A 109,984-nucleotide genomic window follows, 5' to 3' on the forward strand; every position below is an offset into this window, starting at 1 on the left:
GGGGCGGCGAAGCCCCGGACGCGGACACGGAACACACGGGAGGGCGCGCGATGGCGGTCGGCACCATGCGGTACTGGGCCGCGGCGAAGGAAGCCGCGGGCACGGCCGAGGAGCCGTACGACGCGGCCACCCTCGCCGAGGCGCTGCGGCGCGCCCGTGAACGGCACGACGACTCGACCCGCTTCGGCGCGGTCGTCGCGAACTGCTCGTTCGTCGTGGACGGCGACCCCGTCGGGCGGCGCGACCACACGGCGATCACCCTGACCGAGGGCGGCACCGTCGAGGTCCTGCCTCCCTTCGCAGGCGGATGAGCGGCCGACGCGGGCGCCCGGCGGGCGACCGATACGAGGAACCGGGCGGCTACGACCCCGCCGCGATCCCCGGCGAACCCCCGTTCGACCCGGGCCCGACCGGACCGGGTCACGGCGAGCAGGCGTTCGCGGCACCCGGCGAGTACTACGGCGAGCCGTACGGCACACCCGCCGCCGATGCGTACGGCGGACAACTCGGCGGCCATGCCGAATCCGGGCAGTACGCGCAGCCTGCCGACCACGGCTCGTACGGCTATCCGCCGGCGGCGTACCCGGTGGAGACCCGGCCGCAGGAGCCCTATCCCCGGGACGACGACCACGGCCGGGAGCCCTACCCGCACGAGACCTACCCGCAGGACTCCTATCCGCAGGACTCCTATCCGCAGATCTCGCAGGCCCCGCAGGCATACGCCGAACCGCTGCCGAACGCGCCGGCCGGCGGGTACGGCTACCCGGACGCCACCGAGATGTCGCCCGCGCTCGCCGAACCCGGGTGGGACGGTTACGGCTCGGGCCACGCGGACCGCGACGGTGCGACGAGCGTGCTGCCGGCGATCGTCGAGCCGATTCCCGACGCCGGGCCGGACTCGTACGGCGGGTATCGACCCCAGGACGAGCACCTGCGGGGCGACTCGGCGGAGCACACCGCGTTCGACGACGAGCGGAACCACGCCGACGTGGATCACGACTTCGGCCACGACCGCGACCACCCGCACGACGCGCCCGGCGAGTACGGCGCCCCGGCCGGCTCCGGGCGCAGGCTCGCCCGGGTGCCCGCCCAGCGCACCGGCGAGGCGCCCGCACGTACGCCCCGGACGCCGATCTGGGATCCGCCGGGCATGTTGCCGGCGTTGTGCACGGTCGGCCTGGCCGCCGTCCTGGCGGTGACCGCGATCGCCGGGAAGCCGGCCCTGGTGCTGGGCGTCGCGTTCCTCCAGGTGCTCACCGCCGCCGGATGGTTCCGGCTCAACGGCATGTGGCCGGCGCGCCAGGGCATCGCGCTGGTCGTGGTGGCCGCGTTCGGCACGGATGTCGCGGTCTACGCCAAGGGTGAGCAGGGCCTGGCGAGCGTGCCCGCCGTGCTCGCCGGCACGTTGTTGGTGATGCTCGCCCTCCAGGCCCGGAGCGGCGCCCGACCGGGCGAGTTGTTGCCCGCGCTCACGGTGACCACGTCGGCCGCGCTGATCACCGCGTTCGACGTCGCCTATCTGGTCGCGGGCGAACTCCACGGCGGCCCGATCGACGCGGGCGCGGCCGTGGTGTGCGCGGTGTTCGCGGCCGGGGTCGCCACGCTGGTGCGGGCGGTGCCGCTGCCGCCTGCCGTCGCGCCGATTCCGTCCTGGCTGCTCGGCACCGCGGCGGGCGCCGCCGCGGGCATCGCGCTGGGCGGCGAAGCGCCGCACGCCGCGCTGCTCGGCGCCGCCGCCTCGGCGCTCGGGCTGCTCGGCCGGCGGGTCGCCGGCTACGACCATCCGTCCAGGTTCGTTCACTTCACCGCCGGTGTGTCCCTGCCGCTCGCACTCGCGGCTCCGGCCGCGTATCTGCTGGGCAGGGTCATGATCGGCTGATTATCCGTACGGCGGCGGCCCCGCCACGGGAGGATGCGGCCATGCCGTGGATACACCGCCGGTCCCGTCCCGGGAGCCGGGATGAACCGCCGGACCCGCCCACCCGTGCAGAGGGTGTGGCACAACGTTCGGAACTGCTCGGCGTCGAGGCCCAGGCGGATCCGGCGGCGGCCCGGGCCTTTCTGGCCCGGCCGCCTGCCGGGGACGAGCGGCCCGCCGCCGACCCGCTGCACTCCGCCTCGCGAATATCCACCGCCGACGAAGCGGTCATCCGCGCGCTCTACCTCGAACACGGCGGCCCGCTCCTCGGCTTCGCATTGCGCCTGACCGGCGGCGACCGGGCCTGGGCCGAGGACGTGGTCCAGGAGACGCTGCTGCGTGCGTGGCGTCATCCCGAGGCGCTGGACCCGACCCGGGGTTCGGTGCGGGGCTGGTTGTGCACGGTGGCCCGCAATGTGGTGATCGACGTCGGCCGGGCCCGTCGGGCCCGCCCGCCCGAGACCGGTGACGCGGTGCTGGCGACGGTGGCGGACGAAGGCGCCGAGGCCGAATTCGACCGGGCCGTGCTCGCCTGGGACGTCGCCGATGCGCTGGCCGCGCTGAGCCCCGAACATCGCGCCGTGCTGCTGGAGACCTACTACCGGGGCAGTTCGGTGGCCGACGCGGCCAAGACGCTGGGCGTACCCGAGGGCACCGTCAAATCACGGACGTACTACGCGCTGCGAGCGTTGCGCGTGGCCTTGGAGGAGAGGGGGTTGGTCCCGTGACGCACACCGGTGACGAGAACGCGGCGGCGGACGGCGCCGCTCCCGACGCGCATCCGCCGAAGCCGGCGGGCCCACCCGCACGGCTGGGCTGCGCGGTGGCCCGCCTGGATCTCGGCGCGTTCGTGGTCGGCGCCCTCGACGAGGACGAGGCCGTCCGAGTCCGGCAACACGTGGCCACGTGCCCGCGCTGCCGGGCCGAATACGAGGAACTCGCGGGCCTGCCCGCCCTGCTCGCCCGGCTGACCGAGGCCGAGGCGCAGGCCAGCGGTGTGGCCGCGAACGGCGCCGTGCCCGCACGCGTGTTGTCCGCCGCGGCCCGGCAGGCGGATCGGAGCCGCCGGTTGCGCCATGCGGTGGCCGCCGCGGCGGCCGTGCTGATGATCCTCGCGGGCCTCACCGGTTGGGCCCTCGGCGACTCCTCGGACACCGGCGACTCGGCCGCCGCGCCGCCGACGACCGCGGCTCCGGGGCGCCCGTCCGGGACGGCCGGCCCGGCCGGCACCGCGACGCCGCCCGGGCAGCCGGGCGGACGGATCGCCCGCGGCGGCGACCCGCGCTCCGGCATGGGTGCCGAATTGCGCTACGCCGCCACCGCGTGGGGCAGCAGCCTGGATCTGTCGCTGTCCGGCATCCGGCCGGGCACGCGCTGCCAGTTGGACGTCTACGGCACCCGGGGCCGGGTGGAGACGGCGTCCTCGTGGGTGGTCCCGAACGGCGGGTACGGATCCGGCGATCCGATTCGGGGCGCGACCAGCATCCCGGTCGGCGAGATCACCCGGTTCGCCGTCAAAACCGTCGGCGACGGTGAGCAACTGCTGGAGATCCCGCCCGCACAACCATGACAAATCGGCAGTAATTGTCCGCCCATCTCAATGGGCGGACAATTTTGTCTCACATCCTGGGCCATGCATGACACGGAAGGCCTACCCTCCCTACGATCGATGGTGTGAAGCGACAGGCGGACGACCTCACCAAGCGGCGCGCAGTGGACCTGTGCCGCACGCAGACCTGCCTGTGTTGCGCTGACTGACTTGCCGACAGTCGTCGATCGGCGATGCGCCCGAGGCGAATCGCGACCGGCCGTCGGACCCGGGACCCGAACCGTGTGACGACGCGGTGGAACGGGCGCCCGGCCCCCGCGTAGCAACCACGGACACACCCACACCCCGCCTGCCGCGGCGCCGCGGCCTGCCCGGGTGTACCCCGAGACCGCGTACCGCCACATCCGCGGCAATCCCGCACTTCTGCACCGGAGGTATCCCCATGAGCCGCTCCGACGTTCTGGTAGACGCCGACTGGGTCCAGGCCCACCTGGACGACCCGAAGGTCGTGCTCGTCGAGGTCGACGAGGACACCAGCGCCTACGTCAAGAACCACATCCGCGGTGCGGTGCGCATCGACTGGCGCGACGACCTGCAGGACCCGGTCAAGCGCGACTTCGTCGACGAGGCCGGCTTCTCCGCGCTGCTGTCGGCCAAGGGCATCTCCAACGACGACACCGTCGTGCTCTACGGCGGCAACAACAACTGGTTCGCGTCCTACGCCTACTGGTACTTCAAGCTCTACGGCCACGGCGACGTCAAGCTGCTCGACGGCGGTCGCAAGAAGTGGGAGCTCGACTCGCGCGAGCTGGTCGTCGAGGTGCCCGAGCGCGCCGCGACGAACTACGTGGCCAAGGAGCAGGACAAGTCGATCCGCGCCTGGCGCGACGACGTGCTCGCCGCGATCGGCACGCTGAACCTGGTCGACGTGCGTTCGCCCGACGAGTTCTCCGGCAAGCTGCTCGCCCCGGCGCACCTGCCCCAGGAGCAGTCGCAGAAGGCCGGCCACGTGCCGACCGCGAAGAACATCCCGTGGTCGAAGGCCGCCAACGACGACGGCACCTTCAAGACCAACGAGGAACTCACCGCGCTGTACGAGGGCGAGGGCGTGGACCTGGCGAAGGACACCATCGCCTACTGCCGGATCGGCGAGCGCTCCGCGCACACGTGGTTCGTCCTGCACGAGCTGCTGGAGCAGGGCAACGTCCGCAACTACGACGGCTCGTGGACCGAGTACGGCGCGCTGGTGGGCGTGCCGATCGAGCTCGGCGACGGCAAGTGACCGACGGCTACACCACCTACCCGACTTCAGGGAGCAAGAACGATGTGCGGTGCGAAGGCCGGCGGCCCGGATCTGGCAGGAGTTGACGTGGCGAAGGAAACCATCATCCAGGGGGCGGTGACCAAGGGCGGGCAGCCGATCAACGGCTACGTGCGCCTGCTCGACGCGGGCGGCGACTTCACCGCCGAGGTGCCCACGTCCGCGACCGGCCAGTTCCGGTTCTTCGCGGCGCCGGGCAACTGGACCGTGCGGGCGCTCGTTCCCGGCGCAACCGTGGACCGCAGCGTCGTGGTGTCCGAGAAGGGCACCGTCGCCGAGGTCGAGATCGCGGTCTGACCCCGACGGGGCGGGTCTCCTTCGGACGTACACCCTCGGACCCCGCAACCCGATCGGCGGAAAAACGGCTCCACCCCTCCCCACGTGCTCGGGGGAGGGGTGGAGTCGTTTGGTGTGTGCCCCGGGTCGCACGGGCAGAAAGGTTTCCGTATCTTCGGTGGATCTGCCGGGGGGCAGATCCTTTCGGGGTGCGGGGGCACCGAAGGCAACGCGCGACGCCGGGAGGCAACACGTGGCATGGGTGATCGTGATCATCGCGGGGATCCTGGAGACCGGTTTCGCCATCATGCTCAAGCAGAGCCACGGATTCACCCGGTTGTGGCCCACGATCGGCTTCGCCACGTGCGCACTGGGCAGCTTCGGGCTGCTCACCTATGCGCTCAAGACCCTGGAGGTCGGCCCCGCGTACGCGGTGTGGACCGGAATCGGCGCGGCGGGCACCGCGCTCGTGGGCATCTGGCTCCTGAACGAGGGCGCGTCGCCGCTCAAGCTGATCTCGATCGGCCTGGTCCTGCTCGGCGTGATCGGCCTGAACATCTCCGGGATCAGCCACTGATCCCGGACCCGTGCGGGCGGCCGGTCAGTACACCAGCGCCTGGGCGTCGTCCGCGAGCGCTTCCTGGACGAACACCTGGGCGCCGGCGATCCGGATGCCGGGCAGCACGTCGTCGCCGGTGATCTCCCGGCGCGCCGCACACTGCGTGCACAGGGTCACCCGGCCGCCCGCGATCAGCGCGTCGAGCAGGTCCGGCAGCGGTGCGGCATGCGGCAGTTCGAACTCGGCGGCCCGCCCGGGCAGCGCGAACCAGGAGGACTCGCCGGTGAGCCACAGCGACACGTCCACCCCGGAGGCGAGCGCCACCGACGCCACCGTGAACGCCTGGGAGCAGCGCTCCGGCGCGTCCTGACCTGCGGTGACCTTGACCACGAGAGATCGCTTCACGGCCCGCAGCCTATACACTGAGGCCGTTTGGCACCCGGCCAGGTCGACCTGGCCCACCCGTTCGAAGCACGAGGAGCACCCGGGCGATGCACATCTTCTTCATTGCGCTGCTGGCCGTGGTCGGCGTCCTCGTCGCGTGGTTCGCCGCGCTGACCGTGTCCAAGCTGTACAAGGGCCAGAACTGAGCGCAGGCCCGGTAGGCTGACCCGCCGTACCCGACCCGGAAGCGGCCGCCCCACCATGATCGAAATCCCGGACGACCTGCACTTCGACGCCGTCCCGCTCGCGTTCCTGCTCGGCACCTGGGAAGGCGCCGGTGTCGGCGACTACCCGACCATCGAGGCGTTCCGCTTCGGCCAGCAGGTCACCTTCGGCTACATCGCGAACAAGCCGTTCCTCACCTACACCTCGCGCACCTGGCTGCTCGACGACGCGGGCGAGCGGGTGCGTCCGCTCGCGACCGAGACCGGCTTCTGGCGTTCGAAGCCGGACGGCTCGATCGACGTGACCCTCGCCCACCCCACCGGGATCGTGGAGATCTGGCTGGGCAAGGTGGACGGTCCGCGGCTGGAGATGCGCACCGACGTGGTCGCGCGCACCGAGGACGCGAAGGAGTACACCGCGGGACACCGGCTGTACGGCCTGGTCAAGGGCGAGTTGATGTACGCGTACGACATGGCCGCGATGGGCCGGCCGCTGCAGGCCCACGTCTCCGCCCAACTCAAGCGCGTCGACGCGGACCTCGCGGCCGAATAGCGCCGCACGGCACCGCACCGGACCCGGGCGCGACGCGTGGCCCGGGGACCGGTTCGCGCTCGTAGACTTCCGTGCGTGAGCACTGACTGGAAGCACGAACTTCGGGAGAAGGGCTACCGGCTCACGCCGCAGCGCCAACTCGTCCTCGAAGCGGTGAACACCCTGGGCCACGCGACACCGGACGAGATCCTGGTGGAGGTGCACAAGACCGCCGGCGGGATCAACATCTCGACCGTCTACCGCACCCTCGAACTGCTCGAACAACTCGACCTGGTCACGCACACCCACCTGGGCCACGGTGCGCCGACCTACCACCCGGCCGACGTCGGCGGCCATCTGCACCTGGTCTGCCGGGACTGTCGGCGGGTGATCGAGGTGGGCACCGAGGTGGCCGCCGCGATGGGCGAGCGGCTGCGGGCCGAGCACGGGTTCGACATCGACCTCGCGCACTTCGCGATCTTCGGTCGTTGTGCCGACTGCACCGCCGCCCGGGTTCGCTGAGACCGCCGCAACGGTGTCGGCCGGGCCGGTCTCGTACTGTGGGGACATGCCCACGAGCCCTTTGTTGTCCCTGCCCGGCGCGGTCGCCGCGGAAGCCCCCGACGCCGGCGTCGCCGCGCACTACGGCGATCCCCTGCGCGAACAACGTCGGCTGGAAGCGGGCGAGGGTTTCGTCGACCTCTCGCACCACGACGTGATCAAGGTGAGCGGCCCGGACCGGCTGAGCTGGCTGCACTCGCTCACCACACAGCACCTGACCGACCTGAAGCCGCACGTGGCGACGATGACGCTCGTGCTGAGTCCGCACGGGCACATCGAGCACGCGCTGTACGGCGTGGACGACGGCGAGGCGTTCTGGGCCCATCTGGAGCCCGGCGAGGCGCCGGCCCTGGTCGAGTTCCTGGACCGGATGCGCTTCATGCTGCGGGTCGAGGTCGCGGACGTGTCCGCCGACTTCGCGATCGTGCACGAGGCGGGTGACGGCGGCGACACACCCGAGGACGTGCTGGTGCGGGAGACCGCGTACGGGCGCGAGTTGTTCCTGCCGCGCGAGCGGCTGGAGCGGTACGGGCGCGAGCACGCGCACCCGGCCGGCATGTGGGCCTACGAGGCGCTGCGGATCGCCGCGTACCGGCCTCGGCTGGGCCTGGAGACCGACCACCGCACGATCGTGCACGAGCTGGGCCTGATCGACACCGCGGTGCACCTGGACAAGGGCTGCTACCGGGGGCAGGAGACGGTCGCGCGCGTGCACAACCTGGGTCGGCCGCCGCGCCGGCTGGTCTTCCTGCACCTGGACGGCACCCCGGAGGCACTGCCCGAGCACGGCGCGCCGGTCGAACTCGCGGGCCGCCAGGTCGGCTTCGTCACCAGCGCGGTGCGCCACCACGAACTCGGCCCGATCGCGCTGGCGCTGATCAAGCGCAACACCGCGGTGGACGCCGAACTCCTGGCCGGCGGCGTGCCGGCGACCCAGGAGGTCGTGGTCCCGGCGTGACCCCGGGGCCGGCGGGCCCCGGGCCGGACACGGCCTAGCGGATCTCGCGGCGGCGGATGCGGTGCAGGCGCCGCCGCTGCGAGCGGTCCAGGGCGAAGTAGGCGACGACCGGAAGGCCGATCGCGACCGCCACGATGGTCCAGGCGATCCACGAGGGCAGCACGATCAGCGCGACGATGGCGACGACGATCCCGGCCGCGATGTACGGCCCGCGGTGCGACATGGTCCAACCCCTTCGGTCGGTGTACCCGACGCCCATTCTCCTTCCCCGTTCCGCCGCGGAACATGGGGAGAACCCCCGGAACCGGTGGATCCCGGACCCGGCCCCGCACCCACGGCCGAGGTCACATGTCCACGACGAGGGTCATCGGGCCGTCGTTGACGAGTGCGACCTTCATGTCGGCGCCGAACACCCCGGTGGCCACGTCGGCCCCGAGTGCGCGCAGCGCCGCGACCACCTCGGCCACCAGCGGTTCGGCGACCGGGCCCGGGGCGGCCTCGTTCCAGGTCGGCCGCCGACCCTTGCGGGCGTCGCCGTAGAGGGTGAACTGGCTGATCACCAGCAGCGGGGCGGACAGGTCCGAACAGGACTTCTCACCGTCCAGGACGCGCAGGCTCCACAGCTTGGCGGCCAGCCGGCGGGCGATCTCGGGAGTGTCGGTGTGCGTCACGCCGACCAGGACGCACAGCCCGGGGCCCACGATCGAGCCGACCACCTCCCCCTCGACGGTCACGGATGCTTCGGTCACGACCTGCAGGACGGCACGCATGGGCCCATTCTGCACACCCGTCCGGACCGATTCCGTGGCATCTGGCACGCGATGGTCTGCCCGACATGACACGATGCGTCTCATGGTGGATCTTCCCGACGGAGTGGCCCCGGAGGCCATCCGCGCACTCACGCTGAGTCGGGTTCGCGAACTCATGCGTGACGCTCAGCGCGAGGAGAACGATCTGTCCTATCTGCGGAGGCTGCTCCAGGGGCGGATCGACATCCTGCGTGCCGAACTGGCCCGGCGATCCGGCCGGGACGGCGCCGAGCCGACCTCGCCGGTGGTGGGCCGGCTGCCCGAGATCCTGTCCGAGTCCAGACCGCCCACCCGCGGCGCGCGGCACGTCAACGTCCAGCCGCCGCGCACCGATCGTTACCGCAGCTGGATCGAGCAACTGCTCGCCGACGTGGGCCTGTCCGACCTCGCCGCGCACACCGACGCGGAACTGGGCGAGGCGCTGGACAAGCTCGGCACCCACGAACAGGAGGTGTCCTCGCGCCGGCACCGCCTCCAGCGCACCGCCGACGACTGCGCCGCCGAGATCACCCGTCGCTATCGCGAGGGCGAGGCGAAGGTGGAGGACCTGCTGTCGGGTCGCTGACCGTCCCGGCCACCCGCCCCGAGCGCCCCGCCGCGAGCGTCCACCCCGCGCCCTTGCTCGATCGCCGGGCCCCGACCCCGTCCCGTTCGGGCGCTCCCGCCCCTGCCCCGCCGCTCCGATCACCCGTTTGCATGCGACTGCAAGCAGGGTGCTTGCAATAGCAAGCACGGTGTGTGCATGCTGGAGCCATGGCTGGTCTGAACGTCGGCTCGCTGGGTGAGTACATCCGGGAGCAGCGCCGCAACGCGCAGTATTCGCTTCGGCAACTCGCCGAGGCGGCGGGGGTCTCGAACCCCTATCTGAGCCAGATCGAGCGCGGTCTGCGGCGGCCGAGCGCGGAGATCCTGCAGCAGATCGCCAAGGCACTCCGCATCTCGGCCGAGACGCTCTACGTGCAGGCGGGCATCCTCGACGAACGCGAGGAGGGTGACCGTGAGGTGCGCACCGCGATCATGGCCGATCCGGCGATCAACGACCGCCAGAAGCGGGTCCTCATCGAGATCTACGAGGCATTCCGCAAGGAGAACGCGCAGGACGGCGCCGTGCGGGACGAGCGGGGCGCCGCCGACGGAACCGAGAACGGCAAGGCCGGCCGGGCCGTAACCGACCACCTGGATCCCGAGGAGTGAGGAACACCATGGCAATCGCCACGGAACTGAAGAAGACCCTGACCGACAGCACTCCGCTGTACGCCGTCGCCGGCGCCGGCGACCTGGTGGTGGAGAAGCTGCGGGAGCTGCCCGAGCGCTTCCGGACCGAGGTCACCACCGACCCGAAGGTGCTGCGCGAGCGTCTCCAGACGCTCCCCGACCGCACCCAGACCTTCGCCAAGTCCCAGGTGGACCGGGCCAAGGAGCTCTACGAGGACCTCGCGGCACGCGGCGAGAAGCTGGTCAAGCGGGTCGACCGGCAGGAGAGCACCAAGCAGGCCAAGACGGCCGTGCGCACGACCGAGAGCAAGGCCAAGGCGACCACGACCGCGGCCAAGCGCGGCGTCACCAATGCCAGGACCCAGGCCAAGTCCGCGGCCACCGCCGCCGGCAAGGCCGCGGACGCGGCGGCGGAGGCGGTCGAGCAGGCCGCCCGCAAGGTCGGCGATTCGAACTCCAAGCCCACCGGCTCGAACGCCTGACCCTCGGCACGCCATCCACCCGATGCCGCCTCGGCAACCCCCGAGGCGGCATCGGGCATGCCAGACTGGAATCCCGCACGACGTGGCGGCACGGGGCGGCCGCGCAGAGGAGGATCGATGGAACTGGCCATGGCCGATGGTCTGCTGACGGCCAAGTTCGACCAGGTGCTGACTTGGCTCTTCCTCGGCATTCTGCTGCTCAAGGTGTTCTGCCTGTTCGACGCCGCCTTCCGGCGCGAGGACGCGTACCGCGCCGCGGACAAGAAGAAGAAGTCCTTCTGGCTGATCCTGTTGGGCGTCGCGGTCGTGGTCGACGTGCTGCCCACCGGCCTGGGCCTGATGCTCATGCTCGCCGGCCTGGTCGCGGCGATCGTCTACCTCGTCGACGTGCGGCCCGCCCTCAAGGAGGTCGCCGGCGGTCGCGGCGGCGGTCGCAACAACATGGGGCCGTACGGCCCCTGGTGAACCGCCCCCGCCGCACTCAGCGCGTGGGCAGCTTGACCACCGAGACGAAGAACTCGTCGATGTGCCGCACCACGTTGATGAACTGCTCGAAGTCCACCGGCTTGGTGACGTAGGCGTTCGCGTGCAGGTGGTAGCTGCGCAGCACGTCCTCCTCGGCCTCGGACGTGGTCAGCACGACCACCGGGATCCGGCGCAGATCCTCGTCCGCCTTGATCTCCTCCAATACCTCCCGGCCGTCCTTGCGCGGCAGATTGAGGTCCAACAGGATCAGGTCGGGGCGCGGCGCGTCGGCGAACTCGCCCTCGCGCCGCAGGAATGCCACCGCCTCGACTCCGTCGCTGACCACGTGCAGCGAATTGCGCACCTTGTTGTCAGCGAACGCCTCGCGCGTCATCAGCACATCGCCCGGGTCGTCCTCGACCAACAGGACCTCGATGGCTCCTGCGACGGGTTGGGTCATGCGTTGCTCCCTCGTACCGCTTCTTCTTCCGCCGGTCCATGGGACTGCGGCTCGGACGTCTTCGGTTCCGGATCCGGCGCGGACTCCGACCCGACCGCCGGTGTGGCGGTCGGTGCGGATTCGCGCGGTTCCGGCAGTTCGGTGGGCGGCGGGCCGGGCAGGGTCCAGCGAATCGTGGTGCCGCGGGTGCCCTCGGCGTCCAGCCAGATCCGGCCGCCGTGGTACTCCACGATCTTCTTGCACATCGCCAGGCCGATGCCGGTGCCGCCGTAGGCGTCCTTGGGGTGCAACCGCTGGAAGATCACGAAGATCCGGTCGGCGTACTGCGGTTCGATCCCGATGCCGTTGTCGACGCAGGAGAACTCCCACTGCTCGCCGTCCCAGCGGGCCCCCAGATGTACGCGCGGTACCTCCTGGGCGTGGAACTTGATCGCGTTGCCGACCAGGTTCTGCACCAACTGGCCCAGCAGCACCCCGTCGCCCGGCACCGTGGGCAGCGGGTCGGCGGTGATCTGCGCGCCGCTCTCCTCGCGTGCGACGGCCAGCGCGTGCAGCGCGTGGTCCAGGCACCCGTGCAGGTCGACATCGCCCTTCTCGGTGTCCAACCGGCCCACCCGGGAGAACGCGAGCAGGTCGTTGATCAGCGTCTGCATGCGTTTGGCGCCGTCCACCGCGAACGCGATGTACTGGTCGGCGCGCTCGTCCAGTTGGCCCTTGTACCGCTTCTCCAAAAGCTGGCAGAAGCTGGCCACCTTGCGCAGCGGCTCCTGCAGGTCGTGCGAGGCCACATAGGCGAACTGCTCCAACTCGGCGTTGGACCGGCGCAGATCCTCGGCCTGCTCGTCGATCAGCACCCGGGCGGCCTCGGTGCTGTGCAACTCCTCGACGATCCGGTCGCGCATCGAGTTCACGTCGTGGGCGAGCGCGGTGATCTCGGCCGGTCCCCGACCGGTCAACACCTGGCTGTATCGGCCCTCGGTGACCTGGCGGACCTGCTCGCCCAGATGTTCCAGCGGGCGGGTGACCATCCGTCGAAACAGCAGCGCTATCAGCAGGACCAGCGCGGCGAACAGCGCGGCGACCGCGGTCAGCGTCGCGGTCAACATGGTCGCGTCGCTTGCGAGTTGGTCCCGGGCGCGGGCCCGCTCGTCGTCCAGGTCGGCCTGCTGGGTCGCGGTCGCCGCACGCACCGCGTCGAACATCTGCTTGCCCTGATCGGGCACCGTGCTCGCGGCCGACCGTTCGGCGAGCGCGGGTTCCGCATAGGCCGCGCGCCAGATCCGGGCCCGGCTGCCGACCTCGGCCAGGTCGGCCCGCAGCCGGTCGCCCTCCGCCGAATCCGGCAACAACCGCTCCAGGCTCGTGTACGCCCGCTCCTCCTCGACCCGGCCCTGCGCGTACGGCTCGCGGAAGCTCGGGTCGCCGCTGATGATCCAGCCCCGGACGCCGGTCTCCTGGTCGATCAGCGCGTTCTCCAGCCGCAGCGCCGCGTTGGCGGCCGGTTCCAGCCGGTCGAGCACGGTGCGCCGCGAGTCGTTCAGCCTGGATATCGCCAGCGCGCCGACCACCGCGGAGATCACGATCACCAGCGCGAGCAGTCCCAGCCCCAAGCCGACGACCTGGCGCATGCGGGGTCCACCCCGCCGCTCCCGCGTCCGGTCGTTCCTCACGCCGTACCGTCCTCACCCGTCGTCTGGCCCGGCAACACCGGATGTCCGCCCTGCACGCCGTGCAACGGGCGATCCGGGTCGTGCCGCAGCAGCAATACCGCCACGTCGTCGTTGAGACTGCCCCCGTGCAGGTCTTCCACCGCGGCGACCGCCGAATCGATCAGGTCGTAGCCGGAAAGCCCGGCCGCCAGCAGCCGGCCGATCAGCGGCAACAGGCCGTCGGTGCCCAGCCGCTCCGGGCCCGGGCCGATCCGGCCCTCGATCAACCCGTCGGTGTACAGGAGCAGCGACCAGTCCGTGCCCAGCTCCATCGACTCGTGGCTCCACCGGCCGTCCGGGAACAGGCCCAGTGCCGGGCCGGTGGCGCCCTCGGACAGCGGCGCGATGCCCTTGGGCGTGAGCAGGAGCGGGGCCGGATGACCCGCGAGGTAGACCCGGCCGCGCCGCCGGTCGGGCTCGATGATGGTCATGCACAATGTGGCGAACATCTCGTCCGAGCGCCGCTCGTGCTCGAAGATCCGCTCCAACGTGGTGAGCAACTCGCCGCCGGTGAGACCGGCGAAGATCAGCGAGCGCCAGGCGATCCGCAGGTTGACCCCGAGCGCGGCCTCGTCCGGGCCGTGGCCGCAGACGTCGCCGATCATCACGTGCACGCGCCCGTCGGCGGTCTGCACCGCGTCGTACAGGTCCCCGCCGAGCAGCGCGCGCTGTCGACCGGGCCGGTAGCGCGCGCGGAAGTCCAGCGACGGGTCGCGCAGGATCGGGGCGGGCAGCAGCCCGCGCTCCAGACGCGCGTTCTCCTGCGCGCGCAGCTCCGACTCCACCAGCCGGCGCTGCGACTCGTCGGCCCGTTTGCGCTCCAGGGCGTAGCGGATCGCCCGGGACAACAGCGAGCCGTCGATCTCCTGCTTGACCAGGTAGTCCTGGGCGCCGGCGGCCACCGCGGCCGAGCCGCGGTGCGCGTCGGACAGACCGGTGAGCACGATCACCGCGGTCCGCGGCGCGAACAGCAGCAGCCGATGCAGCCCGTTGAGCCCCTCGGCGTCCGGCAGGCCCAGGTCCAGCAGGACACAGCCGATGTCCTCGCCGAGCTTGACCATGGCCTCGGCCATCGACCGGGCCCAGACGATGTCCATCGGATCCGGCGAGTCGGCGAGCAGTTCCTCGACCAGGAAGGCGTCCCCCGCGTCGTCCTCGATGAGCAGGACGCGCAGCGGATGCGCGGCGACCGGGTCCGACGCCGAGGAGGCGGGCATCGGTACCGCGCGGTAGTCGGTCCGTTCGACCGCTCCGCCGTCGCCGCCGTACGCGGGGCGCACGCCACCACCTCCGGGATTGATGTCGCCGCACGAATCGTTGTCGTTCGGCAATCGAAAAAGGACGATAGCGCGGCCGGGTGCAAGCGGGTAACCGTAGGCCGTACGGGGCGCTCCCGACTCAATCCCGGCCGCCGGCCCGTTCCGCCGCGTCGCGCAATACCGCGAGGGATTGCACGAGCGAGTCCAGCTCGTCCGCCTCCAGGTGTATCAAGACTTGGGCCAGGGCCTGTCGTCGAGCCGATCGCAGCTCCTCCACGAAGCCCATCCCGTCGGGCGCCAGCCGCAATACCACCTCCCGGCGGTCGGTCGCGCTCAGCTCGCGCACCAGCAGGCCGGCATCCTCCAAACGGTCGCACAACCGGCTCGCCGAGGACGGGATGGCCCGTAGCCGGGCGGCCAACATGTTCAGGTTGATGCCGTCGTGGTCGGCGATCACGAGCAGGGCCCGCAACTGGGACGGCGACACCCGACCGCGCAGGTCGCCGTGTGCGTGGGTGCGTACCGCGGCCATCCACTCGCACAGTGCGTCCACACGATCGAGCAGCTCCGCGGGTAGGTCCCCTTCTCCTCGGGCCACGGACATCCGGCCACTGTGCCGGCTATCGGAGGGGGAGCGCCACGTCCGGGCCGGCAGGCTGGTGCCCATGACACCGATAACGCTGGTTCGCGGAGACATCACCGAGCAACACGTGGACGTGATCGTGAACGCCGCGAATTCGTCCCTGATGGGCGGCGGCGGTGTCGACGGCGCGATCCACCGCAGGGGCGGTCCGGAGATCCTGGCCGAGTGCCGGGCGCTGCGGGCGGCGAAGCTGGGGCGCGGCCTGAAGACGGGCGGGGCGGCGGCCACCACCGCGGGCCTGCTCCCGGCGCGGTGGGTCGTGCACACGGTGGGCCCGGTGTACAGCCATGCCGAGGACCGGTCCGCGCTGCTGGCGTCCTGCTACCGCGAGGCGCTGCGGGTGGCGGACGAGCTCGGCGCGACCTCGGCGGCGTTCCCGGCGATCTCCGCGGGCGCGTACGGCTGGCCGCTGGAGGATGCGGCCCGGATCGCGGTCGAGACCGTGCACGCGACGCCGTCCGGGGTGGCCGAGGCGCGCTTCGTGCTGTTCGAGGCGCGCGCGTACGTCGCGTTCGAGCAGGCGGTCGCGGCACTGTAGGCCGTGTCGGGCGGCGCGGCCCCACCAAGACGTGCCGGACCGGCCCAGGCCCGGACATGCGGGTGGGCCGGACCCGAAGGCCCGGCCCACCCGCATGTCCGGATCCCGTCAGGTGCCGGTCGCGGTCGCCTTGGCACTGCCCGACGGGGAGCCCGACTTCGAGGTGCTCGGCGCACCGGTCGACGGCGGCGTCGACGTGGGCGGCTTCGAACTCGGCGGCGTCGTCGTGGGCGGCTCGGTGCTCGGCGGCGGGGTGACCGGCGGAGTGGTCACCGGCGGCGTGACCGGCGGTGTCGTCACCGGCGGGGTGACCGGCGGCTTGGTCGGCGGCTTGCTCGGCGGCGGAGCCGGGACGTTGGGGATCGCCGGGGCGTTCACCGTGCCCGCGCCCGCATCGGGACGCACCACGCCGAGGATCGGCATCGAGCCGGCATTGGCCACGGTGATCGTGCGGCCCGGTCGCGGCGCGTGCACCATCTTTCCGTTGCCCAGGTACATGCCGATGTGGCTGGCGTCGGAGTAGTAGACGATCAGGTCGCCCGGGCGCATGTCGGCGACCGGCACGCGCGGCAACGACGCCCACTGCTCCTGCGAGGTGCGCCGGATCGGCACCCCCGCGAACGCCCACGCCTTCGACGTCAGACCCGAACAGTCGTAGCCCACGGGTCCCACGCCGCCCCAGATGTAGGGCTTGCCGATCTTGTCGATCGCGAACGCGATGGCCAACGCGGCCTTGGGGGTGGTCTGTTGGTCCGGCTTGCCGATCAGGGTGTTCAGCTGGGCCTGGCCGGCCTCCGCGGACAGCGCCTCCATCCGGGCCAGTTCGGTGAGCTGCTCGGGGGTCAGACCCGCGAGTATCTTCTCGGCCTCGGCGATCCGGGCCTGGATGTCGGCCCGCGAGGCGGCGGCCTCCTGCTCCAGCCGACGGCTCTCGGCGAGCTGGGTGTCCGCGCTCTTCTGCATCGCGGTGAGCTGGAGTTCGGCCTGCTTGGCCCGGGTGATGGTGTCCAACTGCGTCTGCGAGATGTGCTCGTACGCCGGCGCGTCGCGCAGGAAGCCCTGCGGGTTCGACGACAACATCAGGGTGAGCAGCGGGTCCATCCCGCGGGTGGTGTACTGCAACCGGGCCAGCCGGCCGAGGTCTTCCTTGGCCTTCTCGACGTTCTGCCGGGCCCACACCACGCCCGCGTTCACGTCGTTGACCTTGACCTGCGTGCGGCCGAGCTGTTCGGTGGTGGCGTTGAAGCGCTCGGTGGCCTGCTCGGCCTGGCGGTACAACTCCTGCACTCGGGCCTGGGCGGCCAGCAGGTCCTGCACCGACGTGATCGCGGTGTTCGCCGGCGGCGGCACGGGCGGGACACCCGGGTCCGCCCACGCGTTGCCGCCGAACAGGGCCGCGCACAACAGCGCCACGCCGCAGCTGGTCACAGCCCGGGTTCGCAGGCCGATACGGCCCCCGAGTTTCACCATGCTTTCGCCCTTTCGGAACTCGATGCTCGCCTGCGACGTACGGGCCGATTCCATCCGACGACGTCGATTCGAACCGGAACCGGTGCTCTCGGAAAGGCAGTTACCGAGCACCGACTCAGCGTCGGATCCTTGCATGTTCCGGCGACGATGGGCAGAGGAGAATTCGTGATCGTCCGGTTATCGGAACGGACGAATCCCGCCATTCACGGACGACACGCCGAGCCGAACCGCGGTCAAGTGAACGCGGTGTGCTCAAGATTTCATGTGCCGTTCCGGATCGGACACGAGTCACCGGAATGTATCAATGGCGCCGGCTGATATGTCGGTGCCCCGCGGCGCCACCGCCGACCACGCCACGGTCACCTCGCCCTGCCGCCGACGCGCCGGCCCGTCGCACACCGGCCAGTCCCGGGCCAGCGTCTCGGTCGCCGCGAGCCAGCGCTGCCGGGCGCCGAACGCGGCCAGCGGCGCGTGCAGATCCCAGGCCCGGTCGAACGCGGCCAGGAACGCGTGCACCGGCTCGCCCGGCACGTTGCGGTGGATCAACGCCTTGGGCAGCCGCTCGGCCAACTCGGACGGACGCCCGAAGCCGGCCAACCGGGTGGCGAAGGTGACCGTGCGCGGGCGCGCGTCCGCCCCGATGCCCAGCCAGACCGCGCGCCGGCCCAATTCGTCGCACGTGCCCTCGACGAGCACCCCCTCCGGGGCCAACCGGGCACACATCCGGCTCCAGGCCGCCGGCACCGCGTCCTCGTCGTACTGCCGGAGCACGTTGAACGCCCGGATCGCGGTCGCCGAACGGCCGGCCGGCAGCGGCACCTCGAAGCCGCCGCGGGCGAAGCTCAGCCCGTCCCGGGCGTGGGGGAGCGCTGCGGCCACCCGCTCCGGATCGATCTCGAACCCGATCACCTCGACGTCGGCGCGCACCGTACGCAGCCGGCGGAGCAACTCGAGCGTGGTCACCGGCGAGGCGCCGTAGCCGACGTCGACCACCAGCGGATCCACCGCGCCGCGCAGCAGCGACCCGTGCACCCCGGTCAACCAGCGGTCCACCCGGCGCAGCCGGTTCGCATTGGTGGTGCCCCGGGTGATCACCCCGCTGGGCCGCGTCCGGGCTGCGGTCCGCGGTCCCGCTCCCGGGGTGCCGATTCCCGACATGCCGCGCGTACCCATGCTCGCAGGGTAGGGGAACACCTCCGTGCGCCCCCGCGAGCGGTCCGGATCACACTCCGCCGGGGAATCCCCTCCCCTCACGATGGGTTGGTTCTTGAATTGGGCCGCGAACCATGGACGGGCGGTCCACGATCGGTAGTAGCTCTGTACAACTAGTAGCTCTGTGTACACGTGGTAGCTCTGTACACCGGACAACATGACACGGGGCCGGCCTGGGAGGTCAACGAGTGAGCCACCACGTCCAGCGCGCGATCACATTGGGAGCGCGCCGGGGGGCACCTCGTCGAATCGCGACGCTGAGCGTTCACACCTCCCCGCTGCACCAACCCGGCACCGGCGATGCCGGGGGCATGAACGTCTACATCGTCGAACTGAGCAAGCGGCTGGCCGCGCTCGGCATCGAGGTGGAGATATTCACCCGCGCCACCGGCAGCGACCTGCCGCCGGTGGTCGAGATGGCACCGGGCGTCCTGGTCCGGCACGTCACCGCCGGGCCGTACGAGGGCCTGTCCAAGGAGGACCTGCCGGCCCAGCTGTGCGCGTTCACCTCCGGGGTGCTGCGCACCGAGGCGATGCGCGATCCCGGGCACTACGACCTCGTGCACTCGCACTACTGGCTCTCCGGCCAGGTCGGCTGGCTGGCCAAGGAACGCTGGGGCGTGCCGCTCGTGCACACCATGCACACGATGGCCAAGGTCAAGAACGCCTCGCTGGCCGGCGGCGACGCCCCCGAGCCCCGGGCCAGGGTGATCGGCGAGTCCCAGGTGGTCGAGGCGGCCGACCGGCTGGTGGCCAACACGATCGAGGAGGCCGATCAACTGATCGACCTCTACGACGCGGCGCCCGAGCAGGTCGCGGTGGTCAACCCCGGCGTGGACCTGGAGACGTTCTGTCCCGGCGACATGGCCGACGCGCGCCGCCGGCTGGGGGTGCCGGTGGACGCCACGGTGATCCTGTTCGCCGGTCGCATCCAGCCGCTCAAGGCCCCCGATGTGCTCCTTTACGCGATCGCCCACCTGCTGCAGGCGGATCCCGCGCTGCGCGACTCGCTGGTGGTCGCGGTGGTCGGCGGGCCCAGCGGCAACGGCATGGCGGCGCCCGAGCACCTGCACAAGCTGGCCGCGACGCTGGGCATCCACGACGTGGTCCGGTTCCAGCGACCGGTTCGTCAGGACGTGTTGGCCGACTGGTACCGCGCGGCCACCGTCGCGGTGGTGCCCTCCTACAACGAGTCCTTCGGCCTGGTCGCCATCGAGGCCCAGGCCTGCGGGACCCCCGTGGTCGCGGCCGCGGTCGGCGGCCTGCCCACCGCCGTGCGCGACGGCGTCTCCGGCACCCTGGTGCGCGGCCACAATCCGGTGGACTACGGCCTGGCCCTGCGCGACCTGATCCGCGCCCCCCGACTGCGCCAGGACTACTCCGGCGGCGCGGTCCGACACGCGGCGGCCTTCGGGTGGTCCTCGGCGGCGGCCTCGATGGCCGAGGTCTACGCCGACACGCTGGCCCGCAGCGCCGCCCCGCGTGGGCGGGTCGTGGGCGGGCAGTAGCGTCGAGGCGTCGAGACGAATGGGGTGGGTCGTGGGAGCCGAACAGGACCGGGCCGCGGAGATCGTCCGCGCGGCCCTGAAGGACGCCGGCATCGAATGGGAGCAGTCCGCGCCGAGCACGTTCGTCGCGGTGTTGCCGGGCACCCGCAAGCTCAAGACGGCGGTCTCGCTCACGGTGGGCGCGCACACCCTGGCCGTGAGCGCGTTCGTGATCCGGCACGCGGACGAGAACCACGCGGCCTTTTACCGCTGGCTCCTGGAGCGCAACGTGCGGATGTACGGCGTGGCCTTCGCCGTCGACAAGCTCGGCGACGTCTACCTCAACGGCCGGCTGCCGCTGGCCGCGGTGAGCGTCGACGAGGTGGACCGGATCCTGGGCGTCGTGCTCCAGGCCGCCGACGACAGCTTCAACACCCTCCTGGAGATCGGCTTCGCGACCTCGATCCGGCGCGAATGGGACTGGCGGGTCGAACGCGGCGAATCCCTGAAGAACCTGGAAGCCTTCGCCCGGTTCGCCGCACCGGAGAACCGCGAATAGACGCCGTGCCGGCGGCTCGATCGCCTGGATTAGGCTCCTGGGCATGGCTGATGCTCTCTACAAACTGATCCTTCTGCGGCATGGCGAAAGCAAGTGGAACGAAGCCGGACTTTTCACCGGCTGGGTCGATGTCGACCTGACCGAAAAGGGTGAGAAGGAGGCCGCGCGCGGCGGGCAGCTGCTGCTCGACGCGGGCGTGCTGCCGGACGTCCTGCACACCTCGCTCCAGCGCCGCGCGATCCGCACCGCCCAGCTCGCACTGGACGTGGCCGACCTGAACTGGCTGCCCGTGCGTCGCTCGTGGCGGCTCAACGAGCGGCACTACGGCGCGCTCCAGGGCAAGGACAAGAAGCAGACCCTGGAGGAGTTCGGCGAGGAGCAGTTCATGCTCTGGCGCCGCTCCTACGACACGCCGCCGCCGCCGCTCGCGGACGACGACGAGTACTCGCAGTTCGCCGACCGCCGGTACGCGTCGCTGCCGGAGGAGATCCGACCGCGCACCGAGTGCCTCAAGGACGTCGTCGAGCGCATGCTCCCGTACTGGTACGACGCGATCGTGCCGGACCTGCTCGGCGGCGACACCGTGCTGGTCGCCGCGCACGGCAACTCGCTGCGCGCGCTGGTCAAGCACCTGGACAAGATCTCGGACGCCGACATCGCGGGCCTGAACATCCCCACCGGCATCCCGCTGCTGTACGAGCTGGACGCGAACCTGCGTCCGCTCACCCCGGGCGGGCGCTACCTCGACCCCGAGGCCGCCGCGGCCGCGATCGAGGCGGTCAAGAACCAGGGTCGCAAGTAGATCCGAACATCGGGTGAACATTCGATCGGCTTCGCGCGGGGCGCCCACCTGTCACGGAAGGGGTCGGGCGCCCCGCACGCGCCGGGCTGTGGGCCCGAGCGCCGGTTCAGCGACCGCAACTGCCCCCACAATTGCATGCGGAACCGGACTTACATCCACAGCCGCAGCTTGCCGGGCAGTTGCAGCCCGGCGTGGGGGCCTGCGGCTGGGGCGGGGTCTGCGGGTCGGACATGACGACCTCCGAACGATCACCGGTGACAGGCGTGGCGCACGGATGAACGACACATGAAGATCTGCACGAGGGACCCTCTGGACGGTTTCACCCGTTCGGAGCAGCTCTACCCTGGAACATGTGGACGTGAACGTTGCTGCTGCCGCTTTGGCCGCTGTATCCGGATTGGCCGTGGGTGTGGCCGGCACCCTGGCCTTCCGCTGGAGTGAGCGCGCCCAGGGCAGAGGCACGGCCGTGGCGCCCGCCACGGGCCCGTCGCTGCCGCCCGGAGTGGCCACGGTGTTGTCCGTGCTGCGCTCCTCGGCGGTGGTCCTGGACGAGTTCGACACCGTCGTGAAGGCGAGTTCGGCCGCCTACAAATTCGGCCTGGTCCGCGGTGACCAACTGGTGCCCGACGATCTGCTCGCGATGGCGAAGGAGACCAGACGCGACGGCGAGATAAGGCAGCGGGACCTGCTGTTGGCCCGCGCCGACGGCGAGGCGCACGAGTTCGAGGTGTCCGCCCGGGTCGCGCCGCTGGGCTCGCGGCTGGTGCTGCTGCTGGTCGAGGACCGTACCGAGGCCCGCCGGGTGGACGCGGTGCGTCGCGACTTCGTGGCCAACGTGAGCCACGAGCTCAAGACCCCGGTCGGTGCGCTGTCGTTGCTGGCCGAGGCGGTCATGGACGCCAGCGACGACCCCGAGGCGATCATCCGCTTCGCGGGGCGCATGCAGATCGAGTCGGCCCGGCTGACCAATCTGGTGCAGGAGCTGATCGACCTGTCCCGGGTGCAGAACGACCATCCGCTGCATCACGTGGGCCCGGTGCCGCTGGACGAGTTGGTGGCCGAGGCCGCCGACCGCTGCCGCCAGGCCGCCGAATCCAAGCAGATCACGCTGGCGATCGGCGGGGATCGCGAGCTGATCGTGCCGGGGGACCACAATCAACTGGTGATGGCACTGGGCAACCTCGTCGAGAACGCGGTCAATTACAGTCCCGCACGGACGAGGGTCGACATCGAGGTCAGAGCCGAGGCACGCATGGCCGTCATCACCGTTTCCGACCAGGGGCTGGGCATTCCCCAGCGCGACCTGGATCGCATTTTCGAGCGGTTCTACCGCGTCGATCCGGCCCGTTCGCGGGCCACCGGCGGTACCGGCTTGGGTCTGTCCATCGTCAAGCACATCGCGGCGGGCCACGGGGGAGAGGTAACCGTGCGCAGCCTGGAGGGTGTGGGATCCACCTTCACCCTGGTGCTGCCTTTCAAGTCCAGTACCTCTCAATCGATGTCGATGACATCGTCGACCCCATCCATGGAGGCTTCACGATGACCCGTGTGCTCGTCGTCGAAGATGAAGAGTCCTTCAGCGACGCGCTGTCGTACATGCTTCGCAAGGAAGGCTTCGAGGTGGCCGTCGCCGCCACCGGTCCCGAGGCCTTGGAGCTGTTCGACCAGGGCGGCGCCGACCTGGTGCTGCTCGACCTGATGCTGCCCGGGCTGCCCGGCACGGAGGTGTTCCGCGGGCTCAGGGCCAAGTCCAACGTGCCGGTCATCATGGTGACGGCCAAGGACAGCGAGGTGGACAAGGTCGTCGGTCTGGAGATCGGCGCCGACGACTACGTCACCAAGCCCTATTCCACGCGTGAGCTGATCGCCCGGATCCGCGCCGTGCTGCGGCGCCAGGGCGGCGAACCCACCGACGAGCCCCGGGCGATCGAGGCCGGGCCGGTGCGGCTCGACGTGGAGGCACACCGGGTCACCGTGGAGGGTCGGCGGATCGACCTCCCGCTCAAGGAGTTCGACCTGCTCGAAGTGCTGCTGCGCAATGCCGGCCGGGTGCTGACCCGGATGCAGCTGATCGACCGGGTGTGGGGCGTCGGCTACGTCGGCGACACCAAGACGCTCGACGTGCACGTGAAGCGGCTGCGCGCCAAGATCGAGCCGGACCCGGGCGCCCCGCGCTACCTGGTCACGGTGCGCGGTCTCGGGTACAAGTTCGAGCCCTGACCGGGCCGGGGGCACCCCTTCCCTACGACGGCGCCCGCGCCGCCCACCGTTCACCGGGGGCGGCGCGGGCGCCGTCGTATGTACCCGTCGTGCGGGTGCCGGGTGCGATCAGCCGCCGGCCGGGGCCGACGAGCTGTTGCGCGGGGTGCCGGTCGCACCGGTGTTGCCCGTCGCGGGCGCCGTGGCGCTGCCCGTGCTGTTGACGGGAGCCCCCGTGGCGGGCGCCGTCTGGGTCGGCGGGGCGGGCGGGGCCGGCGGCGGCGGGGTGAACGCCGGGGTCGGCTTGAGCTGCGCGTAGTAGCTCGTGGGCGAGTGCACCGACACGTCCAGCGAGGTCTCGCCGGCGGTGCCGAACACGAACGTCACCCGACGGAACGAGCCGGCCTCCACCTTGGCGGCGTCCGGGAAGACCAGCGGGCCGAGGTAGGCCTTGCCCAGCGGGCTGTTCGCGGCCACCTCCTTGGGCGGGTCGACCATGTACACGGCGCCGCCGGCCGGGATGGTCAGCGGACCGCCCAGGGCCTGACCCGCGCCGTCGACCGTCACCTTGGTGATCGTCTCGGGCTTGGTGCCCTCGTTGAACAGCGCACCACCGAGCGCGACCAGGTTCTTGCCCGGGTCGCTCGTCACCAACTGCACGTTCTGGATCTTGAGCGAGCCGAACGCCGTATTGGCGGTGTCGGGCTTGATCTCGTTGGTCTCGGCGTCCTTGCCACTGGCGCAGCCCGCGGCCAGGGGAAGGACGACGGCGACGGTGGCGGCGAGGGCGCCGCGTCGAAGGCTGCGGCTCACGGCGGCGGCATCTCCTTGAAGATCTTGGATCGAGGACCGGTCAGGACGACCGGGGACAGCGTACTCAGCCCGGGCGGACGACTTGTACGCGGCTCACCGCCCCGACGCCCCGGCTGCGACCGGGTCGATCCCGTTCGATGATCTCGAACACGGGGCCGACACCGGTGGGGCCCGTGTGACATATGGGTCGCGCGAGAGCGACCGACTCACGACCGGGAGGGGCTGTTTGTCGGTTTTGTTCGAGTCCTGCGGGTGTGGGGTTCCCTGTCCCAGCACGGCCACAGGCCCGTTGTCAAGCCCCGACTAAGGCTCTGACCTGCGCAAACGTCATTCAGTAGGGACGTGTCCCGTGTTACCCTAGAAAGCCACGGAAGGGGTACCTGTCACATGACGTTCAAGGTTGGCGACACCGTGGTCTACCCCCATCACGGGGCCGCGCTGATCGAGGCGATCGAGCAGCGCACGATCAAGGGTGTGGACAAGACCTATCTGGTGTTGAAGGTCGCCCAGGGTGATTTGACCGTCCGCGTGCCTGCGGACAACGCGGAGTTCGTCGGTGTTCGGGACGTGGTGGGCCAGGAAGGGCTCGACCGCGTCTTCGAGGTGCTGCGCGCTCCGCACACCGAGGAACCGACGAACTGGTCACGACGTTACAAGGCGAACTTGGAAAAGCTCGCTTCCGGTGACGTTATCAAGGTCGCGGAGGTCGTGCGCGATCTATGGCGCCGCGAGCGTGACCGCGGCCTGTCGGCAGGCGAAAAGCGCATGCTGGCAAAGGCTCGGCAGATCTTGGTGAGCGAGTTGGCGCTTGCCGAGAACACGAACGAGGACAAGGCCGAGGCCATCCTCGACGAGGTTCTGGCTTCCTGAGCCGTAGGATCCGCCCGTCGATGACGGACGGATCCGCCGGTGCGGTGTCGACGCCACATGGCGTCGGCGCCCGGGTGGTTTGAGGGGACTTAGTTGAACGCTGCGGTCCTTGTGCCCGCTGCAGGGCGTGGTGAACGGCTCGGTCCCGGTGCGCCCAAGGCGTTGCGTGAGCTTGGGGACATCCCGATGCTGGTGCACGCCGTCCGGTCGCTGTTGGCCGCCCGCGGGGTAACCGCGGTCGTGGTCGCCGCTCCGCCGGACGGTGTCGCCGGTGTCCGGGAACTTTTGCGTGCGCATTTGCCTGCGGAATCACCCGTAAGGGTGGTCGCAGGCGGTGCGACACGCCAGGAATCGGTGCGATTGGCGCTGGCTGCCGTGTCGCCCGAGCACGACGTCGTGCTCGTGCACGACGCTGCGCGGCCGTTCGTGCCGGCCCGGGTGGTGGAGGCGGTGATCGCCGCCGTCGCCGACGGGGCCGACGCGGTGGTGCCCGCCATGCCCGTGGTGGACACGGTCAAAGAGGTTTCCTCGGTCGACGGTGCGGAGACGGTGGTGCGCACGGTCGACCGGTTGCTGCTGCGTGCCGTACAGACCCCGCAGGGCTTTCGGCGGGCCGTGTTGGCGCGCGCGCACGCCGAGGCAGGCGGATTCGGCGGGGAAGGTGCCACCGACGACGCGGGCATGGTCGAACGCCTCGGCGGCACGGTCGTGGTGGTGCCCGGTTCGGAAGAGGCGTTCAAGGTGACCCGCCCGTTCGACCTGCTGCTCGCCGGCGCGCTGTTGGCGCGCCGCGCGGAGGCGGCGGACGGGCCGGCGATCGGCGCGGAGGGTACGGAGATCGACGTTGTCCGGTGAACACACCACCCCGGTCGGGCTGCCCCGCACCGGCATCGGGGTGGACGTGCACGCCTTCGAAGAGGGCCGAGAGTTGTGGGTGGCCGGTCTGCACTGGCCCGGGGAGACCGGGCTGGCCGGACACTCGGACGCCGACGTGGTCGCGCACGCCGCGTGCGACGCGTTGTTCTCGGCGGCCGGGATCGGCGACTTGGGCGCACACTTCGGCACCTCGCGGCCACAGTGGTCGGGAGCGTCCGGGGTGACGCTGTTGACCGAGGCGGCGCGACTGGTGCGGGCCGCCGGATTCGAGATCGGCAACGTCGCGGTCCAGGTGATCGGGGTGCGGCCGAAGGTGGGCCGGCGCCGGGCCGAGGCCGAGGCCGCGCTGTCGGCCGCGGTCGGTGCGCCGGTGTCGGTGTCGGGCACCACCACCGACGGGCTCGGGCTGACCGGGCGGGCCGAGGGAGTGGCCGCGATCGCCACCGCGCTGGTGGTGGCGACCGGAGTCCACCGGTGACGATCGTTGTTCGAACCGAGGGATAACGGGGAACGCCGCGCCGCCCCGACACTCTAAGCTTGCGCGTGTGAGCATGCGCCTGTACGACACCAGCACCCGCACGGTCCGGGACTTCGTGCCGCTTGTCGAGGGACAGGTCTCGATCTACTTGTGTGGTGCCACCGTGCAGGCACCGCCGCACATCGGGCACATCCGATCGGGGCTGAACTTCGACGTGCTGCGCCGGTGGTTCGCCCACCGCGGCAACAACGTCGTGTTCTGCCGCAACGTCACCGACATCGACGACAAGATCATCGCGAAGTCGTGCATGCAGGAGATTCCGCACTGGCAGCTCGCCCAGACCAACGAGCGTGCCTTCGCGGACGCCTACACCGCGCTCGGCTGCCTGCCCTCGACGGTGGAGCCGCGGGCGACCGGGCACATCCCCGAGATGATCGCGATGATGGAGCGGCTGATCGCCACGGGGCACGCCTACCCGTCCGGCGGCGACGTGTACTTCGACGTGTCCTCGTTCCCCGCCTACGGCGCGCTTTCGGGTCAGAAGCCGGACGCGATGCGCGAGGCGGAGGACGCGGGCGCGGGGGCGGCCGGCAAGCGGGATCGGCGCGACTTCGCGCTGTGGAAGTCGGCCAAGCCCGGCGAGCCCTCGTGGGAGACCCCGTGGGGGCAGGGTCGTCCGGGCTGGCACCTGGAGTGCTCCGCGATGGCGCACAAGTACCTGGGGCCCGCGTTCGACATCCACGGCGGCGGGCTCGACCTGGTGTTCCCGCACCACGAGAACGAGATCGCCCAGTCCAAGGCGGCGGGCGACCCGTTCGCCAACTACTGGATGCACAACGCATGGGTCACCCTCAGCGGTGAGAAGATGAGCAAGTCGCTCGGCAACTCCGTGCTCGTGACGGAGATGCTCAAGCGCTGGTCGCCGCTGGTCCTGCGGTACTACCTGGCCACCCCGCACTACCGGTCGATGATCGAGTACAGCGAGGAGGCCCTGCGCGAGGCCGAGGTCTCGTTCGGGCGGATCGAGGGTTTCCTCGAGCGCGCGGGCGAGCAGACCGGGGTGATCGAACCGGCGGCGCAGGTGCCGGCGGTGTTCGCGGCGGCGATGGACGACGACCTGGGCGTGCCGCAGGCGATGGCGATCGTGCACAACACCGTGCGCGACGGCAACACCGCACTGGCGGCGGGCGACAAGGACGCCGTCGTGCGGCATGCGGCGGACATCCGGGCGATGCTGGGCGTGCTCGGCATGGACCCGCTGTCGGAGCAGTGGACGGCGGGCGCCTCGGCCGGTCGTTCGGACGAGCTGCGCGGGGTGGTCGACCACCTGGTCAAGCTCGCGCTCCAGCAGCGCGAGGCCGCGCGGGCCCGCAAGGACTACGCCGCGGCGGACGCGGTCCGGGACAGCCTCACGGCTGCCGGGGTCGTGGTCGAGGACACCCCCGACGGCCCCCGGTGGACGCTGCACCGGGACTGAGCCGACAAGGGCCCGCCGGGCCCGACGAGAACGTGCCGTACGGCCGGATCGCCACGAGGTGGCGGGCCGGCCGTACGGTTGTAGTGGCGGTCGCCCTCCGGAGCGGCCGGGGATCGCAACGAAGGGATGTACCCGTCATGGCCGGCAACACGGAGCGCCGTAACAAGCGCAACGAGGGAAGCAAGAAGGGGCCCTCGGTCGGTACTGGTGGGCACAGCCGCCGGGCGCTCAAGGGCAAGGGACCGACGCCGCCCGCGGAGATGCGCAAGGGGCACGCCAAGCAGCGCGCCGCCAACGCCGCCGCCAAGCGCAAGGCCGCGGCGCCGGCCGCCCGCCGGGCCCCCGGCGGTCGTCCCGGACGCGGCGGCAAGAGCTCGAACGAGCTGGTCGCGGGCCGCAACTCGGTGCTCGAGGTGCTGCGCGCCGACGCACCGGCCACGTCGCTGTTCATCGCGCAGTACATCGACAGCGACGACCGGGTGCGCGAGGCGATGAAGATCGCCAACGTCCGGGGCATCCCGCTGATGGAGATCCCGCGTCCCGAGCTGGACCGGATGACCGACGGCGCGATCCATCAGGGTCTGGTGCTCCAGATGCCGCCGTACGAGTACGCGCACCCGGACGACCTGGTGGTCGAGGCGCACGACCGCGGCGAGACGCCGATCATCGTCGCGCTCGACAGCGTCACCGATCCGCGCAACCTCGGTGCGGTGATCCGCTCCGCGGCGGCCTTCGGCGGCCACGGCGTGGTCGTGCCGGAGCGGCGGGCGGCCGGGATGACCGCGGGCGCCTGGAAGTCCTCGGCGGGGGCCGCCACCCGGGTGCCGGTGGCCCGGGCGGCCAACCTGACCCGCGCCCTGGAGGCGTACAAGAAGGCGGGCCTGACCGTGGTCGGCCTCGCCGCCGACGGGGACATCTCGCTGGAGGAGCTGGCCGCGGCGACCGACCCGATCGTGGTGGTCGTCGGTTCCGAGGGCAAGGGCCTGGGCCGGCTGGTCCAGGAGACCTGCGACATCACCGTGCGGATCCCGATGGCGGGCGGCAACGAGTCGCTCAACGCCGGTGTCGCGGCGAGCATCGTGCTCTACGAGGTGGCCAGGCGGCGCGCAGTGTAGCGCTGCACGGGGGCGGTATGTGCCCGCATCGGGTAATACGCGAAGGGCCGCATCCTCGGGGGACCTCGCGCGGTTATTGATGCGTGGACACCAGAACGGAAGGCAGCTTCGGCGGTGCTGTCGGGCTGTTGCCCTCGCCCTCGGCGGTGCGCGACCCCGGCGATCCGGCGTCGCTCGCCACTCCCACGAAGACCTTGCGGGTGGTGATCGGCGGTCCCCGGACCGGCGGCGCCGGCAAGCCCGCGCCCGGAGCGAGTGGAGCGGCGGACGACGCCACCACACGGCTGCCGGTGATCCGGGACGACGCACCCCGGCGGCGGGTGCCGCCGGCGCGTCGCGAGCCGGGCGCCGGGCGTGAGCGGGACGGCACCGCGACGCCGGTGCCCGCGCACGCGCGCCGGGCGACCCTCCAGGGCGGCACGGTGCTGTTGCCGCTGCGACTGTTCCTGGGCGGGGCGTTCCTCGTCGAGGGGCTGCGCAAGCTCTACGCACCGGGCTTCCTGGACCCGAGCTCGACCGACTCGTTCGGGCATCGGATCGGAGTGCTGCGCGAGGGCAGCCTGTCGCCGTCGGTGATGGACCTGGCCGCCGACCACGCGATCGCGGCCGGCCTGCTGTTCGCGTTCGGGCAGGTGGTGGTCGGCTTCGCGGTCATGCTGGGGTTGTGGACCCGGCTCGCGGGCCTGCTCGGCATGCTCCTGTCGCTGGGCGTGCTGATCGCGGTGGGCACCGGCTCCTCGCCCTATCACGCGCCCTACGTGGTCTTTCTGGCCGCGTTCAGCCCGCTGGCGCTGGCGGGAGCGCCGATGTACTCGGCGGACGCGTGGTTGTCGCTGCGCACCTGGCGCGGCCCGATCATCACTCCCGTGCGGGCGCGGCGGCGCAAGCTCGGCTACGGCTCGATGCTCGCCTGCGCGGGGGTCGGCGCGACGCTGCTCGCCGGCTCGTTGCTCGGCGGCGGGCACCGGCACCTCGACGAGTCGGACACCGGCCGCGTCGGCGACCGAGAGGGACCTGCCGCCTCCATCGCCCCGGCCGCTCCCGCGACCGGGCAGCCCGGCGCCGCGGTGGCGACCCAACCGCGGCCGCCGGTGACCGAGCCCTCGGCGGCGCCCGCGCCGGGCGGCCGGGAGAACGCACAGCCGCAGAACACGCCGCGCGCGACGAACACCCCGCCGCCCACCACCAGGGCCGGCACGGGCACGGCCAAGTCGGCTTCCCCCGAGGCCGGTACGGAGAAGAAGTCGGCCCGGCCCTCGACGTCGTCCGCCGGGTCGGCCGGCTCCACGGGTTCGACCGCGGGCTCCTCCGGCGTGGGCGCCCCCGCCGCCGGCAAACCGCTGGGCGGCCTGCTCGGCTGACCCCCGAAGGCACGACACCGCGCCGGGGCCCGCATCGTGTGCGGGCCCCGGCGCGGTGTCCTGTCCGGTCGTGGTCAGCCGGTGATGTTCCGGTCCGCGACCACGTGGTGGATGTGCACATGGACGACCTGTTCGCCGTCGACCGGCTCCCGGTCGACCACCTTGTCCGCGCCCATGTACCGCGCGGCGATGCGACTCGGCCAGATCCGCAGGTCGGCCGGGTCCGCCGAGATCCGAGCCTCACCCTCGACCACGACGTACGCATACGGCGGCCGGTCGTCGTCCACACACAGGCTCACCCGCGGGTCGTTGGCGAGGTTACGACCCTTGACCGAGGACGCGAACGTGGTGAAGACGAGTTCGACGGTGTCGCCCCGATCGTCGAGATCGAACCAGATCGGCGCCACGTGCGGTCGGCCGTCGACACGTACGGTGGCCAGCTTCCCGGTGCGCGGCCCGGCCAACAAGAAGGCCCGCCATTGGGTCTCGGTCATCCGCTCCATCCCCCGAGTCTGCCCGCTCCCACCCCGAAACCGATCCAACGCCACCAGCGCCGACCGCACGGGATCGAGGCGAGCCCAAAGCGGAGGGCTACGAAGTCACGAGCGAGGGACCGCTTTTTCTCGGAGGAGCGAAGCGGGGAGAGAAAAAGCGGCGCCTCGCGAGCCGGCGGCGAAGTCGCCCGACAAGAAGCAACGTTGCGCCCACGACTCCGGCCGCCCGGGCCGGTCGCGCCCGCGACTCCGGTCGGCCCGTGTTCGTGGCGCGCGCCCCGCGCACCCGCGCGAGACGCGCACCTCGCGCGCCCCGCGCGGACCCGCGACCAAGTCGCCCGACGATCCGATCAGTCGTGCAGGCGCTCGCCGGTCTTCGTCGAGAACAGGTGCGTCTCGCCGCCGGTCGGGACCACGTGCAGGACGCCGCCCTTCTCCGGCACGTCACGGCCGGGCACGCGGACGACCAGGGGCTTGGTCTCGCCGTCGATGGTGACCGAGCCGTAGACGAAGGCGTCCGAGCCGAGTTCCTCGACCACGTCCACCGAGACCGCGAGGCCCTTGCTGTCCTTGGACAGGCCCTCGGCCGAGTTGATCTTCAGGTGCTCGGGGCGCACGCCCAGGGTGACCTTCTTCGCGCCCTCGGCGACGGCCGCCTCGCGGGCCTCGCGGGAGACCGGTACGACCGCGTCGCCGAAGCGGATGCCGTCCTCGGCGAGGTCGACCTCGATCAGGTTCATCGCGGGCGAGCCGATGAAGCCGGCCACGAACACGTTGGCCGGGCGGTCGTACATATTGCGCGGGGTGTCGACCTGCTGGAGGAGACCGTCCTTGAGCACCGCGACGCGGTCGCCCATGGTCATCGCCTCGACCTGGTCGTGCGTGACGTACACGGTGGTGATGCCCAGGCGGCGCTGCAGGCCGGCGATCTGGGTACGGGTCTGCACGCGGAGCTTGGCGTCCAGGTTGGACAGCGGCTCGTCCATCAGGAAGACCTGCGGCTCGCGGACGATCGCGCGGCCCATCGCGACGCGCTGACGCTGACCGCCGGAGAGCGCCTTCGGCTTGCGGTCCAGGTACTCGGTGAGGTCGAGGATCTTCGCGGCCTCTTCGACCTTCGCGCGGATCTGCTTCTTGTCGATGCCGGCGATCTTGAGCGCGAAGCCCATGTTCTCGGCGACCGTCATGTGCGGGTACAGCGCGTAGTTCTGGAACACCATCGCGATGTCGCGGTCCTTGGGCTCCAGGTTGGTGACCTCGCGGTCGCCGATGTGGATCGAGCCGCCGGTGACCTCCTCGAGACCCGCGAGCATGCGCAGGGAGGTGGACTTTCCGCAGCCGGAGGGACCGACCAGAACCAGGAACTCGCCGTCCGCGATCTCCAGGTCCAGCGCGTTGACGGACGGGCGCTCGGCGCCCTTGTAGGTACAGGTCGCCTGCTTGTAGCTGACCGTGGCCATGGTGATGTGTCCTTCCACCGGCAGGAACGTGCCGGACGATCCGAGTGGAGGGTGAAGTACCCGGTGCAGATTGCCCGTGTGTCGCGCTGGGCAAGTGGTCTAGTCCATTCTTGATGGACTGCGATCACCGTACCCGGGCGCACGGCATCTGTCAGCAGTCGGGATCGCCGGAAATGTTTTGCGTGCCCCGCAAAGCCCTGCGAAATCCTGCTGAAAGTCTCACTAGGCTGCGGGGCATGAAGGCTCGGCTGGCGGACATCGCAACGCAGGCAGGGGTCAGCGAGGCGACCGTGAGCCGGGTGCTCAACAGCAAACCCGGAGTCGCGGACGACACTCGGCGGGCCGTCCTGACCGCTCTCGACGTGCTCGGATACGAACGGCCCGCCCGGCTTCGACGCCGCAGTGCGGGCCTGGTCGGGTTGATGCTCCCGGAGTTGGACAACCCGATCTTCCCGGCGTTCGCGCAGGTCATCGAGCGGGCGTTGGCGCACCACGGGTACACGCCGGTGTTGTGCACCCAGACCCCGGGCGGGGTCACCGAGGACGACTACACCGAACTGCTCCTGGAGCGCGGGGTGTCCGGGATCGTGTTCGTCTCCGGACTGCACTCGGACTCGGGCGCGGACCTGTCCCGCTATCTGCGCCTGGTCGAGCGCGGCCTGCCGATGGTGTTCGTCAACGGCTTCGCGCCGGGCGTGGACGCGCCGTTCATCTCCAGCGACGAGGCGGTCGCGGTGGAGTTGGCGATAGGGCACCTGGCCTCGCTGCGGCACACCGCGATCGGGCTCGCGGTCGGACCGGAGCGGTACGTGCCCACCGCGCGCAAGATCGCCGGCTTTCGGCGCGGGCTCGCCGAGCGGTTCGGGGTCGAGGACGCGGACGGCTGGATCGAGCGGTCGCTGTTCTCGGTCGAGGGTGGGCAGGCGGCGGCCGGCGCACTGTGGGAGCGGGGGGCGACGGCCATCGTGTGCGGCAGCGACCTGATGGCGCTCGGCGCCGTGCGGGCGGCGCGCGAGCGCGGCCTGCGGGTGCCGCAGGACGTCTCGGTGGTGGGCTACGACGACTCGCCGCTGGTGGCGTTCACCGATCCGCCGCTGACCACGGTGCGCCAGGCGGTACAGGCGATGGGTGCGGCGGCGGTGCGAGCGCTGCTCGACGAGATCGGCGGGGCCCGGGCACCGCGGACCGAACTGATCTACCGCCCGGAACTGGTCGTCCGGGCCTCCACCGGCCCGGCGCCGGACATCCTCCGCCGTCCGTAGGCGAAATCGCAGGCTAGGCCGTGTCCGGCAGGCAAACCTCCCGCCAGGCGCGTGCTGTGGCACCGATGTGCCCACCACGAAAACGGGCCACCGGCCGCGTTTCCGCAGGCCGGTGGCCCTGTGAGCCCCGAGTCGGGTTCGAACCGACGACCCCGCGCTTACAAGGCGCGTGCTCTGGCCAACTGAGCTATCGGGGCGTGTACCGGACCATTTTGCACCGTGGCCACCCGGCAGGCGCAACCACCTTAGGCCTTTGTGGCTCGGGTGTGTTCGCGTTAACGCGTGGTGATCGTGGGGAACAGGAGACACCTGCCCGGAAAAGTCCGGGTCGAGGTGATTTGTTCGACTGCCGCCGGCTGGAGGAACCCGTGACGTTCGTTGGTTTGATCATCGCCGGCATCATCATCGGCGCGCTGGGGCGGCTCTTCCTCCCCGGCAAACAGAAGATCGGCTTCCTGGCCACGATGGCGGTGGGCATCGCGGGCACGCTGATCGGCTACGGCATCGCCGCCGGGCTCGGTGTCGAGGAAACCAGGGGAATCGACTGGCTCCGGTGGATCATCAGCATCGCGGTGGCCGCGTTCCTGGTGTCGCTGGTCGTGAAGTTCACCGGAAGGGGTGCGCGACGCTGACCGCGACCCGGAACTGACGATCCGTCAGGGGCGCTGCCGCCCGCGCCCCGGCGGGCTGCGATCATGCGGGCATGGCTGGTGGAGTGTCGATGTGGCCGAGCATCGCGACGGACGACCTGGTGGATGCGCTGGAGTTGGCTCCGGTGGGGCCCGCGGACCCGGGCGGGCCCGGCGCGGTGGTCACCTTCCGGGCGCGCAACATCGTGACCCCGATCCCGCGCACGCTGGGCGCGCAGGTGCTGGCGCAGACGGTGGTGGCGGCCGAACGGGTGGTTCCGCACATGGCGGTGCACACGCTCCAGGGCGTGTTCCCCCGGGCGGGCGATCCGGCCGAGCCGGTCGAGGTGCGGGTCGAGACGCTGCATCAGGGCCGGTCGGCGGCCATGCTCCAGGTCGGCTTTCGCCAGGGCGCGCACGAGCACTACCGGGCGTTCGTGACGCTCGGCGTGCGCGGCCCCGAACTGGTCCGGCACGCCGACCCGTTGCCGGTGCAGGTGCCGGGGCCCGAGGAGTGCGCCGAGTTGCCGGTGCCGATGTTGCCGTGGGAGGTGCGCACGGCGGGCGGGTCGGCCGCGTTGGCCCCGGAACTGGCCGGGCCGCCGCGGCTGGACCTGTGGACGCGGTGCGCGCGGGTCGAGGACACCGCGACCATGGCCCGGGCGATCCTGGCCTGGACGACCGAGGGCTTCCTGGGTCCGGTGGCGCTGCGGCCGTATCCGCGCGCCGAGATCGAGCGGCGCGGCGGGCGGTCGATGTCGGTGGCGCTGGCCCAGAACATCACCTTTCACGAGGAGTTCTCGGCGCACGAGTGGCTGCTGCTGCGATGTGCGAGCGAGTACGCGGGCGACGGGCGCATGCACGGGCGGATCCGGGTGTTCACCCGGGCCGGACGCCTGGTGGCCTCGGTGACTGCGGACGGCCTGATGCGGCCCGGCCCGCGGCCCTGAGGCCGCCGCGCCGGGCTCAGCCCAGGCTCTGGTAGCGGCCCCGAAAGTGCAGCAGCGGCGGGCCCTCCGGGCTGGGCAGCTCCACGTCGAGCACCGTGCCGACGTACAGGATGTGGTCGCCGGCCTCGACCACCTCGTGGGTGCGGCATTCCAGGGTGGCCAGGGCGCCGCCGACCAGCGCGGCGCCGGAGATCGGGCCGCGGCGGTGCGGGATGTCGGCGAACATCAGTCGGTCGCTGATCCGGCCGGGGATCGCGAAGCGGCCGGCGATGTGCCGTTGGCTCTGCGAGAGCAGCGACACCGCCCACAGCGGCTGCTCGTCCAGCACGTCACGCATCCGGGCCTCGCGGCGCAGGCTGATCAGCACCAGCGGCGGGTCCAGGGACACCGACATGAACGCGGTCGCGGTCATTCCCACGTCGTCCACGGGACCGCCGTCGTCGGGGTCGCCCTCGACGGCGGTGAGCAGCACCACGCCGGCGGCGAATCGGGACATTGCGGCCCTGAAGGCGACTTCGTCGACGGGCGGCGGCAGGGGCTGGGACACGGGTCCAGGGTAGGCGGCCCGGCCGCCGGGTCCGGGATCGACCTCGCCACCCACGTGCGATCGCCCGGGGGCGGGCGGGTCCACGCGGCGCCGCCGGCCCCGGTCAGCGGCCTGCGGTGATCTCCCGGGTCAGGTCCTCGCGGCGGCCGGCTCCGGAGGGCAGTTCGTCGGCGTAGAAGACGCGTACCGGGCGCTTGTGCTCGGCCAGGCCGGCCTCGGCGCAGGCGGTGCGCAGGGCGCCGGGGCCCGGGACCCGGGCGGGGTCCTCGGCGACCACCACGGCGCCGAGCACGTGGCCGTCGGTGGGGTGCGGCAGGCCGATGACCGCCACGTCGCGGACGTCCGGGTGGGCCTTGAGGACCCGCTCCACCTCGCCCGGGCCCACCGTTCCGGTGCCGACCCGGATCAGCTCGGCCGCCCGGCCGGTCACGGTCAGGACGCCGGAGGTCTCGTCGAGCACGGCCAGGTCGCCGGTGCGGTACCAGCCCTCGGCGAGCACCTCGGTCGTGGCCGCCGGGTCGTCGGCGTAGCCGTCGAACAGCAGTGGTCCGCGCACGCACATCTCGCCGTCCGGGTCGAGCGCGACGTAGTGCAGCGGGCCGGGGATCCCGCAGGCGCCGGGGTGGGCGAACGCCTCCGGGCCGGTCAGCGCGGTGAGCGGGCCGGTCTCGGGCGTGTCGTGCACGACCCGCACGCTCGCGTTCGGTGCGATCCGGGCGATGTCCGCGAGTACGGCGGCCTCGGTCGGCTCGGTGTCGGCGTAGCGCAGCGTGTCCAGCACCTCGTCGGCGGCGGGCTGCTCGGCCTCGGTCTCGGCCAGGGCACGCCACACGGCGGGGGTGGCGGTGAGCCGGGTCGCGGCGTGTTCGCGCACCGCCGCGCGCAGGGCGGTCGGATCGCCGCCGGGCACCAGGACCAGGGTGTCCCGGGCGTGCCATTGGGCGAGTGCGAGCGTCCAGGACCGGCCGTCGGCCAGGTCGGCCGCGAGCACGTGTGTCCCGCGCGGCTCGGCGAGTGCGCCCGGGTGCGAGCGCAGCACCAGCACCCGGTGCGACAGCAGCACGCCGCGTCGGCCGGCCGGCGCGATCAGGAACGGGTCGGTCTCGGCCGGTTCGACGTCCGGCGGCTCCGGCAGGTCCTCGGGGTCCTCGTCGTCGAGGTCGGCGATCAGCGCGTCGGCCTGTTCGGCCGTGGCCAGGACCAGGGCGGGCGCAAAGGCGTCGGGGTGTTCGGGGTCGGCGGGCACCAGCACCGCGCCCAGCCGGGCGAGCGCGGCGAACAGCGGGACCGCCGCGATGCCCGCACCGGTGGAGATCGGGCCGCAGCCGACCCGGTCGCCGGCCGCGAGGCCCAGGGCGAGCAGCCGGCGCAGGCCGAGTTCGGCCGCCGCGTCCAGTTCGGCGAAGGTCAGCGCGCGCTCGCCGAGCACGACCGCGGGCCGGTCCGGGACGGCCCGGGCCGCGTTCGCGAAGACCTCCCCGACGACCAGACCGGTCATCGCCCCACCCCCGTCGTTCGACGCGCCGTTGTATTCGTCGTACCGGCCTTCGCGACGTGCGCGCAAGATCGTACGGAAACCTGACGGACGTACCGTAGGGACTTCGTATGCCCACTGGGAAGAGCCGCCCGTGATCTTGCTCCGGATCGACTGTGCCTCAGCTCGCTGACGCATAGCGAAGCACCCGTTCGGAATCTGATTGGTCGTCAGGTCGACTCGGCGAACCCTGGGGTTAGTGCCCGAAAATGGGCCCCCGCCTCGTACGATGCCCGGTGGATGCTGGCGGAGGGAGCGATTCCGGGGCGGCTCGGCGGTCCGACTCGATACGGTATGAAGCGTGAGGTGGCTCACAGTGACAGTCTGATCGATGACGGAACGTCGCCAATACGAAGCCCGCTGTGATTCAGTTTCTCTGGTAAACGGACGATATCTGTTCAGAAGACACCGGCGTCGACCCCTGGGGGAGACCCATGACAGCCGAGACGGAGACCCACGTCCGGTTGGCGACTTTGCGCCTTTTGAACCGCGTCGTCGCCGACCTGAACGCCACGCGCGACCTCAAGGACACCCTCCAAGCCGTCGTCGACGGCGTGGTTTCGGGCCTCGGGTTCGGGGTCGCTGCGGTCAATCTCGTCCGCGCCGACGGCGACCTGGAGGTCGCGGCGGTGGCCGGCAACGACGAGCTGCGCAAGGCGATGGCCGGCCAGATCGGTTCGCGGGAGGGCTGGGATCGCATCCTGGCCGCCGCCGAGCCGTGGGGACCGCTGCGCTTCCTCGGGCACCGCTCGGGGCTGGCCGACGTGGGGGACGTCCCGAGTTGGATCCCCGACCTGCCGATCGGCGACCACCCCGAGGCGTGGCATCCGCGCGATGCGCTGCTCGCGCCGCTGCACACGCCCGAGGGCGACCTGGTCGGCGTGTTGTCGGTGGACCTGCCGGTGGACGGGCTGCGGCCGGCCCCCTGGCGGCGCGAGGTGCTGGGGATGTTCGCCGCGCAGGCGGCGATCGCGGTGGACAACGCGCGGCTGCGCAGCGACATGCAGCGCGCGGTGGCCCGGCTGGAGCGCGAGCAGTTGGCGCTGCGGGCCAGCGAGGAGAGTTTTCGACAGGCCTTCGAGTACGCCCCCAGCGGCATGGTGATGACCGGGGTGCGCGGGCACGAACAGGGCCAACTGCTGCGTGCCAACGACGCGCTGTGTCGGATGCTGGGCTACCCGGCGCCGGTGCTCAAGCGGCTCGGGCTCGGCGCCTTGGCACACCCGGAGGATCGGCCGCTGCTCGCCGGGCACCTGGGCGGGACGGTCCCGGTGGCGGGCTGTACCGAGCTGCGTCTGGCACGCAGCGACGGTACGTATCGGTGGGTCTCGTTGCGCACCTCGCAGGTCGCCGACGGGCTCGGCGACCTGCGGTTCGGGTTGACCCACGTGGAGGACATCGAGGACCGCAAGCAGCGCGAACAGGCGCTCGTGCACGAGGCCAGCCACGATCCGCTCACCGGCCTGCCGAACGGGCGGGAGCTGCGGGCCAGGCTGGCCGCGCGGTTCGGCCCGGGCGCCCCGCTGCCCGGCACCGCGCCGGTCCCGGCCGGGTCGGTCGGGTCGGTCGGGTCGGTCGGCGAGGTGCGCGAGCCGTACGCGGACGAGTGGGCGATGCCCGCCGGCGCGATCCTGAGCATCCCCGAGGGTGCGGTCGTGGTCGTGGACGAGCCGCCCGCCGCCGAACGCCGGGGCGTCGCGCTGCTGTTCTGCGACCTGGACGGGTTCAAGCACATCAACGACAACTTCGGCCACCACATCGGCGACGTGGTGCTCAAGGCGGTCGCCGAGCGGCTCACCGCCGCGGTGCGCGAGGGCGACACGGTGGCCCGACTGGGCGGCGACGAGTTCGTCGTGCTCGCCGACGGGATAGGGCGGGAGGAGGCGGAGGAGATGGCGGTGCGGCTGCGCCGCGCGCTGTCCATGCCGATACCGGCCGAGGGTCTGGCGGTGCCGCTGGAGGGCGCGAGCTTCGGGATCGGCTGGGCGGAGGAGGCCGCCGAGCCCGAGGACCTGCTGCGGATCGCGGACGAACACATGTACGCGAACAAGCGTCGCCGGGACCGGGCCCAGCGTCGGGCGGGCTGAGCGGGGCCGACGGGCGGTGAACGGCCCCGGCGCGGGCCGGCTCCACAGCGGCGGACGTATTGGGCGTCCCGGGTGAATTCGGTCACCCGACGGATGGATGGTTCGGGTCGAGCGCCGGGCGTGCGGACGGGCCGCAGGCGGGTGTGCGCCCGGCCGCCATACGCATCAGTAGGGCCTTTTCGTGACAGTCCCGTCACGCGGACAACGCCACTTGCCCCGCCCGTCGCCCGTTAGTGTGATGCCTGGTATTGACAAAGATTGGCCTGGCGAACGTAGGGAGGACTACCCGATGACGGCGGGTACCAACGGTGAACCTGAAGACCCGTACGGGTACCTCTATCGGCCGGCGCCGGGTGAGGAAGCGGCCGAGGGGACAGGGACGACCGGTGCGTACGGTTCTTCCGCCAATCGCATGATGCCGCAATACGTGCAGGTCGGGCAGATGAATTACGCACAGCCCCCCGCGCATACGCAGCCCCAGGCAGCGATCCCGGCACAACACGAACACGGTGGCGCACAACCACCGCCGCAGTCCCCGCCGCACGGCGGCGGGAGCGGTGGCGGCGGGCGTGGCGCGGTGATCGGTGCGAGTGTGGCGATCGTGCTCGTGATCGCGGTGATCGCGGGCGTGATGTTCATGCGCGGCGACGACGACAAGGACAAGAAGGCGTCGCCGACCACGCCCGGTGCGGGACAGACCAGCGCGGCCCCGTCGCAGACGGCGCCGCCGTCCTCGGCGCCCTCGACGGCTCCCGGTGGCAAGTTCGCGGTGCAGGAGGCGGAGGACGCCTCGCCCAGCGGTGGCGCGGTGGCGGTGGCGGGGGTGACCAACTCGACCGGCAGCGGCATGGTCGACATGCAGGCGCCCGGTTCGACCGTGACGGTGAAGCTGACCGCACCCAAGGCCGGCACGTACTACCTGGCGGTGCGCTACGTCAACGCCGGGGCCAAGGACGACAACCAGAGTCTGTCGATCCTGGTCAACGGGACCGACTCGAAGAAGAAGTCCAACCTCAAGTCCTGGGGCACGCCGAACAGCGTCACCGGCACCTGGAACAACGTGACCCTGGTCGACGGGGCCAACGAGGTGGCGCTCACCTGCGCCGCCGGCGACAAGTGCAAGGTCTCGCTGGACCAGATCTGGTTGTCCGACCAGAAGCCGGACTTCAACAAGAAGGACTGACCCGGACCCGGTCGCCGGCCCGTACGCCCAACAGTTCGGCCGCGTCGCCGCCGTTGACCGAGACGGCCAGCAGACCGTCGGAGTCCTGGTAGCCGACGAGTTCCCCGGCGGGCACCTCGCCGAAGGTGTTCCGCAGGGGAACCCGGTACGCGCGGTCGCCCACCTCGACCCGCAGCAGGTCGGCGCCGGCGAAGTCGGCGACCGCGTGCGCGAGTTGCACGTTGCCGAAGTGGTCGACCACGAGCACCTCGCCGGGCACCGGGGCGGGCAGCTCGACCGGGTCGCCCGCGGGCGGGCCGACCTCGGCGAGCGGTGTGCCGAGCGCGAGGTGGGCGGCGACCGGCGCGAACACGTCCCGGCCGTGGAAGGTCCGGGAGACCTCGGCCAGGGTGAGCGCGGGATTGGTGATCTCGCGGATCTCCTCGATCCCGCCCAGCGCGTGCGCGGCCCACGGAAGCAGGCCGTTGTCCGGCCCGACCAGCAGGTGGCCGCCCGCGCGCAGCACGATGGCCCGCCGGGCGGTGCCCACGCCGGGGTCGACCACCGCGACGTGCACGCTGCCCGCCGGAAACCACGGCACGGTCCGGGCCAGGACCAGTGCACCGCGGCGCACGTCGCCGGGCGGCACGAGGTGGGTCACGTCCACGACCGGTACGGCGGGCGCGAGGCCGGCGATCACGCCGTGGCACGCGGCGACGAAGCCGTCGAGAAGCCCGTAGTCGGTGGTGAGGGTGATCCGGTGGGCGGCCATTCCCGCAAGCTACCCGGTGACGGCCGGCTTCTCCCCGAGCACGTCGGCGAGTTCGGCCAGGATCCGACGCTTGGGGCGGGCGCCGACGAACTGCCGGACCGGTTCGCCGCCGCGGAAGACCATGAAGGTCGGCATGGACAACACGCCGTAACGGGCGGCGGTGCCGGGGTTGCGGTCGACGTCGAGCTTGGCCACCGCCAGGCCCGGCTCCTCGATCGCGATCTGCTCCAGCACCGGCGCCATCTGGCGGCACGGACCGCACCATTCGGCGGTGAACTCGACCAGGGTCGGGCGGTCGGCGCGCAGCACGGCGGTGTCGAAGTCGGCGTCGGTGGCGTCGTGGACGTTCGTGGTCATCGGGACTCCTTGGTGAGCGGGCTTGCCGTCAGCGCGCAGCGGGGTTCCGGCGGGTCGGGCAGGGCGGCGGCGGCCGAGGCGGCCGGTGTGGCGGGCCGGTCGGCGCGCTCGCCTGTGGCGTGCGCGCGCTCGGTCTGGTCGAGTTGGGCGACCAGATGGGCCCGGATGCCCTGCATGCGGTCGATGCAGGCGTCCAGCTCGGCGAGTTTGCGTCGGTAGACCGCCACCGAAGCGGGGCACTCGTCGCCCGCGTCGTGCCCGGCGCGCAGGCACTCCACGAACGGACGGGTCTCCTCCAGATCGAAGCCGATGCCCAGGAGCGCGCGGATCTCGCGGACCAGCCGGGCGTCGTCCTCGTCGTAGTCGCGGTACCCGCTGCTGTTGCGCCGAGCGGACAGCAGACCGCGTTCCTCGTAGTAGCGCAGGGTTCGGGTGCTGGTCCCCGCGCGCTCCGCCAGTTCTCCGATGCGCATGTCCGAAACGGTAGACCTTGACGTTGACGTGAAGGCCAGAGGCGTCGGCGGGGCACCGCTCCGCGCCGCGCCGGCCGAGTGCGAGTGCCCGGCCGGCGGGCGGCGCGGCCGTCAGCCCGGGGTCGGGCCGGTGGGGTGGGTGTCGGGGGCGCTCTGGCGGTGCACCGGGGCGCGGCCGGTGGGCTGGCCGGGCGGGGTGTCCCGGGTGAGCGACGGGATGGCCAGGGTTATCGGCTTGCCCGGGATCAGTACGTGCTGCTCGCCGTGGTGCAGGATCGGCAGTTCGTCACCCTCGCGCAGCGTGTACGTGGCGTGCTCGTGGGTGGTCTCCACCCGCAGCCGGGCCCCGCGCACCGACAGCGAGAACGCCAGGCCGGTCAGGCCGACCGGCAGACGCGGCTTGAACGCCATGCACTCGCCGTGATCGCGCAGCCCGCCGAAGCCCGCGACCAGTGCCACGCAGGTGCCCGCGAGGGAGGCCATGTGCAGGCCGTCCTTGGTGTTCTTGGCCAGGTCGTGCAGGTCCATCAGGGCGGCTTCGGCGGTGTAGTCCAAGGCCAGTTCGAGGTGGCCGACCTCGGCCGCCATGACCGCCTGCGTGCAGGCCGACAGGGACGAGTCGCGGACGGTCAGCGTCTCGTAGTAGTCGAAGTTGCGGCGCTTCTGCTCGTCGGTGAACGCGTCCCCGCGCACCTGCATGGCCAGGACCAGGTCGGCCTGCTTGACCACCTGCTTGCGGTAGATGTCGAAGTACGGGTAGTGCAGCATCAGCGGATAGTGGTCGGGCGGGGTGTTCTCGAAGTCCCAGATCTGGTGCTTGGTGAAGCCGTCGGCCTGCGGGTGTACGCCCAGGTCCTCGTCGTAGGGGACGTACATCGCGTGAGCCGCGTCGCGCCAGCTCGCGGTCTCCTCGGAGTTCACCTCCAGCGCGCGGGCCTCGTGCGGGTGGCGCGCCACCGCGTCGGCCGCGGCGAGCAGGTTGGACTGCGCCATCAGGTTCGTGAACACGTTGTTGTCGGCGAGCGCGCTGTACTCGTCCGGGCCGGTCACGCCGTTGATCCGGAACAGGCCGGCCGCGTCGTGGTGGCCGAGCGAGCGCCACATGCGTGCCGTCTCGACCAGGATCTCCAGGCCGAAGTCGCGCTCGAAGTCCCGGTCGCCGGTGGCCCGGACGTAGCGCGCGACGGCGACCGCGATGTCCGCGCCGATGTGGAACGCCGCAGTGCCCGCAGGCCAGTAGCCCGAGCACTCCTCGCCGCGGATCGTCCGCCACGGGAACAGGGCGCCCTTGAGCCCGAGTTGGGCGGCGCGCTCGCGGGCCAGCGGCAGGGTCGAGTGCCGCCAGCGCAGCGCCTGCGCGACCGCGTGCGGCAGCCCGTACGTGAGCACCGGCAGTACGAAGACCTCGGTGTCCCAGAAGCAGTGCCCGTCGTATCCGGGCCCGGTCAGACCCTTCGCCGGGATGGCCCGCTCCTCGGCCCGGGCGCCCGCCTGGAGCACGTGGAACATCGCGAATCGCACGGCCTGTTGCAGCTCGACGTCGCCCTCGACCTCGATGTCGGAGTTGTCCCAGAACTGCTTGAGGTAGCCGCGCTGCTCGTCGACCAGACCGTGCCAGCCGGTGTACCGCGCGGCGGTCAGGGCGGCGGCGACCTGGTCGCGCAGCGCGGGCAGCGAGCGGGTGGAGGACCAGCCGTAGGCGATGTACTTCACGATCCGCAACTTCTGCCCGCGGTCGAGCACCGTGGTCACGCTGAATCGGGCCAGGTCGGCGGCGCTCTCGGTCTCCACGTACATGCTCTCGGGACCGTCGATCTCGTGGTCCATGCCGACCGCGACGCGCAGTCCGCTGTGCTCGGTGCGGTGGACCAGGATCGCCTTGGTGCCGTTGTGCGTGTGCTCCTCGGCGCGCAGCGGCGCCTCCAGCACGGCGGCGGCGCGCGGGTCGGCGTTCGGCAGCGGCAGTTCCTCGTTGGTGACCAGCTCCGACTGGAGCACGATCCGGGCCGGGCCGTCTATCGGCTCGATCTCGTACTCGATCGCGGCGATCGAGCGCTGGGTGAGCGAGACCAGCCGCTTGGAGGTGACCCGGACGGTGCGGCCGGCCGGTGAGGTCCACAACGCGCGGCGGTGCAGGACGCCCTCGCGGAAGTCGATCGTGCGCTCGTGGTCCTGGGTCTGGCCGTAGCGCAGGTCGAACGGCTCGTCGTCGACCAGGAGTCGGATGATCTTGCCGTTGGTGACGTTGATGACGCTCTGGCCGGACTCGGGGTAGCCGTATCCGGCTTCGGCGTAGGGCAGTGGGCGCAGTTCGAAGACGCCGTTGAGGTAGGTGCCGGGCAGGCCGTGCGGTTCGCCCTCGTCGAGGTTGGCGCGCAGGCCGATGTGGCCGTTGGAGAGTGCGAACACCGACTCGGACTGGGGCAGGCGATCCAGGTCCAGGGCCTGTTCGGTGATTCCCCACGGCTCGACCGTGTAGGGGTGTCCGGTGCTCATGCCGTGCCTTCCGCCGCGGTCCGCCCGCTCGCCGGGTCGCCGGTTGCGTCGTCGAGGAGTTCGTCGAGATCCGCCACGACCACGTCCGCGCCGTGTTTGCGCAGTTCCTCGGCCTGGCCGACCCGGTCCACGCCGATCACGTGGCCGAAGTCGCCGGCCCGGCCGGCTGCGACGCCGGCCAGCGCGTCCTCGAACACGGCCGCGTGCGCGGGGGCCACGCCCAGGGCCTTCGCACCGGCCAGGAAGGTGTCCGGCGCGGGCTTGCCCGACAGACCGTCGCGTTTTGCCACCACACCGTCCACGATCGCGTCGAACAGGTCGTGGATGCCCGCCGCGCGCAGCACGTCCTCGCAGTTCGCGCTGGAGGACACCACGGCACAGGGCAGCTTCGCGGCGCGTGCGGCGTGCACGTAGCGCACCGAGCCGGGGTACACGTCCACGCCCCGGTCGTGGATCAGCCGCAACACCAGGTCGTTCTTGGCGTTGCTGAGCCCGTGCAGGGTGAACGATCCGGGCGGGTCGCCCTCGTCGCCCACCGGCAGTTCGATGCCGCGCGACTCCAGGAAGGAGCGGGTGCCGTCCAGGCGGGGCTTGCCGTCCACGAAGGTGTCGTAGTCCCGTCTGGGGTCGAACGGGGTGAAGTCGGCGCCGTCGCGTTCGCGCAGGAAGTGGTCGAACATCTCCTTCCAGGCGACGCCGTGCACCTTGGCGGTCTGGGTCAAGACCCCGTCGAGGTCGAAGAGAAGCGCGTGGATGGTGTTCGGCAGCCCCAACATGGCGGGTTTACTGCCCCCGATGCGGGCTGGTTATCCGTGCGGTGATCTTTTCGGCTGACACCTGGGACGAAATGGCGTGTCACGTGTGGTGCTTGAGCACGTTTTGACCGAAATAAGGTTGAATTCCAGAAGTGGCACGCGTGGGGCGGCTACCGGACCACATGGCCCGCATTGACCAGAAGCATCTGGCCGGTGATGGCCCTGGCACGGTCCGAGAGGAAGAAGACGACGGCCTCGGCCACGTCGGCGTCGGTGGCCATTTCGGGCAGGGCCATCGGCGCCACGAGGCCGGCGAGGACTTCCGCGGCCGGCACCCCCGAGGCCTGTGCCTGGTAGTTCACGAAACCCTCCACCGGCGGTCCCCACATCCAGCCCGGAGCCACCGAGTTGACCCGGATCCGGTACGGACCCAATTCGTGCGCGAGGGCGTAGGTGGCGGAGGTGAGCCCGCCCTTGGAGGCGGCGTAGGCCATCTGCGGCGCCTGCGGCGGCGGGACCAACTGGGACTGGGTGGCGATGAAGACCACCGCGCCGCCGCCGGCCTTGAGCGCGGGCAGGGCGGCCTTGGTCATCGCCAGGCTGCCGACCAGGTTGACCTCGACCACCCGGCGCAACTCGGCGAAATCGGTCGCCTCCAGGCCGCCGAACACGGTGTCCAGCGCCGCGCAGTTGACCAGCCCGTCCACCGCGCCGAAGCGCTCCACGGCCAGCTCGACCAGGGCTCGACAGGTCTCGTGCTCGGTGATGTCGGTCACGGCCCAGGCGACCCGCTTGCCGGTGGGATCGACTTCCTCGGCGACCTTGACCAGGTTGGCCTCGGTCCGCGAGCCGAGCACCACGTTGGCGCCGTCGCGTGCGGCGGCCAGGGCCACCCGGCGGCCGAGACCCGGGCCCACGCCCGAGACGATCACGGTTTTGCCGTCCAGGATCATGGCAGCTCCGCCCACTGGTGCCGGCCGAGCCGGTCGACTTGGCTGATGATCCGTCAGATTACGTTCGGGGCAAGGGCTTTGGCCAGACCCGGGGGGACGGGGGTGGCGGCGCGGCGGCGAACCGCGCATCCGGACGAACCACCCGGCTCCGCCCATTGCAATGTCCGACCGATGACCCTATTTTCGCTATCCGCCGGCTGACACGTGTCGAATCGCAGGGTGCATTCCGTCCGATTCACCCCTCCGTACACGTTGTTCGACCCGAATTTCACTCGACCGTCCCGGTCGGGTCGGTAACGGGTTTCGTGCGGCCGGCTCCGCTGCACGCATTCACGCATTCACGCGTTCACGTACGAGACCCGAGTCGTCGAGCCCCACGGTGCGACGCTCCTCGGACGTGCGGACCTTCTTGCCTACGGAGGACGAGATGGCCAGTTTCGGCAGGAAACACGTGTTCACCCTCGCGGCGGGCGCCACCGCCGCCGCGCTGCTCGCGGCGAGCGCGCCCGTCGCCCTGGCGAGCGACGACGCGCGCGGCACCCAGGCTCCGCGCCGGCTCAGCATCCTGATCAGCAACGACGACGGACAGCAGGGCCCGTTCATCCGCGCTTTGCAGCGGGCGCTCAAGGCGGCCGGCCACGACGCGGTGATCGTCGCGCCCGCCACCGACCAGTCCGGCAAGGGCACCGGAATCAACGCGACCCCCGGGTCGATCGTCAAGGCCGCCGAGGTCGAGCCGGGCATCTGGTCGGTCGAGGGCACCCCCGCCGACTCGGTCTCCTTCGCCCTCGCGAACGTGTTCCGGGACAAGAAGCCCGACCTGGTGGTCACCGGCATCAACCCGGGCCAGAACATCGGCGCGACCACGAACCACTCGGGCACGGTCGGCGCCTCGATCACGGCCGCGGAGAAGGGCATCCCGGCGGTCGCGTTCAGCGCCGAGTACAACATCGCCGATCCGCGCAATCCGTTCCCGCAGATGGCACAGGCGACGGCGTTCGCGACCCGGTTGGTGGACCGGCTCGCGGCCACCGCGAAGCGGACCGGGCCGGTGCTGCCCGTACACACCACGCTCAACGTGAACTACCCGGCCAAGCCGACCGGCCGGGTGGAGACGACCAACGTGGGCGAGGCCGACGCACTCAAGGTGAGCTACGTCAAGGACCCGTCCTGCGACACGTGCTACAAGCTCGATCTGGGCCTGGCCCCGGGAGCGACCGAGCCGGTGCGCAACGCGGACACCACCGCGATCGCCCGGGGATCGGTGTCGATCTCGATGCTGGACGCGGACTGGACCGTGCCGGGTTGGCAGTGGGGGCAGCAGTCGCGCGTGTTGGACGCGGTGGGCGTGCAGCTGCGGCTGTCCGGTCTGAAGGCGTGACCTCGCGCTGATGGGGGCGGGGTCGGCTCGGGTCGGCCCCGCCTGTGGTGGGCGGTGGTGCCTGGCTTGGTGGGGTCGGCTCGGGTTCGGCGGGCGGTGGTGCCGGGTTTGGTGGGGCCGGCCGGGGGGTCGGTGGGTTGCGCTGCCGGGTTTGGTGGGTCGGGCCGGAGTCGGCGGGCTTGGGGTGTCGGGCTCGGCAGGGGTTTCACGTGGAACTCGGGCGATGGGCCGTCGCGGGGTCGGCGGGGGTCCGGGCTGGGACCTACTGGCCGCCGGAGGCGTCGTACTCGGTCAGCAGGGCGACCAGCTCGTCGTGGGTGATTCCGTCGGGGAGTGGTGTGGGGGTGTGCCGCAGCGGCGGGTCCCAGCCGGATTCGGTGCGCCGGCGGACCACCTTCGCGGGCACGCCCGCCACCACGCAGTGGTCGGGGACCGTGCCGCGGACCACCGAACCGGCGGCGACCACCACGTTCCGGCCGAGTTTGGCGCCGGGCAGGATGATCGCGCCCGCGCCGATCCAGCTGCCCGGGCCGATCTCCACGGTGTCGTTGATCGGCCACTGGGTGCCGATCGGTCGGTCCGGGTCGGCGTAACTGTGGTTCTGGTCGGTGATGTAGATGTACGGCCCGGTCCACACGTCGTCCGCGATGGTGATCGAGCGGTGTCCGACGATGTGGCTGCCGCGCCCGATCGTGCACCGGTCGCCGATGGTGACCACCGCCGCCGTGCCCAGGTCGTGGCCCGGGGCCAGCCCCGCGGACAGCGTGACGTGTTCGCCGATGACGCAGCCGGCGCCCACCGTGATCCACTGCTCCCCGAAGACCGAGCCGACCGGGAAGGCGAGCTTGCTGCGCGCGCCCAACTCCCGGAAGCGGTACGGGCCGGGCTGCTCCGGGGTGATCGAGGCGGCGCGTTGCAGCGCACGCCAGCCTCGGTGCGCGGCACGCGAGAGAGCGCCCCGGGCGTGCCCGCGCAGGGCTTGCGACAGCGACATGGAGATCACGGTACCGACGCTCGCGCGAGGGTCGGCCGGGCGTGGGACGAACGTCACGCCGGGCCGATCCCGGCCGGTCCGGGGTTGGCTTCCGAGGGCTTCTGTAACAGTGTTACTGCCGCAGGTGGCAGCGTTGCCGCCTGCCGAGTCCGGGCTTTCCGGCCTCGGGTGAGCGAACCAGTCAGGGGAGTGGACATGCGTGCCGTCGTCATCAACGGAACCCGGGACGTGAGTGTCGAGAAGGTCGCGGACCCGGTGCTCACCGGCCCGGACGGGGCGATCGTGCGGGTCGAGGCGAGTGCGGTGTGCGGCTCGGATCTGCACTTCTACGAGGGCGAGTTCCCGGCCGCCGGGTTGCGGCCGGGGCACGAGGTGGTGGGCACGGTGATCGAGACCGGCGCCGAGGTGGGCCGGATCGCGGTGGGCGATCGGGTCCTGGTGTCGCCCGTGCTCGGCTGCGGGCGGTGTGCGGGCTGCCGGGCGGGCAATCCGATCGACTGTGTCGGCGGCGGCATGCGGGTGCTCGGCGGCGACCTCGGGCTGCCCGGCGGCCATGCCGAGGCGGTGGCGATCCCGGCGGCCGACGCGTGGTTGCTGCCAGTGCCCGAGGACGTCGCGGTGGACCACGCGGTGCTGCTCACCGACGCCTTGCCGACCGGCTGGACGGCGGCGACCCGGGCCGACATCACGCCCGGCGCGACGGTGCTGGTGATCGGGCTCGGGCCGGTCGGCCTGTACGCCCTCCAGGCGGCCCAGGTGCTCGGCGCGGGCCGGATCCTGGCCGCCGACCGGGTGCCGGAGCGGCTTGCGATGGCCGAACGACTCGGCGCGGAGCCGATCGACGCGGGTTCGGGCGACCTGGTCCAGCAGGTCATGGCGGCCACCGGCGGCCGAGGCGCGGACGCGGTGATCGAGGCGGTCGGGCAGGACGCGACGCTGACCGCGGCGATCGCCTCGGTGCGCACGTCGCGCACCGTCTCGGTGGTCGGCGTGGACGCGAACTTCGCATTCCCGCTCGCGGTTCCGCTGCTGATCATCCGCAACGTGACGCTGCGCTTCAGCACGGCGCCGGTGGCCTCCACCTGGCCGACGCTGATCCCGCTGATCCGGCACGGCCGACTCGTCCCGGTGGACGTATTCACCCACCGGCTGCCACTGACCGAGGCCGCGCACGGCTACCGCACCTTCGCCGACCGTACGGACGGCTGCCTCAAGGTGCTGTTCGACCCGACCTGCTGACGGTGTGCCGCTCCGGCGGTCCGGACGGTGGCCCGGCACTCCGTTCGTCGAGCGACGGGCGGGGCTGTCGTCGGGACGGGCGGGCGGGCGGCGAGGTGGCGGGGGAGTGGTTCGACGCCCGGTCGGTGCGCACCGCGGACCGTCGGGGTGGGCTGCTTGGTCGCCCGATGGGCCTACTGTCGACGTGCCCACCGCAAAGTACTGTCCTATTTACCCCACTATGGGAGCCGGATACGGCGACCTGCGCAGGGAGAAGACGGATGAGCAGCGGCGGAATGGGCCTTCCCGGTGGACTCGGTGGCCTGCTGGGCGGGCTTCTCGGTGGGCGGGGTGGCAGCGGGGACCAGGGGCTGGTTCGGGTGGTGCTGGGCATGCTGACCAAGCAGGGCGACTCCGGCGGGCTGGGTACGTTGTTGCACACGCTCCGAGCCGGCGGCCTGGGCGAGCAGGTCGAGTCATGGGTGGAAACCGGTCGCAATCAGCCCGTGAGTGGCAAGGAGCTCACCGACGCGCTCGGTGAGGAGGAGATGATCCGCCTGGCCGGCCAGGCCGGGATGACCAAGGAGGAGACCGCCGCGGCGCTCGCGGCGACGTTGCCGCGGGTGGTGGACGCGGTGACGCCCGAGGGCGAGGTGCCTGCCGCCGAGCAGATCGATGCGCTGATCGACCCGACGGCGACCCCGGCGGTGACGGCCCCGGGCGGACCGGCGGAGCGAGTCGGGGCCGAGGCGCCCACCGAAGGCACGCCCCCGACCACCCCGGGCGGGCCGGAGGCCCGGGAGGGAGAGAAGGCCGAAGCGCCCGGCGGGGCCGAGGCCAAGGCCGTATCCGGTGAATCCAAGGCCAAGGCCAAGTCCGGCTCTGGCACCGGTGCCGGGACCGGGACGGACGCCAAGCCCGGGTCCGCAGCCGCCGTCGAAGCCGAGCCCGGTCCCGCATCCGGCACCAAGCCCAAGCCCGGGCCGCCCGGGAGCAAGCCCAAGCCCGGGCCTGCGTCCGGGACCAAGCCCGGGCCTGCGTCCGGGTCCGGCGCCGAGCCCAAGCCCGGGCCGTCCGCCGGGAGCAAGCCCAAGTCCGGGCCTGCGTCCGGGGCGAAGTCCGGATCCGCGTCCGGGACCGAGGCCAAGCCCGGTCCCGCGTCCGAGCCCAAGCCCAAGCCCGAGCCCAAGCCCAAGCCCAAGCCCGAGCCCGGGCCCCCTTCCAAGTCCGGGTCCGGGTCCGCGTCCGACCCCAAGCCCGGTCCCGCACCCGGGGCCAAGCCCTAGCCTGGGCCCGCACCCGGGGCCGGGTCCGCATCCCGTGAGGCCAAGCCGGCCCCATCCGACGCCACGCCACCCACCACCCGACGTCGACCCCGGCACCCCGACCCGCTGCTCCCGGCGGGCTCGACTCGCCGCATCCCGAGCCCGGCGCCGAGCGTCGGTGTCCGCGTGTGCCTTCGCGTCCGACATCGGCCTTCGTCGGCCTTCGGTGTGTGCCTTCGTGCCCGGCGTCGTGTCCGGCGTCGGACTTCGCGTGCGGCTTCGTGCCCCGCGTCGGCCTTCCGCGGGCCCGTCGTCGGTGTTCGTGCACGGCTTCGCGCCCGGCGCCGGACTCCGCGTGCGCCTTCGCGTCCGGCGTCGGTTTTCGCGTGCGCCTTCGCGCCCCCGCGCCACACCCGGGCGGAGCCTGTGGGTGTCCCCGCGCCCCGCGCCACACCCAGCCCCACCCCGACGTCAGTTCCGTTGGGTCGGGGTGAACTCGCAGGTCATGTGTTTGATGCCGTTGATGAAGCTGGAGCGCAGTCGCTGGGGTTCGCCGGTTGCCCGGATGTCCGGCAGTCGGGCCAGCAACTCTCGGAACAGCAGGGTGATTTCGCGGCGGGCCAGGTGCGCGCCGAGGCAGAAGTGCGGGCCGCGGGCGCCGAAGCCGACGTGCGGGTTCGGGTCGCGGGTGAGGTCGAACCGTCCCGGGTCGGCGAACACCGCCTCGTCCCGGTTCGCCGACCAGTAGAACAGCAGCAGCTTGTCGCCGTCGCGCACCTGTTTGCCGTTCAGGTCGGTGTCCCGGGTGGCGGTGCGCCGCATCCACACCACAGGAGACGCGAGTCGCACGATCTCCTCCACGGCGGTCGGTGCGTACCGCTCGAAGTCCGAAAGCCAGAGCCGGTGTTGGTCGGGATTCTCGGTCAGCAGCCACAGTCCGTGCGAGATCGCGTTGCGGGTGGTCTCGTTGCCTGCGGTCAGCAACAGGATGAAGAACGAGGCGAGTTCGTCCGCCGTCAGGCTCTCCCCGTCGATCTCCGCGTTCACCAGCGCCGAGGTGACGTCCTCGGTGGGGGTGCCGCGCCGGAACTCGGCGAGGTCCTTCATCAGTTCGGCGAGTTCGGCGCCTGCGGTGAGCAGCGCCTCGATGTGGCCGCCGCCCTCCTGGGGCACGTACTCCGGGTCCGCGACACCGAGGATCACGTTCGAGCGGTCGAAGACGAAACGATGATCCTTCTCCGGTACGCCCATCATGTCGCAGATGACCCGGAGCGGAAGCCGGGCCGCGACGTCGGTGACGAAGTCGCACGAGCCGCGCTCGGCCACCTCGTCGACGATCGTCCTGGCGGTGCGGTCCACGTCGTCCGAGAACTTCTTGATCATCCTGGGCGTGAACGTGCGGGCGACGATCCGGCGCAGCCGCTGGTGCCGGGGGTCGTCCATTTCGATCATCGAGCCGAAGAACTCACCGAACCCCGGGGGGAAGTCGGGGATGTGGGTCGCACCGCGACCCGAGCAGAAGTCCTCGGGTCGGCGGGTGGCCTCCGCGACGTCCGCGTGCCGGGTCAGCGCCCAGAAGCCGGGGCCGGGCTCCAGCGGGCTCTCCGGCTCCGGGTAGTACGGCATCGGCCACGTCTCGCGCAGGTGCGCGAAGCCTGCCTCGCGGGCGGCCAGGGGTCCCGACCAGAAGTCCAGGTCGGCGAGCGGGACCTGCGCGGGCCAGGTCCGGGGGTTGGGGTCGGTGGTGGTCGGTCCAGCCGTCTCGGCCGTCATGCCGGTCACTCCGATCACGCGTTGTTACTCGCGGGTTCGGTATCAGTGCAGCACACATGCGTTCGCCGATCCAGGGATCCCGGGTGATCTGCGACCTCCCGGGTGATTCGGGCTCCCGGGTGGTCCGCCCCCCAGGTGGTCCGGGCGCTCGGATGACCCGGCCGCTCAGGTGGTGATCGCGCCGCCGTTGACCTGGATGGTCTGGCCGGTGATCCACGCGGCCTCGTCGGAGGCGAGGAAGACGCAGGCCGCGCCCGCGTCCTCGGGGGTGCCGAGTCGGCCGACCGGGATGTGCTTGGCCTGGTCCGCGGTGTGCGCGAGTTCGCGGCCGCTGGGACGGGGATCCATCAGGCCCAGGGCGACGGTGTTCGCGGTGACACCGTCGCGGGCGCTCTCCATCGCGAGGTGGCGCATGAACGCGATGGCGCCGCCCTTCGCGGCTCCGTACAGCGAGATGCCGAACGACTGGCCGCTGACACCCGCGGCCGATGCGATGGTGATCACCCGCCCGAAACGGCGCGCACACATCCCGTCCAGCACCGCCTTCGTGCAGGCCATCACGCCGAACAGGTTGACGTCGGCGAAGCGTTGCCAGTCCTCGGGCACGCTCCGGCGGAAGGTGGTCGGGCGAAAGCCCTCGGCGCCGCCGTTGCCCGCGTTGTTGACCAGGATGTCGATCGGGGCGACAGTGCGTTCGAAGGTGCGTACGGCCAGGAGTGCGGCCTGCGGGTCGGTCACGTCGAACGCGGCGGTGAAGGCCCGGCCGCCAGCGTCGCGGATCGCGGCGCACGTGTGTTCGGCGCGCTCGGGGTCGAGGTCGTTCACCGCGACGACCGCGCCCTGCGCGGCGAGCAGGCGGGCGATGCCCGCGCCGACGCCCTGGCCCGCGCCGGTGACCATTGCCGACCTGCCGTCGAGTGCGAACACGCGGGCCCCCCGGGGTGATCGATGAGCTCGACGGCGGCGCTCGCGCACGGCGTCGATCTTGACGCGCGCAGCCAACCACCGGCCTCTACACGTGTCAATGCTGGACTCCATCAATTACCTTCTGTGGGTCGGGACACACACCTAGACTGTGGAACGCCCGCCTCCGCCATACGAAACCGTATGGCGTTGCTTCCCCTCCGGAGGACTCGCCCAGTGCCCCCGTCAGCCGAGTCGCCCACTCCCTCCTCGGAACGACACGAGTCGCGGCATCACGTCCAGACCGCGCTCGAACGCCTGATCCGACTCCAGCAGAGCCGCCGCGTGCACGGCGAACTCACCAGCGCCTCGCGCGCACAGGTCTCGCAGCCCGCGGTGGTGTTGCTGACCCGGTTGCAGGCGGGCGGCGGCGGGCTGGCCATCGGCGATCTGGCCAAGCTCGCCCGGATGGACATGTCGCTGGTCAGCCGGGAGTTGCGCAAGCTGGAGGCGGACGAGCTGGTCACCCGCACCACCGACGCGCGCGACGGCCGGATCACCCGGGTGGGACTGACCCCCAAGGGCCGAGGCGTGGTCCGCCGGTTGCGCCGGGTGCGCGACCGGCACTTCGAGGAGGCGTTGTCCGGCTGGACGGACGACGACCTCGCCACGCTCGGTGCGCTGATGGGCCGCTTCGTGGACGACCTGTCCGCGGTTCGCTACCGCGAGGCCGACGAGCCCGGCTGAGCCGGCGCACCCGAGCGGGCCCGGGCGCACCCGAGCGGGCCCGACGAGCCCGGCCGAGTCCGCGCCCGCGTCCCCCACTTCCCCCTTCGTGCGCCCCACCGTCCCCATCCGCCCCCTTTGCGTGCGGCCGGGCTGGACACGGTCCGTGTGTCCAGCAGACTGTGTCGCGAGACCGGGCGGTTGTCTTGCGCCGGGTCGAACCGGTGTCGTGCCGGCAACCGTTACCGGCCGCGGCGCCTGCGCGCCCACCGGCGCGCGCCGACGTGCGGCGGTTGGACGACGTGGGAAGAAGGGGACGCACCGTGGGAGAGCTGCACTGGGCCGGTCGCGACCGTGCCCGGGTCGCATGAGCGCGGTACTGCGCGGTACGGGGGCCGCGCCGGGCTCCGCGGTCGGCCGGCTCGTGGTGGCCCGGGTCGGTGCGGGCGGTGTGCCGACCCCGGCGGCGCCGGCCGATATCCCGGAGGCGCTGGACACCGTGGCCCGGCACATGGACGACCTGGCCGGCGCACTGCGCACCCGCGGTCGGCCGGCGGAGGCGGACATCGTCGAGTTCGCCGCCCTGATCGCACGGGATCGGGAACTGCGTGACGGCGCCGCGCGACACCTCGCGGCGGGCCTGGCGCCGATCGACGCGCTGGCCGCGGCCGTACACGACTTCGCCGACCTGCTGGCCGGCTTCGACGACGACCTGATCGCCGAGCGTGCCGTGGACGTGCGCGACGTGGGCCGGCAGGCCGAGGCGCTGCTGCGCGGCGAGGACCCGACCGGCGGGCAACTCCCGGGCGGCGCACCGGCGGTGCTGGTGGGGGCGGAGCTTGCGGCGATGGACCTGCTGCGCGGCCCGCAGCCGGCCGCGGCGGTCTCCGAGCGGGGCGGACCGACCGGGCATCTGGCCATCGTGGCAAGGTCGTTGGGGATACCGCTGGTCCTGGGCATCCCGGTGGCCGCGCTGGCCGAGCTGGCCGAGGACCTGATCCTGGTGGACGGCGAGGCGGGCACGGTCGAGGCCAACGCCGGCGCGCGGGTGCGCACCATCCCGGCGCCTCGGCGGGTGCCCGGTGGCGGTGCGGGGCAGGCGATGACCCGGGACGGGCGGCGGATCCGGGTCCGGGCGAACGTGGCCACCGTCTCGGACGCGCTCGCGGCGGCCGAGGCGGGCTCCGAGGGGGTCGGCCTGCTGCGGACCGAACTGCCGTTCCTCACCGAGGAGTCGGGCTGGCCGGACGAGGAGCGGCAGGTGGCCGTGCTGGCACCGGTGCTGGCCGCCGTGCCGCCGGGTCCGGTGGTGGTGCGCACGCTGGACTTCACCGGCGACAAACGGCCGCCGTTCCTGCGCGACCGGCGTATCACGCTGCCCGGATCGGACGCCCTGACCGCGCAGTTGCGCGGCATCATGCGTGCGGCGGCGGAGACGGGCGTCGAGGTCGCGCTGTTGTTGCCGATGGTCGACCATCCCCGGCGGATCAAGCACGTTCGGGGGCTGCTCGCCGCCGCGTGTGCGGAACTGGGGCTGGCCCCGCCGCCGTTGGGCGCGATGGTGGAACTGCCGCAGGTGCTCGACCAGGTGGACGACCTCGCCGAGCACGCCGACTTCCTGTCGCTGGGCACCAACGACCTGACCTCCCGACTGCTCGGGCTGAGCCGGGACGACCCGCGGCTGACCCCTGCCTCGGCGGCGCATCCGCGGGTGTTGGACGCCATTGCGCAGACCATCCGGGCCGGACACGCGCGCGGTCGCGCGGTGTCGCTGTGCGGGGACGCCGCGGCGGATCCGGCGGTGCTGCCGCATCTGGTCCGGCTCGGCTGCGACGCGGTGTCGGTGGCGCCCACCGCGCTGTCCCGGGTGCGAGCGGCGGTGCGGGCGTACTGAGACGCGCCGTCCCGGGACGGCGGCGGGGTGGCCGGGGACGGAGGGGGACGGCGGAACGGACCGGCTGCCGAGATCGGGCGGGGTGTCCGTGGATCGAGATCATCGGACGATTCGATGGGGTCGATCGAGGCCGGCCCGGATAATGCGGACATGGGAAAGACGTATGCGCACATGGACGGCCGCCTGCGAGCGTTCATCGAGGCCCAGCCGGTCTTCTTCGTGGCGAGCGCGCCGCTCGCCGAGGACGGGCACGTCAACGTGTCGCCGAAGGGCCGCTCCGGCACGCTCGCCGTGCTGGACGACACGACGGTGGCCTACCTGGACTTCGGCGGCAGCCACGCCGAGACCATCGCGCACCTGCGGGAGAACGGCCGGATCACGCTGATGTGGTGCGCGTTCGAGGGCCCGCCGAAGATCGTTCGAGTGCACGGGATCGGCGAGGCGGTCTTCCGTGACGATCCGCGCTTTCCCGACCTGGTGGCCCGGTTCGGCGACGCGGACGCGGACGGACTGCGGGCGGTCGTGGTGGTACGCGCGACGCTGATCAGCGACACCTGCGGCTACGCGGTCCCGTTCATGGACTACCGCGAGGAGCGCACGCTGCACGAGGAGTTCATGTCCCGCAAGACCGACGCGGAGTTCGTCGAGTACACCGGCAACAAGCCCTACAACGCAGCCAGTATCGACGGCCTGCCCGCGGTCCCGCTGCCCCTTCCCCTGCGCGGCTAGGGTCTGCGCGGACAGGTTCTGTCCGGCGCGCCGGCCCGCCACGCGGCGGGGCGGCGCCGGGGCGTGGGTGGGTCGTTCTTCGGCGCCGGGATGTCGGGCTCGCCGGATCGACGCCTGGCGCCGGGGGCGTGAGCAGGCGGGGTGGGTCGGGTCAGCCGGTGGGCGGGCCGCCCTGTTGGGGGTATTGCGCGTACGGGTTCGGGGCCTGCGGCGGGTAGCCGGCGGGAGGCTGCGGCGGCCCGGCCGGGTACGGGTTCGCGGCCTGCGGCGCCTGGGGGGTCTGGCCCGGGTACTGATTCGGGTACTGGTGCGGCGGCTGCGCCGGTTGCGGCGGCTGCGGACCCTGGCCCGGGTACTGGTTCTGCTGGGGTGCGTGCTGGTTGGGGACCTGCGCGCCGTACGGCTGCTGTTGGCCGCCGGAGGCGTTGTACGCGTCGATCAGGAAGCGGAAGATCCATTCGCCCTCGGCGCGCCAGGGGCGGGGGAAGTTGAGCTTGGCGGGGCGATCCCGGCCGGGGAACCAGAAGTGCATCCGGCTCCAGGTCGCGTTGATCTTCAACTCGGAGACCAGCGCGCCGGCCTGGGCGTGGGTCAGCGCGTAGGCGACCTCCTTGGGCCTGCTGGAGAGCGCGCTCGCCTTGTGGAACATCACCCCCTGCTGGGTGACCGTCAGGAAGTAGTAGTCGGACATCGACGCCCCGATCAATGCGCCGACCGCACCGAACAGCGCGAACAACATCGGGTTCGGGCCGCGGACCACGAACATCGTGGCGAGCGGCTGATCACCCGGGTTGGCCGCGGCCACCGCCTCCGCGATCTGCCGTTGCATCGTTGCCTTGCGCACCGCCATGTGCGTCGCCTCCCCGTGGAGCCACGCCGCGGACGCGGCAGGGCGATCAGAGGCTAGCGGTGCGACCCCGGCCCGGTGGTCGCGGTCGGGCAAAAATCCGGGATCGCTCCGGGGCACCCGGCTTCCGCTGAGCGGAATGCGAGCCGCCCGCGGCGGGAGGCGACCGGGCACCGTGTGCGGGAGGGACACCGCCGCCGGCACAGAAGGGAGACCGCGTGAACGGGCTCAGGGACGTCTATCTCGTGGACGCCGTACGCACGCCCATCGGCCGCTACGGCGGTGCGCTCGCCGAGGTGCGGCCGGACGACCTGGCCGCGTCCGTGCTGCGCGCGCTGGTCGACCGTACGCCCGATCTGGACCCCGCGCGGATCGACGACGTGGTGTTCGGCGCCGCCAACGGCGCCGGCGAGGACAACCGGGACGTGGCGCGGATGGCCGTGCTGCTCGCGGGCCTGCCCACCTCGGTGCCCGGCGTGACGGTGAACCGGCTGTGCGGATCCGGCCTGGAGGCGGTGATCCAGGCGGCGCGCGCCGTCGCGGTCGGTGACGCGTCGATCGTGGTCGCCGGCGGCGTCGAGTCGATGTCGCGCGCGCCGTGGGTGCTGGCCAAGCCCGGCAGGGGCTACCCCGCCGGCCACGAGACCCTGCACTCGACCACGCTCGGTTGGCGGCTGGTCAACCCGCGCATGCCCGCCGAGTGGACCGTCGGCCTCGGCGAGGCCACCGAACAACTCGCCGCGAAGTACGGGGTGACCCGGGACGCCCAGGACACCTACGCGGCCCGTTCGCATGCCAGGGCCGACGCCGCGTGGACCGCCGGCGCGTTCGCAGACGAGGTGGTGCCGGTCGCCGGCGTGGACCTGGCCCGGGACGAGTCGATCCGGCCCGGCAGCACCGTCGAGGTGCTGGCGAAGCTCAAGCCCTCCTTCCGGCCGGACGGCACGATCACCGCCGGCAACGCCTCGCCGCTCAACGACGGCGCCGCCGCGCTCCTGGTCACCGATGCGGCGGGCCTGCGCGAACTCGGCCGCGAACCGCTGGCCCGGATCACCGCGAGCGGCGTGCACGGTGTCGAGCCGCAGTACTTCGGGATCGGCCCGGTCGAGGCGGCCCGCCGGGCGCTGGCCAAGGCCGGCCGCGGCTTCGCCGACCTGGACGTGGTCGAGCTCAACGAGGCGTTCGCCGCCCAGGCGCTGGCCTGCCTGGGCGAATGGGCCGACCTGGACCCGGCCGTGGTCAACCCGCTCGGCGGCGCGCTCGCGCTCGGCCACCCGCTCGGCGCTTCCGGCGCCCGGGTGCTGGGCACACTCGCCCACCAACTGCACCGACGCGGCACCGGTTTCGGGATGGCGGCGCTGTGCATCGGGGTCGGCCAGGGCCTGGCCGTCACGCTGGAGAAGTGAGGACTTTCGGATGAGCACTACGAGCAGTACGAGCGGCCCCGGCGGCCCCGGCGGTGCTCCCGGCTTCGCCGGTGCGGGCGGCACCGGCGGCACGAACGGCACGAACGGCACCGGCGGCACGAAGGACACCGGCGGTGCGAGCCGCTCCGGCGGCACGGACGGTGCACAACCGCGGCCGGAGGCCATCCCGCACCGGCTCCCGGAGTTCGACTTCGCCCCCTACAAGAGCACCCGACTGCGCAGCCCCCGACAGCCGTTGGTGATCCCGCCGAGCGGTGACACCGAGCTCACCGGCCCGGTGTTCGGCGTCGCCGACGTGCACCCGCTCGACTTCGACCTCACCCGGCAACACGTCGGCGAACCGCTCGGCGAGCGGATCATCGTCACCGGCCGGGTGCTGGACGAGTCCGGCCGTCCGTTGCGCGATCAACTCGTCGAGGTGTGGCAGGCGAACGCGGCCGGCCGCTACCTGCACAAGGGCGACCGGCACCCGGCCCCGACGGACCCCAACTTCACCGGCGCGGGCCGCTGCCTCACCGACGCCGAGGGCCGCTACCGGTTCGTCACGATCAAGCCCGGCGCCTACCCCTGGCGCAATCACCACAACGCCTGGCGACCCGCGCACATCCACTTCTCGCTGTTCGGCACCGCCTTCACCCAGCGTCTGGTCACCCAGATGTACTTTCCGGGTGACCCGCTGTTCGCGTACGACCCGATCTTCAACGCGGTCCGTGACGACCGGGCACGCCGTCGGATGATCGCCGCGTTCGACATGGACACCACCGAGAACGAGTGGGCACTCGGCTATCGGTGGGACATCGTGCTCGGCGGCGCGAGCGCGACCCCGACGGAGGACCGATGAACACCTGGCCGACCGACACACAGGGCGCCACGCCGAACCCGGACGGCGGGCTCACCCCGTCGCAGACCGTCGGGCCGTTCTTCGGCTACGCGCTGCCGTACGCCGGCGGCCCGGACCTGGTCCCGGCGCACGCTCCGGGCGCGATCCGGGTGCACGGAACCGTGTACGACGGTGCGGGCGAACCCGTCCCGGACGCGGTACTGGAGATCTGGCAGGCCGACGCGGCGGGCCGATTCCCGCGCGCGCAGGGTTCGTTCGCGCGCGACGGCAGCACGTTCACCGGGTGGGGCAGGGCGGCGGTGGACCGGCTCGGGAGGTACGCGTTCAACACCGTGCGGCCCGGCGCGCCGAGCGGTGCCGCGAACCCGTATCTGGCGATGTCGGTGTTCGCGCGCGGCATGTTGCGCAGGGCGGTCACGCGGGTGTACTTCCCCGAGGACGACCGGCACGCGGACCCGCTCTTCGCACTGGTTCCGCCGAGTCGGCATGAGACGCTGATCGCGGTGCGGGAGGAATCGGGCTCCTACCGCTTCGACGTGCACATCCAGGGCGAGCAGGAGACCGTTTTCCTTGCTGTTTGACGCTGATTCAGCCGATGCGGTCGACGCCGGGCTGCTGGAGCCGGTCCGGGCCGGGACCGCGGTCGAGGCAGTCACGAGCGATGCGGCCCACCTGCGGGCCCTGCTCGACGTCGAGGTCGCGCTCGCCCGGGCCCAGGCCCGGATCGGGCTGATCCCGGCCGCCTCCGCCACCGCGATCGAGGCCGGCTCCCGGGCCCGGTTCGACGTGCTCGACCTGGCCCGCCGGGCGCGCGGCGCGGGCAACCCGGTCGTACCGCTGGTGCGCGAGTTGACCGCTGCGGTCCGGGCGCTCGACCCGGCCGCCGCCGAGCACGTGCACCTGGGCGCGACCAGCCAGGACGTCGTGGACAGCGCCGCGATGCTGGTGGCCGCCCGCGCGCTGGACGCGACCCTGCCCGACCTGGCCCGGACCGCCGCGGCGCTGGCCGACCTCGCCGAGCGGCACCGGAGCACGGTCATGGCCGGCCGCACACTGACCCAACACGCCGTCCCGACCACCTTCGGGCTCAAGGCCGCCGGGTGGTGCGTCCTGGTCACCGACGCCTACGCCCGCACCCGCACGGTCCGCGCCGCGCTGCCCGCGCAACTCGGCGGTGCGGCGGGCACCCTGGCCGCGCTCGGCGAGCACGCGATCGCGCTGCTCGCACCGTTCGCCGCCGAGCTCGCGCTGGCCGAGCCGGTACTGCCCTGGCACACGCTGCGCACCCCGATCCTGGACCTGGCCGGCGCCTGTGCCCAGGTCACCGGCGCGCTGGGCAAATTCGCCGGCGACGTCGCGCTGCTCGGCCAGACCGAGGTGGGCGAGGTCGCCGAACCGGCCGGCGCGGGTCGAGGCGGCTCGTCCGCGATGCCGCACAAGCGCAACCCGGTGCTCTCGGTGCTGATCGTCTCGGCCGCCCGGCAACTGCCCGGGTACGTGTCGACGCTGGCCGCGTCGATGGCCGGCGCCGAGCACGAGCGCCCGGCCGGCGCGTGGCACGCCGAGTGGCAGCCGCTGCGCGCGGCACTGCGGCTGGCCGGCGGCGCGGCCGAGACGGCGGCCGAACTGGCCGAGGGGCTGGAGGTCCTCCCGGACCGGATGCGGGCCAACCTGGAGCTGACCGGCGGGCGGATCGTGTCCGAGCGGCTGGCCGGCGAGTTGACCGCCGAGCTCGGCAAGGAGGCGGCGCGAAGCCTGCTCACCGACGCATCCCGGACCTCGGCGCGGACCGGCCGGCCCCTTCGTGATGTGCTGGGGCGGTTGGACGAGGCGGTTTTCGACCCGGCCGCCTACATCGGCTCGGCCCCGGCTCTGATCGACCGGGCGCTCGCGCACCATCGCACCGTGTTCCAAGAGAAGGACCAATGACGATCGCCACGCTCAACCACCGCTTCGACGGCCCGGCCGACGCCCCGGTGTTGATCCTCGGCCCCTCGCTGGGCACCGAACTGGGCATGTGGGACGCGCAGATCCCGGAGTTGTCCCGGCACCACCGGGTACTGCGCTACGACCTGCGCGGACACGGCAGGTCCCACCCGGTACCGGGCACCGCGTCGGTCGGCGACCTGGTCGGCGACGTGCTCACGTTGGCCGACTCGTACGGCATCAAGCGGTTCGCCTATGCCGGTGTCTCGCTCGGCGGCGCGGTCGGTCTGTGGATGGGCGTGCACCATTCCGAGCGGCTGACCGCCCTGATCGCGTGCTGCTCCTCGGCGCGCTTCGGCGAGCCGCAGGCGTGGCTGGACCGGGCCGCGACGGTGCGCTCGCAGGGCATGCGGCAGCTGGCCGACACGGTGATCCAGCGCTGGTTCACGCCCGAGTACGTGCGGCGCGAGCCGGCGGCCGTGCAACGGATCCTGGACATGTTGTACGCGTGTCCGCCGGAGGGGTACGCGGGCTGCTGCGATGCGCTGGCGCGCTACGACCTGCGTGCGGAGCTGGGCCGGATCGACGTGCCCACGCTGGTGATCGGCGCGGAGCAGGATCCGTCGACGCCGCTCGAACACGCGCGCGAGCTGGCGGCCGGGATTCCCGGGGCGACGCTGGTCGAGGTCGCCGACGCGGCGCACCTGGCGAACATCCAGCAGGCGGAGACGGTCACCTCGGCGATGGGCGCGCACCTGGCGGCGACGCGCTCCCGCCTGGCGGCGGAGGCCTGAGGATGAGCCACGCAGAGGGTATGCGCTCGCGCCTGGCGGCGGAGGTGGCCGGATGAGCCACTCCGAGGGCATGCGGGTGCGGCGGGAGGTCTTGGGGGACGCGCATGTGGATCGGGCGGTGGCCGGGACCACCGAACTGACGGCCGACTACCAGGATCTGATCACGCGTTACGCGTGGGGCGAGATCTGGACGCGGCCCGGGTTGGATCGGCGCACGCGCAGCTGCATCACGCTCACGGCGCTGGTCGCGCACAACCACATGGACGAGCTCGCGATGCATCTTCGCGCGGCGCGCACGAATGGGCTGAGCTGGGACGAGATCAAGGAGGTCCTGTTGCAGACGGCGATCTACTGCGGGGTGCCGGCGGCGAACAGTGCCTTTGCGGTGGCGCAGCGGGTGCGCACGGAGTTGGGCGAGTAGGCCTTGGCCTGCGGCCGGCCGTTGTCCTCAAACGCCGGACGGGCTGGGGTTGGTGGGCCTGGTGGGGCGGGCTGCGGTTTGGTGGGCCGTTGGTGGGTTGTCCTCAAACGCCGGACGGGCTGATTTCGGTGGGGTTCGGGGGATCGGCCGTGGCCGGGGCGTGGCGGGGATTTGGTTTGGTGGGGGAGATGGGTTCCACTGAATGGAAGTTCCCGGCACGGAGGTGGGGCTATGACGCCGGTTACGGTCACCGGCAAGGTGATGGCCATCCTCGGTGCGTTCGCGGCCGGGGACGGGCGGCTGAGTCTGACCGAGGTGTGCCGGCGGGCGGACCTCGCGCTGGCCACCGGACATCGACTCGTGGCCGAGTTGGTCGGCGGCGGTCTGCTGGAGCGGCTCGACGACGGGTCGTACCGGGTCGGGGTCAAGCTGTGGCACATCGGTGCCCAGGCGCACGCCGCGACCGACCTGCGTGATCTCGCGTTGCCGCACATGGAGGATCTGTACGAGGCGACCCACGAGAACGTGCAGCTCGCGGTGCTGCGCGACGGGAAGGCGCTCTATCTGGAGCGGCTGCGCGGCACCCGCTCGATGCCGATCGTCACCCGGGTGGGCACCGAACTCCCGCTGCACGCCACCGGCGTCGGCAAGGTGCTGCTCGCCTACGCACCGAGGCAGTTGCGCGAGCGGGTGCTGACCGAGCCGCTCGCGCCGCACACGACGCGCACCATCACCGACCCGGACCGGCTGCGCGAGTGCCTGACCGAGATCCGCCGTACGGGCGTGGCCACCACGTCCGGCGAGATGACCGTCGGCGCGCACTCGGTGGCGGCGCCGATCCGGGACCGGCACGACTCGGTGGTCGCCGCGCTGTCGTTGGTGACCGGACGCCGTACGGCCGACCTGCGTCGGCTGGTCCCGACCGTGACGACCGCCGCCAGGGCCCTGTCGCGGGATGTGGCCCAGCACTGGACCGGGAGCGGGGACATCGGCGGCGACGCGGACATGCGTGCGGGCGGGGACTGTCACCCGCGTGGGTGAAAATCCCCGCCCCTGGCGCCGCGTGCGGTCGCGCCCTGTGCCCGGTGGCCCCGTGCTCGACGGCTCGGGGCTCGTGCGCTCAGAGCTTGAGCATGCTCTGCAGGAACGTCCGGTACTTGTGCAATGCGAGCCGCAACTGCTCGGTGTCCCCGCCGGCAGTGCGCTTGGTCTGCTCCAGTTCGGTGCGTCGGGTCTGAATCGAGTCGGTCACCAGCTTGGTGACCTGGGCCGCGATGTCGTCCGCCTCCGAGACGGCGTCCGAGGGGCTGTCCACGAATCCGGCGAGTGCCTCGCGGAAGCGGTGGTTGAGTTCCTCGGCGGCGGCCCGGTCGAACATGGCCGCATCGTCGTCGTGGACGTCGTCGTTGCCTCGATGGCCGGAGTCGTCCGTCCGGGTCCGGTCCTTGGTGGACCCGGCGCCGGCGGTCGTGCTTCGCGGACCGGCCCCGGCCGGCGGGCTCGTCGGCGGGGGCGGCGGCGCGTCACGGCCGGTCCGGGGGGTCGGGTGCACGGTGGTGCCGTAGGGCTCCGCCTGGTCGTGCTGCTGGTGCGGCATGGCACGGGCGGGCGACTCGGGCGGGCTGTCCACGCTCGGACCGGGGCCGTCGGTGACCCTGGCCTGGCGGGCGGCGCGGTCTCGTTCGTCGCGCTCGACTATGGGTGCGTCGTCCCGGCCGGGACCGGAAGCGCCCGGCCCGTTCGGGAAGTTCTGCTTGCGCATCGGTGTGGTCCTCTCGTCCGGTACGACGGATGTCGCGCCGCTGCGCGAGACGTCCCGGTGAGGACGCCCCGGCGGGTGAATCCCTTGTGGCGGCCCGGCCGACGTGGTGTCGGCCGGGCCGAAGATCAGCGTTGTTCGGGCTTCGAGGCATCCAGCCGGGGCGAGTTCGCCTCGCCCGGCGCGGCCTGCCACTGGTCGGTGTGCCCGTCGTGCGTCGTGGGGGCCGCGTCGGCGGAGTCGGACGTCGACGCGGTGCCGCCGCGACGCGGCCGGTAGGGCTGCCCCAGCAGATCGTCGAACAGGGCGCGGTGGTGGATCATCGCCTGGCGCAGGTCCTCGGTCTCGGCCTCGCCGGCTTCACTGCGCCGGGCGATGTCGTGCGCCTTGCGGTAGTGGTCCAGGGTGTGCCCGTGCTCGACGGACAGCAGCTCCATGCGCTTGTCGTGCGCGCCGGTGGGGTAGCCGCGTTCGTGCATCAGCCGGGTGATCAGTTCGTCCGCCTCCTGCACCGCGTCGTCGGGAGCGTCGACGAACCGCTCCTGGACCGCGGTCCACTCGGTGGCGTACTTCTCCCGTGCGGCGGGGTCCAGCGGCTTGAGCGTGAGTTCGCTGTGCCGACGCTCGCGCTCGACCAGGTTGCGCTCGGCCTCGCGCCGGTCGCCGTACTGCTCGACGGCCCGGTCGTACTCGGGGCCGAATCGAGCCTGAAGGTGCCTGCGCCGCAACATCGGACGGCCCGCGAAGAAGGCCGCGGCGGCGAGGACGACGACGATCACCACGATCAGGATGACGGTCGCTGTCGTGTTCACGGGAACTCCCAAATGGGTTGGGTCTCGGATCGTGCATTTAGGTATGACAGCGGACGCACTCCGTATATCGGGGGTTTCCGCTCATGCTCGACGTCTCATGCCTTGCCTGGTCTGGGCAGACCAAACGCCGCCCGCGGATCGGGTTTCCGGCCACCGGAAGGCGAAGGAGGTTCGGGAGGACGGGATGGGCAAGCCTGGGGCGGATCGGTACAGCGGTGTGAGGAGCGGACGGATGCGGACACAGGTCGCGATCATCGGTGCGGGCCCGGCGGGTCTGCTCCTGTCGCAGCTGCTGCACAACCGGGGGATCGACTCGGTCGTGTTGGAGGCGCGCAGCCGCGAGTACTGCGAGCAGCGCCAGCGCGCGGGCATGTTGGAGCAGGCCACCGTCGACGTGCTGCGTGAGGCGGGCGCGGCGGATCGGCTGGATCGTGAGGGCCTCGTGCACCACGGGATCCACCTGCGGTTCGCCGGGCGGGACCGGCACATCGACTTCCCGAGTCGGACCGGTGGTCGGTCGGTGACCGTGTACGGGCAGACCGAGATCGTCAAGGACCTGATCGCCAAGCGCGTGGACGAGGGCGCGCGGCTGTACTTCGACACGCCGGTGACCGCGATCGAGGGCGTCGAGGGGGACGCGCCGCGGATCCGGTTCGTCCGGGACGGGGTCGAGGAGACTCTCGAGTGCGACTTGGTCGCGGGATGCGACGGGTTCCACGGGGTGTCCCGGCCGACGATTCCGGCGGATGTGCTGAAGACCTACGAGCGCAGCTATCCGTTCGCGTGGCTGGGCGTGCTGGCGGACGTCGCGCCGTCCACCGACGACCTGATCTACGCGTACAGCGAGCGCGGGTTCGCGCTGCACAGCATGCGGTCGGCGCGGGTGAGCCGGTTGTACCTCCAGGTGGACCCGGACGCCAAGCTCGCCGACTGGCCGGACGAGCGGATCTGGGCGGAGCTGCGCGAGCGGCTCGCGTTGCCGGGGTGGACGCTCGACGAGGGGCCGATCAGCGAGCGCGGCATCACCCCGATGCGGAGCTTCGTGGCCGAGCCGATGAGCTTCGGACGGCTGTTCCTGGCCGGGGACGCGGCGCACATCGTGCCGCCCACGGGGGCCAAGGGGTTGAACCTGGCGATGGCGGACGTGCGGGTCCTGGCGGATGCGTGCGGGGAGTGGTTCGGGAGCGGCGGCTCGCGGGACGGGCTGGACGCGTACAGCGATGCGTGTCTGCGGCGGGTGTGGCGGGCCGAGCACTTCTCGTACTGGATGACCACGCTGCTGCACACGGGCGTGGACGCGTCCGAGTTCGATCGGCGGTGCCAGGTGGCGCACCTGGAGTACGTGGCGGACTCCGACGCGGCGATGGCTTCGCTGGCCGAGAACTATGTCGGCTACGCCTGGGGTTCGTGAACACGTCCCCGGGCGGCCTCGCCTGCGGCCTCGGTGGCCTCATGCGCCGGCCGGGCTGATTGCCCTCAAGCGCCGGGCGGGCTGTTTGGCCTCAAGCGCCGGCCGGGCTGATTGCCCTCAAGCGCCGGCCGGGCTGCTTGGCCTCAAGCGCCGGCCGGGCTGAGTTTGCCTGGCTGGGGGATTCGGCATGCGGGGTGTCGGGGCGCAGGAACGCCGGCCGGGCTGTGAGGGCCCGGCCGGCGTTCGGGGCCACTTGGTCCGGCGGCGTTTGATGCTGCCGAGGCCGAAGGTGGGTTACCCGCGGTGCGAGTGTCAGACGCTGACGCCGAAGTCCTTGGCGATGCCCGCGAGGCCGGAGGCGTAGCCCTGGCCGAGGGCGCGGAACTTCCAGTCGGTGCCGGCGCGGTACAGCTCGCCGAAGAGCATCGCGGTCTCGGTGGACGCGTCCTCGGAGAGGTCGTAGCGCGCGAGTTCGACGTTGTCGGCGGCGTTCAGCACGCGGATGAACGCGTTGCGGACCTGGCCGAAGGACTGCTTGCGGTTGTCCGCGTCGTAGACCGAGACCGGGAAGACGACCTTGTCGACGTCCGCGGGCAGCTGCGCGAGGTTGACCTTGATCTGCTCGTCGTCGCCCTCGCCCTCGCCGGTGCGGTTGTCGCCGGTGTGCTCGACGGTGCCGTCCGGGGTCTTCATGTTGTTGAAGAACACGAAGTGCTGCTCGGAGTAGACCTTGCCGGTCGCGTTGACCACGATCGCGCTCGCGTCGAGGTCGAAGTCCTCGCCCGTGGTCGTGCGCAGGTCCCAGCCGAGGCCGACGACGACCGCGGTCAGGCCCGGGGCCTCCTTGGTCAGGGAGACGTTTCCGCCCTTGCTCAGGCTCACGGCCATGGGTGTTTCCTTCCGGAGGATGTATGACGTCGCGGACGACGCTACTGCTACTGATCCGGACGTGCAGCAGGCACGCGTAAGTTCCCGAACGCGTCGAAAGGGGCCGTCAAGGTGGCGGTGATCACGAGGCGGAAGCCCGGTTCAGGTTATTGACGGTTCGTCAGTTCCGCCGTTCAATGGCTGGGACAAACAGGCATACGACTATTAGTCATATGCAGAAATCCAGCTTCGGACCCCTGGGGGCAGCCATGTCCAGCGCCACGACGCCGTCGGCCGGGATCGATCAGGCCCGGATGCGTCAGGTCATGGGCCACTTCGCCACCGGCGTCACGGTGGTCACCGCGATCCACGACGGCGCGCCCGTGGGCATGGCCTGCCAGTCGTTCACATCGCTGTCGCTGGAACCGGCGTACATCTCGATCGCCCCGGCGCTCACCTCGACGACCTACCCCAGGGTGCGCGCGGCCGGCCGGTTCGTGGTCAACATCCTCGCCGAGGACCAGCAGGACGTGTGTCGTGCGATGGGCCGCAGCGGCGGCGACAAGTTCGTCGGCGTGGACTGGGCGCCCGCCGGCAACGGCGCTCCGCGGCTGGCCGGCGCGGTGGCCTGGATCGAGTGCGACATCGCGCACGAGTTGCCCGGCGGCGACCACGTGATCGTGATCGGCGCGGTCACCGCCCTGGACCTGCCGCGGGACGCCGCACCGCTGATGTTCCACAAGGGTCGGTACGCGCGCCTGATCGCCGAGTAGCGTGCCTCACCCGCCCGAGCCGGGCAGCAGCCCCTCCGCCATGGCCACCGTGACGGCGGCGGTGCGGTCGTCCACGCCGAGCTTGTTGAAGGTGCGCAGCAGGTGCGTTTTGACGGTGGCCTCGCCGATGTACAACTCCCGGCCGATCTCGGCGTTGGTCATCCCGCGCGCGACCAGGCCGAGCACCTGGGTCTCGCGCGGGCTCAGCGCGTCGCGGACCGGTGTCTTCAGTCGGGTGACCAGCTTCGCGGCCACCGGCGGCGCGAGCACCGTCTCGCCCCGGGCGGCGGCGCGGACCGCGGCGGCCAGTTCCACCCGCGGGGTGTCCTTGAGCAGGTAGCCGGTGGCGCCCGCCTCGACGGCGCGCACGATGTCGCCGTCGGTGTCGTACGTGGTCAGGATCAGTACGTGCACCCCGGGCAGCTCGCGCACGATCCGTCGGGTCGCGGCGACGCCGTCGGTGCCCGGCATCCGCAGGTCCATCAACACCACGTCGGGCCGCAGCTCGGCGGCCCTGTCCACAGCCTGTGCGCCGTTCTCGACGGAGGCGACCACCTCGAAGTCGGCCTCGGCCGCGAGCATGCCCGCCAGGCCCTCGCGCACCACGGGGTGGTCGTCGGCGATGAGCAGACGGATCACTGCGGTACCTCCACCCGTACGGTCGTGCCCCGGCCGGGCGCCGAGACCAACTCGACCTCGCCGCCGACCTGTGCCAGCCGCGCCCGCATTCCCGGAAGACCGTATCCCCCCTTTCCGTGCCCCGGCTCGAAGCCTCGTCCGTCGTCCGCCACGGTCAGCCGGGTGGCGAACGGACGGTAGGCCAACTCCACCGCAACGCTCCCGGCGTCGGCGTGTTTGCGGATGTTGGCCAGCGACTCCTGAAGCACCCGCACCAGCACCACCTGGACCGTCGAGGAGAGCTCGTGCTCGACGCCGGTGACCGTGAACGTCGCGGCCACCTCCAACTCCTCGCCGAGCCCGGCGACGGTGCGGCCGAGCAACTCGGCGAGCGGCTCGGCGCGGTCCTCGCCGCCCGCCGGGCCCTGGGCGGCGACCAGGGCACGTGCCTCGGCGAGGTTGTCCCGGGCCACCCGTTCGGCCAGTTCCAGGCGTTTGCGGGTGGCGGCGGCGTCCGAGTCCACGGTGATTCCGGCCGCCTGGAGCAACATCAGGATGCTGGTGAAGCCCTGCGCGAGGGTGTCGTGGATCTCGCGGGCCATGCGCTCGCGCTCGACCCGCACACCCGCCTCGTGGTGCGTCTCGGCCAGCTCGGCCCGGGTCGCCTCCAGCTCGCGCACCAGTCGGCCGCGCTCCTCCACCTTGTCGGCCAGCCAGTTGATGGTCCGGGCCATCAGAAAGCTGAAGCCGAGCGCGATCGCCATCTCGACCAGGATCCTGGCCACCCGATCGGGTGCCCAATGCGCGTCCCGGGCCTGGAGCACGCCGTTGACGCCGAAGAGGTATACACCCGCCAGCATCGCCGGGAGCATGCGGTCGATGAACGTGAAGGTCAACGGCATCAACACGTACATCAGGGCGATGCCGCCGGGTTCGACCAGACTCAGCGCGGTCACTCCGGCGTACGCGAGCACCAGGTGCACCTGCCCGCGCCGATCCCACACGTTCGGATCCACGCCCGGCGGGAGCAGCAGCCAGAACGAGACCGGCAGCAGTACGAGCACCACCGGGCACCACGGCGGTTGGTCGGCGCCGAACTCGGCGGCGGTGGCCGCGGCGAGGACGAGGTAGGCATAGCGGTACGCGCCGAGCAGCTTGCTGCCGAAGAGGTTCGCCTCCTCGTCGTCGACCAGGGTGGATCGGGGCGTGATCGGCACACCGGCGGCATCCGCCCGATTCACCGTATTTGGCGTCTTCGTCGTGTTCACCGCTCGTTCCCACCCCAGTCGAAGGTCCTGATCCACACGACCAAGCCGAGCACACCCCACCCGGCGAGCACCAAGGCCACCCGGCCCAACTCCCAGGTGCCCGCCGGCTCGACCGTCTGGAACGTGTCCGGCAGAAAGACCGAGCGCATTCCCTGGGTCAGCCACTTGAGCGGGAACAGCGCCGCGAACCGCTGCACACCATCGGGTAGTTCGTTGAAGCCGACGAAGACTCCGGAGACGAACTGGAGCGCGGTGAAGGGCAGGATGATCAGCGCGCCGTTGGCGCCCTTCTTCATCAGCGCGCCGGCCGCGAGCCCCAGCGGGGTGGCCACGGCCACCCCCAGCAGGAACACCCAGCCGAAGGTCAGCCAGTGAAACGGGTCGTGCGGCAGGGCCAGGTCCAGCCACGACACGCCGACTGCCAGCAGTACCGCGACCTGGGCCAGGCTGACCAGGAACACCTGGACGATCTTCCCGAGCAGATAGGCGGCCGGCGGCATCGGTGTCCCGCGCAGCCGCTTGAGGGTGCCGTTCTGCCGTTCGGCGGCGACCGAGAGGGCCAGACCCTGGAAGCCGGCGGCGACGATGCCGACCGCGATCATCCCGGCCGCGTGCAGTCTGCTCTCCGGCACGTTCGTACCGTCCGCCGTGCCACCGCCGATGAGGCCCAGCAGGACCAGCAGCAACACCGGCATGCCGAAGGTCACCGCCATTTGCTCGCGTTGTCGGGCGAACAGCTTGAGCTCCAGGCGGGAGCGCTCCGCCGCGATGGCGAGCAGGGACATCAGTCGGCTCCGATCAGGTCGAGGTAGACGTCTTCCAGGGACGGCCGGGTGACGGTCAGATGCGGTATCTCGCCGCCGAAGCGCGCGGCCAACCGCGCCACGTCCGCGGTCGGTTCGGCGCTCGCCAACTCGTGGGCGCCCTCGGCGTCGCGCCAGCGCAGTACCGCCCTGGCCAGGTGCCTGCCGCCGAGCCGCTCGGGCGTGTCCACGTCCACGACCCGGCCGGATCGGATCACCCCGACCCGATCCGCGAGGCGCTCCGCCTCGTCCAGGTAGTGCGTGGTCAGCAGGATCGTGGTCCCGGCCTCCCGCAGGCCCGCGATCAGTGACCAGAACCGGCGACGCGCCTTCGGATCGAACCCGGTGGTCGGCTCGTCCAGGAAGAGCAGCTCGGGCCGGCCGAGGATGCCCAGCGCGACGTCCAGCCGGCGTCGTTCGCCACCGGAGAGGGCACCGGCGCGGGTGTTCCGCCGCTCGGTCAGCCCGACCGCCTCGATCACCTCGTCCGGATCACGCGGCTTCGGGTAGTAGTGCGCGAAGTGCCGCACACTCTCGCGCACGGTCAGCCCCGCCACGTCCGCCGACTCCTGGAGCACGATGCCGATCCGGGCCCGCCAGGCCGGTCCGGCGCCCGCCGGATCCCGGCCGAGTACGGCCACCTCGCCGGCGTCCCGCGGGCGGTGGCCCTCCAGGATCTCGGTCGTGGTGGTCTTGCCCGCCCCGTTCGGGCCGAGCAGCGCGAAGATCTCGCCTCGGTACACGTCCAGGTCGAGCCCGTCCACCGCCGGACGTCCTCGGTAGCTCCGGCGCAGCCCGCGCACCGTGATCGCCGATTCGACGCGGGTGCGGGCCGAGTGCGTTCGCTGCGGTGTCATGCCTCGACGATGGCGGGTGCGGGCCGGGCGCCGGGACGTACGAACGACGGACGTCGCCTGTCCGTCGATCGGGGGACAGGCGAGGCGTGGGCGAGTGGGTATGGTCAGCCTCGACCGGCGCGGGCGGGCTTTTGTTCCGGGGCGGGCGTGAGGCGTACCGGCACGGCGGGCGTCAGGCGCGTGTCCGCGCGGTGGGCGCGGCGTACGGCGTCGCGAGCGTGAGGCGTACCGCGCGGCGAGTGTGAGACTTGCCGCTCTCCACGGCGACCGGGCCGATGGCACCATGGGCAGGACCGGGGGAGTCGCTCGCGAAGGGATTTCGGATGACCGCGCAGCCCGAGGTGACGGCCGATCAGCACCGGTCCGGAGAGCGGGAGTCCGCCCTCTTCGACCCCACCGTGGCGGCGCCGCCGCTGGTCGACGTGGCCCGATTCGGCTTCGAGGGACCGCTTGCCGCGACCGCCGCCGCGTGGAGTGAGGACGCGGTCTACTGGGAGTACACGAAGGCGGCCAACCCGATCGGCGCCGGCTACACGACGCCCGTGCCGGTGGAGCGTTTCCCGGCCGAACTGCACGCCGGTGGAGCCACCCGGGTGATTCCGCTCGACCTCGCCGGGCCGATGCGGATCGCGGGCGGTCCGGCGACCAGTCCGGCGCTGCTGGCCAACTTCGTCCGGATCAACGCGGGCGACCGGCTCGCGGTGCGGCCGAACGCGACCTCACAGCTCTACTACGTGATGTACGGCCGGGGCATGTCGTTGGTCGGCGGCCAGGCGGTGGAGTGGGAGAAGGGCGACTTCCTGGTCCTGCCGGACCTGGGCGAGATCACCCACCACGCCGCGCAGGACTCGCTGTTCTATTGGGTGCACGACGAGCCGCTGCTGCGCTACCTCGGGGTCACCCCGAACCGGGCCCGGTTCCGGCCGACCAAGTTCTCCCGGCATCGTGCGGTGGAGGAGCTCACCCGGATCGCGGAGGCGCCCGGCGCCAACGCCAAGAACCGGGTCAGCGTGTTGCTGAACACGATCGACCAGGACCAGACACTGACCGTCACGCACACCCTGTGGGCGATGTTCGGCCTGCTCCCGGTGGACCAGATCCAGCGTCCGCACCGGCACCAGTCGGTCGCCCTGGACCTGATCCTGGACTGCGAACCGGGCTGCTTCACCCTGCTGGGCGATCGGCTCGACGAGCACGGCGAGATCGTCGACCCGCAGCGGGTGGACTGGCAGCCCGGCGGCGCGTTCGTGACGCCTCCCGGGAAGTGGCACGCCCACCACAACGAGTCCGGCAGTCCCGCGCACCTGATCCCGATTCAGGACGCGGGCCTGCAGACCTATCTGCGCAGCCTGGACATCCGCTTCAGCGACCGGCGCTGAGATCTCGGCGGCCGGGCCCGTACCGAGACGGGCCCGGCCGCCGCTCCCGCATCGAGTCGGGACCGGGCGCCGCTCTCGGCCGCGGCTCCCGCTGCCGCGGCTCCCGCTGCCGCGGCTCCCGCTCGGTCGCGGCTTCCGTTCGGCTACGGTTCCGCGCTCCCGGCTACCGCCGGTTCGCGTCCCGGTCGAGGTTGCGGTTGAGGTATTCGCCGGTCAACGAGTGTTCGGCGGCCAGGAGTTGCCGGGGCGTGCCCTCGAAGACCACCGTGCCGCCGTGCTTGCCGCCGTCCGGACCCAGGTCGATCACCCAGTCGGCCCGGCCGACCACGTCCAGGTTGTGCTCGATCACCAGGAGCGTGTTTCCGCCGTCCACGAGCCGGTCCATCAGCGCGATCACCGTGTCCACGTCGGACATGTGCAGCCCGGTGGTCGGCTCGTCGAGCACGTACACGCTGCCGGTCTTGTGCAATTCGCCCGCCAGCTTGAGCCGTTGCCGCTCGCCGCCGGAGAGGGTGCCGAGCGGCTGGCCCAGCGTGACGTATCCCAGCCCGACCTCGGCGAGCGCGGCCAGGTGCGGCCGGATGCGCTTCTCGGTGAAGAACTCGTGCGCGTCCTCGACGGTGAGCGCCAGCACGTCGATGATCGACTTGCCACGCAGCGGGTGCTCCAGCACCTTGTCGTCGAAGCGCCGTCCCTCGCAGCGCTCGCAGATCGTGGTCACCGGGTCCATGAAGGCCATCTCCACGGTGACCGAGCCGCGCCCCTGGCAGGCCGCACAGGCGCCGGCCGAGTTGAAGCTGAACAGGCCCGGCTTCTCGCCGCTCGCCTTGGCGAACAGGGCGCGGATCGGGTCCATGATCCCGATGTGACTCGCGGGTGTGGAGCGCGAGTTGGCCGCGATGGCGGCCTGGTCGATGACGATCGTGTCGGGGTGCGCGGCGGTGAACACCTCGGACACCAGCGTGCTTTTGCCGGAACCGGCGACGCCGGTGAACACGGTCAGCACCCCGGTCGGGATGTCCACGTCGACGTGCCTGAGGTTGTGCAGGCTCGCGCCGCGGATCGGGATGTGCCCGGTGGGCGTGCGGTAGTCGGTCTTGACCACCGTGCCCCGGTTCAGGAAGCGGCCGGTGAGCGTGTCCGACTCGATCAACTCCTTCACCGTGCCCGCGAAGACGAGTTCACCGCCGTGCGAGCCGGCGTGCGGACCCATGTCGATCACGTGGTCGGCGACCGCGATCACGTCCGGATCGTGCTCGACCACGAGCACGCTGTTGCCCTTGTCCCGCAGTGCGACCAGGAGTTCGTTCAACCGGTGCACGTCGCGCGGATGCAGGCCGACGCTGGGCTCGTCGAAGATGTAGGTCATGCCGGTGAGGCTGGAGCCGAGGTGGCGGACCATCTTGAGCCGCTGCCCCTCGCCGCCGGAGAGCGTGGAGGTCTCCCGGTCCAGGCTGAGGTAGGACAGACCGATGTCCACGATTCGACGCAGGGCGGCCGAGGCGGCCTCGGCCACCGGCCGGCCGATCGGGTCGTCGATCGCGGCCAATACCTCGATCAGGTCGCCGACTTCGAGCGCGCAGTAGTCCGCGATGTTGCGTCCGTCGATCCGCGCGGCGAGCACGGCCGGGTTGAGTCGGGCGCCGGCGCAATCCGGGCACGGGCCCTCGGTCAGGTAGGCCTCGACCGTCTCCCTGGTCCTGGCGCCGAGCGCGGACACGTCACGGTTGAGGTAGAGCCGGTCGAAGCGGCTGTACAGGCCCTCGAAGGTCACGTTGACGGTGCCGTCCGGGGTGACCAGCTTGAACTTGATCACCCGGTCCGGATCGCCTCGGGTGAGCAGTGCGAACTCGGCGTCGGTGTAGTCGGCGATCGGCTTGTCGTTGTCGAACAGCCCGGACGCCTGGTAGATCCCGACTCCGAGCAGGGCGAGCCGGAACGCGCCGTCGTTGAGCGACCTGGACCGATCCAGTAGGCGGGCGTAGTCGGCCCGGACCGTCCGACCGATGCCGTCGCATGTGGTGCACATGCCGCCGGGGTCGTTGAACCCGTACACCGCGGGGGTGCCGGCCGAGGGTTCGGCGATGCGGGAGAACAGCACGCGCAGGAGCGGATTGATGTCGGTCATCGTGCCGACCGTCGAGCGGGAGTTGGACCCGATCGGCTTCTGGTCCACCACGATGGCGGGCGACACGTTCTCGATCGCGTCGGCGTGCGGGCGCTCGTAGCGCGGCAGGAACTTGCGTTCGAATGCCGAGAAGGTCTCGTTGAGCTGCCGCTTCGATTCGACCGCGACGGTGTCGAAGACGATCGACGACTTGCCGGACCCGGACGGACCGGTGAACACGACGATCCGGTCCTTCGGGATGCGCAGCGACACGTCCTTGAGGTTGTTCTCGCGCGCGCCGGTGATGACGATGTCCTTGATCATGCGGCTCCGTTGCTCTTCGATGACGGACCCCGACGGGCCCGGCCCGGGTCGCGCGGCGGCAGGGGCGGGGGCGCGACCGAACCAGCGAGCGTACGGGGCGAGTCCGACAGCGCCGGCGACGGTGGGATCGGCACCGGCACCGGCACCCGAAACCGGCTTCGACGGCGCGGCCTGTTCGCGAGCGGAGACGGTGCGGAGCAGCCTGAGGGACCCTCGACTCGGCACGAAAGCGGAACCCCATCCCGGGTTGTCTCGTCACTTCCCATATGACGAGGGGGATTCCGTCGCGCGGGCAGGTTGGGGAGCCACCGCGCAGCGATGAGTCGGGGGGCTTGTCCTTCCAAGTGTTGGGACCTACCCGGGTTTCGGGTCCCGACGGAAGCGAACTGAACATCGGCCCGAGGCGGCAGCGCGAGTTGTTGACGCTGCTGCTGTTGCGCCCCGGGGTCGCGGTGCCGGTGGACCGGCTGGCCGAGGAACTGTGGAACGGACGCCCGCCGCCCGGTGCGCGATCGACGCTGCATGCCTATCTCTCCGGCCTGCGACGGGTGTTGGAGCCGGGACGGCGGGCGCCCTATCGGGTATTGACTACGCGCGATGACTCGTACGCCCTGGAGGTGCCGGCCGGGCAACTGGACACCACGCGATGGCATGCGTTGGCCGAGGCGGGCCGGGCCGCGGTGGCCGCCGGTGCGCTCGATCGGGCCGACGAACTGCTTCGGGCCGCATTGGCGTTGTGGGTGGGCGACGCGTTCGCGGAGTTGGCCGATCACGATGTGGCGCAGGCCGAGCGGGCACGGTTGGCCGAGGAGCACACCGGGCTGTTGGAGGAGGCCGCCGAGTGCCGACTCGCGCTCGGCGCACACGCGTCGGTGATCGGGGATCTGATGGCGCTGGTCCGGGAGCATCCGCTGCGGGAGCGGGCCCGTGCGCAACTCGCGCTGGCGCTCTACCGATCGGGGCGGCAGGCGGAGGCGTTGGCGGTGTTGGAGGCCGGCCGGCGTTTGTGTGCGGAGGAGTTGGGCTTGGACCCCGGGCCGGGACTGCGCGAACTCCAGGCCGCGATCCTGCGACAGGATCCGGCGTTGGCGACACCGGAGCGGAGACCGGCGGCCTCGGTGTGCCGAGGTCGCCGCGGCGTCGTCGTCGGACGACTGCGCGTCCCTTGCTCACACCGGGATGCGTCGCACCGGCGGTGGTAGCGGTCGCAGAGGTGGGCCGGGTCCGGCCCACCACCCGCCACACCGGGCGGTGACCGGCGATGCAACCACGCTGCCCGGGCGCGTGTCAGGCGTCTGCGGCGGGTGTGGGGGTGCCGCGCGGGCGACGACGTCGGATGAGCAGGGCCGCGGCAATCAGTAGAGCTCCGACCACGCCCGCCACGATGGGCAGGATGGTACCGACGAGCACGATGGCGTCGTGGCCGTCCTCGGCGTCGTCCGCGGCGGCCTTCACGGACCCGGGGGTCTGCTGGTAGACGACGTCGGAGACCGGCAGCAGCGGGAGGAAGGCGCCGTTGCCCGGGGCGACGACCCCGGCCACGCGTTGCTGGGACCGCTTCGTGTCGATCACAATGCCGGTCTCCGGTTCGATCCAGAACGTGTCGGCGCTCTCCAGCGTGTAGGAGAGCGGCACCGGATTGCCCAACGTGGGCAGCAGCGCCGCCAGCTGCTGCTTGGTCGCAGGCGGGAGGGGGCCGAGTTGGGCGACCGACGCCAGGGTCGCCTGCGGGACTGCCGGTGGCAGACCGGCGAGCACCTGCGAGTCGGTGATCCGGGTGGCCGGCAGGTGCGCCTCGTACACGTATGTGTCGACGCCCGACTTGCTCTCCGTACGCACGTACGTCAACGGCGTCGTGGTCCCGGTCTCCGGCCGCCAGCCGGTGTACGTCTTCTTCTTCGCGCCGAACGGCCAACTCACCGTCAGACCTCGGGCGTCGACCACCGTCCAGTTCGCCGGATGGCCGGCCGGCTGGAGCGTCTTGCGGTCGACGGCGTACCTCCAGTCGGTCTTCTCGACCGGGTTGCCTGCCGCGGTCGTTGTCCGGCTGTCGCTGACCAGGGCGGTGTCGCCCGACGTCTCCTCGACCTTCACGGTCCGTTCGACGGCCAGGGGGACGTCCCGCTTCACGGCCGTCACAAGGTTGCCCTTCGCCACCTCCTGGGCGTCGAGCAGGGTCCTGAAGCTGCCGGTGTAGGAGCGCTTGGCGTCGGTGTCGTCAGGCAGTCGGACCAGATAGTTCGGAGTGATGACGTACGCGAGCACGAACGCACCGGCGATCAGGACCAGGCCCACCACGATGCCGACGCCGCGGAGCAACATGTTCGTCCGCATGATCTGCTCTCCCGATGAACTGGATCCGTGTACGCGTGTCTGTCCGACCCAGTCTTTCCGAGACATCCCACCACCGCGCCCGCCGACAGCCATCCGTGTGACGACACCGCCGAACCGGCACCGAGCGACCGAGTCCGACCGGCACGTCACCCGGACGGGGGCGCCCGACTCCGACATCGTGACGACCGCTCGGGGACCGGCGCGGGCGTCCGGAACGAAACGATGCGTACAATTCCGGACGTGAGCACAGTTGCGATAGCCGTCGCCGACGGGATCCTGCACTTCGAACTGGCCTTGGCCTACGAGCTGTTCGGCACGGCCCCGCCGGTCCCGGTCGAGGACTGGTACGAGCTCGCCATCTGCGGGGCGGGCACCGTGCGGGCCGACGGCCGCTTCCTGCTCGAACCGGACTGCGGCCTCGACCGGCTCGTCCTGGCCGACACCGTGATCGTCCCCGGGTGGGCCGACGTCGACGCGGACCCGCCGGCGGACCTCGTCGACGCCGTACGCGCGGCTCACGAGGCCGGCGCGCGGGTGGCCTCGCTGTGCACGGGCGCTTTCGTACTGGCCGCCGCCGGCCTGCTGGAGGGGCGGCGGGCCACCACGCACTGGGCGCACACCGAGGTGTTGGCCGCGCGCTTTCCCGGCGTCGAGGTCGACCCGGACGTGCTCTACGTCGACAACGGCAGCGTGCTCACCTCGGCGGGCAAGGCCGCCGCGATGGACCTGTGCCTGCACCTGGTCCGGCGCGACCACGGCTCGGTGATCGCCAACGCGCTCGCCCGCAGGCTGGTCGTCCAGCCGCACCGGCCGGGTGGCCAGGCCCAGTTCGTCGCCACCCCGATGCCCGAGCAGCCCGACCACCCGCTCGGCGAACTGCTCGCGTGGGCGACCCGACGGCTGGATCAGCCGCTGACGGTGGAGGACCTGGCCCGCCGGGCGAACATGAGTTCGCGCCACCTCGGCCGCCACTTCCGCTCGATGACGGGCACCACCCCGTTGCAGTGGTTGCTGACGCAGCGGATCCACCGGGCCCAGGAACTATTGGAGACCACGGACGACAGCGTGGATGCCATCGCGGGGGCCACCGGCATGGGCACCGGCGCCACCCTCCGCCGCCACTTCAACCGCACCGTCGGCGTACCCCCGGACGCCTACCGCCGCACCTTCCACCGCCGAAGGGCCGACGGCACGGCCGGGAGCCCGGGGTGACCGTCATCGACTCCGGGGGCGCACGACATCTGCGGTGAAGCCCTGGGCCGGACGCGGCCTAGCGGCCGCCGGCGACGGACAGTACGACGTCGGCCAACTGCTCGGCGGCGTCGGGGCGGCCGTGTTTCCGGGCCTGCCTGGCCATTTCGGCGCGCCTGTCGGGATCCGTGAGCAGGGGTTCCACGGCGGCTTGCAGGGTTTGCGGGGTGGCCTCGCCGAGCAGGGCCGCGGCGGCGCCGGCCTCGTGCAGGTGGCGGGCGTTGTGGGCCTGTTCGTTGCCCGCGGAGGTGGCCAGCGGGACGAAGACGGCGGCCTTGCCCAGCGCGGTGAGTTCGGCGAGCGTGCCGGCGCCGCTCCGGGAGATCACCACGTCGGCCAGGGCGAGTACGTCGGGCAGTTCGGGGCCCACGTAGTCGGTCAGCAGGTAGCGGGGGGCGACGTCGGCGGGGAGTGTCGCGGTGTGCTGCCGAAGGTCGGCCAGGTTGGACGGACCGCACTGGTGGATGACGTTGGCGTGGGACAGCAGCCACGGCAGGATGTCCCGCACCAGGGTGTTGATCTGCTGTGATCCCTGCGCCCCGCCGGTGACGTAGACGGTGGGGCGGCGCCGGTCGAAGCCGTCCAGGCCCAGGACTTGGAACGCCCTGTCCGCCTGCCCGGACAGGACTTCGGGCCGAACCGGGTTGCCGGTGACCACGGCGCTCGCACGGGCCGACTCGGGGAGGAGCGGCAGCGTCGATTCCGAGGACACCGCCACGCGGGTCGCCCGGCGGGCGAGGGAGCGGTTGGCCAGGCCCAGTCGCACCGTCTGCTCGTGGACCACCAGGGGACGACGGGTCAACCGGGCCGCCAGACCTACCGGGACGGCGACGTAGCCGCCCGTGGCGAGCACGACGTCGGGACGGAATCCGGCGACGATCCGGCGCGCCTGGGCGATGCCGAGCGGTACGCGGATCATGTCCTTGATGTTGGCCGGGGAGATCATCTTCAGGGGATTGGCGGAGCGCCGGATCTTGCCGGTCGCGACGGAGGCGAACCGGATCCCGGCACCGGCGGCGACCCGGGCCTCCAGGCTGTCGGCCGTCCCGACCCACAGGACGTCCAGCGTTCCGCCGGTGGCCGCGAGCCTGGCCTGAAGCGCACGCACGGTGGTGAGCGCCGGGTAGGTGTGACCCCCGGTCCCGCCTCCCGTGACGATGAGCCGCAGGGTCGAACCGGGACCGCCTGCAAGGCGGTTGACGTCGCTATCCACGAAGGAGCTACCAATCTGACTGCACCGGCCCTCGGCCCGTGCCGCGGGAGTGAACCAGTCGCGGACGATAGCAGCCGTTCGGCTGGAACTCGGGGTCCGCCGACGCCGCAGACACATCCCGAAGGGCCGCCGGAAGACGCGACGGTCTGGTGCCGATCGGGACGAACCGGCGCTCCCCTTGGGCGTGTTCGTCACTGCCGCTGTAGTGGGCCGAATTTCGACAGTCAGCCTTTGAGCGCGCGTACGAGATCGGTCCAGGCGGCGGGGCCGACTGTGAGATAGCCGCGGGTTGGGTCTTGGGAGTCGCGTATGCCGGTCTTGGTCGGCAGCGGTGCGACCTCCACGCATGCATCGTTGTGTGCCGACCGCTGACTTTTTCGCCAGGCGTACGTATCAGTCGTGCTCAAAGAATGTCCCATCTCGTCGTGCGCGGTGCCAGCGTGCTGTGCCGTTACTGGCCTACGACAGGGTTGGTCAGACTTGAGGGCATGTACGACTTCGAGTTTCGACGGTACCGCCACACCGAGAGGTGTCGCCGTTGATTGGGATGTTGCCCGGCCCCACTTGGCTGGGGCGGGCAACGTTTGGCTCCTCAGTGCTCGGGCGCGCGGAGTCGGTCGGTCATTGCAGCCCATGCCCGCCAGGTGAAGGAATGTACGGGACTGTCGGGAAGCTTGCTGTCGCGGACGAGAGCTTTGCCTTCAGCAGTCGCGGTTTCGACGCAGTTTCCGCCGGTGCCGCCGCTGTAGCTGCTCCTGCGCCACGTGTGTCGGTCACCATTCGTCATGCGGATCAGAACTCCTTCAGGATTTCGTCGATCATGGCGTTCAGTGCGGCAGGCCGTGTGGCGTTGGCCTGTAGGTGCTCGAAAGCCACGGTATAGGCGTCGATTTCGTGTGCCTTCTCCAGGTAGAGCGCGCTGGTCAGTTGTTCGAGATAGACAACGGGGCGTGCTGCCGATCGGCCTCCCGCCTCCGCCGGTGTCGCCGTATCCCGGAAGGTGAGCATCGAGAAGGCGTTGAGCATGCTCGTATGTGCTCCGGCGCTGAACTTGAGCACTTGGATGTGGATACCCGGTTTGGCCGCAGTCTCTTGAAGACGCGTCAACTGTGCCCTCATGACGGCAGGGCCGCCCACCCGCCGTCGAAGTGCTGCTTCGTTGATGATCATCCAAAGACGGGGTGCCTCGGCCCGAGGGCGCTCCAGAATCTTCTGGCGTGCCATGCGCAGGCCGACACGGCGCTCGATCTCCTCGTCGGTCGCGTCCGGCTGGGCTGCGCGCAGGATTGCTCCGGCGTACTCGGGAGTCTGGAACAGTCCGGGGATCAGCTCGGCTTCGTAGGCGCGAATCTCGGCTGCTCCGTCTTCGAGATTCACGTAGACACCGAACCAGTCGGGCAGGACGTCGTTGTAGGTGTGCCACCAACTTTTCACGGTCGCACGCGCTTCCCGCGCCAACTGACCCAGGACCGAAGTCAGTTCGTCAGTCGCCGAGTAGAGCCGGCAGAGCATGGTGACATCGTGGCTGCGGATGCCGACCTTTCCGGATTCGATTCGCCAGACCTTGGCATTCGACCATTCCATGTGCTCGGCGACGTGCTCACGCGACAAACCTGCCGCCTCGCGGAGACTCCGCAGCTCGTTGCCCAACCTGCGCCGTGTCACGGTCTGGTTATCGGCCACGCGTTCCTCCGGGGGAGATCGGTGATGTGCGACGTAGTCGAGGTTGCCGCACGGTCACCTGCATGATGCTGCATCGTCACCCTCCGGGGTCGACTTTTGCCGTTCTGCTTGTAGCGAGCATTGCAGATCAAGTAAACGTAGGGATGCGCTTCCCCTGCGTTACTCGATGCGGGGAACCGGTCGCACCTGCGTGTCGAGAGAGGCGTACGCATCCGCGTTCGAGCGCCGGCTGCGAAGGCGACGGGGGAGGTGCGGCAATGCGAACAGTGAGCAAGCAGCGAATCGAACACGCCCGATCGAGGCGAACACGCTGAGGGCTCAAAGAAGTTCGTCCGTGCCGGACGTACTCCAAACCGGGTAGCGGCCGACTGCGCCGCCCCTTCAAGTGACAGCGGCCGGGGTTCTCGATTGGACCCGTGAGCCCGGCCGCTGTCCCCATCTATCCACCGTGAGGCAGTGATGGAGATTCAAGAATATCCAGCCGACGGGCGGTTGCCGATCCGTGTCGGGTCGCGGGTTCGGCACGTCGACGAGCATGCGGACTTGCCCGACGGGACGATCGTTGCGCTTCCCGCAGCCTCGGAGCGTGTTGCCGTCGTGCAGCCGTGGCAGACGGGGCGGTCGCCGTACCTGTGTCCGATCGGGCATCTGGTCGTGCTTGATCCGGATGTCGAGTTGGCAGCGGTGACACGTCAGTTGCGGCGCGTGGACGAGTTCGGGTGTGCCGTGGGTCGCCCGGTTTCGGTGCCGATCACGCCCGACGCCGGCGCGTCCGTTCGGGAGGCGATGTGACCAGGCGTTATGCGTGGCGGGAACTGCCGTGCCAGGTCATCGAATTCGTGGAGAAGGCCGCCGGCCCGGTGCACGCGGTCGAAACTGTCGCAGGTCCACACACCAGTTCCTTCGCCGCGACCGTCACCACCTCCACCGGCCTCGTGTTCGTCAAGGCCGCCGAGGAGGCCACCGCGCCCCTGTCCGCCCGCGCCCAGACCAGCGAAATCGCGGCGAGCGCCGTCACCGGCATCCTGTCTCCGCGCCTGTTGCAGCACGGCACGGTCGACGGGTGGCGGGTCCTCGTGTTCGACCACGTCGAGGGCCGGCCCGTGCAGTTGCGGCTCGGCTCGCCCGACCTGGCCCAGGTGGTCGGGGTCGTGGACCGCATCGGGCGTATCCAGCCCGGCCGCAGTGCCGGCCTGCCCACCCTCGTCGGCCGGCTCCGGGAGCATCTCCCGACCGCCCGGACCGGCCCACTGTGCGGCAACCGCCTCCTGCACACCGACCTGACCTCGGCCAACATGATCATCCGGCCCGACGGCCGACTCACCGTCGTGGACTGGGGTCAGGTGGCGCTCGGCCCACGATGGGCGGAGATCGGCTTCCTCGGTGCGGCGCTGCTCCACGAGGGCCACAACCTCGGTGAGGTACGTCGCTGGATGTGGCGCTTCCCCGACTGGCGCCGCACCTCGCCGACCGCGCGCCGCGTCCTCGCCGAGGCGATGATCGGCCACACCGACGGCCGCGACACCTGGTGGATCAGCCTGGTCGAGACACCCATCGCGGGTTGACCCACCGACCCGACCCGGCGAGCGGAGGCCACGCCCTCGGCGGCCTCCGCTCGCCGGGTCGAACCGGAACCACAGTCTTCATGCACAGCCTGTGGACAACCCTGGGCACGACTTCGCCGGTCCTGTGGACGGCAACGCGGACGACGACGCCCGCCCGTCCGACAGCGGCCGAGCGGCCTCCCGCAGACCGGCCCGGTGCCTCCGACAGCGCTCGCAAAAATACTTCCTCCATCCGCCCGTCACACTTTTTTCGGCCCGTCCGTCAGGGAAGCAGGAGCCCGGCAAGGGCCCCGCGGAGAGACCGGGAAGCGAATCCGAGACCCGGTCCGAACAACGGGAGCAAGTGATGACGAAGTCGATTCTGGTCACCGGTGGCACGGGCACCCTCGGCCGTCTGGTCGTCCCGATGCTGCGCGACGCGGGCAACAACGTCCGCGTGCTCAGCCGCACCGGCGGCGGTACTCACGAAGGCGTCGAGTACGTGACCGCCGACCTGCTCAAGAACGAGGGCGTCGAAGCCGCCGTCGCCGGGATGGACACCGTCCTGCACCTGGCGGGCGGCCCCAAGGGCGACGACGAGGCCACCCGCAACCTGGTCCGGGCGGCGAAGGACGCCGACGTACGGCACCTGGTCTACATCTCGGTGGTCGGCGCCGACCGCGTTCCGCTGGGCTACTTCAAGGCCAAGCTGGGCGCGGAGCAGGCGGTGGCGGAGTCGGGCCTGCCGTGGACCACGCTGCGCGCCGCCCAGTTCAACCAGTTGATGCTGACCGTGATGGGCAAGATGACGAAAATGCCGGTCGTCCCGGTCCCCGGCGGGGTACGCCTTCAACCGGTCGACGTGCGCGATGTGGCCGACCGCATGGTCGAGTTGACCCTCGGCGAGCCGGCCGGCCCGGTGCCGGACCTGGTCGGGCCGAAGGTCTACACGATGGGCGAGGCGATCGGCAGCTACCTCACGGCCAACGGCAAGCGCCGCCCGAAGCTGCCGGTCCGCTTTCCGGGGAAGGCCGGTCGCGCCTACCGCGCCGGCGAGAACCTGACCCTGGAAGGCGCCACCGTCGGCACCCGCACCTGGGAGGCCGCCCTCACCGAACTCGTCGGCTGACCCTCCGCGGGCTGCCTACCCACACCGCAACTCCGGTACGGCGCAAGCACCGACGCCCCCGCGAGCCACCGCCCGAACCGCCAACCCCGAGCCGCCACTCGAAGCATCATCCCGAGCCGGCGCCCCGAACACCGCGACGCGCGCGCGGTGCCCGGCGCGAAAGCTCCGACGGCCCGACCGCTCGACTGCCCGCCCAACGGCGACCACCCCAACGGCGCGGCGCCAGGCGGCGATGCCGCGACCGCCACCACCAACCGCCGACCGCCGAACCTCAATTCACCTGCCGCCCACCCTCACCCCAATACCGCGCCCGCAGCGTCTTCTTGTCCGGCTTGCCGAGCGGCGACAGCGGAATCGAGTCGGTGAAGTCGATCGATTTGGGCGCCTGTACCGCGCCCTTGCGCTCCTTCACCAGCGCGATCAGCTCCGCCGGATCCACCTCGTGCCCGGGCCGCAGGACCACGACCGCCTTGACCGCCTCGCCCCACTTGTCGTCCGGCACCCCGACCACCGCGACCGCGGCCACCGCCGGATGGGCCGAGATCACGTCCTCCACCTCACGGGGGAAGACGTTGAAGCCGCCGGTGATGATCATGTCCTTCTTGCGGTCCACGATCGTCAGGAACCCGTCCGGGTCCGCCCGGGCGATGTCGCCGGTGTGCAACCACCCACCACGCAACGCCTCTTCGGTCTGCTCGGGCTTGTTGAGGTAACCGGCCATCACCAACGGGCCGCGCACGCAGATCTCGCCCGGCTCGCCCTGCGGCACCTCGTTCAGGTCCTCGTCGAGCAGCTTCACCGTCAGGAACGGCACCGGCCGACCGCACGAGGCAAGTCGCGCCGGGTCGTTCGGGTCGTGCTCGTCCCGGCGCATGACCGTGATCGTCATCGGGCACTCGGCCTGGCCGTAGTACTGGAAGAAGATCGGCCCCAACCGCTCGATGCCCTCCTTCAACCGCGCCGGCGACATCGCGGAGGCGCCGTAGAACACCGTCTCCAGGCTGGACAGGTCGTACTTGTCCAGGTCGGGGTGATCCAGGAGCACGTACAACATCGTCGGCACCAGCATCGTCGCGGTGATCCGATACTTCTCGATCGCCGCGAGCACCTGCTTCGGATCGAAGTGCGGCAGCACCACGATCGAACCGCCGCGCAGCAGCGTCGGGATGAACGCCGACATGCCCGCGTGCGACAGCGGCGTGGCGACCAGGAAGCGCACCTCGTCCGGCCAGTCCCACTCGGCGAGTTGCACGGTCGGCAGGGTCACCCCGGAGCGATAGGTGGACATCACGCCCTTGGGCCGACCGGTGGTGCCGCCGGTGTACGCGTAGCCCGAGACGTCCTCGGCGCTCACCTCCGGCGGCGTGAGCACTCCCGGCTCGAACTTCGCGGCCAGCGCGAGCAGATCCACGCCCAGGTCGGCCGAATCCGGGCCGAAGGCCAGCAGCTTCAGGTGCGGCAGCCGCTCCTTCAGCGCCGCGGCCCGCTCGCCGTACGGCCCCGGGTCGTAGATCAGCGCCTCGACCCCGGCGTCGGCCAGAACGTACGCGTGGTCCTCCAGCGAGCCCATCGGATGCAGCGGCGTCGCGCGACAGCCGGTCAGCATGTTGCAGCCGGTCGCGAACAGCACCTCGGGTCGGTTCGCGGACAACACCGAGACCATGGTGCCCTTGACCACACCCAGCGACGCGTACGCCTGCTGGTATCGGCTGATCTCGTCGCGCACCTGACTGGCCGTCAAGACGCGATCACCGATGTACATCGCGGGCTTGTCGGCGTGCCTGGTCAGTGCGTGCAGGAGCAGATCGGGGACGAATACCGGGCGGTGCAGCGCGGCGGGCAGGTCGTACGACATCTGCGGCTTCCCCTCGGAGATGGCGGATGGTGATGGACCGTGGCGCATGCCGAAGGCAGCGCCGTACGACAACATGTTTTCGCCATCCATTGACCTCGTCAAGGAACCTTACCTATCGTTCGGCCGGTGGCCGACCTCGTTCCCAGGCCGAGAGGATGACCGTGTCGACACAGACCGTCAGTACTATCCAGTTCCCTTACAAGCGCACACTCGGACCGGTCATGGGTCGCTTCTTCTCGGAGCTGACCGCCCGTCGGATCGTCGGGATCCGGTCCGGTGAGCGGGTGATCGTGCCGCCCATGGAGTACGACCCGGAGACCGGGAACGAGCTCGCGCACGACTTCGTCGAGGTCGGCCCGGCCGGCACCGTCCGGTCCTGGACGTGGGTCGCCGAACCGATCGAATCGCACCCGCTGGACCGGCCGTTCGCGTTCGTCCTGGTCCGCCTGGACGGCGCCGACACCGACCTCGTGCACGTGCTCGACGCGGGCAGCGAGGACGCGGTGCGGACCGGCATGCGGGTCGCCCCGCGCTGGCGCGACGAGCCGGTCGGGCGGATCGACGACATCGTCTGCTTCGTCCCCGGCGAGCACGCCGAGAGCCCTGCCGGCGAGCCCGGCGAGGCGCAGGACGTGACGACCATGGAGTACTTCTCCAAGATCACCTACACCGACGTGCTCTCGCCCACGCTGGTCCGCTACGCGAGCAACCTGCGGGCCGGGCGTCTGACCGGGCAGCGCTGTCCGCAGTGCAACCGGGTCTTCCTGGGCCGGGGCTACTGCTCGGTGGACGCCATCCTGCTCGGACCCGAGCTGGACGAGGTGTTGCCCGACCGCGGGGTGGTGTCCAACTACACGATCATCACGCCCACGCCGTATCCGGGCCAGAAGGAGACCGAGCCGTTCGCGCGTGCCTCCGTCGTGCTCGAAGGCGACGAGATGGTGATCGCGCAGCAGCAGATCCTGGACATCCCGGTGTCCGAGATCCGAGTCGGCATGCGGGTCCAGGCGGAGTGGATGCCCGAGGCCGAGCGGGACGCGGCGGAGATCACCAGCAAGGGCTGGGGCACGGTCGCGGGCTTCATCAAGGGCTGGCGGCACACCGGTGAGCCGGACGAGCCCGCCGAGCAGTACATGAACCGGGTGTTCTGATGACGGCGCGTCGAAACGCGGGCGAGACAAGGGAGACGGCAGTGCGGCAGGACAGCGACATCGCGATCGTCGCGACCGCGCAGCTCCCGGCGGTGCGCCGACAGGAGCTCACCGAGACCGAGATGCTGCTGATGGTCGTCGACGAGGTCTTGGATCAGGTCGGGCTCAAGCGCTCCGACATCGGGTTCAGCTGCCAGGGGTCGTGCGACTACATCTCCGGTGGCACGTTCTCGTTCGTGCCCAACCTGGACGCGATGGGCGCGTGGCCGCCGATCCACGAGTCGCACGTCGAGATGGACGGCGCGTGGGCGATGTACGAGGCGTGGGTGCGCCTCAAGCACGGCGACATCGACATCGCGGTCGCGATGGGCTCGGGCAAGTCCTCCACCGGCGACCCGGCCGCGATGTACCCGCTCGAACTGGACCCGTACTACCTCGCGCCGCTCGGCCTGGACCCGGTCTCGCTCGCCGCGCTCCAGGCCCGGCAGTTGATCGAGTCCGGCAAGACCACCGAACGCGAACTCGCCGAGATCGCCGCCCGCTCGCGCCGTGACGCGGCGGGCAACCCGAAGCAGCAGGTGCGGGACGCCGAGCAGGACGTTGAGAAGCTGCTCGCCGAGGGCTACCTGCGCAATCCGCTGCGCAAGAGCGACCTGCCGCCGATCTCGGACGGCGCCTGCGCGGTCGTGCTCGCCCGCGGCCCGCGGGCCGCCGAACTGACCGAGCGCCCGGCCTGGATCACCGGCCTCGACCACCGCAGCGAGGTGCACAACCCGGCGCTGCGCGACCTGACCGACTCCGCCTCGACCCGGATCGCCGGGCAGCGCGCGGGCGGCGTGGCGGGCGTCGAAGTGGCCGAGTTGATGGCGCCGTTCACCGCGCAGGAGGTGATCCTGCGGCAGTCGTTGGGCCTGGCCGAGGACGTGGTGATCAACCCGTCCGGTGGCGCGCTCACCGGCAACCCGCTGATGGCCACCGGCCTGGTGCGGATCGCCGCGGCGGCCGACCAGATCCTGAACAACGGGCGCTCGCGCACGCTCGGGCACGCCACGTCGGGCCCGGCACTCCAGCAGAACCTCGTCTGTGTCCTGGAAGGTGACAACCGATGACCCATGAGCGCGTTGCCGTCGTCGGCATCGGCCAGACCAAGCACAAGAAGCGGCGCGACGACCTGTCCATCGCGGGTCTCGTCCGCGAGGCCGCCCAGCGCGCGTTGGACGACGCGCGGATGACCTGGAGCGACATCGACGCGGTGGTGATCGGGAAGGCGCCCGACATCTTCGAGGGCGTGATGAAGCCCGAGCTCTACCTCTCGGACGCACTCGGCGGGGCGGGCAAGCCGGTGTTCCGGGTGCACACCGCGGGCAGCGTGGGCGGATCCACGGCGATCGTCGCCTCGCACCTGATCAGCAGCCGGGTGCACAAGCGCGTGTTGGCCGTGGCGTGGGAGAAGCAGTCCGAGGGCAACGCGCAATTCGGCCTGGGCGGCGGCAAGTCCGGGTCGATCGGCGCGGGTGGCGCGTTCGCGCCGTGGATTCGGGCGTACATCCAGAAGTCCGGGGCGCCCGAGCACATCGGCTGGCAGGTGGCGGTCAAGGACCGGCAGAACGCGCTGCGCAACCAGTACGCGCATCTCCAGCTCAAGGACATCTCGATCGACAAGGTCCGCGAGTCGCCGATGATGTGGGACCCGCTGCACTTCCTGGAGTCGTGCCCGTCCTCGGACGGCGCCGGCGCGATCGTGCTGACCGACGAGGCCGGCGGCGACGCCGCGGCGGCCGACGGCCGGGCTCCGGCCTGGATCCTGGGCACGTCGATGCGGTCCGAGCCGTCGTCCTTCAACGGCCGCGACCCGATCCGCCCGCAGGCCGGCGTCGACTGCGCGTGGGACGTGTACAGGCAGGCCGGGATCACCGACCCGCGGCGGCAGATCGATGTGGCCGAGTTGTACGTGCCGTTCTCCTGGTACGAGCCGATGTGGCTGGAGGGCCACGACATCGCGCCCGTGGGCGAGGGCTGGAAGATGGTCGACCGCGGCGAGACCGCCTTCGACGGCGACTTCCCGGTGAACCCGTCGGGCGGCGTGTTGTCCTCCAACCCGATCGGCGCCTCCGGCATGCTGCGCTTCCTGGAGGCGGCGCTCCAGGTCCGGGGCGCGGCCGGGGAGCATCAGGTGGACGGCGCGAAGGTCGCGCTGGCCCAGGCGTACGGCGCGGCGGCGCAGTACTTCGCGATGTGGGCGGTGGGCGCGGACAAGCCGTAGCCGCCGGTCACCGCTCGGGACGCCGCCCGGTTCGGTGTTCGGGTCGGTGCCCGATAAATGGTAAGGCTCCTTGACCTTGATTTGGTCAAGGAGCCTTCCTATTCTGGGGCCTTCACCCGGTGACCGGAGGTTCTGGCGATGAAGCCCCCCATCTGCGTGAAGCTCGGGATCGACTTCCCGATCTTTGCGTTCTCCCACTGCCGCGACGTGGTCGCGGCGGTCAGCCGAGCCGGCGGCTTCGGCGTGCTCGGTGCGCTCGCGTTCGATCCCGAGCAGCTGGAGGTCGAGCTCGCCTGGCTCGACGAGCACACCGACGGCAAGCCGTACGGCGTCGACCTGGCGATCCCGATGGCGTACATCGGCAAGGGCGGTGGCGAGGCCGCACTGCCGAGCAACCTGGAGAAGCTGATCCCGGAGCGGCACTGGAAGTTCGTCGACGAACTCCTGGACAGCCACGGGATTCCGCCGCTGCCCGCCGACCTGGCGGACAAGCCGATCAAGGCGGCCGGGCTGAACGTGGACCTGGAGTCGCGCGCGCAGATCCAGGTCTCGCTCAAGCACCCGCTGGTCAAGATGTTCGTCAACGCGCTCGGCCCGCCGCCGGCCGACATCATCGACGCGTGCCACGAGGCCGGTGTGCTGGTCGGCGCGCTGTGCGGCAGCCCCCGGCATGCGCAGAAGCAGGTCGAGGCGGGCGTGGACGTGGTGGTCGCCCAGGGCACCGAGGCCGGTGGGCACTGCGGCGAGATCTCCACGATGGTGCTCATCCCGCAGGTCGTGGACACGGTGGGCCCGGACGTCCCGGTGCTCGCGGCCGGCGGCATCGGTGGTGGTCGGCAGATGGCCGCGGCGCTGGCGCTGGGTGCGCAGGGCGTGTGGACCGGCAGCCTGTGGCTGACCGTGGCCGAGGCGGACACCCACGAGGTGTCGGTGCAGAACCTGCTGGAGGCCAAGTCCACCGACACGGTGCGCTCGCGGGCGATGACCGGGAAGCCGGCCCGCCAGCTCAAGAGCGCGTGGACCGAGGCGTGGGAGGACCCGGCCAACCCCGATCCGCTGCCGATGCCGCTTCAGGGCATCATCTTCAACGCGGCGTCCCGGCGCTTCACCCGGACCAAGAACAAGGAGCTCAACGGCTGGCCGGTGGGCCAGGTCGTGGGCATGCTCGACAAGGTCCGGCCGACCCAGGAGGTCGTGTTGTCCCTGGTCGAGGAGTGGATCGAGACCACGGAGCGGCTGAGCGCGCTCCTGGCCGAGGACTGAGCCCACCGGATCGCATCGCCCGGCCGAGACCTGCCGGGCCGGGCACGCGGGAGGACTCGCGTGCACGGCCCGGCGGTCGGCGGGTCACGGGAGTGAGTGACACCGGTCCCGCGTTCATGGGTACCGCGAACTGTCCCGGTATTTCCGCAACCTGCGCATTCTCGGTATGTCGGCAACGGGTGCCCGGTAAAATCCGCCGGCTCCGCTCGCGATCGATGCCAGGGGCAGCCGGCGGGCTGCGGTGGGCGGCCCCGGGCCCGACGACCAGGGCCCGACGACCAGGGCCCGACGACCGCCGACTCCACGCCCGACCTGCCCGCCCCACGCCCGTCCGTCCTACGGGGCGACCGAGTCCCACCCGGTGAAGCCCGACGGATCGTGTCGGCCGAACGTGCCGTGTTCGAAGATGCCCACACCCTCGGCGAGAAGCGCACCGTCGGGCCCGGTGAGTCGGGCGGTCGCGACGTGGTCGATCACGCTGAACGGGATGCGCTTGGCCACCTCGGGGTCCTTCTGCTCGTACACCGCGCCGTCGAGGTAGTCCTCCCCCTTCCATTGGCCGTGGCCCCAGTCCGGGTCGCCGCCGTAGCCCGCACCCACGTTGAGCGCGATGTATCCGTGGTTGTCCAGGTGCAGGGTGAGCGCATTGCGCTTGCGGTCGGTCAGGTGGATCGCGGCGCCCTCGGGCAGCCGGGTGCCGGACGCGTAGCGCACGTCGAACTCGGGCCAGCCGAGCTGCTCGGGCGCCTTGCCGGTGTCGATCGGGAAGATCCGGATCGCCTCGGTCAGGAAGCGGTGCCCCTCGGCCGACTCCTGGGCGATGATCATCAGCGCCTGGTCGCCGAGGTGGATCGGGATCCAGTTCCACCAGAATCCGGTGGTCTGCGCGGGCCGCCCGGCCGGCGGCGCCTCGCCCGACGGGCGGATGCCCCAGGAGCGGTCGCGCGAGCCGGACCAGGTCTGCGGCGTGACCGCGATCTCCTCGCCGTCCAGGGTCACCGTGCCGGTCCAGTCGCCGATCTGGACGAAGCGCGACGCGTCCAGGAGCGGCTTGAAGTCGCTGCGCTGCACGTGTCGAGGTTCCGGCAGGGGCGCGAACGGCGACGTGAAGGTGAGGTCGATCGAGATGCCCTGGTCCGGCGCGTCGCACACCACCCGCACGCTGGCCAGCGGCTCCAGCACCTCGATGCGGTACGGCCCCACCTCCTGCTTGAGCCGATCCGGGCCCAGCGCACCCGACATCCGCACCGCGTGCTGGCGGCCGTCCTTGCGGATCACCACGTACGCGTCGATCACGCCCAGGTTCGGATAGACGCCGAGGCCGGTCGCGATCTGGATGCCACCCGCGCGGTCGTAGGCGTGCATGATGCAGCGGTCGTAGAAGTTCCGGTCGGTCGAGCCGACTTCGCTGTGGAACAACGGGACCTGGTGGACCGGGTATTCGTCCAGGGGCACGGGGATCGGCATCGGGTTCCTCCTGACCACGCGCCGACGGTGCGCCGACGCGTTGGCGCTGGTTGAGACGTCGTGCGAGTCTGCGCCAAATCATTGACGCAATCAAGCGTCTCGCGCGGACGGCGGGCCGCCCCGGGTCCGCCTCGCGGCCCACCGTCCATGCGGCCCAATGCACCACTCGGTTGGACCTTCCCGCATCCGAGCGGTTGCCACGCTCCGTGAGACGCGTGTTACTGAAGGTGTCACTGTGAAGGATGTACCGCCGGACCGCGCCGCTTTCCATCCGTGGGAGGAACGGGGTCGGACGGGAGTCCGCGACGCGTCGGGAGAGATCATGAGTCACCAGCAAGACCTCGTCATCTGCCGCGAACTCGGCGACCGCAATGGCGAGGGACGGGCGTTGAACAACCTCGGTACCGCCCTCCAGCAGGTGCGGCGCTTCGACGAGGCCATCGACGCCCACCAGGAGGACCTCGCCCTGTGCCGCGAGCAGGTCGACCACCACGGCGAGGGTCAGGCGCTGGCCAATCTCGGTACCGCCCTCCAACAGGTGCGGCGCCTCGACGAGTCGATCGAGGCTCACCGCCAGGCGGCCGCTCTGTTCGCGGACCTCGACGACCGCCACCGCGAGGGCCAGGTGCTCAACAACCTGGGCACCGCCCTCCAGGAGGTGCGCCGGTTCGAGGAGGCGATCGACGCCCATCGGCAGGCCGCCGCCCTGTTCGCGGACCTCGACGACTACCACCGCGAGGGCCAGGCCCTGAACAATCTCGGTATCGCCCTCCAGGAGGTGCGCCGGTTCCCCGAGGCGATCGACGTGCACCGGCAGGCCGCCGCCCTGTTCGACGAACTGGACGATCACCACCGTGAGGGCCAGGCCCTGAACAACTTCGGCATCGCCCTTCGGGAGATGCGCCGGTTCCCCGAGGCGATCGAGGCGCACCGCCAGGCAGCCGCCCTGTTCACCGAGCTCGACGACCACCACCGTCAGGGCCAGGCCCTGGACTACCTCGGCGCCGCGCTGCACCAGGTGCGCCGATTCGAGGAGGCCGCCGCCGCTCACGAGCAGGCCGCGACTCTTTTCGCCAAGTTCGGCGACCTGCACCGCGAAGGCCAGGCCCTCAACAGTCTCGGGGCGGCGCTCCAGCAGGTGCGTCGGTTCGACGAGGCGGCCGAGGCGCACGAGCGGGCCGCGACCCTGTTCGGCAAGCTCGGCGACCACGACCGCGAGGACCAGGCTCGCAACAACCTGGGCAGCGCCCGAAGGCAGGCCGGCGGAGACCGGCAGCGCCGACCGGGCCTGCGCCAAAGGCTCGCGGCCAGACGCCGAGAGCGCCGCGAACGCCCCTTCGACGCAGTCGCCGCCCTGGGGCCGGTGCTGGAACCGACGCAGTAGCGAAGACGGGGTGGGCGGGGGCGACGGGGGCGCGGGCGTGCGGGGCGGGGCACGCGGCGGCCGAGAAATCCGGTGCGCGGCGTCCGGCCCCGCCTTCGGCACCCCGCCTTCGGCACCCCGCCTTCGGCACCCCGCCTTCGGCACCCCGCCTTCGGCACCCCGCCTTCGGCACCCCGCCTTCGGCACCCCGCCACGGCGCCCTGCCTCCGCTTCCCGCCTTCGTCCGCTTCGCGCTCCTCGCGAGAGTCGACAGGATTACGGAATTTCAAATTCCGGATCAGCGACCCGAACGGAAGTAATCGCGGGGGTTGTTTTCCGTTCCGCGCCGGTGTGACGGCGGTGTGCCGATCGGCCCGCCGGTCGCTGCCGAACCGAACCGGTTGTCCTCCAACCGGGCCAACCGGGCGCTGAGTTCGTCCTCTTCCTTGATCTCGTCGGCGGACGGCGACAGCGCGACGATGAACAGCGTGATCACCGTGAAAAGACTGATCCCGGTGATCAACGGCGCGAGGAATTGGGACGCCTCCACACCGTGCACCATCCCGTGCCGGCCCTCGGTACGCACGCTCATTGCGGACATTCCCGTGTAATGCATTCCGCTGACCGCCAGGCCCATGATCAACGCGGCCCCCGCGGTCGCCGCGAATCCGCTCACGTTGAGTGCGGCCCACAGCGCCGCGGTGGCCGCGACCACCGCGATCAGGATCGACAGGCCGACTCGGAACGAGTCGTATTCGACCGAGCCGTCCAGGCTCATCGCGGCCATGCCCATGTAGTGCATGATCGCCACGCCGCCGCCGGTGATCACCCCGCCGATCACCAGCCCCACCGGGCCGGCGTTGCGCCGACCGGCGACCGCCATGCCGACGCCGACCACCACCACCGCGAGCACCAGCGAGGTCATCGTCTTGCCCACGTCGTATCGAATCGGGGTCTCGCGCACCGAGAATCCGAGCATGCCGATGAAATGCATGACCCAGATTCCGGTGCCACCGATCGAAGCCGCGCCCAGTACCAACCAACGCGCTCGCGCCCAACCGCGCACCGCGCGCGCCCGTGTCGTGCAGAGCAGCCCGAGAGCCGATCCGACGCACGACATGAGGTAGGCGATGCCGGGGGTGACGGCACCATATGCAAAATGATCAACGTGTCCCATGCCGGCAAACCGCTCCGTTAGTTCGGGCCCCTTCGGAAGCGGGGAGACTTCATCGTCGAATCGCCGATGATAGAGCAGTCCGGCCGGCACTCCTCGGGCGGGTTTCCGAATTCGGAAAACGTCGACCAAGATCGTTACCGCTCGTATGCGGAGCTGGAATTCGGATAAAGATCCCGGTAGGCCGGGACTTCGCCGCCGCCCTTCGCGGCCAGCACGCCGTGCAGCACGGCTCGGGCGAATACGTCCGCCGCCGCCGCGTGGATCAGGGTCAGCGCGGCGGCCTCGGCGTTCACCCCGTACGGCGTGCCGGGATCGGGGGCGGGCAGCGGTACCCGGGCCGTGGACACGGCAAAGATGGTGTCGCCGTCGTAGAGCGTGTGCACCGGCCGGATCGCCCGGGCCAGCCCGTCGTGCGCGACACCGGCCACCTTCTGCGCCTGTGGCCTGGTCAGCACCGCGTCGGTGGCGACGATCCCGATCGTGGTGTTGAGCGTGGGCGGCATCCCGGCCGAGGCCGCGGCACGGGTCAACGCGGCGGCGTGCTCGGCGTGTTCGGGGGCGATCAGCGGGAACTCGGCGGGCAGCCCGAGGCCGGCCGCGTACGGCAGACCGCCGATCGGATCCACCGCCGACCCGGCCGCGTTGACCACCGCGAGTGCGGCGACGGTGACCCCGCCCGGCAACACCACACTCGCCGTGCCCACCCCGCCGCGCAGCCCGCCGACCATCGCGCCGGTGCCCGCGCCCACGCTGCCCATCGGCACCGCCGCGTGCTCCGGCTCGGCGTCGGCCGCCGCGATCGCCGCGCGCCCCAGCGCCGCATCGGGACGACGTGCCCAGTCGCCGCCGCGGCCGAGGTCGAACAACGACGCGGCCGGCACCACCGGCACCACCTGATGCGGTTCCGTGCCCACCGGGAACCCCCGACCCCGCTCGGCCAGCCACGCCACCACGCCGCCCGCCGCGTCCAGGCCGAACGCGCTGCCCCCGCTCAGCACGATCGCCTCGATCCGCGGCACCAGGTTGCGTGGGTCGAGCGCGTCCAGCTCGCGGGTGCCCGGCGCGCCGCCGCGCACGTCCACGCCGGCCACGAAGCCGCCGACCGGCCCGAGCAGCACGGTGGTTCCGGTCATCGCCCCGGCGTCGGTGTAGGCGGCGTGCCCGACCCGCAGACCCGCCACGTCGGTGATCGCGTTCAGCGGCCCGGTCTTGTACGCCTCGATTTCGAACATGTGGCCTCCCGAGTGATGGATCGTGCTGCGGTGGTCCTGTTCCCATGCTGCTCCATGGCTCATGTCTCATGTTTCGAGATTCTCGTCTCAGTCCCTGAGAAAGCTTGTAGAGTGCACGGATATCGACGTGGAGGTGGCGCAGTGGGGGAGAACCGGCGCTGGCTGATGCTGGCCATCGGGATGTGCGCACAGCTGGCGAGCTGCGTGTTCCTGTACGGCCTCGCCTACCTCGTCCCGGTGCTGCGCGCGGACGAGGGCATGTCGCTCGCGCAGGCCGGCACCGTCGTGGCGTGTCCGACGTTCGGCCTGCTGTCGACCCTGGTGTTGTGGGGCGCGGCGGCGGATCGCTGGGGCGAGCGCCGGGTGATGGCGGTGGGCCTGGCCCTGGCCGGCGGCGCGATCGCGGTGGCCCTGGCCGGCAACGGCGCGGTGTGGCTGGGGGGTTGGCTCGCGGTCGCGGGTGCGTGCTCGGCGGCGGTGAACGCGGCCAGCGGGCGGGTCGTGCTGGGCTGGTTCGCGCCCGAGCAGCGCGGACTGGCGATGGGCATGCGGCAGATGGCCCAGCCGCTGGGCATGGTGGCCGGCGCGCTGGTGTTGCCGCCGATCGGCACCCATGCGGGCTTCCGGGCCGCGCTGGTCTTCCCGGCCGTGCTGTGTGTCGTGGGCGCGGCGCTGGTCGCGGTGCTCGTCCGCGATCCGGCCCGACCCGCGCCCGTGGCCGGCGCGGCTCGACCGGCCTCTCCGTACGACTCGCCCGTCCTGTACCGGATACACGCCGCCAGCGCGCTGTTGGTGGTGTCCCAGTTCGTCGTGGTGTCCTTCGCCGCGGACTACCTGGTCTCCGAGCACGGGTGGACCGCGACCGGGGCGGGCCGGCTGCTCGCGGCCGTGCAACTGGTCGCGGCAGGCACCCGGATCGCGGTCGGCCGCTGGTCGGACCTGGTCGGCTCCCGGCTGCGGCCGATGCGCACGCTGTGTGTGGTCAACGCCGTGGTGGTCGGCGCGCTCGCGCTGACCTCGGCGATCGGTGGGCCGGTGGCGATCGTCTTCCTGCTGCTCGCGTCGGTGGCCACGGTGAGCTGGAACGGGCTGGCGTTCACGGCGGTCGCCGAACTCGCGGGCAGCGCCTGGGCGGGGAGGGTGATGGGCATCCAGAACACCGGCCAGAACCTGACCGCCGCCGCCGGGCCACCGTTGTTCGGCGTGATCATCGGCGGCCCGGGCGGTTACGTCACCGCGTACACGATCTGCGCGGTGATCCCGATCGTGGCCGGCTTCCTGACGCCGGGTCAGGATTCCCGTTCGGTGTACGCGATCATGCCGAGCAACAACACGTCGATGCCGAACGCGAAGCGTTCGTCGCCGTCGCCGGAGGTGAGCGCGTCGCCTAGCGAGGTCAACGTCGGGAAGCGGGCCGCGGGCAACGACGCGAAGTAGTCGTGCACACGGGTGTAGTAGGCCCCCCGCTCCTCGTCGGTCGCTCCGTGCATGGTGTTCTGGCCGCCCATCTCCAGGCCGGACATCACCGTGTACATGGACAGCAGGTCGGCCGCGAACGCGCTGACCTTCGCGGACAGTCCGCCCGCGCGCAGGATCGACAACAGCCGCTCGGTGCAGTCCAGCGAGTTGGGCCCGATCGGCACCGAGCCGATCAGCGCGCGACCGAGGTCGCGGTGTGAGGCGTAGACGTCGCGGATCGCGAACAGCGCCTCGCGCAGCTGCTCGCGCCAGCGTTCCGGATCCGCGGTCGGGATCAGCGCCTCCCCGTTGACCCGGTCCACCACCAGTTCCAGCAGCTCTTCCTTGCTCGCGACGTACGCGTACAGGGATGCCGCGCCGGTGTCGAAGCGCTGGGCGACCCGGCGCATGCTCAGTGCGTCCAGGCCCTCCGCGTCGACGATCTCCAGCGCGACGGTGACGATCGCCTCCTGGGTCAGCGCCGGTTTGCGCGGCGACCGCTCCTTGGGCGCCGTGCGCCACGGCGGCACGGGTACTTCGGGAACCTCGGACACGGCGCCACCTCCTCGATCAACCCCTCGCCGATCGCCCGGCTTTACGAACACTGTACTTGACGCGAACGCTGTTCGTGCTTAAAACAGTGTTCGAGACATAAACGCCGTTCGACGAACGAACACCGTTCGAGACGCGTGGGTCGACGGCACCGACCGGCAGTGTGCGATCAGCAGGGGGAGACGATGGAAACCGAGATCAGCAGGGCGGCGGCGACCGCGGCCGAGCCGGGAGAGCGCCGCGCGCCCTACCCGCTCCGGTGGATCGGCCTCGCCGTGGTCATGGGCGCCGACATCATGGACCTGCTCGACGCGACCATCGTCAACGTGGCGGGCCCCGGTATCCGGGACGCCCTCGGCGGCGGTTCGACCCACCTCCAGTGGTTCTCGGCCTCGTACACGCTGGCGTTCGCGATGTTCCTGATCACCGGCGCCCGACTGGGCGACATCCTCGGCCGGCGCCGGATGTTCCTCGGCGGAGTGCTCGCCTTCACCCTCACCTCGGCGCTGTGCGGCCTGGCGCAGTCACCGGAGATGCTGATCGGCGCTCGCGGTCTCCAGGGTTTGGCCGCCGCGATGATGGTGCCGCAGGCGCTCGGGCTGATCCGGGAGATGTTCGACGAGCGCGAGGTCGGCGCGGCGTTCGCGGTGTTCGGTCCGGCGATGGGCCTGGCCGCGGTGCTCGGTCCGATCCTGGGCGGGGTGGTGATGGACGCCGACGTGTTCGGCCTGGGCTGGCGCGCGGTGTTCCTGGTGAACGTGCCGCTGGGACTGTTCGCCTTCTTCGCGGGTGCCACCGTGGTGCCGCGACCCACCGCCGAGCGGGCCGGTGCGCGCCGGCCGGGCCTGGACGTCGTCGGCATGATCCTGGTCACCGCCGCGATGGTGCTGCTCGTCTACCCGCTGGTCCAGGGCCGCGAACAGGGCTGGCCCGGCTGGACGTTCGCCTGCATGGCCGGCTCGCTGCCGGTGCTCGCGCTGTTCGCCTGGTACGAGGTGCGGAGCAGCCGCACGGGCCGGGACGCGCTCGTGGAGGTCAGCCTGTTCCGCAACCGCGCCTTCACCGGCGCCCTCGCGGTCGGCCTGATGATGTTCGGCTCGATGATCGGCCTGATGCTCGTGCTCGGCGTCTACCTCCAGGTCGGCCTGGGCTGGACCGCGACGCACGCGGCGCTCGCGCTGATCCCGTGGTCGCTCGGCTCGACGGTCGGCGCCGGGCTGGCCGGTGCGGTGCTCGCGGCCAAGTACGGGCGCCGGGTCCTGCACGCGGGCCTGCTGGTCGGGCTGCTCGGGGTGGTGGGCATCGGCGGCACCATCGCGGTGCACGACGGCCCGGTGAACGCCTGGATCCTGCTGCCGGCCACGGCGCTCGCGGGCTTCGGCTTCGGCCTGCTGATGGCGCCGTTCTTCGGGATCGCGCTCGCCGGGGTCGACGACCACGAGATCGGCTCGGCCTCGGGCGTGCTCAACGCGGTCCAGCAGCTCGCGGGTGCGCTGGGGGTGGCGCTGTTCGGCACGCTGTTCTTCGGCCACGTGGAGGACCACGTGGGCGCGGCGCACGGCGCGGAGGCGGTGCGCGCGGTGTTCGACGACGCGTTCACGATCGGTCTCACGGCCAGTGCGCTGGCGCTGGCCGCGGCGTGGGGGCTCGCGTTCCTGATGCCGCGCCGGGAGCGCCCGCCGGGCGCGGAGGGCGGCACGGGGCACTGAAGCCGGCGAAGCCGCGGACGGCGCCGGACGGGCGACGGCGCGGGCCGGGCAAGGGCCCCGGGGGCGGAACAGGGCTGGATGCGCGACGGCGCCGGACGCACGACGGTACCGAAGGCACGACGGCGCCGGATCGGCTCGACCGAGCCGATCCGGCGCCGTCGCGTGTTCCGTCCGCGGGACACACCCTTCGCCGGAGGTGCCTAGTGGCTGCCGGCGATGCCGTGGCGGTGTGGGCCGTCGCCGAGCGCCGATGCCCCGTCGCGGGAGAGCACCGAGGCCCGTTCGCGGAAGGCGTCCTCGCGGGCCGCCGCCTCCGGGTGGCGCGAGCGCCAGTACGGGTTGTCGTGGGGCAGATGGCCGCTGACCCTCCCGTACAGGCCGAACGTCATCACCAGCAGGCCGACCACGAAGCTGAAGATCACGTTCGGCATCTTGAACGACAGGAAGTTGATGTCCGGGGTGCCCATCAGGCCCAGGTTGACGAATCCGCTGATCACGAACAGTGTCCCCACCACGATGTTCACGGTCGAGGCGGTGTTGCCGCCGATGATCGCGCCGATGATCAGGATCGCGCCGACCACGACGGAGATCAGGCTCAGCGCGCCGTTGGTGGACATCCCGGCGACGTCGCGCCCGGTCGTGGAGAAGAAACCGACGTTGTTCGTGAAACCCAGGACACCGAACGTGATCAGCACGAGGCCCATGAACCCGCCGCCGTACCGATAGACCTGTCCGAGCCGGTGATCGACCGGCAATCCTTCGTCCAACAAGCCCGTCATGGTCGCCTCCCAACACGTATTTGTACGAATACTCCTCTTCGTCCCTTTTCCCGGAAATGCCGGTTCAACGCCGTCGAGCGGCCCCGCAGGGCGGCCGACTCAGCCGATCAGCTGCACATGCGCCTCGCGGATCCCGTACACGAACGCGTTCGGCATCTGGACCACCGCGCTGCCGGGGACCGGCCGCAGCTCGCGTACCCGGGCGAGCAGCTCCTCGAAGAAGACCCGGATCTCCAACCGGGCCAGCGGCGCACCCAGGCAGAAGTGGGTACCGAAGCCGAAGGTGATGTGGTCGTTGGGCGTGCGCGTCACGTCGAACCGCTCGGGCTCGGCGAACACCGCCGGATCGCGATTGGCCGAGCCGTACATCAGCACCACCTGGTGTCCGTCCGGAATCACCGTGTCACCGACGCGCTGGTCGCCGACCGCGACCCGGCACATGTTGTGGATGGGTGTGCTGTACCGGATGAACTCCTCCGTCGCGACCGCGAGGTCGGCGCCCGCGCGCAGCAGGTCCCACTGCTCCGGGTGGTCGAGCAGATACAGGAAGGTGCGCGCGATCACCGTGCGGGTGGTCTCCGCGCCGCCGTCGAGCAGCAGCAGGCAGTCGCTCGCCACGTCGGCCGGCCCCACCGGCTCGCCGTCGATGTGGGCCGTGGTCCACACCGACATCACGTCGTCGGCCGGGCAGGCCTTCTTCGTCTCGTACAGCCCCAGCGCCGACCGGATGAACTCGCCCGCCGCGGCTCGCCCGTCCTCGCTCAGGTAGCGCGGACCGCCGCCGAGCGCGATGGTGCGCTCGGACCAGTCGCGCAGCCGCGGCCAGTCCTCGTCCGGGAAGCCGAGCAGGCGTCCGATCATCTTCGCGGGCAGCACGGACGCGAGATCGCCGACCACCTCCACGGTGCCCTTGGCCACGGCGGCGTCCAGGATCTGCACGCACGTCTCGCGCACGTGCTCCTCCCACTCGCGCACGCCGCGCGGGGTGAACCACTTGCTGACCAGCTTGCGCCGCTTGTTGTGCAGCGGGTTGTCCAGGCCGATGATCGCCGGGTCGGCGGGCAGGTTCGGGCGGTAACCACCCTTGTTGCGGTCGGAGTTGACGAAGTGTTCGCTGCGCGCCTCGACATCCTTGACGTCCGCGTGGCGAAAGATGCCCCACAGTTCGTTGCCCGCGTCCCAGGCGACGGGTTCGTGCTCGCGGAACCACGCGTAGTCCCGATAGGGGCCGTTCGCGTACCAGTCGCCGTCGAGCAGATCCAGACTCGGCCGCGGGGTCGGCGGCGTCTTCGGCGCGGACGTCATGGGTGTCATGGGCAGGGTCCTCCGGATCGCGTCCTGGGCCCGGAACGGGCTCGGGTACGCAATCACGAAGCGGGAGCGGAAACCATAGCCGCGCGGCCGGCCCGCCGTCCGTCCGCCCGCGCGGCGCGGACTGGGCCCGGCGGGCGCGGCCCGGGACCCTGCCCGGCGGATCGGAGCTACGCGGGCTTCAGCACGACCTGCCCGTTCGTCACCGCGATCTGCTTCGCGGCGAGTGGGCGCGGGGCCGGGCCGCCGAGCACGGCACCCGTGCTCGCGTCGAAACTGCTGCCGTGGCACGGGCAGTTGATCTTGCCCGCGGCGACGCTGCCGACCAGGCACTGCTGGTGCGTGCACACCGCGCTGAACGCCTTGAAGTCTCCGGCGGTGGGCTGGGTGACCACGACCTTGGCGTCGTCGTAGACCTTGCCGCCGCCGACCGGCACATCGGCGACCGGCCCGAGCGTCTTGTCGCCGCCGGCGCCCCCGGGCGTCTTGTCCTTCGAGTCGCCGTCGTCACTGCCGCAGGCCACCAGGCCGACGCCGGCGGCGGCCACGACCGCGCCACAGACCAGGACTCGCCGGGTCGGCTCGGCCCTACCGGTCCGTGCGGCCGTGGTCGTCGGTTCGGTGCCGGTCGGCTCGGTGTTCGGGTCGGTCGTGCGCATCGGGTGCCTCCGTCGTGGTGCCCGGCGCCGGCCGGTCACGCGGCGCCGATGCCACGGAAACGTACGCGAGTGGCTCCTGGTTCGACGGATCGGTGAAGCGAACGGGTTCCACGAGCGCGGAGTCGGCGGCGATCGGGTCCGCGGCCCCATCGGGTCCGGCGGCCCCGGCCGGATCCACCGGATGGCCGGCGGGTGCCGCGGCGGGGTGTGACCCGGCACCCGGGTCCGGCGTGTCGGGCTCGTCGACGCGGCTCGGCAGGGTGAAGACGAGTCGGGCACCGTCGGTGTGGTCGGTGTCCACGGCGATCCGGCCGCCGTGCTGTTCGACGATCCGCTTGGCCATCGCGAGCCCGATGCCGCTGCCGGTGTACGTCTCGCGCGGATGCAGGCGTTGGAAGGCCGCGAACACCCGCTCCGCCGCCTCGGTGGGGATGCCGATGCCGTTGTCGGTCACGGTGATCCGCCACCCGCCGTCGCCGTCGGGCTCGGCGTCCATCCGCACCAGCGGTCGCTCGTACGGGCGCTGGAACTTCACCGCGTTCCCGAGCAGATGCCGGATCAGCGTGGCCAGCAGCCCGGGATCGGCCCGGACCACCGGCAGTTGCCCGTGCTCCAGTTCGGCGCCGGTGTCCTCCACCTGGTCCGCCATGTCCAGCCAGGTCTGCCGGACCAGTTCGCCCAGGTCGACCTCGACGATCTCCGCGCGCGAGCGGCCCACCTCGGTGAGGGTGACCATCTCGTCGATGAGCATCTGGAGGCGGCGGGCGTTGTCGATGGTGAAGTCGATGTACTGCCGACCGCGCCGATCCAGCACGTCCTCGTAGCGCTCCTGGAGCATCCGGCCGAACGAGACGATCCGGCGCAGCGGATCCTGCATGTCGTGCGTCGCGGCGTATGCGAACCGGTCCAGGTCGGCCTGGGCGAGTCGGGCCCGGCGGGCGTACTCCTCGACCCGGGTGCGCAGTTCCGCCAGGTCGCGGACCAGGTCGCGGGCCTGCTCGCGCTCGGCCTCCAGGGCGCGATCCCGTTCGGCGAGCTGTTCGGTCAGCCGGTCGACCCGGGTGCGGTCGCGCTGCGCCCGGTCCTCGCCGGCCCGGGCCCGCTCGTGCAGGTTCGTCATGGTGGCGGCGATCAGGTCGAACTCACGGCTGTCGAAGCGCCCGCCCCGCGCCGGCTCCCGGTTCGGATCGGCCAGCCGGGCGAGCGGCTTCTCGACCGTGCGCCGCAGCGCGCTCTCGATCAGCACCGTCGACCCGACCACGAGCAACAGATCGGTGCCGAGCACCAGGAGCAGGCCGCGCGCACGCGCGTCGCCGTCCAGGGTCAGGCCCACCACGAGCGCGGCGACGGTGGCGAGCATGACCGCCACGCACGGCACCCAGATCAGCCGCAGCCGAGCCCGCACCGTCCACCACGAGTCCTCGGAACCCGCCATCGGTACCCCGCCCTCTCCGGCCGCCCTCGTCCCGCCCTTGCCCGCGCGGATCCCCCCGCCGGCCGCCGATATGCGGAACCGCCTCGTGGAACAAGCAAATTGTGGCAGTGCGGGGCCCGGCGCACGAGGGCATGATCCGGCCGCCCACATCCGGGGACACCGGAGCGGCGCGTTCCGAATCCGCTTCGCAAGCGTGGTCGGAAGGCGTCCGAACACCCGCCCGGCAGCACGTTCGGAAGGGATGCACGCGCCACGGAAGATTCTTAAGGCAGTCATAAATCACCCATACCGGGGTGCCGACGCCGCCGATCCTCGGGATACGGTCGAGGGGTCGGCCGGGCGCGTTTGGAGAGACGGCGCCGAACCGGCATGCGAAGAAGAGCGGGGGATTCCTGCGACCGTCGCCCACCTCCCACCCGTTGGGGCGACGGTCGGAGGAACACTTCGTCACGACCCGGTGACCGTGCGAGTGTCGGCCTGATTCCTCCCCACCGGGGTACCCATCCAGCCGGTAGCGTCCATGGCCCGAGGTGGTAACCCGCTGAGATTGGTGGTCGAGTGTCGCGACGGACTGCGGATGCCGAGGCGAATCCGCGCAGGCGTCGGATGGCGATCGGTACGGCATTTTGTGTGGTCGCGGTGCTGGCGGTGGTCGGGCTGGCCTCGACCGGGCGGATATCCGGCCATCCGAGAGCGCGCGGCACCGGCGACCCCTCCCGCGGCTACCACCTCGTGGACCCGGCCGAGGGCGACCGGATCGCGGCGAGCCTGCTGGGCGCGGCGCCCGCCGCTCCGCCCGCTGAGCCCGCGTTGCCCGTGCCCACGGCGTCCTCGACGGAGGTCGAGCCGCTGCCGGTGTCCGATCCGCTGGAGGCGAGCACGATCGAGGCGACTCCGGCAATCGGCGCGCTGCTGCACGCGGGGGACGGGGGCGACCCGGAACACTTCTGCACCGCGACCGTGGTGCAGTCGCCGAACCGGAACCTGGTGGTCACCGCCGCGCACTGCGTGTACGGCGACGCCTTCACGACCGACCTGGCCTTCGCACCCGGCTACCACGACGGCGTGATGCCGTACGGCGTGTGGGTCCCGTCCCGGATCGACGTGGACCCGCGCTGGGTCACCGACCGGGATCCGGCCTACGACGTCGCCTTCCTCCAGGTCCGCCGCCCGGGCACGGACGAGCGGATCGAGACCGTCACCGGCGCCGAACACCTCGACTTCGGCTCCTCGCCCTCGCGTCCGGCCCGGCTGGTCGGCTACCCGGACGACGCGAACGAGCCGATCGGCTGCCAGAACACCACCGCGGCCTACTCCGAGACCCAACTGCGCTTCGACTGCGCGGGCTTTCCCGCCGGCACCAGCGGCGGCCCGATGCTCACCGACATCGACCCCGCCAACGGCCGCGGCACGGTGATCGGCGTGATCGGCGGCTACCAGGAGGGCGGCGACGACCTCACCTCCTACAGCAGCTACTTCGGCCCCGACATCGCCACCCTCTACGAGCGCGCAAGCACCGCCGAGACAAGCCCCTCGGCCTGACCCCCACCCGCCCCACACACGACGAAACCCCGGCCGAAGCCGGGGTTTCCTGCCTGATCGCCGGACTTGGACAAACGAGACGCACGCCCGCTCGACGACCACCTCGCCATCGATCGCAGCGAGGCCGGGCCGGCGGTCGCCGCGGCACCGGCAGGCCCCGTGGTGCGTCGGCACTTGGGGCAGGGCACGGGCGTGCCCAGGGCCGCGGCGATGACCGCGGTCGTGGTGGCGGTGTGCGATCGTGGCACGGCTTGCACAGGCCGCGGCCTTGCGCCGGGTCGTCGGGGTCGGCGCCCTGGCAACGAACTCCTTGCGGGTGCGTGGGTGGTGGTCGGCCTCGGTCAACAGCCGCCAACACGACCGACCGGCGGCGGCCGACGCGCACTCGGGGCACACGCACACCGGGTGGCGTCGCAGGACCCCGGGCGGAAAACGGCGCGGTGCCGGCGGCCGTAGCCGCGCCTGGGCGCGTTGGTCGGCGCGGTGTTCCGGGGGACAGGCCCCGCTCGGTGCCGGGCGGGCCGCAGCGCGACCAGGTGGTGCGCCACGAACACGGCGGCGGTGGGCGCGGCTATGCCTGTTCGTACGCCGCGGCGAACTCGCTCGGTGTGAACCGTTGGAACACGCGCGGTCCCATGACGACAATCCAGTCGCCGTGCGCGAACTCCAGCCGCTCGCCGTGGACGGTGACGGCCGAGAACGCGATGTACTCCGGGCCCGGGTCACCGCACGTGTCGGTCGCCTCATCGGCGGTGATGGTGCACACGTCGTCGTCCGGCACGACCAGCGCCTCCCGGATCTCTGCCCAGGTCGGAGGCGCGGAGCTGAATGGTGTCGACCTGGGGCGAGCGCAGGGAATAGCGAAACACGGCAGCCTCCATCGGTACGGGGTCGGGACGCACAAGAGCCCCGGGCCGGGTTTCGGCGCTCGGGGCTCTCGGGGTGTTTCCCGGCATGCCGGACCCACAGGCTGTGGATAACCGACTCCAGGGCTGTCGATCCCGAAGTGCAGGCATCCGCTATCTATGCGGGCTGGACTCCGATGTACCACCGTTGGTTTGCGCCACCGTGACAAGTCCACAGCCCGGCGGCGTCACCGTCGCCGGTCCCCCATGAAAGTATTTCAAGGCATTTGTCGGAATTGATATTCCTTATTTCCGAACCGTTGACTCCATACGAAACCTCTCTCCATGATTGCGTCAATGATCCGTTGCAGGGCCATTGGTTCGCAGGGGCGCCGTCGTCGGTGCGGTCGCCGCGAATCTCCAGGCACAGTCCGGAATTCACATTGACGATCTCGTGGTCACCGGAGGCGCTCCGCCGGGCCCACCATCGCTGGGTGTTCGACGGGTTACAGGTCCACTGGTTTGCGGGGGCGCCGGCGTCGGTACGGTCGTCGCGAATCTCCAAGCATTTAGAGGAGAAGCCATTATCGATCATGTGCTGTCTCCCGTTGGTGAGCCCGCCGTACATGACCTTGGGTGACGAATCTGCGGTCGCCGGGGTAGTCATGGTGACGGCCAGGGCGAGGGTGCCCAATGCACCGGCCAGGGCCCGCAGAGTTCTGATCGACGGCATCTTGGAATCTCCTTTGGTCTCAAAGATGCCTAGATCATTTACGAGGTGATTCCATTGTGGAAGGACAATCTCGGCCAAGCAGTTGTGACAGTCAGCCGGCGTTGCGTTCGCTGGGGCTGAGTTCGGTCCGCAGCCGGTCACGCTCGGCTGTGGTGAGCCCAGGCGCCCACCCAGCCCTCTCCACATCTGTCACCAGTTCCACGCGGGCAGTCCGCAGTGGTGCGTCGAGGGCGCGCCCGATGCCGGCAAGGCCGTCCCACCGCCACGTCGGCCGCCCCCGAATCCGGATTTTCGACGGCGCCTCGCACACGGCGGACACGTACACGAGTCTGCGCCCCGAGACGGACCGCGCCCTGGCGGAGGCCGCGGCCCGTCTGGTGCCGCGCGCCGGGAGACGCCGGGGAGAAGTTCGCGACACACTCGCTCACGCATCGCTCACGCAAACGGCCCCGTACACGATGTACGAGGCCGATGGCGCCCCCCGAGGGGGGCTGACTCCCAGGTGAGAGCCAGTTTTGCAGTTGTGCCCCCAGCAGGATTTGAACCTGCGACACCCGCTTTAGGAGAGCGGTGCTCTATCCCCTGAGCTATGGAGGCTTCGGGGCCGTGTGGTCCCGCAGGACAGGGTAGCGGAACGGTTGCGGGGGTGGCCGGCGGCTTTGGGGTGGGTCAGGGTTTGCCGACGGTGAGGATGACGGCGGAGTCTTCGAGGGCCTCCAGGGAGTGCGGCGCCCGGGGGATGACCAGGAGGTCGCCGGAGGTGCCCTCGACCGATTCGTCGTCGGCGGTCAGGCGGATGCGGCCGGTAAGCACGATCAGCGAGGCTTCGCCGGGGCTCTCGTGTTCGGCGAGGGAGTTGCCGGCGGTCAGGGCGATCAGGGTCTGGCTCAGGTGTTGGCGGGAGCCGCCGGGCATGGTGACCGAGCTGCGGCCGGACGAGGTGCTGCGGGCCGAGGCGAGTTGCTCCCTGGTGGCCGTCCGGAGCGAGATTTTGTCCATGTATGCCAGTTTCGGGGGCGATCACTCTCCGCGCATGTTCTGGTGTGCCCGGGCGTGCGGTGACCGGTGGGTCGGGTGATGCTGGGCGGATGGGTGTGGCCTGTGCCGGCACGCTCGCGACGGCCGCCGCGGTGCTGCCCGGGGCCGGAATCGAGGCTGGAATCGGGGTCGGAATCGGGGCCGCCGAGAGGAGATAACCACTTGCTCGGGCATCGAAGAATGAAGCTCATGACCACAGACGAAAGCGTTCGTACGCGCGGAACCGTGTTCGATCGGGACGGGGCGCTGGTGGCCGACTACCGGCTGGGCAACCGTTCGGGTCGCCCGGCCGCGCTCGACCTGCGCCTGCACCGACTCCCGGCCGAGCTCGCCGCGCCCGCCATCCTGACCGCGCTGCCCGGGTGGGTC

Annotated in this window: 110 protein-coding genes, 2 tRNA genes and 1 pseudogene (1 of these 113 running past the window's edge); 62 read left to right on the plus strand and 51 right to left on the minus strand. The window is 71.3% G+C overall.

The genetic code is table 11. The features are described from left to right. The first annotated feature begins 50 nt into the window (after window positions 1–50). The 8 genes from ACFZBU_RS37120 to ACFZBU_RS37155 all read left to right on the plus strand — a co-directional run bounded on the left by ACFZBU_RS37120 (window position 51) and on the right by ACFZBU_RS37155 (window position 5,641). On the plus strand, window positions 51–311 hold the full coding sequence (locus ACFZBU_RS37120) for a MoaD/ThiS family protein (protein WP_391588149.1): 261 nt from the start codon (window positions 51–53) through the stop codon (window positions 309–311). Then, entirely contained in the window at window positions 308–1,879 is a 1,572-nt protein-coding gene (locus tag ACFZBU_RS37125; RefSeq protein WP_391588150.1) for a hypothetical protein, read from the plus strand. The genes ACFZBU_RS37120 and ACFZBU_RS37125 overlap by 4 nt, the downstream gene beginning before the upstream one ends. A gap of 116 nt (window positions 1,880–1,995) precedes the next feature. Further along, window positions 1,996–2,646: a sigma-70 family RNA polymerase sigma factor gene (locus tag ACFZBU_RS37130; RefSeq protein ID WP_391588151.1), complete on the plus strand. Its 651-nt coding sequence runs from the start codon at window positions 1,996–1,998 to the stop codon at window positions 2,644–2,646. After that, window positions 2,643–3,488: an anti-sigma factor family protein gene (locus ACFZBU_RS37135; protein WP_391588152.1), complete on the plus strand. Its 846-nt coding sequence runs from the start codon at window positions 2,643–2,645 to the stop codon at window positions 3,486–3,488. The genes ACFZBU_RS37130 and ACFZBU_RS37135 overlap by 4 nt, the downstream gene beginning before the upstream one ends. A gap of 104 nt (window positions 3,489–3,592) precedes the next feature. Then, window positions 3,593–3,676 carry a putative leader peptide gene (locus ACFZBU_RS37140; protein ID WP_360319360.1) on the plus strand — a complete coding sequence of 28 codons (84 nt, stop codon included), beginning with the start codon at window positions 3,593–3,595 and terminating at the stop codon, window positions 3,674–3,676. A gap of 233 nt (window positions 3,677–3,909) precedes the next feature. Next, the gene (locus tag ACFZBU_RS37145; protein ID WP_391588153.1) at window positions 3,910–4,749 is read left to right on the plus strand and encodes a sulfurtransferase; all 840 of its coding nucleotides are present in this window, start codon (window positions 3,910–3,912) and stop codon (window positions 4,747–4,749) included. 42 nt (window positions 4,750–4,791) lie between these two features. Next, entirely contained in the window at window positions 4,792–5,085 is a 294-nt protein-coding gene (locus ACFZBU_RS37150) for a DUF1416 domain-containing protein (RefSeq protein WP_020552259.1), read from the plus strand. 232 nt (window positions 5,086–5,317) lie between these two features. Then, on the plus strand, window positions 5,318–5,641 hold the full coding sequence (locus ACFZBU_RS37155; protein ID WP_391588154.1) for a DMT family transporter: 324 nt from the start codon (window positions 5,318–5,320) through the stop codon (window positions 5,639–5,641). Between the two features lie 24 nt (window positions 5,642–5,665). On the opposite strand, the gene ACFZBU_RS37160 is transcribed toward ACFZBU_RS37155, so the two are convergent. Next, window positions 5,666–6,028, minus strand: coding sequence for a DsrE family protein (locus ACFZBU_RS37160; protein ID WP_020552257.1), 363 nt, complete (start codon window positions 6,026–6,028; stop codon window positions 5,666–5,668). Between the two features lie 240 nt (window positions 6,029–6,268). Between ACFZBU_RS37160 and ACFZBU_RS37165 the strand changes: the two genes are divergently transcribed. The 3 genes from ACFZBU_RS37165 to ACFZBU_RS37175 all read left to right on the plus strand — a co-directional run bounded on the left by ACFZBU_RS37165 (window position 6,269) and on the right by ACFZBU_RS37175 (window position 8,282). Beyond that, the gene (locus tag ACFZBU_RS37165; protein ID WP_391588155.1) at window positions 6,269–6,784 is read left to right on the plus strand and encodes an FABP family protein; all 516 of its coding nucleotides are present in this window, start codon (window positions 6,269–6,271) and stop codon (window positions 6,782–6,784) included. A gap of 75 nt (window positions 6,785–6,859) precedes the next feature. Next, window positions 6,860–7,285, plus strand: coding sequence for a Fur family transcriptional regulator (locus ACFZBU_RS37170; RefSeq protein WP_391588156.1), 426 nt, complete (start codon window positions 6,860–6,862; stop codon window positions 7,283–7,285). Between the two features lie 46 nt (window positions 7,286–7,331). After that, entirely contained in the window at window positions 7,332–8,282 is a 951-nt protein-coding gene (locus ACFZBU_RS37175) for a YgfZ/GcvT domain-containing protein (protein WP_391588157.1), read from the plus strand. A gap of 34 nt (window positions 8,283–8,316) precedes the next feature. Here ACFZBU_RS37175 and ACFZBU_RS37180 read toward each other — a convergent pair whose 3' ends face one another. After that, a complete protein-coding gene (locus ACFZBU_RS37180; protein WP_391588158.1) occupies window positions 8,317–8,505 on the minus strand; it encodes a hypothetical protein in 189 nt (62 codons plus the stop codon). Between the two features lie 121 nt (window positions 8,506–8,626). Further along, on the minus strand, window positions 8,627–9,052 hold the full coding sequence (gene dtd / locus ACFZBU_RS37185) for a D-aminoacyl-tRNA deacylase (protein ID WP_360319310.1): 426 nt from the start codon (window positions 9,050–9,052) through the stop codon (window positions 8,627–8,629). A gap of 82 nt (window positions 9,053–9,134) precedes the next feature. Between dtd and ACFZBU_RS37190 the strand changes: the two genes are divergently transcribed. The 4 genes from ACFZBU_RS37190 (at window position 9,135) to ACFZBU_RS37205 (ending at window position 11,253) form a co-directional block, all read left to right on the plus strand. Beyond that, window positions 9,135–9,656, plus strand: coding sequence for an ABC transporter substrate-binding protein (locus ACFZBU_RS37190; protein ID WP_360319312.1), 522 nt, complete (start codon window positions 9,135–9,137; stop codon window positions 9,654–9,656). A gap of 188 nt (window positions 9,657–9,844) precedes the next feature. Beyond that, window positions 9,845–10,285 (plus strand): helix-turn-helix domain-containing protein, encoded by a 441-nt coding sequence (locus ACFZBU_RS37195; RefSeq protein WP_391588159.1) that lies wholly within the window; start codon window positions 9,845–9,847, stop codon window positions 10,283–10,285. An 8-nt stretch (window positions 10,286–10,293) separates the two neighbouring features. Further along, the gene (locus ACFZBU_RS37200) at window positions 10,294–10,788 is read left to right on the plus strand and encodes a hypothetical protein (RefSeq protein ID WP_391588160.1); all 495 of its coding nucleotides are present in this window, start codon (window positions 10,294–10,296) and stop codon (window positions 10,786–10,788) included. A 141-nt stretch (window positions 10,789–10,929) separates the two neighbouring features. Next, entirely contained in the window at window positions 10,930–11,253 is a 324-nt protein-coding gene (locus ACFZBU_RS37205; protein ID WP_391588277.1) for a DUF2516 family protein, read from the plus strand. Window positions 11,254–11,269: 16 nt separating this feature from the next. On the opposite strand, the gene ACFZBU_RS37210 is transcribed toward ACFZBU_RS37205, so the two are convergent. The 4 genes from ACFZBU_RS37210 to ACFZBU_RS37225 form a co-directional block, all read right to left on the minus strand. Continuing rightward, a complete protein-coding gene (locus ACFZBU_RS37210; protein ID WP_391588161.1) occupies window positions 11,270–11,713 on the minus strand; it encodes a response regulator in 444 nt (147 codons plus the stop codon). Then, on the minus strand, window positions 11,710–13,341 hold the full coding sequence (locus ACFZBU_RS37215) for an ATP-binding protein (RefSeq protein WP_391588162.1): 1,632 nt from the start codon (window positions 13,339–13,341) through the stop codon (window positions 11,710–11,712). The genes ACFZBU_RS37210 and ACFZBU_RS37215 overlap by 4 nt, the downstream gene beginning before the upstream one ends. A gap of 38 nt (window positions 13,342–13,379) precedes the next feature. Then, the gene (locus ACFZBU_RS37220) at window positions 13,380–14,753 is read right to left on the minus strand and encodes a PP2C family protein-serine/threonine phosphatase (protein WP_391588163.1); all 1,374 of its coding nucleotides are present in this window, start codon (window positions 14,751–14,753) and stop codon (window positions 13,380–13,382) included. Window positions 14,754–14,820: 67 nt separating this feature from the next. Beyond that, window positions 14,821–15,285, minus strand: coding sequence for a MarR family winged helix-turn-helix transcriptional regulator (locus tag ACFZBU_RS37225; protein WP_391588164.1), 465 nt, complete (start codon window positions 15,283–15,285; stop codon window positions 14,821–14,823). A gap of 61 nt (window positions 15,286–15,346) precedes the next feature. Between ACFZBU_RS37225 and ACFZBU_RS37230 the strand changes: the two genes are divergently transcribed. Beyond that, window positions 15,347–15,862 carry an O-acetyl-ADP-ribose deacetylase gene (locus ACFZBU_RS37230; protein WP_391588165.1) on the plus strand — a complete coding sequence of 172 codons (516 nt, stop codon included), beginning with the start codon at window positions 15,347–15,349 and terminating at the stop codon, window positions 15,860–15,862. 108 nt (window positions 15,863–15,970) lie between these two features. Here ACFZBU_RS37230 and ACFZBU_RS37235 read toward each other — a convergent pair whose 3' ends face one another. Both ACFZBU_RS37235 and ACFZBU_RS37240 read right to left on the minus strand, forming a co-directional pair. Continuing rightward, window positions 15,971–17,332 carry an NlpC/P60 family protein gene (locus ACFZBU_RS37235; protein ID WP_391588166.1) on the minus strand — a complete coding sequence of 454 codons (1,362 nt, stop codon included), beginning with the start codon at window positions 17,330–17,332 and terminating at the stop codon, window positions 15,971–15,973. Between the two features lie 288 nt (window positions 17,333–17,620). Next, window positions 17,621–18,505, minus strand: coding sequence for a class I SAM-dependent methyltransferase (locus ACFZBU_RS37240; RefSeq protein WP_391588167.1), 885 nt, complete (start codon window positions 18,503–18,505; stop codon window positions 17,621–17,623). A 227-nt stretch (window positions 18,506–18,732) separates the two neighbouring features. Here ACFZBU_RS37240 and mshA point away from each other — a divergent pair, with 227 nt between their 5' ends. The 5 genes from mshA (at window position 18,733) to ACFZBU_RS37265 (ending at window position 23,612) form a co-directional block, all read left to right on the plus strand. Then, window positions 18,733–20,052: a D-inositol-3-phosphate glycosyltransferase gene (mshA, locus tag ACFZBU_RS37245; protein WP_391588168.1), complete on the plus strand. Its 1,320-nt coding sequence runs from the start codon at window positions 18,733–18,735 to the stop codon at window positions 20,050–20,052. Between the two features lie 19 nt (window positions 20,053–20,071). Further along, entirely contained in the window at window positions 20,072–20,590 is a 519-nt protein-coding gene (locus ACFZBU_RS37250) for a YbjN domain-containing protein (protein ID WP_391588169.1), read from the plus strand. Window positions 20,591–20,633: 43 nt separating this feature from the next. Next, entirely contained in the window at window positions 20,634–21,392 is a 759-nt protein-coding gene (locus tag ACFZBU_RS37255; RefSeq protein ID WP_391588170.1) for a phosphoglyceromutase, read from the plus strand. A gap of 352 nt (window positions 21,393–21,744) precedes the next feature. Next, on the plus strand, window positions 21,745–22,935 hold the full coding sequence (locus ACFZBU_RS37260; protein ID WP_391588171.1) for a sensor histidine kinase: 1,191 nt from the start codon (window positions 21,745–21,747) through the stop codon (window positions 22,933–22,935). Continuing rightward, window positions 22,932–23,612 carry a response regulator transcription factor gene (locus ACFZBU_RS37265; protein ID WP_020552235.1) on the plus strand — a complete coding sequence of 227 codons (681 nt, stop codon included), beginning with the start codon at window positions 22,932–22,934 and terminating at the stop codon, window positions 23,610–23,612. Before ACFZBU_RS37260 ends, ACFZBU_RS37265 begins: the two co-directional genes overlap by 4 nt. A gap of 108 nt (window positions 23,613–23,720) precedes the next feature. On the opposite strand, the gene ACFZBU_RS37270 is transcribed toward ACFZBU_RS37265, so the two are convergent. Next, on the minus strand, window positions 23,721–24,404 hold the full coding sequence (locus tag ACFZBU_RS37270; RefSeq protein ID WP_391588172.1) for a hypothetical protein: 684 nt from the start codon (window positions 24,402–24,404) through the stop codon (window positions 23,721–23,723). 387 nt (window positions 24,405–24,791) lie between these two features. On the opposite strand from ACFZBU_RS37270, the gene ACFZBU_RS37275 reads away from it, so the two are divergent. The 6 genes from ACFZBU_RS37275 (at window position 24,792) to ACFZBU_RS37300 (ending at window position 30,581) form a co-directional block, all read left to right on the plus strand. Then, entirely contained in the window at window positions 24,792–25,274 is a 483-nt protein-coding gene (locus ACFZBU_RS37275) for a CarD family transcriptional regulator (protein ID WP_020552233.1), read from the plus strand. Between the two features lie 93 nt (window positions 25,275–25,367). Then, window positions 25,368–26,129 (plus strand): 2-C-methyl-D-erythritol 4-phosphate cytidylyltransferase, encoded by a 762-nt coding sequence (gene ispD / locus ACFZBU_RS37280; RefSeq protein WP_391588173.1) that lies wholly within the window; start codon window positions 25,368–25,370, stop codon window positions 26,127–26,129. Then, window positions 26,119–26,628, plus strand: a complete 510-nt coding sequence (gene ispF / locus ACFZBU_RS37285; RefSeq protein WP_391588174.1) for a 2-C-methyl-D-erythritol 2,4-cyclodiphosphate synthase — start codon at window positions 26,119–26,121, stop codon at window positions 26,626–26,628. The genes ispD and ispF overlap by 11 nt, the downstream gene beginning before the upstream one ends. Before the next feature lie 67 nt (window positions 26,629–26,695). Further along, a complete protein-coding gene (gene cysS, locus ACFZBU_RS37290) occupies window positions 26,696–28,105 on the plus strand; it encodes a cysteine--tRNA ligase (RefSeq protein ID WP_391588175.1) in 1,410 nt (469 codons plus the stop codon). Window positions 28,106–28,242: 137 nt separating this feature from the next. Beyond that, complete coding sequence (rlmB, locus tag ACFZBU_RS37295; RefSeq protein ID WP_391588176.1) at window positions 28,243–29,220, plus strand: 23S rRNA (guanosine(2251)-2'-O)-methyltransferase RlmB; 978 nt, start codon at window positions 28,243–28,245, stop codon at window positions 29,218–29,220. 83 nt (window positions 29,221–29,303) lie between these two features. Continuing rightward, window positions 29,304–30,581 carry a TQO small subunit DoxD gene (locus ACFZBU_RS37300; RefSeq protein WP_391588177.1) on the plus strand — a complete coding sequence of 426 codons (1,278 nt, stop codon included), beginning with the start codon at window positions 29,304–29,306 and terminating at the stop codon, window positions 30,579–30,581. A gap of 74 nt (window positions 30,582–30,655) precedes the next feature. Here the strand turns inward: ACFZBU_RS37300 and ACFZBU_RS37305 are convergent, their stop codons facing one another. Together ACFZBU_RS37305 and ACFZBU_RS37310 are read right to left on the minus strand one after the other, a co-directional pair. Continuing rightward, a complete protein-coding gene (locus tag ACFZBU_RS37305) occupies window positions 30,656–31,084 on the minus strand; it encodes a PPOX class F420-dependent oxidoreductase (protein ID WP_391588178.1) in 429 nt (142 codons plus the stop codon). A 341-nt stretch (window positions 31,085–31,425) separates the two neighbouring features. After that, a complete protein-coding gene (locus ACFZBU_RS37310; RefSeq protein ID WP_391588179.1) occupies window positions 31,426–32,535 on the minus strand; it encodes an ABC transporter ATP-binding protein in 1,110 nt (369 codons plus the stop codon). Between the two features lie 236 nt (window positions 32,536–32,771). On the opposite strand from ACFZBU_RS37310, the gene ACFZBU_RS37315 reads away from it, so the two are divergent. After that, window positions 32,772–33,797, plus strand: a complete 1,026-nt coding sequence (locus tag ACFZBU_RS37315) for a LacI family DNA-binding transcriptional regulator (RefSeq protein ID WP_391588180.1) — start codon at window positions 32,772–32,774, stop codon at window positions 33,795–33,797. Between the two features lie 123 nt (window positions 33,798–33,920). Here the strand turns inward: ACFZBU_RS37315 and ACFZBU_RS37320 are convergent. Then, window positions 33,921–33,994, minus strand: a tRNA-Thr gene (locus ACFZBU_RS37320). Between the two features lie 171 nt (window positions 33,995–34,165). On the opposite strand from ACFZBU_RS37320, the gene ACFZBU_RS37325 reads away from it, so the two are divergent. Both ACFZBU_RS37325 and ACFZBU_RS37330 read left to right on the plus strand, forming a co-directional pair. Beyond that, a complete protein-coding gene (locus ACFZBU_RS37325) occupies window positions 34,166–34,429 on the plus strand; it encodes a GlsB/YeaQ/YmgE family stress response membrane protein (protein WP_391588181.1) in 264 nt (87 codons plus the stop codon). 71 nt (window positions 34,430–34,500) lie between these two features. Beyond that, window positions 34,501–35,376 carry an acyl-CoA thioesterase gene (locus ACFZBU_RS37330; RefSeq protein WP_391588182.1) on the plus strand — a complete coding sequence of 292 codons (876 nt, stop codon included), beginning with the start codon at window positions 34,501–34,503 and terminating at the stop codon, window positions 35,374–35,376. 16 nt (window positions 35,377–35,392) lie between these two features. Here ACFZBU_RS37330 and ACFZBU_RS37335 read toward each other — a convergent pair whose 3' ends face one another. Both ACFZBU_RS37335 and ACFZBU_RS37340 read right to left on the minus strand, forming a co-directional pair. Then, window positions 35,393–35,872 (minus strand): flavin reductase family protein, encoded by a 480-nt coding sequence (locus ACFZBU_RS37335; protein ID WP_391588278.1) that lies wholly within the window; start codon window positions 35,870–35,872, stop codon window positions 35,393–35,395. Between the two features lie 154 nt (window positions 35,873–36,026). Then, on the minus strand, window positions 36,027–37,487 hold the full coding sequence (locus tag ACFZBU_RS37340) for a class I adenylate-forming enzyme family protein (protein ID WP_391588183.1): 1,461 nt from the start codon (window positions 37,485–37,487) through the stop codon (window positions 36,027–36,029). A 404-nt stretch (window positions 37,488–37,891) separates the two neighbouring features. On the opposite strand from ACFZBU_RS37340, the gene ACFZBU_RS37345 reads away from it, so the two are divergent. Together ACFZBU_RS37345 and ACFZBU_RS37350 are read left to right on the plus strand one after the other, a co-directional pair. Next, the gene (locus tag ACFZBU_RS37345) at window positions 37,892–39,544 is read left to right on the plus strand and encodes a diguanylate cyclase domain-containing protein (protein WP_391588184.1); all 1,653 of its coding nucleotides are present in this window, start codon (window positions 37,892–37,894) and stop codon (window positions 39,542–39,544) included. Between the two features lie 442 nt (window positions 39,545–39,986). Then, window positions 39,987–40,727, plus strand: a complete 741-nt coding sequence (locus ACFZBU_RS37350; RefSeq protein WP_391588185.1) for a hypothetical protein — start codon at window positions 39,987–39,989, stop codon at window positions 40,725–40,727. Here the strand turns inward: ACFZBU_RS37350 and ACFZBU_RS37355 are convergent. The 6 genes from ACFZBU_RS37355 to ACFZBU_RS37380 all read right to left on the minus strand — a co-directional run bounded on the left by ACFZBU_RS37355 (window position 40,711) and on the right by ACFZBU_RS37380 (window position 46,512). Beyond that, on the minus strand, window positions 40,711–41,478 hold the full coding sequence (locus ACFZBU_RS37355; protein ID WP_391588186.1) for an S-adenosyl-l-methionine hydroxide adenosyltransferase family protein: 768 nt from the start codon (window positions 41,476–41,478) through the stop codon (window positions 40,711–40,713). The genes ACFZBU_RS37350 and ACFZBU_RS37355 overlap by 17 nt on opposite strands. A 9-nt stretch (window positions 41,479–41,487) precedes the next feature. Beyond that, on the minus strand, window positions 41,488–41,835 hold the full coding sequence (gene trxA, locus ACFZBU_RS37360) for a thioredoxin (RefSeq protein ID WP_391588187.1): 348 nt from the start codon (window positions 41,833–41,835) through the stop codon (window positions 41,488–41,490). Then, the gene (locus ACFZBU_RS37365) at window positions 41,832–42,308 is read right to left on the minus strand and encodes a MerR family transcriptional regulator (protein ID WP_391588188.1); all 477 of its coding nucleotides are present in this window, start codon (window positions 42,306–42,308) and stop codon (window positions 41,832–41,834) included. Before ACFZBU_RS37365 ends, trxA begins: the two co-directional genes overlap by 4 nt. A gap of 111 nt (window positions 42,309–42,419) precedes the next feature. Continuing rightward, a complete protein-coding gene (locus ACFZBU_RS37370; RefSeq protein ID WP_391588189.1) occupies window positions 42,420–44,804 on the minus strand; it encodes a glycoside hydrolase family 65 protein in 2,385 nt (794 codons plus the stop codon). Beyond that, on the minus strand, window positions 44,801–45,580 hold the full coding sequence (locus ACFZBU_RS37375) for an HAD family hydrolase (protein WP_391588190.1): 780 nt from the start codon (window positions 45,578–45,580) through the stop codon (window positions 44,801–44,803). Before ACFZBU_RS37375 ends, ACFZBU_RS37370 begins: the two co-directional genes overlap by 4 nt. Window positions 45,581–45,729: 149 nt before the next feature. Continuing rightward, window positions 45,730–46,512 carry an SDR family oxidoreductase gene (locus tag ACFZBU_RS37380; RefSeq protein ID WP_391588191.1) on the minus strand — a complete coding sequence of 261 codons (783 nt, stop codon included), beginning with the start codon at window positions 46,510–46,512 and terminating at the stop codon, window positions 45,730–45,732. A gap of 427 nt (window positions 46,513–46,939) precedes the next feature. On the opposite strand from ACFZBU_RS37380, the gene surE reads away from it, so the two are divergent. Next, window positions 46,940–47,893 (plus strand): 5'/3'-nucleotidase SurE, encoded by a 954-nt coding sequence (gene surE / locus ACFZBU_RS37385; protein ID WP_391588192.1) that lies wholly within the window; start codon window positions 46,940–46,942, stop codon window positions 47,891–47,893. 262 nt (window positions 47,894–48,155) lie between these two features. On the opposite strand, the gene ACFZBU_RS37390 is transcribed toward surE, so the two are convergent. Then, window positions 48,156–48,887, minus strand: a complete 732-nt coding sequence (locus ACFZBU_RS37390) for an acyltransferase (protein WP_391588193.1) — start codon at window positions 48,885–48,887, stop codon at window positions 48,156–48,158. Window positions 48,888–49,082: 195 nt separating this feature from the next. Between ACFZBU_RS37390 and ACFZBU_RS37395 the strand changes: the two genes are divergently transcribed. Together ACFZBU_RS37395 and ACFZBU_RS37400 are read left to right on the plus strand one after the other, a co-directional pair. Continuing rightward, window positions 49,083–50,126, plus strand: coding sequence for an alcohol dehydrogenase catalytic domain-containing protein (locus tag ACFZBU_RS37395; RefSeq protein ID WP_391588194.1), 1,044 nt, complete (start codon window positions 49,083–49,085; stop codon window positions 50,124–50,126). Window positions 50,127–50,386: 260 nt separating this feature from the next. Next, window positions 50,387–51,391: a YidB family protein gene (locus ACFZBU_RS37400; protein WP_391588195.1), complete on the plus strand. Its 1,005-nt coding sequence runs from the start codon at window positions 50,387–50,389 to the stop codon at window positions 51,389–51,391. A 450-nt stretch (window positions 51,392–51,841) separates the two neighbouring features. On the opposite strand, the gene ACFZBU_RS37405 is transcribed toward ACFZBU_RS37400, so the two are convergent. Both ACFZBU_RS37405 and ACFZBU_RS37410 read right to left on the minus strand, forming a co-directional pair. Continuing rightward, window positions 51,842–53,143, minus strand: a complete 1,302-nt coding sequence (locus tag ACFZBU_RS37405; protein ID WP_391588196.1) for a cytochrome P450 — start codon at window positions 53,141–53,143, stop codon at window positions 51,842–51,844. Between the two features lie 165 nt (window positions 53,144–53,308). After that, entirely contained in the window at window positions 53,309–54,070 is a 762-nt protein-coding gene (locus tag ACFZBU_RS37410; RefSeq protein ID WP_391588197.1) for an SDR family NAD(P)-dependent oxidoreductase, read from the minus strand. A gap of 213 nt (window positions 54,071–54,283) precedes the next feature. Here ACFZBU_RS37410 and ACFZBU_RS37415 point away from each other — a divergent pair, with 213 nt between their 5' ends. The 3 genes from ACFZBU_RS37415 to ACFZBU_RS37425 all read left to right on the plus strand — a co-directional run bounded on the left by ACFZBU_RS37415 (window position 54,284) and on the right by ACFZBU_RS37425 (window position 57,395). Continuing rightward, a complete protein-coding gene (locus ACFZBU_RS37415; RefSeq protein ID WP_391588198.1) occupies window positions 54,284–54,793 on the plus strand; it encodes a MarR family winged helix-turn-helix transcriptional regulator in 510 nt (169 codons plus the stop codon). A 346-nt stretch (window positions 54,794–55,139) separates the two neighbouring features. Next, window positions 55,140–56,666 (plus strand): putative PEP-binding protein, encoded by a 1,527-nt coding sequence (locus ACFZBU_RS37420; protein WP_391588199.1) that lies wholly within the window; start codon window positions 55,140–55,142, stop codon window positions 56,664–56,666. 150 nt (window positions 56,667–56,816) lie between these two features. Further along, on the plus strand, window positions 56,817–57,395 hold the full coding sequence (locus tag ACFZBU_RS37425; protein ID WP_391588200.1) for a pyridoxamine 5'-phosphate oxidase family protein: 579 nt from the start codon (window positions 56,817–56,819) through the stop codon (window positions 57,393–57,395). Between the two features lie 151 nt (window positions 57,396–57,546). On the opposite strand, the gene ACFZBU_RS37430 is transcribed toward ACFZBU_RS37425, so the two are convergent. Continuing rightward, the gene (locus ACFZBU_RS37430; protein WP_391588201.1) at window positions 57,547–58,245 is read right to left on the minus strand and encodes a hypothetical protein; all 699 of its coding nucleotides are present in this window, start codon (window positions 58,243–58,245) and stop codon (window positions 57,547–57,549) included. 215 nt (window positions 58,246–58,460) lie between these two features. On the opposite strand from ACFZBU_RS37430, the gene ACFZBU_RS37435 reads away from it, so the two are divergent. The 7 genes from ACFZBU_RS37435 to ACFZBU_RS37465 all read left to right on the plus strand — a co-directional run bounded on the left by ACFZBU_RS37435 (window position 58,461) and on the right by ACFZBU_RS37465 (window position 64,692). Beyond that, window positions 58,461–59,648 (plus strand): thiolase family protein, encoded by a 1,188-nt coding sequence (locus ACFZBU_RS37435; protein WP_391588202.1) that lies wholly within the window; start codon window positions 58,461–58,463, stop codon window positions 59,646–59,648. 10 nt (window positions 59,649–59,658) lie between these two features. Next, complete coding sequence (pcaH, locus tag ACFZBU_RS37440; RefSeq protein WP_391588203.1) at window positions 59,659–60,510, plus strand: protocatechuate 3,4-dioxygenase subunit beta; 852 nt, start codon at window positions 59,659–59,661, stop codon at window positions 60,508–60,510. Next, window positions 60,507–61,091, plus strand: a complete 585-nt coding sequence (gene pcaG / locus ACFZBU_RS37445; RefSeq protein ID WP_391588204.1) for a protocatechuate 3,4-dioxygenase subunit alpha — start codon at window positions 60,507–60,509, stop codon at window positions 61,089–61,091. The genes pcaH and pcaG overlap by 4 nt, the downstream gene beginning before the upstream one ends. Further along, window positions 61,081–62,439, plus strand: a complete 1,359-nt coding sequence (pcaB, locus tag ACFZBU_RS37450; protein ID WP_391588205.1) for a 3-carboxy-cis,cis-muconate cycloisomerase — start codon at window positions 61,081–61,083, stop codon at window positions 62,437–62,439. The genes pcaG and pcaB overlap by 11 nt, the downstream gene beginning before the upstream one ends. Continuing rightward, window positions 62,436–63,230: a 3-oxoadipate enol-lactonase gene (pcaD, locus tag ACFZBU_RS37455; protein ID WP_391588206.1), complete on the plus strand. Its 795-nt coding sequence runs from the start codon at window positions 62,436–62,438 to the stop codon at window positions 63,228–63,230. Before pcaB ends, pcaD begins: the two co-directional genes overlap by 4 nt. Before the next feature lie 52 nt (window positions 63,231–63,282). Next, window positions 63,283–63,651, plus strand: a complete 369-nt coding sequence (pcaC, locus tag ACFZBU_RS37460) for a 4-carboxymuconolactone decarboxylase (protein WP_391588207.1) — start codon at window positions 63,283–63,285, stop codon at window positions 63,649–63,651. A 231-nt stretch (window positions 63,652–63,882) separates the two neighbouring features. Then, a complete protein-coding gene (locus ACFZBU_RS37465; RefSeq protein ID WP_391588208.1) occupies window positions 63,883–64,692 on the plus strand; it encodes an IclR family transcriptional regulator in 810 nt (269 codons plus the stop codon). Between the two features lie 79 nt (window positions 64,693–64,771). Here ACFZBU_RS37465 and ACFZBU_RS37470 read toward each other — a convergent pair whose 3' ends face one another. Both ACFZBU_RS37470 and ACFZBU_RS37475 read right to left on the minus strand, forming a co-directional pair. Continuing rightward, on the minus strand, window positions 64,772–65,413 hold the full coding sequence (locus ACFZBU_RS37470) for a hypothetical protein (RefSeq protein ID WP_391588209.1): 642 nt from the start codon (window positions 65,411–65,413) through the stop codon (window positions 64,772–64,774). A gap of 125 nt (window positions 65,414–65,538) precedes the next feature. Beyond that, entirely contained in the window at window positions 65,539–66,222 is a 684-nt protein-coding gene (locus tag ACFZBU_RS37475; protein WP_391588210.1) for a hypothetical protein, read from the minus strand. 232 nt (window positions 66,223–66,454) lie between these two features. On the opposite strand from ACFZBU_RS37475, the gene ACFZBU_RS37480 reads away from it, so the two are divergent. Further along, window positions 66,455–67,633, plus strand: a complete 1,179-nt coding sequence (locus ACFZBU_RS37480; RefSeq protein WP_391588211.1) for a 4-hydroxybenzoate 3-monooxygenase — start codon at window positions 66,455–66,457, stop codon at window positions 67,631–67,633. 312 nt (window positions 67,634–67,945) lie between these two features. Here ACFZBU_RS37480 and ACFZBU_RS37485 read toward each other — a convergent pair whose 3' ends face one another. Beyond that, window positions 67,946–68,521, minus strand: coding sequence for a TerD family protein (locus ACFZBU_RS37485; protein ID WP_391588212.1), 576 nt, complete (start codon window positions 68,519–68,521; stop codon window positions 67,946–67,948). A 212-nt stretch (window positions 68,522–68,733) separates the two neighbouring features. On the opposite strand from ACFZBU_RS37485, the gene ACFZBU_RS37490 reads away from it, so the two are divergent. Next, on the plus strand, window positions 68,734–69,273 hold the full coding sequence (locus tag ACFZBU_RS37490) for a flavin reductase family protein (protein WP_391588213.1): 540 nt from the start codon (window positions 68,734–68,736) through the stop codon (window positions 69,271–69,273). A gap of 6 nt (window positions 69,274–69,279) precedes the next feature. Here the strand turns inward: ACFZBU_RS37490 and ACFZBU_RS37495 are convergent, their stop codons facing one another. Genes ACFZBU_RS37495 through ACFZBU_RS37510 form a run of 4 tightly spaced genes read right to left on the minus strand, consistent with a single transcriptional unit; the run spans window position 69,280 to window position 72,819 of the window. Then, window positions 69,280–69,912, minus strand: coding sequence for a response regulator (locus ACFZBU_RS37495; RefSeq protein WP_391588214.1), 633 nt, complete (start codon window positions 69,910–69,912; stop codon window positions 69,280–69,282). Beyond that, window positions 69,909–71,159 carry a sensor histidine kinase gene (locus tag ACFZBU_RS37500; RefSeq protein WP_391588215.1) on the minus strand — a complete coding sequence of 417 codons (1,251 nt, stop codon included), beginning with the start codon at window positions 71,157–71,159 and terminating at the stop codon, window positions 69,909–69,911. Before ACFZBU_RS37500 ends, ACFZBU_RS37495 begins: the two co-directional genes overlap by 4 nt. Continuing rightward, complete coding sequence (locus tag ACFZBU_RS37505) at window positions 71,156–71,944, minus strand: ABC transporter permease (RefSeq protein ID WP_391588216.1); 789 nt, start codon at window positions 71,942–71,944, stop codon at window positions 71,156–71,158. The genes ACFZBU_RS37500 and ACFZBU_RS37505 overlap by 4 nt, the downstream gene beginning before the upstream one ends. After that, window positions 71,944–72,819 carry an ABC transporter ATP-binding protein gene (locus ACFZBU_RS37510; RefSeq protein ID WP_391588217.1) on the minus strand — a complete coding sequence of 292 codons (876 nt, stop codon included), beginning with the start codon at window positions 72,817–72,819 and terminating at the stop codon, window positions 71,944–71,946. Before ACFZBU_RS37510 ends, ACFZBU_RS37505 begins: the two co-directional genes overlap by 1 nt. Before the next feature lie 323 nt (window positions 72,820–73,142). Here ACFZBU_RS37510 and ACFZBU_RS37515 point away from each other — a divergent pair, with 323 nt between their 5' ends. Beyond that, on the plus strand, window positions 73,143–74,198 hold the full coding sequence (locus ACFZBU_RS37515) for a cupin (RefSeq protein WP_391588218.1): 1,056 nt from the start codon (window positions 73,143–73,145) through the stop codon (window positions 74,196–74,198). A gap of 163 nt (window positions 74,199–74,361) precedes the next feature. On the opposite strand, the gene ACFZBU_RS37520 is transcribed toward ACFZBU_RS37515, so the two are convergent. Then, the gene (locus tag ACFZBU_RS37520; RefSeq protein ID WP_391588219.1) at window positions 74,362–76,629 is read right to left on the minus strand and encodes an ATP-binding cassette domain-containing protein; all 2,268 of its coding nucleotides are present in this window, start codon (window positions 76,627–76,629) and stop codon (window positions 74,362–74,364) included. A 332-nt stretch (window positions 76,630–76,961) separates the two neighbouring features. Here ACFZBU_RS37520 and ACFZBU_RS37525 point away from each other — a divergent pair, with 332 nt between their 5' ends. Next, window positions 76,962–77,831 (plus strand): BTAD domain-containing putative transcriptional regulator, encoded by an 870-nt coding sequence (locus tag ACFZBU_RS37525; RefSeq protein ID WP_391588220.1) that lies wholly within the window; start codon window positions 76,962–76,964, stop codon window positions 77,829–77,831. Between the two features lie 85 nt (window positions 77,832–77,916). Here ACFZBU_RS37525 and ACFZBU_RS37530 read toward each other — a convergent pair whose 3' ends face one another. Beyond that, on the minus strand, window positions 77,917–78,963 hold the full coding sequence (locus ACFZBU_RS37530; RefSeq protein WP_391588221.1) for a DUF3068 domain-containing protein: 1,047 nt from the start codon (window positions 78,961–78,963) through the stop codon (window positions 77,917–77,919). A 240-nt stretch (window positions 78,964–79,203) separates the two neighbouring features. Here ACFZBU_RS37530 and ACFZBU_RS37535 point away from each other — a divergent pair, with 240 nt between their 5' ends. After that, on the plus strand, window positions 79,204–80,175 hold the full coding sequence (locus ACFZBU_RS37535; protein WP_391588222.1) for a helix-turn-helix domain-containing protein: 972 nt from the start codon (window positions 79,204–79,206) through the stop codon (window positions 80,173–80,175). A gap of 58 nt (window positions 80,176–80,233) precedes the next feature. On the opposite strand, the gene ACFZBU_RS37540 is transcribed toward ACFZBU_RS37535, so the two are convergent. From ACFZBU_RS37540 to ACFZBU_RS37555, 4 genes are all read right to left on the minus strand, one after another. Further along, entirely contained in the window at window positions 80,234–81,427 is a 1,194-nt protein-coding gene (locus tag ACFZBU_RS37540) for a glycosyltransferase (RefSeq protein WP_391588223.1), read from the minus strand. 224 nt (window positions 81,428–81,651) lie between these two features. After that, window positions 81,652–82,062 (minus strand): DUF397 domain-containing protein, encoded by a 411-nt coding sequence (locus ACFZBU_RS37545; RefSeq protein ID WP_391588224.1) that lies wholly within the window; start codon window positions 82,060–82,062, stop codon window positions 81,652–81,654. Next, window positions 82,020–82,214, minus strand: a complete 195-nt coding sequence (locus ACFZBU_RS37550) for a DUF397 domain-containing protein (RefSeq protein ID WP_391588225.1) — start codon at window positions 82,212–82,214, stop codon at window positions 82,020–82,022. Before ACFZBU_RS37550 ends, ACFZBU_RS37545 begins: the two co-directional genes overlap by 43 nt. Window positions 82,215–82,219: 5 nt before the next feature. Next, on the minus strand, window positions 82,220–83,110 hold the full coding sequence (locus ACFZBU_RS37555; protein WP_391588226.1) for a helix-turn-helix domain-containing protein: 891 nt from the start codon (window positions 83,108–83,110) through the stop codon (window positions 82,220–82,222). A gap of 543 nt (window positions 83,111–83,653) precedes the next feature. Between ACFZBU_RS37555 and ACFZBU_RS37560 the strand changes: the two genes are divergently transcribed. The 3 genes from ACFZBU_RS37560 (at window position 83,654) to ACFZBU_RS37570 (ending at window position 85,783) form a co-directional block, all read left to right on the plus strand. After that, complete coding sequence (locus ACFZBU_RS37560; RefSeq protein ID WP_391588227.1) at window positions 83,654–83,902, plus strand: hypothetical protein; 249 nt, start codon at window positions 83,654–83,656, stop codon at window positions 83,900–83,902. Further along, entirely contained in the window at window positions 83,899–84,675 is a 777-nt protein-coding gene (locus tag ACFZBU_RS37565) for a phosphotransferase (protein ID WP_391588228.1), read from the plus strand. The genes ACFZBU_RS37560 and ACFZBU_RS37565 overlap by 4 nt, the downstream gene beginning before the upstream one ends. 346 nt (window positions 84,676–85,021) lie before the next feature. Further along, window positions 85,022–85,783 carry an SDR family oxidoreductase gene (locus ACFZBU_RS37570; protein WP_391588229.1) on the plus strand — a complete coding sequence of 254 codons (762 nt, stop codon included), beginning with the start codon at window positions 85,022–85,024 and terminating at the stop codon, window positions 85,781–85,783. Window positions 85,784–86,054: 271 nt separating this feature from the next. Here ACFZBU_RS37570 and ACFZBU_RS37575 read toward each other — a convergent pair whose 3' ends face one another. Then, window positions 86,055–87,638: an AMP-binding protein gene (locus ACFZBU_RS37575; RefSeq protein ID WP_391588230.1), complete on the minus strand. Its 1,584-nt coding sequence runs from the start codon at window positions 87,636–87,638 to the stop codon at window positions 86,055–86,057. A gap of 221 nt (window positions 87,639–87,859) precedes the next feature. Between ACFZBU_RS37575 and ACFZBU_RS37580 the strand changes: the two genes are divergently transcribed. From ACFZBU_RS37580 to ACFZBU_RS37595, 4 genes are all read left to right on the plus strand, one after another. Then, window positions 87,860–88,789 (plus strand): Zn-ribbon domain-containing OB-fold protein, encoded by a 930-nt coding sequence (locus ACFZBU_RS37580; RefSeq protein WP_391588231.1) that lies wholly within the window; start codon window positions 87,860–87,862, stop codon window positions 88,787–88,789. Continuing rightward, window positions 88,789–89,898: a lipid-transfer protein gene (locus tag ACFZBU_RS37585; protein WP_391588232.1), complete on the plus strand. Its 1,110-nt coding sequence runs from the start codon at window positions 88,789–88,791 to the stop codon at window positions 89,896–89,898. The genes ACFZBU_RS37580 and ACFZBU_RS37585 overlap by 1 nt, the downstream gene beginning before the upstream one ends. After that, window positions 89,895–91,052: a thiolase domain-containing protein gene (locus tag ACFZBU_RS37590; RefSeq protein ID WP_391588233.1), complete on the plus strand. Its 1,158-nt coding sequence runs from the start codon at window positions 89,895–89,897 to the stop codon at window positions 91,050–91,052. The genes ACFZBU_RS37585 and ACFZBU_RS37590 overlap by 4 nt, the downstream gene beginning before the upstream one ends. A gap of 138 nt (window positions 91,053–91,190) precedes the next feature. Beyond that, entirely contained in the window at window positions 91,191–92,315 is a 1,125-nt protein-coding gene (locus ACFZBU_RS37595; protein WP_391588234.1) for an NAD(P)H-dependent flavin oxidoreductase, read from the plus strand. A 336-nt stretch (window positions 92,316–92,651) separates the two neighbouring features. Here ACFZBU_RS37595 and ACFZBU_RS37600 read toward each other — a convergent pair whose 3' ends face one another. After that, window positions 92,652–93,782: a hypothetical protein gene (locus ACFZBU_RS37600; RefSeq protein ID WP_391588235.1), complete on the minus strand. Its 1,131-nt coding sequence runs from the start codon at window positions 93,780–93,782 to the stop codon at window positions 92,652–92,654. Window positions 93,783–94,104: 322 nt separating this feature from the next. Between ACFZBU_RS37600 and ACFZBU_RS37605 the strand changes: the two genes are divergently transcribed. Further along, complete coding sequence (locus ACFZBU_RS37605) at window positions 94,105–95,166, plus strand: tetratricopeptide repeat protein (RefSeq protein WP_391588236.1); 1,062 nt, start codon at window positions 94,105–94,107, stop codon at window positions 95,164–95,166. A gap of 277 nt (window positions 95,167–95,443) precedes the next feature. On the opposite strand, the gene ACFZBU_RS37610 is transcribed toward ACFZBU_RS37605, so the two are convergent. Then, window positions 95,444–96,412, minus strand: coding sequence for an MHYT domain-containing protein (locus ACFZBU_RS37610; RefSeq protein ID WP_391588237.1), 969 nt, complete (start codon window positions 96,410–96,412; stop codon window positions 95,444–95,446). Between the two features lie 44 nt (window positions 96,413–96,456). Further along, window positions 96,457–97,554 (minus strand): P1 family peptidase, encoded by a 1,098-nt coding sequence (locus ACFZBU_RS37615; RefSeq protein WP_391588238.1) that lies wholly within the window; start codon window positions 97,552–97,554, stop codon window positions 96,457–96,459. Window positions 97,555–97,695: 141 nt separating this feature from the next. Between ACFZBU_RS37615 and ACFZBU_RS37620 the strand changes: the two genes are divergently transcribed. Next, window positions 97,696–98,991, plus strand: a complete 1,296-nt coding sequence (locus ACFZBU_RS37620) for an MFS transporter (protein WP_391588239.1) — start codon at window positions 97,696–97,698, stop codon at window positions 98,989–98,991. Here ACFZBU_RS37620 and ACFZBU_RS37625 read toward each other — a convergent pair. Continuing rightward, a pseudogene (locus ACFZBU_RS37625) lies at window positions 98,928–99,617 on the minus strand (TetR/AcrR family transcriptional regulator); the annotation flags it as partial. The gene ACFZBU_RS37620 and the pseudogene ACFZBU_RS37625 sit on opposite strands and share 64 nt — an antisense overlap. A 132-nt stretch (window positions 99,618–99,749) precedes the next feature. Between ACFZBU_RS37625 and ACFZBU_RS37630 the strand changes: the two are divergent. Beyond that, window positions 99,750–101,273, plus strand: coding sequence for an MFS transporter (locus ACFZBU_RS37630; RefSeq protein ID WP_391588240.1), 1,524 nt, complete (start codon window positions 99,750–99,752; stop codon window positions 101,271–101,273). A gap of 200 nt (window positions 101,274–101,473) precedes the next feature. Here ACFZBU_RS37630 and ACFZBU_RS37635 read toward each other — a convergent pair whose 3' ends face one another. From ACFZBU_RS37635 to ACFZBU_RS37650, 4 genes are all read right to left on the minus strand, one after another. Further along, window positions 101,474–102,052, minus strand: a complete 579-nt coding sequence (locus ACFZBU_RS37635; RefSeq protein WP_391588241.1) for a DUF4383 domain-containing protein — start codon at window positions 102,050–102,052, stop codon at window positions 101,474–101,476. Between the two features lie 99 nt (window positions 102,053–102,151). After that, on the minus strand, window positions 102,152–103,366 hold the full coding sequence (locus ACFZBU_RS37640; protein ID WP_391588242.1) for a cytochrome P450: 1,215 nt from the start codon (window positions 103,364–103,366) through the stop codon (window positions 102,152–102,154). Window positions 103,367–103,533: 167 nt separating this feature from the next. Then, window positions 103,534–104,022, minus strand: a complete 489-nt coding sequence (locus ACFZBU_RS37645; protein ID WP_391588243.1) for a Rieske (2Fe-2S) protein — start codon at window positions 104,020–104,022, stop codon at window positions 103,534–103,536. Beyond that, window positions 103,952–105,457 (minus strand): ATP-binding protein, encoded by a 1,506-nt coding sequence (locus tag ACFZBU_RS37650; protein ID WP_391588244.1) that lies wholly within the window; start codon window positions 105,455–105,457, stop codon window positions 103,952–103,954. Before ACFZBU_RS37650 ends, ACFZBU_RS37645 begins: the two co-directional genes overlap by 71 nt. 606 nt (window positions 105,458–106,063) lie before the next feature. Between ACFZBU_RS37650 and ACFZBU_RS37655 the strand changes: the two genes are divergently transcribed. Beyond that, window positions 106,064–106,999 carry a trypsin-like serine peptidase gene (locus ACFZBU_RS37655; protein ID WP_391588245.1) on the plus strand — a complete coding sequence of 312 codons (936 nt, stop codon included), beginning with the start codon at window positions 106,064–106,066 and terminating at the stop codon, window positions 106,997–106,999. Window positions 107,000–107,570: 571 nt separating this feature from the next. Here ACFZBU_RS37655 and ACFZBU_RS37660 read toward each other — a convergent pair. The 4 genes from ACFZBU_RS37660 to ACFZBU_RS37675 all read right to left on the minus strand — a co-directional run bounded on the left by ACFZBU_RS37660 (window position 107,571) and on the right by ACFZBU_RS37675 (window position 109,576). Continuing rightward, on the minus strand, window positions 107,571–107,780 hold the full coding sequence (locus ACFZBU_RS37660) for a hypothetical protein (protein ID WP_391588246.1): 210 nt from the start codon (window positions 107,778–107,780) through the stop codon (window positions 107,571–107,573). Window positions 107,781–108,022: 242 nt separating this feature from the next. Further along, window positions 108,023–108,655: an RICIN domain-containing protein gene (locus ACFZBU_RS37665; RefSeq protein WP_391588247.1), complete on the minus strand. Its 633-nt coding sequence runs from the start codon at window positions 108,653–108,655 to the stop codon at window positions 108,023–108,025. A gap of 446 nt (window positions 108,656–109,101) precedes the next feature. Further along, a tRNA-Arg gene (locus tag ACFZBU_RS37670) sits at window positions 109,102–109,174 on the minus strand. A gap of 72 nt (window positions 109,175–109,246) precedes the next feature. Beyond that, window positions 109,247–109,576 carry a cupin domain-containing protein gene (locus tag ACFZBU_RS37675; RefSeq protein WP_391588248.1) on the minus strand — a complete coding sequence of 110 codons (330 nt, stop codon included), beginning with the start codon at window positions 109,574–109,576 and terminating at the stop codon, window positions 109,247–109,249. A 228-nt stretch (window positions 109,577–109,804) separates the two neighbouring features. On the opposite strand from ACFZBU_RS37675, the gene ACFZBU_RS37680 reads away from it, so the two are divergent. Then, window positions 109,805–109,984, plus strand: the 5' end (the start) of a protein-coding gene (locus ACFZBU_RS37680; RefSeq protein ID WP_391588249.1) for a GNAT family N-acetyltransferase. 573 nt of this gene lie beyond the right edge of the window; only the first 180 of its 753 coding nucleotides appear in the window; the start codon lies at window positions 109,805–109,807; the stop codon falls past the right edge of the window.

It is taken from the genome of Embleya sp. NPDC008237 (assembly GCF_042956465.1).
In the GTDB taxonomy this organism is placed as follows: Bacteria; Actinomycetota; Actinomycetes; order Streptomycetales; family Streptomycetaceae; genus Embleya.

What these genes read in the sequence shown, in the direction of transcription:
- ACFZBU_RS37330 (WP_391588182.1), top strand. Translation starts at nt 34,501, where the DNA reads ATGGCTGGTGGAGTGTCGATGTGGCCGAGCATCGCGACGGACGACCTG.
- ACFZBU_RS37675 (WP_391588248.1), bottom strand. Translation starts at nt 109,576, where the DNA reads ATGGACAAAATCTCGCTCCGGACGGCCACCAGGGAGCAACTCGCCTCG.
- ACFZBU_RS37145 (WP_391588153.1), top strand. Translation starts at nt 3,910, where the DNA reads ATGAGCCGCTCCGACGTTCTGGTAGACGCCGACTGGGTCCAGGCCCAC.
- ACFZBU_RS37470 (WP_391588209.1), bottom strand. Translation starts at nt 65,413, where the DNA reads ATGCGCAAGCAGAACTTCCCGAACGGGCCGGGCGCTTCCGGTCCCGGC.
- ACFZBU_RS37485 (WP_391588212.1), bottom strand. Translation starts at nt 68,521, where the DNA reads ATGGCCGTGAGCCTGAGCAAGGGCGGAAACGTCTCCCTGACCAAGGAG.
- ACFZBU_RS37395 (WP_391588194.1), top strand. Translation starts at nt 49,083, where the DNA reads ATGCGTGCCGTCGTCATCAACGGAACCCGGGACGTGAGTGTCGAGAAG.
- ACFZBU_RS37420 (WP_391588199.1), top strand. Translation starts at nt 55,140, where the DNA reads ATGAGCGCGGTACTGCGCGGTACGGGGGCCGCGCCGGGCTCCGCGGTC.
- ACFZBU_RS37225 (WP_391588164.1), bottom strand. Translation starts at nt 15,285, where the DNA reads ATGTCCGTGGCCCGAGGAGAAGGGGACCTACCCGCGGAGCTGCTCGAT.
- ACFZBU_RS37230 (WP_391588165.1), top strand. Translation starts at nt 15,347, where the DNA reads ATGACACCGATAACGCTGGTTCGCGGAGACATCACCGAGCAACACGTG.
- ACFZBU_RS37655 (WP_391588245.1), top strand. Translation starts at nt 106,064, where the DNA reads ATGGCGATCGGTACGGCATTTTGTGTGGTCGCGGTGCTGGCGGTGGTC.
- dtd (WP_360319310.1), bottom strand. Translation starts at nt 9,052, where the DNA reads ATGCGTGCCGTCCTGCAGGTCGTGACCGAAGCATCCGTGACCGTCGAG.
- ACFZBU_RS37575 (WP_391588230.1), bottom strand. Translation starts at nt 87,638, where the DNA reads ATGTCGTACGACCTGCCCGCCGCGCTGCACCGCCCGGTATTCGTCCCC.
- ACFZBU_RS37430 (WP_391588201.1), bottom strand. Translation starts at nt 58,245, where the DNA reads ATGGCGGTGCGCAAGGCAACGATGCAACGGCAGATCGCGGAGGCGGTG.
- pcaG (WP_391588204.1), top strand. Translation starts at nt 60,507, where the DNA reads ATGAACACCTGGCCGACCGACACACAGGGCGCCACGCCGAACCCGGAC.
- ACFZBU_RS37585 (WP_391588232.1), top strand. Translation starts at nt 88,789, where the DNA reads ATGACGGCGCGTCGAAACGCGGGCGAGACAAGGGAGACGGCAGTGCGG.
- surE (WP_391588192.1), top strand. Translation starts at nt 46,940, where the DNA reads ATGGCCAGTTTCGGCAGGAAACACGTGTTCACCCTCGCGGCGGGCGCC.
- ACFZBU_RS37265 (WP_020552235.1), top strand. Translation starts at nt 22,932, where the DNA reads ATGACCCGTGTGCTCGTCGTCGAAGATGAAGAGTCCTTCAGCGACGCG.
- ACFZBU_RS37405 (WP_391588196.1), bottom strand. Translation starts at nt 53,143, where the DNA reads ATGACGGCCGAGACGGCTGGACCGACCACCACCGACCCCAACCCCCGG.
- ACFZBU_RS37545 (WP_391588224.1), bottom strand. Translation starts at nt 82,062, where the DNA reads ATGGGCTGCAATGACCGACCGACTCCGCGCGCCCGAGCACTGAGGAGC.
- ACFZBU_RS37515 (WP_391588218.1), top strand. Translation starts at nt 73,143, where the DNA reads ATGACCGCGCAGCCCGAGGTGACGGCCGATCAGCACCGGTCCGGAGAG.
- rlmB (WP_391588176.1), top strand. Translation starts at nt 28,243, where the DNA reads ATGGCCGGCAACACGGAGCGCCGTAACAAGCGCAACGAGGGAAGCAAG.
- ACFZBU_RS37505 (WP_391588216.1), bottom strand. Translation starts at nt 71,944, where the DNA reads ATGTCCCTGCTCGCCATCGCGGCGGAGCGCTCCCGCCTGGAGCTCAAG.
- ACFZBU_RS37380 (WP_391588191.1), bottom strand. Translation starts at nt 46,512, where the DNA reads ATGATCCTGGACGGCAAAACCGTGATCGTCTCGGGCGTGGGCCCGGGT.
- pcaC (WP_391588207.1), top strand. Translation starts at nt 63,283, where the DNA reads ATGAGCCACTCCGAGGGCATGCGGGTGCGGCGGGAGGTCTTGGGGGAC.
- ACFZBU_RS37180 (WP_391588158.1), bottom strand. Translation starts at nt 8,505, where the DNA reads ATGTCGCACCGCGGGCCGTACATCGCGGCCGGGATCGTCGTCGCCATC.
- ACFZBU_RS37350 (WP_391588185.1), top strand. Translation starts at nt 39,987, where the DNA reads ATGAATTACGCACAGCCCCCCGCGCATACGCAGCCCCAGGCAGCGATC.
- ACFZBU_RS37365 (WP_391588188.1), bottom strand. Translation starts at nt 42,308, where the DNA reads ATGCGCATCGGAGAACTGGCGGAGCGCGCGGGGACCAGCACCCGAACC.
- ACFZBU_RS37580 (WP_391588231.1), top strand. Translation starts at nt 87,860, where the DNA reads ATGGGTCGCTTCTTCTCGGAGCTGACCGCCCGTCGGATCGTCGGGATC.
- ACFZBU_RS37590 (WP_391588233.1), top strand. Translation starts at nt 89,895, where the DNA reads ATGACCCATGAGCGCGTTGCCGTCGTCGGCATCGGCCAGACCAAGCAC.
- ACFZBU_RS37630 (WP_391588240.1), top strand. Translation starts at nt 99,750, where the DNA reads ATGGAAACCGAGATCAGCAGGGCGGCGGCGACCGCGGCCGAGCCGGGA.
- ACFZBU_RS37550 (WP_391588225.1), bottom strand. Translation starts at nt 82,214, where the DNA reads ATGACGAATGGTGACCGACACACGTGGCGCAGGAGCAGCTACAGCGGC.
- ACFZBU_RS37310 (WP_391588179.1), bottom strand. Translation starts at nt 32,535, where the DNA reads ATGGCCACGGTCAGCTACAAGCAGGCGACCTGTACCTACAAGGGCGCC.
- ACFZBU_RS37640 (WP_391588242.1), bottom strand. Translation starts at nt 103,366, where the DNA reads ATGACACCCATGACGTCCGCGCCGAAGACGCCGCCGACCCCGCGGCCG.
- ACFZBU_RS37605 (WP_391588236.1), top strand. Translation starts at nt 94,105, where the DNA reads ATGAGTCACCAGCAAGACCTCGTCATCTGCCGCGAACTCGGCGACCGC.
- ACFZBU_RS37250 (WP_391588169.1), top strand. Translation starts at nt 20,072, where the DNA reads ATGGGGTGGGTCGTGGGAGCCGAACAGGACCGGGCCGCGGAGATCGTC.
- ACFZBU_RS37465 (WP_391588208.1), top strand. Translation starts at nt 63,883, where the DNA reads ATGACGCCGGTTACGGTCACCGGCAAGGTGATGGCCATCCTCGGTGCG.
- pcaH (WP_391588203.1), top strand. Translation starts at nt 59,659, where the DNA reads ATGAGCACTACGAGCAGTACGAGCGGCCCCGGCGGCCCCGGCGGTGCT.
- ACFZBU_RS37650 (WP_391588244.1), bottom strand. Translation starts at nt 105,457, where the DNA reads ATGGCGGGTTCCGAGGACTCGTGGTGGACGGTGCGGGCTCGGCTGCGG.
- ACFZBU_RS37275 (WP_020552233.1), top strand. Translation starts at nt 24,792, where the DNA reads ATGACGTTCAAGGTTGGCGACACCGTGGTCTACCCCCATCACGGGGCC.
- ACFZBU_RS37195 (WP_391588159.1), top strand. Translation starts at nt 9,845, where the DNA reads ATGGCTGGTCTGAACGTCGGCTCGCTGGGTGAGTACATCCGGGAGCAG.
- ACFZBU_RS37345 (WP_391588184.1), top strand. Translation starts at nt 37,892, where the DNA reads ATGACAGCCGAGACGGAGACCCACGTCCGGTTGGCGACTTTGCGCCTT.
- ACFZBU_RS37235 (WP_391588166.1), bottom strand. Translation starts at nt 17,332, where the DNA reads ATGGTGAAACTCGGGGGCCGTATCGGCCTGCGAACCCGGGCTGTGACC.
- ACFZBU_RS37570 (WP_391588229.1), top strand. Translation starts at nt 85,022, where the DNA reads ATGACGAAGTCGATTCTGGTCACCGGTGGCACGGGCACCCTCGGCCGT.
- ACFZBU_RS37125 (WP_391588150.1), top strand. Translation starts at nt 308, where the DNA reads ATGAGCGGCCGACGCGGGCGCCCGGCGGGCGACCGATACGAGGAACCG.
- ACFZBU_RS37615 (WP_391588238.1), bottom strand. Translation starts at nt 97,554, where the DNA reads ATGTTCGAAATCGAGGCGTACAAGACCGGGCCGCTGAACGCGATCACC.
- ACFZBU_RS37425 (WP_391588200.1), top strand. Translation starts at nt 56,817, where the DNA reads ATGGGAAAGACGTATGCGCACATGGACGGCCGCCTGCGAGCGTTCATC.
- ACFZBU_RS37210 (WP_391588161.1), bottom strand. Translation starts at nt 11,713, where the DNA reads ATGACCCAACCCGTCGCAGGAGCCATCGAGGTCCTGTTGGTCGAGGAC.
- ACFZBU_RS37635 (WP_391588241.1), bottom strand. Translation starts at nt 102,052, where the DNA reads ATGACGGGCTTGTTGGACGAAGGATTGCCGGTCGATCACCGGCTCGGA.
- ACFZBU_RS37370 (WP_391588189.1), bottom strand. Translation starts at nt 44,804, where the DNA reads ATGAGCACCGGACACCCCTACACGGTCGAGCCGTGGGGAATCACCGAA.
- ACFZBU_RS37520 (WP_391588219.1), bottom strand. Translation starts at nt 76,629, where the DNA reads ATGATCAAGGACATCGTCATCACCGGCGCGCGCGAGAACAACCTCAAG.
- ACFZBU_RS37165 (WP_391588155.1), top strand. Translation starts at nt 6,269, where the DNA reads ATGATCGAAATCCCGGACGACCTGCACTTCGACGCCGTCCCGCTCGCG.
- trxA (WP_391588187.1), bottom strand. Translation starts at nt 41,835, where the DNA reads ATGACCACGAACGTCCACGACGCCACCGACGCCGACTTCGACACCGCC.
- ACFZBU_RS37175 (WP_391588157.1), top strand. Translation starts at nt 7,332, where the DNA reads ATGCCCACGAGCCCTTTGTTGTCCCTGCCCGGCGCGGTCGCCGCGGAA.
- ACFZBU_RS37335 (WP_391588278.1), bottom strand. Translation starts at nt 35,872, where the DNA reads ATGTCCCGATTCGCCGCCGGCGTGGTGCTGCTCACCGCCGTCGAGGGC.
- ACFZBU_RS37150 (WP_020552259.1), top strand. Translation starts at nt 4,792, where the DNA reads ATGTGCGGTGCGAAGGCCGGCGGCCCGGATCTGGCAGGAGTTGACGTG.
- ACFZBU_RS37645 (WP_391588243.1), bottom strand. Translation starts at nt 104,022, where the DNA reads ATGCGCACGACCGACCCGAACACCGAGCCGACCGGCACCGAACCGACG.
- ACFZBU_RS37510 (WP_391588217.1), bottom strand. Translation starts at nt 72,819, where the DNA reads ATGACACCGCAGCGAACGCACTCGGCCCGCACCCGCGTCGAATCGGCG.
- ACFZBU_RS37390 (WP_391588193.1), bottom strand. Translation starts at nt 48,887, where the DNA reads ATGTCGCTGTCGCAAGCCCTGCGCGGGCACGCCCGGGGCGCTCTCTCG.
- ACFZBU_RS37315 (WP_391588180.1), top strand. Translation starts at nt 32,772, where the DNA reads ATGAAGGCTCGGCTGGCGGACATCGCAACGCAGGCAGGGGTCAGCGAG.
- ACFZBU_RS37120 (WP_391588149.1), top strand. Translation starts at nt 51, where the DNA reads ATGGCGGTCGGCACCATGCGGTACTGGGCCGCGGCGAAGGAAGCCGCG.
- ACFZBU_RS37355 (WP_391588186.1), bottom strand. Translation starts at nt 41,478, where the DNA reads ATGGCCGCCCACCGGATCACCCTCACCACCGACTACGGGCTTCTCGAC.
- ACFZBU_RS37480 (WP_391588211.1), top strand. Translation starts at nt 66,455, where the DNA reads ATGCGGACACAGGTCGCGATCATCGGTGCGGGCCCGGCGGGTCTGCTC.
- ACFZBU_RS37400 (WP_391588195.1), top strand. Translation starts at nt 50,387, where the DNA reads ATGAGCAGCGGCGGAATGGGCCTTCCCGGTGGACTCGGTGGCCTGCTG.
- ACFZBU_RS37190 (WP_360319312.1), top strand. Translation starts at nt 9,135, where the DNA reads ATGGTGGATCTTCCCGACGGAGTGGCCCCGGAGGCCATCCGCGCACTC.
- ACFZBU_RS37240 (WP_391588167.1), bottom strand. Translation starts at nt 18,505, where the DNA reads ATGGGTACGCGCGGCATGTCGGGAATCGGCACCCCGGGAGCGGGACCG.
- ACFZBU_RS37215 (WP_391588162.1), bottom strand. Translation starts at nt 13,341, where the DNA reads ATGCGCCAGGTCGTCGGCTTGGGGCTGGGACTGCTCGCGCTGGTGATC.
- ACFZBU_RS37530 (WP_391588221.1), bottom strand. Translation starts at nt 78,963, where the DNA reads ATGCGGACGAACATGTTGCTCCGCGGCGTCGGCATCGTGGTGGGCCTG.
- ACFZBU_RS37600 (WP_391588235.1), bottom strand. Translation starts at nt 93,782, where the DNA reads ATGCCGATCCCCGTGCCCCTGGACGAATACCCGGTCCACCAGGTCCCG.
- ACFZBU_RS37200 (WP_391588160.1), top strand. Translation starts at nt 10,294, where the DNA reads ATGGCAATCGCCACGGAACTGAAGAAGACCCTGACCGACAGCACTCCG.
- ACFZBU_RS37255 (WP_391588170.1), top strand. Translation starts at nt 20,634, where the DNA reads ATGGCTGATGCTCTCTACAAACTGATCCTTCTGCGGCATGGCGAAAGC.
- ACFZBU_RS37595 (WP_391588234.1), top strand. Translation starts at nt 91,191, where the DNA reads ATGAAGCCCCCCATCTGCGTGAAGCTCGGGATCGACTTCCCGATCTTT.
- pcaD (WP_391588206.1), top strand. Translation starts at nt 62,436, where the DNA reads ATGACGATCGCCACGCTCAACCACCGCTTCGACGGCCCGGCCGACGCC.
- ACFZBU_RS37490 (WP_391588213.1), top strand. Translation starts at nt 68,734, where the DNA reads ATGCAGAAATCCAGCTTCGGACCCCTGGGGGCAGCCATGTCCAGCGCC.
- ACFZBU_RS37375 (WP_391588190.1), bottom strand. Translation starts at nt 45,580, where the DNA reads ATGTTGGGGCTGCCGAACACCATCCACGCGCTTCTCTTCGACCTCGAC.
- ACFZBU_RS37305 (WP_391588178.1), bottom strand. Translation starts at nt 31,084, where the DNA reads ATGGAGCGGATGACCGAGACCCAATGGCGGGCCTTCTTGTTGGCCGGG.